Here is a 115343-nt window from a genome sequence, read left to right on the forward strand (position 1 = left end):
TAAACAGCTGATAAACAAAATGAAAAATTTTAAACATTTGTTTGGAGAAGAGAAATGAGGGATGAACGAGGGTGAGAATTGGAGGGTTTGAAGGGATGAATAGTGCAAAGTATACTCTATATAATAAGGTTTTTGTTTGTTTATAAACCACGGATGACGCGGATTGGCACAGATGATTGTGTTTTATTGTCACGGGGGGAGATGAGAAATGAAGATTTCTTTTACCACAGAAGAAACTGAGCTTTAGGAATATTTTTATGACTTAAGATAGCAGGAAAGTGCTCAGCATTATTGCTGGAGAATATAAAAAGAGATAATTAATATATATCAGCTATGATAAAAGAAGTCTGTTAAACAAACTACGGGGAAAACTTTTAAAATGTATAGGAAATTGAAAAGTAGAAAACTGTGGATCTTATAAGATAGAAAGTCCTGGACGTTGTACGCGTTCCTGCTTTTTGTTTAGAAAAAACGTTTGATCAACAGCTTGTAGGTATAGTATCCGATGAGACATCCAATGGTGTCTGCCACAACATCCAGTGTTTCCATAGATCTGCCCAGTCCCATCTCTTCCTGAAGTATTTCCGTGAGAAAGGCGTAGATCAGAATGATCTGGAAAAAATATGAGAATTTTATTTTAGGAAATGTTGCAATGAAGCAGAATCCAAGAGCTGCGAATATGCTTAAATGTAAAAGCTTGTCGATACCATTGAACATAAACCAATATTCATGGTTTTCTTCTCCGGGCTTCAGAAGCATATAAGTAAGAAATGCCCAATAAATGGGCAATATCTTACTAAATATTTTTGAAATCTTATCCAATGATCGCCTGGTAATCTTCTGCAGAAAGTAACTCAGATTGATCTGCTCCATCAGCAATTTCCAATTTGATGATCCATCCGTCTCCATAAGGATCTGTATTTAACAATTCCGGTTGATCTTCTAATTCTGAATTAAATTCAATAACCTTCCCTGCAATAGGTAAGAATAAATCTGAAACAGTCTTTACTGCTTCTACACTTCCGAAAACATCTCCTCCATTAAGGTCATCATCTACAGTATCTACATCTACGTATACGATGTCTCCAAGTTCTCCCTGAGCAAAGTCGGTAATACCGATTGTAGCTACATTACCTTCGATCTTGATCCATTCGTGATCTTTCGTGTACTTTAATTCTGATGGTGTGTTCATTTTTTAATTTTTATTTTGTACAAATGTATTCAAAAATATACTAGCTTCAAATATTGGATATAAAAAAAGTCCTTCAAAACTGAAGGACTTTTATGTTTGTATCATTTTTAGAATCCACCACCGGAATCTCCAAATGTAAATGTGGCTGAAATACCTGCTCTGATTGTTGATAGCGGGAATGCCGTCGAGATCTTATATTTAGAGGTCATCTGCTCGTAGAAGATTCTAAGGTTCAGATTCTCGGAAACATTATAGTCAGCAGAAAGTTTGATATTCATCAGCTTCTGCCCTCCTGTTACCTGGGAATCATTCAGAAGGATATTCATAATTGTGGTTTTGCTGTCTCTTAATGAAATATCTCCTCTGATATTAAGGTCACTTCCTTTCCCTCTGGTTCCTCTTCCTCTTACATTGGCTGTTCCTAATCTGAAGTTTCGGACAATATATCCAAGTCTTACCACATATTCTGTGTTGGCATCTTCTGTAAGAGTTTGGTTCACCAATCCAAGCACTGTCATTCTGGTTTTGTTATACTGTAAACCAAACTGCATATTGTTTCTCATGGTAACATCTACTCCGATTAGTGGAGAGAATGATTCTACATATCCTACCTGGGCAAAAGTATAAGGATTGATCTTATCTCCAGCATCTTTAATCACTACCCCTGCGCTGTTTACTGCCTGATAAAATCCGTTTGGATTACCATGATAATCTACATTTCTCTGAATACCTGTAGCGGTATACGTTGCGGTGTAACCATGCAGAATATCAAATTTGGTAAACTGTCCGCTAATGATCGGAAGGTTTTTCAATCCTGAATACGTTATTCTCCAGTTTGGCAGTGGGAATCCTGATTTTTTAGGATTTCCCATTGCAGTTACAGATTTCCCTTCCATAGCTGCTCTAAATGCAGGGATTAATACATAAGCATTTCCAATACTGTAATGTTGGGCAAAACCATCATTATCGAGGTTAGCAGTACCACCTAACTGTTGTGATAGGGTTCTCGCGTTTTCTCTGATGGCCTGGTAAATAGCGGTTCCATCTTTAAATGAAGTATTCAACAACATTGTGGTATTAGAATATGTTACCATTTCATTGGCGAACGTAAAGTCTGTATTCGGAACTCCATTATTTGTATAATTGAATCCTGTATGAGAGAAGTTGCTATTATAAGTATGCAATACATTAAGATCTATTCGGAAATCATTTAATGGCATCATCTGTAAATCTGCTCTTAATTCTTTGGTTGACAATCTAACGTATGGATCTGTCATATAATTAGAATCACTCACCCAGCCATTTTCCATTACTGTTCTTCTGATATCTGCCTGAGATCCTAAAAGGAACCCTAATGTAGGACCTCCTAATGTTTGTCCATATCCATACCAGTTTGGTGCAGAAATCAACCCCGGAAGCACTGTACCATTGGTTTCATTATAACTTACATTCAATTGCTTGAAAGAAGTAAGGAAGAACGCAGCACTTTGAAGTGGGGTTAGTTTATTTTTAAATTTATATTTCTTATATCTGTATCTGTTCTTTTCCCATTGTTTTGTAAATACATTATTCAGGGAATCCATTTCCTGCTTACGTTTCTGAAGTTTAGCGTTGATATTTTTAAAATATTTAAACTGCCCGAAGAACTTTGGAAGGTCTGCAGATGCAGTAGCCTGAATCACATTTGTATTTTGGCCAATAGAACCTAAACTCACTTGTTTTTTCTGATCCGGATCATAGAAACCTAGTAATGAAGTAGATCTTGCATTCCAGTTGTATGTAAATCCGTAACCTACTTCTGCATCAATAAAATCCAGATAAGGTAAATATTGGAATGGTAATTTATAGTTTAACTGAACTCTATGGTTATATAATACCGGTCTTCCTGATCTGAAAACATTTCCAAAGATGGATTTGCTATCCATTATATTGGCATCGATATTATCATTGAGGGTTCTTGTCGCTGAATTGATTTCCAGTTTCAAAGATTTTGTAAAATTGAACCCTAAACCATACTGCCAGCCAAAATAGAAGTTTCTGTTTCTGATGGCATCAAAATCACTTCCTGTATTTCCATTTAAGATAGCTTCAACGTTTCTGAACTCAAGTTCGTTATAATTTCTGTCGATTTCAGTTCTAAACGATAGTCTTGTAGGAATAGGATTGAAATTGAATTCTTTTACCCATCTCAAATACTTCGTTGATTTTGCCGTATCGCTAATCATCTTATTGAAAGGCTTCAATACCCAAGGTTTGAAAGTATAGTTGTAATCAACATATCCTCTCAGATATTGTCTGTAATTTCTCTTGGTATAGATATCTCTGAAATAATCATCGTTATACACAGCGGTTACCGAAACGTTTTCAATATCATAAAATTTAGGTTTCTTATTAGGATTCACCCTTTCTTTATGCATATTAACCACTCCAATACTTCTCTGCTGGGTATAAGTTCTTGCCACTTTCTTTAACTGTTCTTTGTTGGCAGCTTTACTAAACTCAACATCGGTATCCAAAGGATTGTATTTTGGATCTTCGATGGTTTGTGAGTAAGAATAGTTCACAGGAATTTTCACTCCGGTTTTTTCAGGAAGGAATTTATCTACATTCACAGCAGTATTAATACTGAATGCAGATTGTGTAGACTGATTTCTTTCTGCCGGTTTGGAATCTATATTTCCAAATCCAACGGATGTATACGATGCATTTGTATTCACCGTTGCAAAATCTCCTAAATTGAAGTTTAAGCTGGCATTTCCTGCATACCCTCCATCATTTTCAACTTCAGAAAGACGAACTTCATTTACCCAAAGAACTCTGTCTATATTAGTTGTACCTCCTCTTTCACCTCCGTTTCTAACTCCTATTACGATCGTTGCAATATTTCCTAAACTTGGACGACCTTTAATATAGATTTTTTTAGAGTTGATCCCTCCATCTGTAGCATTGTCCAGCGTTCTTTCTGTAATTTTTACACCCGACTTATCTCTTCTGATCTTTGCATCAACAAAATTCTGAATGTCAAAGTCTACTTCATTTTCCATTGGCCAGATTTCCATTGGTGCCGTAGCTGAAAGCTTAGTAAGTACCAAAGAAGATTCATATTCATAATAGTTATCGGTAGCATCTGTTCCAAAACGGATAAAGAACTTCGTTTTGTCATCCATTCCAAATGCTCCATTAGCTAACGGATCATGTGCGTGAACAAAAAGCTTCAGCTTTTTGTATCTTCTCATATCTAGTGATGTATTTTTAAACACTCCTCTCGCCTGGCTACTTGGAAGTTGTTTAGTTTTCAGATATAAAGAAGCTTCATTCTGTCTTTGAGCTCCTGCATTCCCACTTAGTACCTGTCTATCGATCCCCGGAGGCAATACATATGGAGGCTGATTTAAAGCATTTTCTTCAATATTTACACTTCCTACTTCAAAATCTGATGTATCTACAACTAGACTTCCTTCATCTGTTGCAGGATCTGGTACAGGAAACTTATAAAGTGCCAGATTTTTAGGATACTTTCTCCAGTCTGATCTTACAAGATCCATGGTTGCGAATCTTAAAGTAGAAGTATCTTCAAATCCTGTTAACATTAATCTTGCAAATCTCACATTGTTCAATACAGATGGATCTGCTGTTCCTTCACTTTTATCATAACTCGCAACAGGAATTCTAAACAGGTACCATTTCACATCTGCAGACTGTCCATTCTGGAAGCTTGCTTTTACTGTTTTTACATCAACAATATTGTTGTTCCCTAATGTCAGATCAGCTTGATTCAGTTTTACCACATACTGGTTATAACTTTCTGTCTGGTCTAGGTTGTAATCTTTATTGATATCTTCCGCATCCGGTGTTTGAGAAGCCACATTCAGAGAGTTTGCTTCTGAGTTTCCGTCTGGGTTTCTGAAATATTTGTAACGTTCAACAACAGATGCTGCCTGACTTCCTGTAAATTTCTCTGAAAGATAAAATACAAAGTCATCTACAGCTGGGTCAACAATATTGGTTACCGGATTTACAAATGTATTTCCGAATATCATAGATTCCTGATCTGAGCTTAATCCATCATACCCAACATCCTGCTGCTTTCTATCCTCGCCTTCAGTAGAGAATGCATATAAGATAGGCGGCTGCTTTGGCTGGATTCCCCAGTTGGAGCTTGTAGTAGAAGTTGGATTTCCTGGAGTTGGAAGACCATTTTCGTAAAGCATTTTTCCATCTTTCAATACGTCTTCAGAAACGTTACCCAAGTGTAATAAAAGCTTAGGATCATTTCCAAGTTTTTTACCATCTGCATAAGGATCCATCATCCAGAATTCAACATATTCGATATTGGAAGTAACGAAATTGGGAACACTGATTGATCTCATAATCCCCGCCCATCTGCTTTGTGCCTGCTCTGTTGCAGTATTCACGTTGTATGGCCCTCTTTCTTTTGGATAGTAAGAGATGTCAAAAGTATTGGTGAAGGTCTGTTCTCCTGCTACAAAATCTCTATTGTTATAAATTTCTGATAGCTGAACTCTTCTTGACGCATGGTTGGAAACTGCCTGAGGGGTAATTCCCGTTGGAGCTTTCCCTCCTACACCCCAGAATCTAGGGTCAATGTTGTACCATGATAGTAGTCCTCTTCCGTAACCACTTGTTATGGCATTATTATCAGGAACTGTACTAAATGGCGGAAGTTTATTTTTTTCCGGCTTTGAGGCTAAACTCCATGCTGCCGGTTCTTTTAATGATATCTTAGAAGTTGTCTGTTCAAAGTCATCAATATAAGACTGATCATTGGTTCCTTTGTTCAATCCAGGTAATAAATACGCAGCTTCCATCTTAAAGTTGATATTGGATGGTGCTTCTGTTTTTATCATGGGAAGCTTGTTGGCAAATCTTGTCAGATAAGGAGCCTGATTGTTGTACATCAAGTTGATCCCCGCCATGGTATTGTTTACAGCTTCCTGCCCATAGTTTACTTTTTGAGTCAATGGTGACTCTGAGTAATTCACTACGGTTCCTCCTAAAATAAAGTTTTCATTAAACCTTCTTTCTAAGTTCAACCCTAAGAATCTTTTTCTTTGGGTATTAAAGGTCAGTTGGTTTTCTAATGAAATATTGATGGCCTGTCCGGACTGTTTTACATTTTCATTGATGATGTTAACAGTTCCCAGCATATAGTCTACTGTATAGTCTACTCCTTCAGTAAGCTGTACTCCGTTTGCAGAAACTTTTACAGATCCTTGAGGAACGTTTACTGCTCCCAAGGAAATACCCTGCCCCTGAACTCCTTTATAACGACCTTCCATGGTGTATCTCTGTGCGAGGTTACTGGAAGTTGCATATTGCTTTTGCTTGGTATAAAGATCCTGGAATACATACTGCGGATCAAAAGTACCTCCAAGAACCTTTTGCATATAGTTACCAAATGGCTGTACTTTGGTGAAAATAATTCTTCCCGTCTCCGGCCGAATTGTAATCCCGTTCACGAAGTCGAAAATACCATCTCCTTTAGTTCCATCCTTATTATTCTGGATATCCCCATTCATATTGAGGCGGTCCCAGTTAAATAGCTTCAGTAGGTTTTGATCTTTTACAGGGGGAATATAATTAATCTTACCTCCTGTATTTTGATCCCTGTAGTAAACGTTTAGAATAAAGCCGTCCTGAGATACCTGTCCTGCATCCATAGAATAGATGTTCTTCATCATCAGGTCCCACATCGGAGAGTCTGTATTTACCCTGTTGTTTACTCTAAGTACCTTAGTAATCAAAACCGGGCTTTCTTCTGAGAATTCCCCGACTTTATATACTTTATTGCTTCCGTTTACGGTATATGAGTATGAAACTGCTAAAAGCTGATTATCATTAAGCTTTTGATTCAATGAAATATATCCTAGCTGTGGCTGGAATGTAAATTCATTGGAATTAAGTTTTCTGGCTTTTGTATTATAAATGAATTCTTCCCCATTATCATAGGGAGTTGTACTTCCCGGAAAATTCTGCCCCTGGAAAATCGTCCCATAGTTTTTACCTGCTTCTCTTGTTCCTGCAACATTTGATACCTGATCATACAAGCCGTTTAAAGAGTTATCCGGCAAAACATCTCCGCCAGCCGCTTCTCCTAGGTCCCTGATCCCGATAATACTTTTCTGATACGCAAGATTACTATTCCCCTGGTCTAATACCCATGCTTCTATTCTGGTGATATTGATGGTAGAATTGATCTGTGGATAATTGAGTAAAGCATCATCATACTTGTTAAGGAAATAATGTCCTATAAAGAAGTGCTGATTATCTTCATAGTCAATTGCACTGACTTTAAAATTATTCATAACACCACCTCCCTGCACAACAATATTACGAGCTTCTCCCTGTTGTTGAGAAAGGACAACGGTTCCAAAAGTTTTTCCCAGCTGGAATTCTGTTTTAACCCCGAATAAGGATTGTGAACCACGGATCAAGCTTGTAGAAAGCGGCATCGTTACGTTACCAAACTCTACTCTTTTGATAATTTTATCTTCTCCCCCAGCATTCGGTTTATCTACTTCTCCAAGACCTTTCTGTTGCAGATCTTTCCAGCTTCCTTTTGCCTGCCATACAAGATTCATTCTATTTTCAAAGGCAAATCCACTCTGAGTGTCATAATTTGCTTTTAACTGAAGGTTCTCTCCTACTTTCCCTAGTAATCCTAACTGGATTCTCTGATCAATATCAAAGGTAAAGCTGGTCCTGTTTTGTGGCAGGATAATTGGATTATCTATTTTTTGATAAAGTCCGGCAAAGTCAAGAGAGGCATATCCTGAAGGAATGATTTCAATTTTATTACCTCCGAATATGGTTTCGAACAACTTGTTGTTGATAAGAAGTGAAGGAATTAACCCTTTTCTTCTGGCATCTGATCTGTCTCTTCTGAAAAGGAGATTGTATTTATCAGATTTTTCTTTATAGTACGCTCTTGTCTGATTGGCGAGCATATATTCTTTATACTCTTCCGGAGACATGGCGACTGGCGGCCCTGTGATGGTATTTCCAATTTTGGGATATACATAGTACATCCCTGTTTTTATATCGTAATAGGCTTCCTGCCTCGTGGGGTCAGCTACCTCATATTGCTTCCTTATGATCAGGGTATCTGTGGTTCTCTGCTGTGCAAAGGCACTCACAGACATACACAGAAACGACAGGAACAGAAATATGTTAAAATGCTTATTATTTGTCACCAAATGTTAAATGTTTTTTAAAATTTGTTTAACCAATTCTTCTACCGATATCTCTGAGTTTTGTTTCAATATTCTATCGGCAAGTTTTTCACTGGTACGTTTAGGAATCCCTAAAACTTCTAATGCAGATAACGCTTCATCCTTGATTTTATTATCCACCATCACAGAAATATTCGCGGCAGGATCGCTGAATTTCTGGACTTTATCTTTAAGATCTACGATAATTCTTTCGGCTGTTTTCGCCCCGATTCCTTTTGCTTTTTGAATCAATGCGCTATTACCGGAAAGTATCGCTGATGCTATTTCATCAAGGCTTAATGTAGACAGCAGAATAAGTGCAGAAACAGCCCCCACTCCGTTAACGCTTATTAACAGATTGAACATTTCTTTTTCTGAACGAGTGTTAAATCCAAAGAGAAGATGAGCATCTTCGCGGATGATCTGCTGAATAAACAGAAAAGTCTGCTGATTCAAAACCAGCGTCTGTGAGGTCATTAAACTGATTCCCACGTAGTAACCAACTCCTTGAACATTGATGACAGCGTAGGTAGGCGTAAGTTCTTGAACAGTGCCTTGTAGAGAAAATATCATTATTAATTTTTAAAACTCCCAAATATAGCAATTTAAACTAATTAATATTTTCATTTCATGCACGAATGCCTTTTAACTTAATTTTTAAATAAGAATTCAAGGAATTAACATAAAAATAAAAGACTCCAAAATATGGAGTCTTTTTGTATATAAACACAAATAAAAGTGTTGATTTTAATGATAAGAAACTGAGCAGATTGTATAGGCTGCTTTTCCTTATTATAAGATTGAGAAATTATTTTTTCTCTCTTCTCTGAGCATCAAGTACAGCAACAGTAGCAAGGTTTACGATTTCGTCTACGCTTGAACGCATCTGAAGTACGTGAACAGGCTGCTTCAGTCCCATTAAGATTGGCCCGATTACCTGTGCTACTTTCATACCTCTGATAATTTTGTAAGAAAGGTTGGCACTTTCAAGGTTCGGGAATACGAATGTGTTGGCAGGTGTTGTTCCCAGCTTGGAGAAAGGATAATCGCTTAAATGATCAGCATTCATAGCAAAATCCGGTTGAATTTCACCATCTACAATCATTTTAGGATATTTTTCGTGAAGAATGCTTACCGCCTTAGCTACTTTTTTAGAAGTTTCAGAGATCGCTGCAAAGTTTTCAAATCCTAACATCGCAATTCTTGGTTCAATAGCGAAAGATTTCACTGTGAATTCTGCCATTTTAGCAATATTTACTAAATCTTCAGCACTTGGGTTCTGATTGATGGACGTATCTGCGAAGAAAATAGGTTTTTTTTCAGAAAGGATCATCATCATTGCTGCTACTTTGTCTACGCCTTTATCTTTTTCAATAACTTCTAAAACAGGACGTAATACTGAGGTATAATTTTTAGAGAACCCTACGATAAGACCGTCTGTATCACCATGCTTAAGCATTAAAGGTCCGAAATAGTCTCTCTGGCGAACGTATCTTTTCGCTTTATACTCGTTCATTCCTTTTCTCTGGCGAAGTTTCCAAAGGGTTTCTCTGTATTTTTTTCTGTTCTCTTTCTGGTCGTCATCACTTGGATCGATGATAGGAACGTCCAGGTTGATTCCGTAGCGCTCCATCTGTTCCTTGATGTATTTTTTATCTCCTAAAAGACTTGGGTAAGCAATTCCTTCTTCATAAAGGATTTGAGCAGCTTTCAATACGTTGTACTCTTCAGCATTTCCAAGGGTAATTCTCTTTGGATTAGCTTTTGCACGGCTCTGCATCATTCTTACCAACTTCTCGTCTCTACCCATTCTGTCTAGCAGTTGGTGCTCGTATTCTTCGAAATCTGTGATTACTTTTCCGGCAACACCGCTTTCAATAGCTGCTTTTGCAACAGCGCTGGATACTTTTGTGATCAGTCTGCTGTCGAATGGTTTTGGAATGAAATAGTCTCTTCCGAACTGTAAACTTTTCAGGTTGTATGCTAAGATTACAGCTTCAGGAACCGGTTCTTTAGCAAGGTCAGCAATCGCGTGTACAGCTGCAAGCTTCATTTCTTCATTAATTCCTGTAGCCTGAACATCTAATGCTCCACGGAAAATATAAGGAAATCCTAATACGTTGTTTACCTGGTTAGGATAATCACTTCTTCCTGTTGCCATGATCACGTCTTTACGAGTTTCAAGAGCAATATCGTAAGCAATTTCCGGATCTGGGTTTGCTAAAGCGAATACGATAGGATTTTCGTTCATGCTCAACAGCATTTCCGGAGTCATTACGTTTCCTTTAGATAATCCTACGAAAACATCAGAACCTTTTACAGCATCTTCTAATGTTTCAATATCTGTTTCAACAATGAAGTCTAATTTTTCAGGAGTAAGATTTTCTCTTTTGTGATTGATTACTCCTTTACTGTCGCACATCAGGACGTTTTCTTTCTTCAATCCTAATGAAATATACAGTTTGGTACAAGCAATAGCTGCCGCTCCTGCTCCGTTTACTACCATTTTCACTTCAGCAATATCCTTATTGGCAATCTGCAAAGAGTTGATCAATGCTGCTGCTGAAATAATAGCGGTACCGTGCTGATCGTCGTGCATCAAAGGAATATTCAATTCTTCCTTCAATCTCTGTTCAATATAAAAAGCTTCAGGAGCTTTAATATCTTCAAGGTTAATTCCTCCGAAAGTAGGAGCAATACCTTTTACAATCTCAATAAATTTATCCGGATCTTTTTCATTGATCTCGATATCAAAAACATTGATATCTGCAAAAATTTTAAACAGAAGTCCTTTACCTTCCATTACCGGTTTTGAAGCTTCGGCTCCGATATCTCCTAATCCAAGTACTGCTGTACCGTTAGAAATTACCGCTACCAGGTTTCCTTTTCCTGTATAATCGTAAACAGTTTCCGGCTTATCATGAATTTCCATACAAGGAACCGCTACTCCCGGAGAATAAGCCAATGACAAATCTCTCTGAGAAGAGTGTGGCTTTGAAGGGATTACTTCAATTTTTCCTTTGGGTTCTGCTTTATGATAATCTAACGCCGCCTGGTTAAAGGTCTTTTCGTCGCGATGGTTTTTACTTGACATAAAATTTCGTTTTTTGTTAAAGGATATATTTAATGTGGTAATCTACTAAACTTTCAATTGGTTTCTGCACAACATGTCCCACATTTAAATTAAGTTCTGCTGCTACAGAACGTAGTATATTTTCATAATAATAAGCGATGGAGCCGATAAAGTTAATTTCAGCATCTTTTGCCTCCTCATAAGGAAGCACCTGATATTCAAAGAAATTTTTCATTTCTTCAAAAACCATGTCTCTGAAATAAGGATGATCTTTTCTCTCGATCACAAATTTGGTAAAATTGGCCAAATAAGCATTTGGTCTTGGCGTATGATACATATTTTTCAATGCATCTTCTACGGTAAGCTGATAATCGGCCTGAAATTCGTTGTGAAGGTCAGAAGGCAATTTTTTCATAAAATATCTGCGCACCAGCTGTTTACCGATAGCGCTTCCGCTTCCTTCGTCTCCGATAAGGAAACCGAGTGAAGGAAGTTCTATTTTCAGATTTTCACCATCAAAAAAACAAGAGTTTGATCCTGTGCCCAGAATGCACACGATAGCTGGTTTTCCGCTGTATGCCGCATAAGCAGCAGCCATCAGATCTTCTTTTACGATAATTTCAGCTTTCCCAAATACTTTGATAAGCTCTTCCTGAATGGTTTCGCAGTTTTTCTTCACACCGCATCCGGAACCATAAAAGAAGACCTTTGTAATTGAGTTTTTCACCGATATCAGATTGCTATTCTTCTGTATTTCAGGAGCGATAAGTTCTCTGTTGATAAAATTCGGATTGAAACCAATGGTTTCAGTTTTCAGAAAAACTTTCTTAAAGTCATCGAGTATTACCCAATCCGATTTAGTAGAACCACTATCTACAATAGCAACCATATTTTAGATTTTAATTTAAGGATGCTAAATTATGAATTTATCTTCAATTAGCGTTTAAAACAAGCTGGAAGCTGTCTAAAATCATTAATGTTTAACATTTGTTTTCTTTTCGTTAAACTGCAAAAGCCAATCTTCGATTTCATCTTCCAGATAGGAAGTCTGTAATACCATCGCATTAATAAAATCATCAGGCACAGGTTCGCCGCTAGAATTTTCAAGATTCCAAAGTTCATTGGACATATTTTCATATTCAGAGTATACTCTTTTGAAGCGGGAATTTTCTTTCTCAAGAGCCTCAATATTTTTCTGTTGAAGCTGGAATTTTCTGTATTTGTTTTGACGTTTCATACAAATATTGTTATCAATTGGTCATAAAATAAGGGAGTCGTATGCTTTCAAACACGCATTACAAGATAGAAAAACCATCAACACAAGGAGTTGAAAATGAATTTATTATCAGGTCGTTACCATATCTTTCTGATTATTAAAATTAGAAATAATTTTAATTAAAAAAAATATTTTAACAACTTTTTTCAGTGTTTAACATATAGTTATAAATTTGCATATTCATATTGTTAAGGATCGTTATTATAAACAGACAAAAATCATTATCGGGAAGCGATATACAGCTGATGGATATTTTTTCTGATATTAAGTTTTCTTAATCACCACAATATGTTTATAGTTTTTTCAGTTTTTATATTAATTGAATGAAAGAAATACTCATACGCCAGAAACAGGTTTTGTTCTTCATCATAGCAGGAGGACTGAGCGCCATTGTAGAGATTGGCAGCTTTAAAATATTCAGTACCTATCTTCCTCAGTTTTTGGCAAGGGAAACCAACTTCCATGGTATACATTATCCTTTAAGCAATATCTTTTCTACCAGTTGCGGAATTATCACCAACTATTTTCTAAGCATCTGGTTTGTTTTTGAAAGAGGAAAACATTCTAAGAAAAAGGAATTTGCTTATTTCATGGCAGTATCTTTTTTTTCAACCTTACTCAGTTTAGCTTTTTTCCAGATTTTCTACAGTTTTATCTTTAAGGATAATATCAGTTTAATTTTTTATACCTTGAGCCCGGAAATGATCAGTAAAATTGCAGCCATTTTGCTGGTTTCCATTCTGAATTATTCGGTAAAAAAGAAAGTAATCTTTAACGGTTAAACGGTGACAAAAATTTTAAACTATCTCTGGAGATTCTGGTTGCTGCTGTTAGCTTTTGTACTAACGGTGGGTATTGGGATCCCTGTTTATATTTTATCTTTTAGTAAAAAACATTATAAATACGCTTATAAGCTCGTCAGGCTTTGGTGTTTTGGAATGTTCTACGGAATGGGGTTCCGATATGATCTAATTCGGCTTTCAGAGCAGGAAAAAGACAGAGATAAGCCCTATGTTTTCATTTCCAATCATACGTCTATTATGGACATTATGCTGACCTGCATTCTGTTTCCTCACCACCCCATCTGCTTTGTCGGAAAAAAGGAGCTTGTAAAGATTCCTATCTTCGGAACGATATACAAAAGGATATGTGTAATGGTAGACAGAACAAGTGCCCGAAGCCGTGCTGATGTATACCGCAGATGCGCAGAGAAGATGGAAGAAGGCAACAGTATTGCTATTTTTCCTGAAGGAGGTGTACCTGATGATACTTCTATTATTCTGGATAATTTTAAGGACGGTGCATTTATGCTCTCTTCCAAACACAACTCTCCTATTGCCGTATATACTTTTATAGGATTGAAGGAAATGTTTCCTTTTGAAAGTGGCAAAGGATATCCCGGAAGAGTAAAGGTGTATTTCAATGGAATCATAGAGCCCAGCGATTCGCCAAAAGACCTGAAAGAAGAGGCTTACCAAGTCATTAAAAAAACGCTCCTGGAGCATTCTATTTAAAAGAATTAATTATATTTGTTTGCGAAATTTTCAATAAAATATGTCAAAAACCAATCAGCCGACTAATTACCCGGCGCTGTACACACTTGTACTTGTATTTTTCTTCTGGGGATTTATTGCTGCCGGCAATAGTATTTTCATCCCTTTCTGTAAAAACTATTTCTCTCTAGACCAGTTTCAGTCCCAGTTAATAGATTTTGCTTTTTATACTGCTTATTTCCTGGGGGCATTGCTTCTGTTTATATTCAGTACCATAAAAGGAATTGATATTATTGGTAAATGGGGGTATAAAAAGAGTATTGTTTACGGACTTCTCCTCTCCGCCATTGGAGCGGCCATCATGATTATTGCTGTGAAAAGCAATGTGTATTACGGAATGCTTGTAGGGCTTTTTGTAGTAGCATTAGGTTTCTCTATTCAGCAGACAGCAGCCAATCCTTTTGCGGTCCTTTTGGGAGATCCTAAAACCGGAGCAAGCCGACAGAATCTTGCCGGAGGAATCAACTCTTTCGGAACGTCTATTGGGCCTATCATTGTTGGTCTGGCTCTTTTCGGAACCACTGCTACGGTAGATGATGATCAGATCAAACATCTGGCATTGGACAAAGTTATTTTACTGTATACAGCAGTAGGTGCCCTTTTCCTTATTGCCGCAGGGATCTTTTATTTCTCTAAAAAACTTCCGGACGGTATCTCTACAGAGCCAATGGAAAAAGCAGGGAAAGCAAGAAAAACACTTATTGCGATGACAATACTTGTTATTCTGTTCTTTATTCCTGTATTCAGCAGCTACAATTCTGAGGAAGCAAAAACCATCGAGAAGTTAGGCAATGAAATAACAATGCTTGAAAACACTTCCAAGAAAGAAACTAATGCAGCAACAGTTGCAGCGTACCAAACCGAAATTACCAAGAAAAAAACAGACCTGGAAACGGTAAAGCATCCATTGGAAAAAACAAGAATGATCTATCTTGGAGGAGCCTTACTTTCTGTTATTATATGCTTGGTTTTTGCCAATACCAGCGCTAAGAAAAACTCTGAAGGTTGGGGAGCAATGAGATATCCACAGCTTGTACTGGGAATGATTGCTATTCTGGCGTATGTAGGTGTGGAAGTAGCCATAGGAAGTAACCTGGGAGAGCTTCTCAGTATGCCTGAATTTGGCGGACATCAGTCTTCTGATCTCGCTCCTTATATTTCTATGTACTGGGGAAGTTTAATGATCGGTAGATGGACAGGTGCTATTGCTGTTTTCAACTTAAATAAACAACAGCAGACGATCGCTACTATTATTGTTCCGTTCATTGCGTTTTCAGTTATTATCGGAATCAATACGCTTGCTCAAAAAGACATGTCTCATCTATACTTTTATGCAATCTGTGTGGCGATTCAGGTGATATTATTCCTGATCAGCAAAAATAAACCAGCGGTAACATTGATTATTTTTGGATTGTTTGGTAGTGCTGCCATGATTACAGGATTGCTTACAACAGGTAATTTTGCCATCTACGCCTTCCTTTCAGGAGGTCTTGCCTGCAGTATTATGTGGCCTTCTATTTTCACTTTAGCCATTACTGGATTAGGAAAATATACTGCACAAGGTTCAGCATTCCTGGTAATGATGATTTTAGGAGGAGGTATTATTCCACCGCTTCAGGGGAAACTTTCTGACATCATCGGAATCCACAGTTCATACATTATTCCTGTAATATGTTTTGTTTATATTACATTATTTGCATATCTGGCTAAAAAATCTTTATTTAGACAAGGAATTAACGTTGACGTTTTAGAATCCGAAGGTGCTCACTAAAAATATACAACATATATATAAGAAGAAGAGATTTTGGGCAGGTGTATTACTTGCCCAATTTCTTTTGTTTTATGGTTGTTCAAAATCACGGTTGATGATTTCTTTTTTTGAACATTTTTTCGAAGTTCAGAAAAGAGTTCATCAAATGCTTTTCAGCTGGTTGCCATTTTCGATGGGAGATGTTTTGTATATTCTATTGGGAATTTTTCTATTCTTCTATCTTATTTCTTTATTCAAAAAAAATAAAAGGAATAATGCCATCATCAAGATCATGATAATCATCAACAGTTTTTATTTTGTTTATCAGATATTTTGGGGAATGCTCTATTTCCAGACTCCTATTATCAAAAAACTGTCTACCCAGAACGAGCCGGAAATTAGCAAAGCAAAAGAACTTGCCCTTCGCTATCTTGAGAAATGCAAAGCAACAAGAGCAAAAGTACATGAAGATTCTAAAGGGGTATTTATGATCTCCAATCTAAAAGCTGTACAACATGAAATTCTTCATCAGCAATCACAATTACCTCCCTATATTTCAGACAAGAAAGCTACAGAAGTTTCTTCCATAAAGCCCAGCCTGTTTAAAAACGTTATGAATTTCACGGGTATTCTAGGCTATTACAATCCTTTTACTGCAGAAGCACAATATAATTCTGAACTCCCTGCTTCTTTTATTCCTTTTACCACGGCTCATGAGAGTTCTCATCAATTAGGGTTTGCCAGAGAACAGGAAGCCAATTTTGTGGGATATCTGATTGGGATAAACTCCAGCAATACGGATTTAAGATATAGTACAGAATTTTTCACCTTAAAAAGCCTATTAAGGTTTATTGTGGAGGAAGATCCTGAATTTGTAAAATCTGTCCTTAGCCATTATTCTCCAGCAATGAAAAGAGATCGTGCTTATGAGAAGAAATTTGTGATGGATCATCAGGGCTGGCTGGACGATTTTTTTGGATTCACCAACAATCTCTTTCTGAAAAGTAATCAGCAGGAAGGAGCTGTTACCTATTCTTACTTTATAGACCTTCTTTTAAACTACGAAAAATAGTTATCCCTGATTCTAAATTAGGATTTCAAACCTGAAAAATTTTAATCAATACAATGCATCAACTATTGTATTGATAAAAAATCTTATACAAATTTCATAGATCAGACTATGTGTTTCAAGAATATAATTAAAAAATTTAATGAAATTCTTAAGGCTTCTTTTGCCTGTAGTGGATATAAAAAAGAATCGTATCAGGCGATACGATTCTAAAAACACAAATGATGAAAAAAAATTTATTACCTTGACTTGTTCCCTCATTCAAGGCGATGTAAAAGTACAATATATTTTATAAATACAAAAACATTTCTATCCTTTTTTAAAACTTTATGAAAACTTTATGATTTTTTAAGTTTATTTGAGTTCATTTACAATTCAATTCAATCATAAACAAAACCAACACATTACGTAAAAGCAGCAAATAAACAGCGTATAACGTACAAAAAAAACAAAAAACAACTTAATTGATTGAAAACAAAATATTCCAGTTATCTCATCCTTTTTATCTTTTAAAAAATTAGAGTTATTAATGGTTTTAATGAAAATATTTCTACAATTTATATTCTTTTTAGAATTCCAAAATAAGGTCATTTTTATGATAAAAAAAGAGTACAATCAAATACTATAATTGTAACCTAGTTTATATAAAAATTACTATCATTTTTTATTTTCAGGTTGATAATCGGGATGGCCTAATTGCCAGAATGCAAAAGCGAATATATCTCCAAGATTCGAATATCGCTGTGCTATGGGTACATTCCCTGAATGACCGCCTTCAAAATCTATTTTTAATAATATGGGGCTGTCAGAAGTATTGGCCGCCGTTAATCTGGCTGCAAATTTTGCAGGCATCCATGGGGTCACTCTCTGATCGTTTATCCCTGCTGTTATAAACGTTGCAGGATAATGAGCTCCTTTTTGAATATGATGGTAGGCATCCATTTCCAAAAGTCCTTTAAATTCTTTAGGATCTTTTATTGTTCCAAATTCTTTTGGTTGGCTATTGATGGCAGCTTCATCCCTCAGCATATTCAGTGCTCCTACTTCTGCAATAACAGCTTTAAACAGGTCCGGTCTTTCAGTCATTGCTCTCCCAACAGTAATTCCTCCTGCACTACCTCCCCAAATAGCGACTTTATCTTTTGATGTATATTTTTCATTGATGAAATACTCTGTACAGTCTATCAGATCTCTCCATGTGTTGGGTTTTGTTTCTTTATAGCCTGTCAATCGCCACTGTTCACCTTTTTCACCCCCTCCTCGTACGTGAGCAATAGCAACCATTCCTCCTTCATTGGCCCATAATAAATACGTTTTAGCAAAAAAGGGAGTACTGGATACTCCGTAGGACCCATAACTGTCTATTAATAAAGGATTCTGACCATTCTTCTTAGTATTTTTATTATAAATTAAAGAAACAGGAACTTCTTCACCATCCCTGGCTTTTATGGTCATTTCTTTCACTATGATATCTTTAAATTCAGGATATTCTGCAACAGGCGCAAGGTTTTCCGGTTTGAAACTGTTTGTTTTTGCATCATAACTAAAGCGCTGTTCTTCATTGGCCCATCCGGAACAAGTGATCCAGATATCAGAGAATTTCTCTCCTTTGCTTTCCAAACTAATATTTCCTGACGGAAAAGGAATCTGAATCTGCTGATCTTTTCCGTCTTTATACAGATACAATTTAGATTCTACCCCGTTTTTTGTTGTTGTATAATAGATACCGTCATTGGTTATCCGATAGCTCTTAATGATCTCCCCTTTCTTCTCAGGTACTAAAACTTCAGCATTCTTAAAGTCTGGATTTTTAATATTGGTTTTAGAAAGTTTAATAAAAGGAGCGTTGTAGTTAGACTGAAAAATAAGATGGTCTTTCTGTACACTTATATTTTTTGCCTGATCATCTGAGTCAGATAAAGGTATCCAGTTATTCTTTCCTTCCAATAAGTCTTTCTTCTTAATAATGAAGGTTTTTCTGTAGGTCTGGAAATCCACCAGCATTCCTATATAATATTGCTGATTCTGATTAAAATTCAAAATCATAGGAAACTGATCTTCTGTCATATGAAGATCAGGATTGTTTTTGGCAGAAAAAACCTCTCGAATAGTATTGGGATTTGTTCCCAGTTTATATAAAACCGTTCGTGTATTCTTATAAAAATCTTTGGATTTAGGATCAGTTACAGAAAAAGCAACGTAGAAAAAACCGGTGTTGTCATCCAGCCATTTTATACCGTCAAACGTAGCAGGCGCTGCATTGGTAATAATTTCGGGACGGATATTCTTTGTTTTAACATCCATCATGATAACATCTGCCATTTCATTTCCTTTTTCAGACATGGAAATAGCAATTTTGTTCCCGTCCCAGCTTGGACTGATATAATTGATCACAAAATTATGGTTGGGCTCAGAACTTTTATATTCAACAGGATCGTACAGCAGTTGTTCCTTTCCTGAAAATCCATCTCTATAATACAATTTAGCGACTTTATCATCTGCTTTTTTCTTTAGGTAGAAATATTTATTATTACCGGATATTACTAAGTCTGACACAGAATGTCCCTGTCTTTTATCAATTTCCAGTCTTTTCTCTGCGTAATAATTTCTTTTAGGAATCCGATTAAGAACGGAATTGGTATAGATAGTTTGAGACTTCATCCAGTCTTTCGTCGAAGAACTTTCCAGATCTTCTAAATTCCTGTATTCATCAGTAATTTTAGTTCCGAAATATTCTTCTGTTATAGGTTGGGAAGGTGCCGGATTGTTTTTTTGAGCATAAGCCGTAATAGCCGTACATAAAGAAAGGCTCAGAAATAATTTATGGTTCATTAGCATTGTTTTCAATTGAATAATATCCGATTTCATGGATTATCGGTCTGTAAAATTAAATATTTTTCCAGCAATTATTTTTTTTCTGAAATATTATCATGCTATATTTTTTAGTCATGAAGAGAAAATAAGGGTGAACGAAAAATATACTAATCAAAAAATTGATGAGGAAATTTTGGCATTCTACTCTTTTATAATAGGAATTTCTATATAACTATCAGTATACCATTTGATATCCAAAGCTTCTTTAGCATCGGCAATGGTTTCTGTACTTACATCTTTTCCTGTACCATAATTTATTTGGGCATCTGCACTTTTCCTGATTCCTAAAATCACTATAAGCTTACTCCCTTTTTCTATCTTTCTTCCTGTAGAAAAGGTATTATGTATTGGAATAGATTCTTTGGCAAGTGGTTTCAGCAATTTCCTTTTTGTATTGTTTTTGGCATAGCTCGCTCGTGCAAAATAATCATGAGATACTTTAAGATACTGCCCGGTAGGTAGCTTTTCATAGAACTCCATCGTAATATCCATATCTTTTTTATTAATGGAAGCCCTTAGTTTTCCTGTAAAATTCCCAATGATTTTAACAGCAGTATCAAAAACATCAGTTTCGAAAATAAGCTTTAAAAACAATTTATCAAAATCACCTCCTTAATCTTGTTTAACTCATCAATAATGCAACAATCTTAAGATTGTTCACCAATTATAAACAAACTTATAAAAGCTTTTCAAACCTTCCATCAGAAAAATAAAATATTGAAAGTCAAATCAAATCCGCCAACACCTGATTATATCTCACTAATTAAAGAAAAATATTTTTGTATATTTAAAACATCTGTGTATTTTAGATAAAAATATTAATATGATTTTTGACAAACTAATTAACTATCTTAAACTCGATAAACAGGAGTTCATATTCCAATTTAATTCCCATCCAAACTACCCGTCAGCACTAGCTTTTAGTGATACACTGAACTTTATGGGAGTTAAAAATGATGCTTATGAACTTGATAAAGAATATTGGGACGAACTGCCTGAAGAATTTATTGCTATTGTCGAAAATTCTTTCTCGCTTGTAAAAAAATCAGGAAGTAACTACTCAGTATATTCAGAAAAGGCCAAAACATTTGAAAAGGAAGAACTTTATAAAAAGTCTACCGATTTCGTTCTTCTGTTCGAAAAATCTGAAAATGCAGAAAGCAAGCTGGCATTCAATTTCAAGCCTATATTATATGGTATTTTTGCTATTGTACTTGCTTACTCATTCATAAGCCAAACCATCTACGAAGCGGTATTTAATCTCCTTTCCCTGGCTGGAGTTTATATTTCATTAGAAATTTTCAATCAGAAATTTGGGAATACTTCTACAGTGATTGGAAGCATCTGCGGCGGTGGCGATGCAGCGGCCCAAAGTGTAAATGCCTGTGATAAAATCATCAAACAAGATAAAACCAGCATTTTAGGTTTAAAGTTCTCCGACTTTTCTTTGATCTATTTCGCGGGACTTGCCATATTGGGGTTATTTTTACCTGCAACAGCTTATCTGGTAAAAGGTTTTACTTTTGTTTCGATAATTGCTATCGGATATTCTGTTTATATTCAGGCTTTTGTAGAAAAAACATTTTGTAGAGTTTGTCTTATTATTATTTCAATTCTGGTCGCTCAGCTTATTCTAAGTATTGTATTCTTTCAAAACCTGTCTTTTGGAATTGGAGCTTTGTTGCTAACAATCATTTTGTGGGCAATTGTTTTTTCAGCAGTGATTTACTTTAATACTCTTCTTGAAGAAAAAGAAACACTTCAAAAGTCTAATGCAAAAAACCTTAGATTCAAAAGAAATTATGAGCTTTTCAAAAGCCAGTTACAACAAAATGATAAAATAGATTTTGTGGATAATCAGACTTTCTCTGTAGGGAATAAAGATGCCAAACTTCGTATTTCCATTGTTTCTAATCCTTATTGTGGCTTTTGTAAAGACGCACACAAGCTGGCTGAAGGTCTTCTGGAAAAATATCCTAATGACGTTTCTCTACAGATGCGATTCAATTATAATCCTGAAAGAACGAATGAAAAGTATACACAACTGATCTCCGACCTTACTCATATCTATCACAATAAATACGAAAAAGATTTCCTTCATGCTGTAGAAACATGGTTTGAAACGAAAGACGAGAGTAAAATTAATGCTCTTTCCGGAGGAGTTGCAACGTCAGAAAACCTGAATCCATTGGTTGAAATGTCCGTAGACAACAGTAATGCAGGATTAAGTTTTACTCCTATCTTTATCATTAATGGTTATCAGTTCCCGGATAAGTATGACCGTGAGGATCTTTTATTCTTTATTGATGAATTAATAGATGATGAAGAGCTTTAGCAAATAAATCTCATCCGGTTAAAAATTTTACTATCTTAGAAAAACAAATCGATATCCGAAAACCTAATAAACTAAAAACTATTGATTATGAAAAATCTTAAATTACTTTCGAGAGAGAATTTAAGGATATTCCAAGGAGGAATCACCCAGGAGTGTGCGAGAATTCAGAGCGAAGCAAGCTATTGCGAGTCTAAAACCAATCCACCTAAAGAAGGAGCTATTAACGCTTGCAACAAATGGTGCTACTACTAGCCACCCATTCATTGAGTTAGAATATTGAATACAATTAAAAATGTCGTCATCCAGTGACGACATTTTATAATGAGAATTAGTTTTGAAGAAATTTCCTTTTTATAAGCAACCAGACACTAAAGACTGTGGTCCTACCTGCCTTAGAATCGTAAGCAAACATTACGGTAAAAGCATCTCTCTGCAACAAATCCGTAATCTCTCTGAAACGACTCGAGAAGGCAGCAGTCTCCTTGGGTTGAGTGATGCTGCAGAAAACCTGGGATTCCGTTCAATGGGAGTCCAAATCGACTTTAATACCCTCACAGAAGAAGTTCCTTTTCCTTGTATTGCACACTGGAACAAGAATCATTTTGTTGTAGTTTATAAAATTGATAAAAACAACAAGGTATATATATCAGATCCCAGTTATGGGCTGATTACCTATACCCGTGAAGAATTCATCAAATCCTGGATAGGGGAAAATGCCAATGAAAATACCGAAGAAGGTATTATTCTGATATTGGAAACAACTCCTTCATTCTTCCAGACAGAATTTGATAACGAAGAAAGTAAAGCCAGTTTCTCTTTTCTTTCCAAATATCTACTGAAGTACAAATCGCTGGTTATTCAGCTTGCAGTAGGATTATTGGGAGGAAGTTTACTGTCTCTTATTTTCCCTTTCCTTACTCAAAGTATTGTAGACGTCGGAATCCAAAATCAGGATATCAACTTTATTTATATGGTTCTTCTCGCTCAGGTTATGCTTTTCCTGGGAAGAATGGGGATAGAAACAATCCGAAGCTGGATTCTTCTTCACCTTTCAGCAAGAATCAATATTTCAATTATTTCCGATTTCTTCATCAAATTGATGAAACTTCCTATCAGCTTTTTCGATACGAGAATGACTGGAGACATCATGCAGAGAATTAATGATCACCATAGAATAGAACAGTTATTGACGAGTTCTTCACTCAATACCCTATTCTCATTGGTTAACCTTATTATTTTTAGCGTTGTCTTATTGCTTTATGATTACAGACTATTCATTGTATATCTTGTGGGAGCTGTATCCTATATCGGATGGATCACCTTCTTCCTGAAAAAGAGAAAAGAACTTGATTATAAAAGATTCTCTCAGGTATCTCAGGAACAAAGTAAAGTGATAGAGCTCATCAACGGAATGCAGGAAATCAAAATGCATAATGCTGAGAAACAAAAAAGATGGGATTGGGAGTTTTTACAGGTAAAACTGTTTAAGATCAGAATAAAATCTTTATCACTAGAACAATGGCAGTCTGTAGGAGGAAACTTCATCAACCAGATGAAAGATATTTTGGTAAGCTTCCTTTCTGCAAAGCTTGTTTTAAGTGGAAACCTTACTCTGGGGATGATGCTTTCGGTACAGTATATTATCGGACAGCTGAACAGTCCACTTTTACAGCTTATCGACTTTATCAAACAGACCCAGGATGCTAAAATTTCCCTTGAAAGATTGGGTGAAATCCATGATAAAGACGATGAAGAAGATAAAAACGAGCACTATGCTACGGATGTTCCTCAGAAAGATCTTCAAATCGTAGATATGTCATTCAGATATATCGGTTCTGATGTTCCTGTTTTTGAAAATCTGAATCTTACCATTCCTTATCGCCAGACGACAGCTATTGTAGGAGCCAGTGGAAGTGGAAAGACAACACTTCTCAAACTTCTGATGAAATTCTACGAACCTGATAAAGGAGAGATTAAAATCGGAAGTACCAACCTTAAAAATGTTTCCCCTAGATTCTGGAGAGATCATTGCGGAGTGGTGATGCAGGAAGGATACGTCTTCAATGATACCATTGCCAACAATATTGCGATAGGTGAAGATCATATTGATAAACAAAAACTTAGACGTGCAGTAGAAATTGCCAACATCAAAGAATTCATAGAAACTCTTCCATTAAGCTACAATACAAAGATCGGAAATGAAGGTGTAGGAGTTAGTGGAGGTCAAAAGCAGAGACTCTTCATTGCCAGAGCAGTATATAAGTCTCCGGAATACATCCTATTTGACGAAGCGACATCTGCTCTAGATGCCAATAACGAGAAAGTAATTATGGAAAATCTTGAGCAGTTCTTTAAAGGCAAAACAGCCATCGTTATTGCACACAGATTATCTACTGTGAGACATGCCGATAAAATCATTGTACTGGACAGAGGAAAGGTAGTAGAAGAAGGCAGCCATGCTGAACTGGTAGATCTTAGAGGAGAATATTACAGATTGGTAAGAAACCAACTGGAGTTAGGTAGTTAACCAAAGAGTATCTACATATAGCGGGATCCGAAAAGCTTATAGAGTAGGAAAATAAAATATTAATTAATCATGAAAAATATAAAAAACTTACCCGAAAGAATCTGGTTGTTTTAAACGGAGGTACTATACTTCCTGGAAACGGATATTGTGGTTCTTGGTGTCTTGGAAGCTGGGCATCATGCCGTATCAAACATTTTGAATGTCCATCAGATGCAGACACTTCTCCACCATCATGGTATGATGGAACCTGTCCTATTATTTAAATTATATTCCCCCTGAAATACGGTGGAAATTTTACCTCATAAAAATGAAAGAAGACGTTTTAGACAATATTGAACTCCGTTCAGAAAGCGTACAGGATATTCTTACCCAGCCACCTCATTGGATGATACGCTGGGGAAACACTGTTATATTTATTATTCTCCTGCTTATCCTTGTGATGAGTTACCTTATCAAATATCCGGAATTTGTTCCGGCTCCTATTATTGTAACCTCTCAGAATCCTCCTGAAAAAATTGAGGTAAGAACAAGCTCAAGAATTGAAAAAATATTCATTAAAGACCATCAGCATGTAAAGAAAAATGAAGTACTGATGGTGATGCAGTCTGCAGCCAATTATAAAGATATTCTGGCATTAAAGCAAATTGTAGATTCTATCAATCCCAACCAGCTTTATTCATTTCCTCTTTCCCAAACTTCAAGATTTAAGCTTGGGGAATTACAGGGTGAGTATAATAGTTTTGCAAAAGCTTTTCAAGACGAAGAACTTTTTACAAGATTACAGCCTTATGCTCCGGAGAATATTGCAACCAGCCAAAGCATTTCTGAAAACAGAGTAAGAATAGCAACTTTACTGCAACAGAAAAAACTGGAATCTGTAAAGTATGATCTTACCAGAAAAAACTTTAACAGATCTCAGGAACTGTTTAACCAAGGCGTTATTTCTGCTATGGAGCTTGAAAATGAAAAGATAAAATATCTTCAGGCTCAGCAGAATCTTGAAAACATTAATATTTCAATCTCTCAAACGGAAGAAGGAATATCTAATCTTAACAAAACAAGAAGCGGAACAGCCATTAACACTGAAAAAGACAGAATTACATACTCTTCACAAACCTTACAACTTTTCGAACAGCTGAGAAAATCATTAAAACAATGGGAACAAAGCTACCTGGTGATATCATCCATTGATGGAGTTGCCAGTTTTCAGCAGTTTTTCGGCGAGAATCAGTTTGTAAAAAGCGGTGAACCTATCATCTCTATACTTCCGGAAAATAAAGAGAAATTAGTGGGTCGTATGTCCGTCCCTACTACCAACTCCGGAAAAATCAAAGCTGGAGAAAAAGTATTGATCAAACTTGATAACTACCGTTTCCAGGAATATGGTATTATAGAAGGAAAAGTACAGAACATTTCTTTAATTCCTGACGATAAAGGAAATTACTATGTAGATGTTGTATTACCGAAAGGATTAAAAACAAGCTATAATAAAAACCTTGTATTCGACAAAGAGCTTCGAGGGAGCGCAGAGATCGTAACTCAGGATTTAAGACTTATTGAAAGGTTCTTCTACCAGATCAGAAAGCTATTGGGATATCAATCCTAATATTGAGCTATTCCATACAAATTATAATACCCTTGAAGTTCGAGGGTATTGTTTTATTCAACAAACACATAATCATAAAAACTACACCAATTATACCATGTTAAACCGAATTTTTCTATTTCTACTGATGAGTAGCTTTTTCACCTCTGCACAGACTCATCGTTTTGTGTACGAACTACAATTCAAAATAGATTCAACTTCTGCAGATTATATTAAAACCAAAATGGTTTTGGACGTTAACCCCAAAGATGTCAAATTCTACGAATATAAGTTTCTTAGAATGGATTCTATAAATAAGGCTAATCAGAACTACGGTTTTAGAACGTGGGGTTTTCAAAATATTATCACAAGAGAACGGAGCTCTTTTAAAAACAAAAATTTTGAAAAATCAGATGACTTATTTGTCTATCAAACGGATGACCCTATGAAATGGAATTTAAGCAACGAGACAAAAATGGCAGATCAGTATCTTCTGCAAAAAGCTACGACATCCTTTGGAGGAAGATCATGGACGGCATGGTTCTGCAAAGACATCCCTTACAATGAAGGCCCTTATAAATTCAGAGGCTTACCTGGATTGATATTCCAAATCTACGATTCAAAAAGTCAGTTCAAATATAACCTGATGGATTCAAAATTATTTGATATGACTTATGATACCACTGGTTTTATAGAAAACTATGCCGGCACGAAACCTTTGCAGGTTAGTGAGCAAATGGTTCAGAAAAAGAAATTGGAGAAGTTCAATGACCCTTTTAAAGAATTCATGTTGCAATTGGACAAACAGCCAGGAGCAAAATATTTCTATAAAAATATACAGATTACGAGTAAAGACCAATTAAAAGCATTAGAGAAACAGGTTAAGGAAACAATGATAAGAGAAAATAATCCAATTGAAATTAACAACGCGATTCATTATAGAAAATAATTCGCAGCTCAATCCTTGTAAACGCTAAAACTAACGACTTAAGATTACAGAGTAGAAGAGTGAAGTGTAATACCCTTTTTCTTATTCGGGCAGCTTCATTTTTTTGTAGAGTCTTTTGCTTTTGTACATGATTGAGAAAAAGAATCTGTAATAAAAAAAGAGAGACCGCAATCACTTGATTGCGGTCTCTTGTAGCGAAGACGGGAATTGAACCCGTGACCTCAGGGTTATGAATCCTGCGCTCTAACCAACTGAGCTACCTCGCCGTTTTGGTGGTGCAAATATAGAAAATATTTCTTTACTACCAAAATTATTTTAACTTAAAATATTCCAAAACATCTCCAACATGATCTGGTTTGCTGATTATCTTGTTGTTAGCATCTAAAATAAAATACGTCGGAGTTGCATGAACATTGTAAGTATCTACGTAACTACTGTTCCATCCTCTCAATTCTGAATCATTGATCCAAGGAAATGCAGCAATCTTTTTAGAATAAGAGTCTTTATCTACATCTAAAGAAAGACCTACAATCTGAATATTCTTTGCTTTAAGATCGTTGTATTTTTCCAATAGTTTTGGAAGTTCACTTTCGCAGTGTGAGCATGTAGAAGACCAGAAAATAACAACCTTCTTATCGGCTTTTACATCGTAAAGAGACTTCGCGGTAGAGTTAACCGGTGACTGGAACTTATAATTAGGAAAAGCAGCCCCCATTTCCACGTTTGCATTAGATTTCAATGTGGAAGCCAGCCTGTCATTGATAGTGCATTTAAGACCCTTTGCAAGCCCAAGGTACTTCGTTTTGAATTCATCCATCTGATAGACATCAAAAATATCAATCAGTTCAGATAAAACAGTCTGCCCTCTTGGTGTTTCAACTTTCAAACGGTCAAGAAGTTTATCTACTGAAGCCGCTACGTTGGTATTTCCTCCTGCATTCAAATAGGCTACCAATACTGGTCTTAGTAATGATGAGCTTTCCAGCATGTCTCCCGACTTGTCCAGAAAGTCTACAATTTCGTCCGGATTTACCTTTTTGGAGGTATCCATCTGGTTTCCTAAAAACTTGCTGTAATTCGTATTGTAATAAGCTATAAACGGATGTTTTGCTGCATCGATTGAATTAGCAGAACCGGAAAGTCTGTCAATCTCTGTTTTCAGCGCTTTTCCAAAGTCTGTATTATCCTTATAATATTCTTTGATCTGACTTAAAGCCGGAAGGATAAGTTCTTTTTTCTGTGAACCTTCCTGCTGCTTACTCATTAGATCATTGGCTTCATCAAGATAGATAACATCTTTAATTTTGCTATTCTGGATATCAAGTTTAAAGCTGATATTTTTATTCTCAGAGATAAAGCTTACAGTATTATTTGACGATGGGAAATAAACTTTCATCATTCCCATATAATTACTTGGATATTTAAAGGTCCATGTATTGTTCTTACTTTGCTCTTTCGTAACAATAATATCTTTCGAACCGTTTAATGTATATAGTATAGCATCCTGATCTTTAAATTCTGCAGGAGTCTGAACTGTAACTGTAAATTGAGCCTGCAGAGCAAATGCAGTTAAAACTGCAGATAGCATATAAATCTTTTTCATAGAGTAAAAATAAAAAAACTCTCCGATTAATCAGAGAGTTTAATATTATTTTAATAAAATTTTATGCTTTTATGCTTTTATACTTCTTTGTATAAAATAAAATCAATGCGATTGCTACAATAGAAAGTACATATACATACATATCAATTGGTGAAGCAGGTGCACCTGGTCCTCCACCTCCGGTTCCACCCCTAGCTGCTGAGGCTGGTGCTGGAGGCATTTCCTCTGCATATGCAAATGACATCACAAAAAGGAAAAGAGCCAATACTAGTTTATTAATAGTCTTCATATTATTATTTTAAGATTTTGGTGTTAACAATTACTCCTTTATCAGAAACCACTTTCACAACATAAGAACTCTTCACTGAACCATCAAGTTCAATTACAAAATCCCTAGATGCATCTACTGCTTTCTTAGAGATAATCAGTTTACCACTCATATCATAAACTTCAATATCTGCTTTTTTCCAGCTTGGATCAAATCTAACTATATAATTGCTAACTGCCGGGTTGTATACAACTACGGTTTTAGACAATGCTTTAGTAGTGTCGTTAGCTGCTAGCGTACCTCTATCAGGTTCTCCATAGTAAAGGTTATAAATCTTAGAGCCTACAGGAACTATAGCGCCCTGTTTAGCTTCCTCCGGATTACCATTAGCCGACTTATAGTAGAAACCTGTTCCTGAAGACAACTGATGTACTCCTGCAGGAATCATTTCAGCATTTTCTCTGATCTCAAATTTGTAAGAAACAATTCTCTGACCAGTAGTACCGTAATCAAAATTATCCATTACGATATTTTTTCCTAAGAAGTTACTTTCGTTAGCTTCGTTGATGTACAGCTTATACTGTCCAGAATAGTTAGGATCTTGTCCTCCATTTAAAGCTTCTTCGTAAGTAATAATACTATTACTATTATCCGTAGCTACCTGCAGTGTAGTTGCATTGGAAATCTGGTGACCTGTTGTTGCATTTGGAGTAACTACATAATATACTCTAGCTACTTCATTACCTACAGCATCTAAACCAATCACTCCTAATTGTTTTACTGTACTGTTGCTAGATTTCAATGCAGATCGGCTAGCATTTACATTATAATCTGTACCTGCAGCTCTAGCTGTATTGCTAAATCTTCTAAGAGTGTTAAAGTTTAGAGTTTGAGAAGTATTATCTCTTAACTTCATCACAAAAACTCCCATTGGTTTTACGATTAGGTTATTAACATCTCCTACAGGAACATGTGTGTTAATATCAAATGTTATTGTAAGTGGATTAGTAAATGTACTTCCTACATTGTTCACATATTGTACAGTTCCCGGTGAGTATTGAACTCCCCAAATATTGGTGATAGCATTACCATCCGTAATTCCTCCATTCTCAACATATCCGATTCTTGATAAATCTAAGTTTGTTAAAAACGGGTTTCCGAATTCATAAATGTTCTTACCAAAGGTTCCTGCCCATAGGCTGTTCGTTTCTTCGAACTGATCCCAAGCGTAAGAGTTGTATCTCTCGTTATAAGAGTTTCTATTATTACCTCCAGGTCCAAAATCGATTCCGTTACCAGCATTCATTAAAGTTGCTGTAGCGAGTGTGGAAAAAGGCTTACCGTTAATATTAAACACTGCGTTAGCTCCCCCCGGAGGAGTGCTAAGATCCAAATTGTTATTACTAGACCCAAGCATATAATAGTTATAAGCTGTAGCAGTTGAAGTAGTTGAAGTAATAGGTTTTGTATCACTTACAACGGTTGCATTATTCCATGCTAAAATTTCATTTTTGGAGTATCTGGTGTTGCTGAACGTTTTATTAAGTTCTCCAGAAAGGCTAGAAAGTACTTTATCGCTAAAAGGTAAACCTATCTGCTGATAGAAATTACCATTACCATGTTTAGCATTTCTGTACTCTTTAGTTACAGTACCCGTAACGTTGGATTGGGATAATCCGTCTACATATAATTGACCATATGTAGAAGTCGCATAGGAACTTGGGGTATTTAATCTTAAAACGATATTCCCTCCATCGGTTTTATCTGCGCCTCCGGTATCAATTGTTTTAAAAGAGTCAGTGGCTGTACCTACAACCATGACATTACCATGTACATCCAAAAGGCCATTACCCCTTGTTTGTACACCACCACCGCTATAAACTAGGGTGCCTTCGCTCACATACATATTAGCGTTAGTGTCAACGTGACATAGAACATTCTGCGCCTGAACAGAATAGCTAACGGCTAAAAGACCTATAGCAAATAAACTTTTTCTCATTGTATAAATTATTTGTGTGTTAATACAATCTTCACCCGCAAAGGTATTATTTTTTTCCAAAAAAAAAAAAATATTTTATCTATTAATCAAAATATTATCTTCTGTCAGTACAATTTCTTTTTCTTCTCCGATTGAAAACATGTAGTCTTCCAAAACTTTTTCAGTGGTTCCTCGTAGTCCTCTGGCACCCAATCCTTTCTCAATAGTTTCTTCTACAATTCTCTCAATGGCGCCATCTGTAATGACCAAATCTGTACCATCCATTTTGAAAAGCTCCACAAACTGATTCACGATTGAGTTTTTAGGCTCTTTCATAATTCTTACCAACGTCTCTTTCGTGAGTTTATCGAGATAAGTAATGATTGGAAATCTTCCTAAAAGTTCCGGAATTAATCCGAAAGAACGAAGGTCGATCGCATTAATATTTGTTAATATATATTCATCTTCATCCGTCTTATTGATCTTTTCAGAGCTGAAACCAATAGCCTGTTTGTTCATTCTTCTTTCAATGATCTCCTTGATTCCGTCAAAAGCTCCTCCTGCAATAAATAGAATGTTTTGAGTATTCACCTGAATATATTTCTGATCTGGGTGCTTTCTACCTCCCTGTGGTGGTACATTTACAATACTTCCTTCCAGCAATTTCAACAGCCCCTGTTGTACTCCTTCTCCTGAAACGTCTCTTGTAATACTTGGATTGTCGGATTTTCTTGCGATTTTGTCAATTTCATCAATGAAAACAATTCCTTTTTCGGCTTTCTCCACATCATAGTCTGCTACCATCAGCAATCTTGAAAGAATACTTTCTACATCTTCCCCCACATATCCGGCTTCTGTAAGAATCGTAGCATCTACAATACAGAAAGGTACATTAAGTTCTCTTGCGATAGTTTTGGCCAATAGGGTTTTTCCTGTCCCCGTCTCCCCTATCATAATGATATTCGACTTTTCAAGCTCTACCTCACGGTTTTCGTCTTTGGCATGAAGCAATCTTTTATAGTGGTTATAAACGGCAATCGAAAGTTGCTTTTTAGCCTGATCCTGTCCTATAACATACTGATCAAGGAACGTCTTGATTTCTTTAGGCTTTTTCAGATCTGCCATACTGTCTGCAGGAGAATATTCGGTTTTGGAAGCGCCGTCTTTTACTATAGCGTGCGCCTGCTCTATACAATTTTCACAAATAAAACCATTCTGCCCAGAGATCAGCATCTGTACTTCACTTCTTTTTCTGCCGCAGAAAGAACATTGGTTTGAGTTCATATTATTATATGTATATGTTAAAGAAAATCGTAAAAAATTACTTTTTTACGATTTTCTGGTTTTTAAGAATTCATAATTGAGTGTTGAATCTCGGTATATTCTTCGTTCGTTAATTTTAATCTTTCATTTCTGAAATTCATGTCTTCCACCTTGTTTAAAGGGATCAGATGAATATGCGCATGAGGAACCTCCAATCCTACGACCGCCACTCCTACTCTTACACATGGAATTGCAGTTTTGATCTTCTTGGCAACCTCTTGGGTAAATCCCCAAAGGTTTTTGTATTCTTCACTTTCAAGATCAAAAATCAAATCCACTTCTTTTTTCGGAACTACCAGAGTATGTCCTTTCACCAAAGGCATTGCGTCTAAAAAAGCTATAAAGTTTTCATCTTCAGCAATTGTATACGAGGGAAATTCGCCATTGATGATTTTTGTGAATATAGTGCTCATTATATAGAGAAGTTAGAGGTTATATATTAGAAGTCAGAAATAAATAGAGTATCAGATTACAGAGAAATGTCTAATACTTCGAAAGAAAGTTTGTTTCCGTTTGGCAGTACAATTTCTGCAACTTCACCAATTGCTTTTCCTAACAGACCTTTTGCAATAGGAGTGTTTACGGAAATTTTCCCTGTTTTCAGGTCACTTTCGTTATCCGGTACCAATGTAAATACCTGTTCTTGCTTGGTAGCATTATTTTTAAGCTTCACTGTTGTTAAGATTGAAACTTTTGAAGTATCTAATTGGCTTTCGTCTATAATTTTAGAAACGGAGATTACATCTTTCAGCTTGGAAATTCTCATTTCAAGCATTCCTTGAGCCTCTTTAGCCGCATCATATTCTGCATTTTCAGACAAATCTCCTTTGTCTCTTGCTTCTGCGATCTGCTGAGTAATTTTTGGTCTCTCTACAGTTTCCAACTGTTCCAGCTCAGCTTTCATTTTCTCAAGGCCCTCCTTAGTTACATAGCTTGCCATAATTTTCAAAATTTAGTTTTGGTATAAAAAAATAATCCGACATTTGCCGGACAATGTTTTCGTGTTGTAATCGTTTAATTTTTACAAATATATAAAAATTTAAATTGAAATGAAAAAAACTTCTTTGATATTATCTATTTTCATTTTATTGGTTTTCAGTAATTTAGCTATAAACTCTTGCTCCACTAGAGAAGATACAGTAAATTGCTTTCCCAATAACCCAATCAATGTAACCTTGAATTTGAACCTTCCGGCATACAACAATTTGAACTATGACAGCGGCTGGATCTATGTGAACGAACAGCAGTCCGGAACCAGAGGATTGATCATTGTTCGTGTAGGGAATTCTTTCAAGATCTATGACAGAAATGCACCTCACATTTGCCCGGATAATAATACAACTTTGGAAGTAAAGGACAATATTGCCATTCTGTGTCCTAAAGATGGAACAAGATGGATATTAAGAACAGGGCAGCCGGAATCCGGAGCCAAGACGTCTTTACCTCCTAAAACCTATACCAATTTCAACTTTGATCCGGCCAGTAAAATTCTAAATGTTTATTATTAAAAAATGAAGATCGTTATACAGAGAGTTTCTGAAGCCAGTGTAAAGGTAGATGGAAAAACAGTAGGAGAAATTGAGAAAGGATTGATGCTTCTGGTAGGGATAGATGAAAATGATGAGAAAACAGATGCGGACTGGCTTGTACAGAAAGTTCTAAATCTCAGGATTTTTGGTGATGAAGACGGTAAACTCAATCTTTCGGTAAAAGATATTGCAGGGGAAATTCTTTGTATCAGTCAGTTTACATTGATCGCGGATTATAAAAAAGGCAATCGCCCTTCATTCATCAAAGCAGCAAAACCCGATAAAGCCGTTCCACTTTTCGATTATTTTAAAGAATCAATTGCTCAATCCGGATTAAAAACCGAAAGCGGAATTTTTGGTGCGGATATGAAGGTATCCCTGATCAATGATGGCCCTGTTACTATTGTGATGGATTCGATTACCAAAAATTAATTCCAAAAAATGAAGAACCAAAAAATTGTTACGGCTTATCTTATCATTACGTTCATTTTTCTTTTTGGAGTTGTTTTAAGCATCTTTGACTATAGTTTTTCGGGATATTATATTGATAAAATTATTAATTGGCTCTGGCTGGCTATGACCGTATTTATCATTATAAAATTTTGGAAAAAGAAGGGTATCAAAATCTATTTCTGGCTATTGATCTCGGGAACTATTCTGAGTTTTTTACCCATGATGATCCCTTTTTTCAGTATGATTCTTTATTTTTCAACCGTTGGATGCAACCAGCAGATTATGTTGAATGACACGTACAGAATAGAAAGAGGTCGCCCCGGAGTAATGTCTAATCCGATGATCACGATTTATAAAAAAGAAGGCATTTTCGAAAAAAAGATTTCCAGAGATCCTTACTTAGCAACAATAGAGAAAATTGTTCCTCCTTCACCGGAAACATATGTTGACGAAAAAACATTACCTATTCAGGGAGCAAGATTAATCAGTGCCAATAACGACAGCATTGGTATTGAATATCAGATTATGAATAAAAAGAAACTCATTTACCACCAAAACAGGCTGAACTGGTTTGACGACAATTAAAATAACATTTCCAGTCTGCCTTTATTAATACAAGACAAACATCTTACCCCCACAGATTTTACCTTCTGTTGGGGTATTTTTTTTCGTATAAAAATTATTTATCAAAACTCACAAAAAAGTGATTTTATTATATTTTTATTATTATTTTTGATACAAACCAAAACACATCACAACCATTTAACAAAAATAATATGAAAACAAAAATTCATTTTTTCGCATTAGCTGTGCTCTCTTCTACCCTATCTTTTGGACAGGAAACCTCATCCAAAAAGGCCAATGATATGAACGGGACAGTGTATGTATGCTTTTCTAAAGGAATCAATTCTGAAAAAATGGCATTCACCAGAAACGCTGAATTGGAAAAATTTTCAAGGGAAAACAAAATCTCATTTACGTATGATCTAGCCTTTACAGATAGTAAATTGGACGAAATGTCAAGAAACAGCCAGGCCATTGGTAATTCGGGAGAATCTGTAGAAAAACTGAAAAGAATCTATAAAGCAGAACTTCCTTTTCAAAACCAGGAATATTCACAGAAAATTATTCAAACGCTGGAAAGATTTCCTGAAATAGAATATGTTTCGGTGATGAGCAGTGCACCGGTAGAGCCTCCTTTAGTGAATATGTTTGTGGCTACACCTGATCTGGAAAATGTACAAACCTATCTGAATGACAATCCCGGAATTAACGCAAAATATGCATGGTCAAGAGGAATTACCGGACAGAATATCAGAGTTCGGGATGTAGAATATGGTTTCTATAAAACCCATGAAATGCTGGCCAATCAAAATTCTATACAACTGGAACCGGGATACAGCCCGAATTCTGGTTTATCAGCCAATAACTATCGTGATCACGGAACCGCCGTGGTAAGTATTTTAGGTTCGGTAAAGGATAATATTGGACTTACAGGTGCAGCTTACAGTGCTTCTGAAATCAAAGGATATATGGAATGGACAACTTTAGGGTATAACCGAGCTTCGGCAGTCAGCAGATCCATCAATGCTTCACAATCCGGCGATATTATATTGTATGAAATGCAGACAGGAGGTAAAGACGGCCAATATTGTCCTGCAGAATATGATAAGGTAATCTGGGATCTTACCAAAGCGGCTACAGATTCCGGAATCATCATTATTGCAGCAGCGGGGAACGGAAATCAAAACCTTGATGATCCTTTTTATGCGGCCTATAATGCAAGAGGAAACAGTGGGGCGATTATTGTGGGAGCAGGCTCACCGAATACAACCCATTCGAAGCTAAGTTTCAGCACCTTCGGAAACCGGGTAGATGTACAAGGCTGGGGAAGCAATGTGTTGGCAGCAGGCTACGGATCTTACGCCAAATATGATAATGATAACAACAGAACGTATAATTATTTCAGTGGAACCAGTTCTGCAACACCTACAGTAGCTTCTGCAGCAATACTTATTCAGTCTTTCTACCGTCAGAATACGGGGCAGAACCTTACTCCGGCCGCGATGAAAAACCTTTTGATTTCTACAGGTATTCCTCAGGGAGGTACAGTGGCTAATCAAAAAATCGGACCTCTTCCGAATGTAAAAAATGCCATCATTCAACTGGAAAGTAAATTCGTAAAACCTGTGAAAACATTAAGTCCGCTAGAAGTTAAAATTTATCCTAATCCTACTTCCAGCTATATTGCTATTCAAAGTAATGAAAATAGAAAACTTGATTTTGAAATTGTAAATATTCAGGGAAGAACGATTATAAAAAATTCGGTTTCATCTGATGAAAAGATTGATATTTCAACATTGCCTACGGGTCAGTATATGATTAACATCAATGACGGAGCGAGAAGAGTTGTAGAGAAATTCACCAAACTATAGAGTAAACAAAAACTCCTTTCAGAAATTCTGAAAGGAGTTTTTTTCGCAAGTTTTATCTGTTTATTTCGCAGGGACGCTGCTGAAATTAAGTGCCACTTTAATGTTCATATCCGAAGAGGTCTGATTTCTCAGTTCATAAACGGTTCTAATGGTAAGACCTGAACTTTTTACAATTTCATCCAGAAAACCCGTATCATTCAAATCCAGATTTAAACTGGAAGTGTTGGTAGATATATTGGATCGGGAAGCTATAAGCCTTTCTCCAGTTCCTGCTGATGAAACATAGATTTTAACAGTTTTGAAGGCGCTCAGATTACCTCCTGAAGGTGATGCCACAGAAATCTTTGCATCCGAGATTCTTACATCTTTAATCTTTGCATTGTTATTTCCTCCAAACCAAGTCTGTACATTGGTAGCTGTTGCGGTGGAAGAAACTTCTTTATCCGCAGGTACTCCCGTAGACACTAAAACATTCGTTGTGTATGGAAACGTATTCTGAACCAGCGACTGTACAGTCCCGCAACTTACAAGTACTGCTGACGCGGCCATTGCTGTTAGAACGATATTTTTCATAATTTTAAATTTTAAACTTCTGTATTTAGTTTGCAGAAATTGTACCAAATTTTAACAAGCTTATTCTACACTTACAGTGAAGCTTCCTTTGGTATTTCCTGAAGCCATATTACTTTTCCCGATAATTAACCATACTTCTCCTTTCCCGGGAGTTTCATAAGTGATATCTCTTCCAAAAGGACCGTCATAGTCTCCGTTTGGCAATTTTATCTGATTGAAGCGAATATTAAAATCTTTTTCTTTTGTTGAAATTTTAGCTTTGATGTTGGGCTTGTCGTAGTGAGTCAGTTTTAAAACCAATTCCTGATTATCGTCGGTAAATGCTTCACCTAAAGTAAATGGTAGCTGGGAAGCATCTGCTGTTCTTACAATTTGTCCTTCTTTTTCACTTCTCATCACTCCTTTACGCAGAACTTCTTTGGTAGCCGGAGCATTGTTAATTATTGAATCTTTTTGTCTTAATGCTACAGAATCTCTTTTATAAGCGGAATCCGGCATTTCTGTTACTACAGCAGAATCTTTACCCGACACTTCAGGAACTGCAGATTCTTTTTTACATGAAAGGATAATCAATGGGATCAACAAAAGGCTTTTTTTCATAATAATTAATTTTAAGAATGTTTCTGTATCATTCTGTTGATCCTTTTAAATGCTAAAACTGTTCCAATTTCATTTAATGATTTACCTTTTTAGGCTGTATATTATCATGATTTCCTGCTTCCATCCATTTAAATGTGAAGTACATAAAATTCAGCATTACTCCCATCAGTAAAGTAACGCCCCATGTTTTAGTATATTCAAGAGGATAAATTAACCTGACAACGATATCATTAAAAAGTCCAAAAGGATTATTGAGGACATCCCAGCTGTTCCATCTCAAAAACCTTCCCAGATATACTCCAAAGCTGCTGATAAAAAGGAAAAATATAATCAACCCGTTCACAACATTCTTTTTACCGTAACTGAAGAGTCTTTTTTCTATGTCATTAAGGCTTATAAAACCACAGATAAGCCCTGTCCAAGCATAGGAAAGAATAACAATCAGATCATACCAGATCGGTATTGAATTTCTGGCTCTCAAATGAAAAAGATCTGTGAGGATATAAGGAGAATTGGGGAAAAACAATATCCAGATGATAATAATGAACGCCAGAGATATTCTACTTTTAATCTTAAAAATCACAATAAAAGAACTTAATAATAAGGGAATCCAAGCCAAAAAAAGATTCCAGTTGAGAAACAGAAAGACTTTTGTTTCACTGATATAATATCTGAAAACAGAAAGACTGAAACAAAATAATGTCATGAATATAAGCAGCACAGTCATTCTGACTCTTGGGGATTCGATGATTTTTTTCATAACTGGTATTATTCTATAGTTTGATAATAAAGGATTTTGGAGAGTTTTTTTTTGCTTCGTTCCCTCTTTATCTTTGCCTGTATCGTTTTTTCGAGTTGCAGATCTTTCTTAGCTTCAGCATATTTCAAAAGTCCTTTTTCACTGAAATTAACTGTTGTAAAGTAGTAATCGACAACGAAATCTTTGCGTTTCATATTCTGTGAGATGATAAAACCTCCCCAATTGATATAGCAGCACACCAAAACAGTCCCGTAGAAATACCACACCATGGTATTGAACAGAAATGCATTTGTCTTTTTCTTCTGAATTTTAATAAAAGTCAGTGCGAGGCCAATTAGCGATAAAGTGAGGAAAGCAAAAACACCCAGTCTTTTGTAAGTAAAAGAATAATGAACAATATATTCATAGTTTTTCACCGCAGCAGATAATACGAGAACAGCATTCAGGAAAATCCAGATTTTTGCCAGAATTTTCATCAAACCTGCTTTAGAATCGAAGTTAAACCCTGATTTGAAATAGAACATGATCACCAAAATGGCCATGATAATTGATAGAATAACCGCATTTACTCTTTCATGGGTTTCTTCGGAAAGCTGGGCCGGGGTTTTAGATATTTCATAAAACTGTTCATAATTGTAAGTGATGATGAAGAAAATCAATAAAATATTCAGACAAAGAAAGGAAATGACGCCGCTCATCCTTTCAGAATCCAGATCCAGGAAAGAATAGGTAGCCTTTGGAATTTGGGAATCTTTCTGAAAATTGTTGCTTATTATATGATTGGTTTTATAAATCATTTTATCTACAGCATAATTCCAATAATTAAAAGCGATAAAAAATCCTAAAACAAAAAGACAGAATACCTGCCATAGGTTAATATCCAACTCATAATCGGTAAAAAGTGAGGCAAAATGATTACTTCCTATAGAATACACTCCAAAGAATACAGAAACCAGCAATAGCGGAATCAAGATGAAAGCTAATGTTTTCTGCCACAATCCTGAAATTTTTCTTTGAGGAAGCCAGCTATCAAAATTTAAAAAGCGACAAAGCGAAATACAGCTATTTACAATAAAAACCGGAGCCAGAAGCAGGATTTTCATTCTTTTATTTTTTGATTTATACGCAAGTAAAAGAAGTGAACTTACAACTGCCAGAAAAGAAGGAAAGTCTCCGTACCATGCAAAAGCAGCTCCCGAAAGAATACTTGTAGCAGAAAGAATGTACACCAGCCTGGTTCTGTTTTTCTTTGGTGTTTTAAAAAAAGTCAGTACAGCATAAATGATTCCCAGAATCCCAAGGTTCAGCCCAATATCCTGATCATAAAAAAGGATAACAAAAAGTAAGGCCGTAAGAAATATATAGTGATGTGTTTTCATGATATTTTAAAATTGAAGGGTTAATGATATTATGATAAAGAGTTTAGCAAAAACTGAAAAACAGGTTCAGGTATACCAATACAATAGGAATATTGACGAGCATCAGCAAAACCGAATTTCCGGAGCTTTTCTTTTCTGATACGTTGCCAAGAAATACCATCAGCTCATATAAAAGAATAAGCAGATTAGCGACTGCTGCAATTACCACATAATAAAAGCCCACTATGACCAGAAAATTGGCCATTGTAATCCAATACAGAAATAGTAAGGAGCTTCCTGCTAAAAAGGATATCAAAAATGTTTTTTCTCCTAACGGGCTGAATTGTATTTTTTTCATAGAATCAGTTTTAATAAAGTACAGCAGTATCTTTCTGGAAAATAAAATCTTTCACATGATCAAAATTCTGCCACAAAAGCTCTTCAAAATCCCAATGATGAAAAGTTCTCATGTTTTGTCCTTTTCGATAAGCCTTGATATAAATTGTTACATACTCAGGTAAAATAATTGTTCCCAAAACAATTGCCGCCAAAAGATGGGCATTAAGCTTTCCGTTTCCCAGCAAAAGATACTGCATCGCGATTTCGTCTTCGAAGTTGGTTCCGCAACCCGTAATCAAATGATGAACATCATGATTCTCCATTTTAGGAATCATAGAAAACCCGTGCTTTTTATAAAACTCTCCCAATTTTCTTCCCAGAGAATCTTCCTGAAATTCAAGCAGCTGTTTTTCATTAAACTGCCATTGTCTTTTTTTCTTTTTAAAGTATTTTCTGTATAACTTTTGAGTTTTATCATACACAAAAAGCAGAAACTGAACGCGTATTTTTTTCATAATAGTATGGATATTAAAAGAAAAGACTAATACCTATAACAGCGTAAATAAATGCGATAGGAATATTGGCAGTCAAAATGAGTATAGCAGTCATACATTCTTTGAATTTTGATGTATCTATAGCACTATATATCAAAAGTCCAAGTATACACAATAAGTTGGCTGGCGCTCCAAAAAAGATTAAAAAATAGCCTGCTCCGGCAAACCAATCATCGTTTGTAATTAATGCTCCTAAAAGGCAAAAAGTTCCCATTGAAAAAAATACTGTGAATACTGCCTTGCCTAGATTTATTATTTTTGAATCTTTCATCATTATTATTTAGAATTAATAGCAAACTTAATTTTAACTTCCTGCAAACGGACTTCCGAAAATACCTACTGCCAGCTCGAGCCAGATTAATGCGAGAGCCAGCAAAATGAAAATAGTAATCAATACTTTCTGACTTTGTTTCTTTATGCTGTTTCTGACCAGATTGATGAGAAAAGCTGTTGTAAAAAGCAACACTCCTGCAATCAGAAAATCTGCTCCAGACAAATTAACTTCCTCAGAAAAAAGATTTCCAACCAATGGAATGGCATATACTGTACATGTTTTTTGTTTATGCATCATCATTTTATTTAATTTTAAAATATAAAGTACTTTGTAATTCAAAGTGAATGTTCAAAAAAATATAGGACTAGCGTCCCAATAATTTTTCCAGAGCATCCAGATGTTCTGTAAATGCCTGTCTTCCATTCTGTGTAACACGGTAAGAGGTTCTTGGTTTTTTACCTACAAATTCTTTTTTAACTTCTATATAACCTACTTTTTCGAGAGCATTGCTGTGGCTGGCCAAATTACCATCTGTAATTTCGAGCAGGTTTTTCATTTCGGAAAAATCAACCCAATCGTTGACCATAAGAACGGACATAATGCCCAATCTTACACGGCTTTCGAATTCTTTATTAAGTTGGCTGATTTTGATCATTTTAAATTTATCTTATTTATTATGAGATAATTAATTGGTACGAATTATCATTTTTCTTTTTAAATTTTCAGTAATATATAGTTATGGTTATAGTTCAATTTTTTTAGGATTACTGAATATGCTTTCCGAAAAAACGATGCAAAAATAAGGATAAAAAAACAGTCCATTTTCTCATACGCTTTATTTTAATTTCCTGGCGAACATTTAACCAGTAAAAAATACAATATGCTTAGTCATATTCATAGCTCCAACGCCTATCAACAATGAAAAAATTGCAATTGATATATATTCCCAGGTACTGATCAATTCACTTTTTTTCTGTGAATAAAACTTGGAAACATTCATCAGTTTAATTTCCTTATTATTGCTGGCTGATTTCAGATCAGATTCTGTCTTAAACTTCTGAACCTCATCTGTTCTGGTATCATAAGAAAAAAACTGATTATCTTCTGTTTTCCCAACAATTTTATTCCCTTTTTCTTCGATTGCTATGACATCCCAAACCACAAATCTGCCTCCTTTTTCAACAATAGATCCTGGCGCATCCAAATCGATAAATGAAAGAGTATGATTATTCTCTAAAGGAACGTGCCAGTCATCTCCAATTCCTATATCAACATTTCTTCTATCAGCAAGTATTGATAACCCAATAAGCCCACCCATATAAAAAGTATACAAAAAGGCAAACGGTGCCATGAATGCCACTACTACTTTAACCCTGCGTCTTTCTTTTTTACCAGCAAAATAAGTAACCACCGAACTTACAATACCAACAATAAAACCAACAATAGACAATAAGAAAAGGTGCAGAACAATGACAAAACCTATCCCCACTATTTATACTTTTTATGCATGATCAGCCCGTATACGATATGCAAAACACCAAAGCCTATTGCCCAGAAAACCAATCCCCAACCAAGTATGAATAAAGAAACTAATCCTAAAATAATTTCAAGATATCCCAGATACTTCACGTCTGTTAAGGTATATCGTTCTGCACTCACTAATGCTAACCCATAAAAAATCAGGGTAGCTGGTGCAACAAAAACAAAAAGATGATGGTAAAGAAGCGCCAGACAAAATAATCCTCCCGCAACCAAAGGCACAGCAAAAGTAACCAACAGGCGCTTTGTAGTAGCATCCCAAATCTTCAATCCTTTTTTTTTGCTTTTATTGGCCGTAAAAACATATCCGCTAAGAACCGCCACTACAAGTATAATAATTCCAATCCATACAAGTTCTCTGACTAATGCAGGGTTAAAAATATTTCTGTTCCCATCAAAATAACTGATCCCTTCCCTTTGAAACACGAAATACACGTAAATGGCACCTATAATAGCCGCCAGCCCGGCAACCACTCCTGATAAACCACTGAGCGAAATAAATCTTGAAGACCGCTCCATCATGGAGCGGATATGTGATAAGTCTTCGTGATAGTTTTTTGAATCCATAAAAAGAACTTTGAATTACAAAGTTATTATTTTTTATCAATCAACAAAATAATTTTATAAAATTCTGAGGAAATTTTTACAAATACATAATTAGAGAGAAGTAAAAAATCATTCTTACCCTACAAAAAAAGCCGATGAACAGATCAACGGCTTTATATTTTTAGAAGCTGAAAATTATTTTGCTCTCAGTCTTTCCTTGATGGACTCAATATTCTTTTTAGCAGAATCTTCCAAGATAAGGCTTGCACTCATATGAATTCTTGCAGGCATCAGGTCATTGAAATGATCCGTTCCTTCCCAAGATACTTTTTTAATCAAAGCTAAAGCATCACTGCTTCTGGAAGCCAAGGTCTGTAAAAATACATCCAACTTCTCATCCATTTCCTGGATAGTATCTGAAACAGAATGATAGATATTGTGTTGCTCTGCCCATTCTGCAGATCTGAAATCGGCATCAATAGCCATTGCAGAGAATTGTGATTTTCCAATCTTTCTTTCTACATAAGGACCGATAACGAAAGGGCCTATTCCCAAATTAATTTCCGTAAGGGCAAGCGCAGAATCTTTGGTTGCGAAACAGTAATCTGCTCCACAGGCAATACCGACTCCTCCACCGGTTGTTTTTCCCTGAACTCTTACCACCACTATTTTCCCACATTTTCTCATCGCATTCAAAACTTTGGCAAACCCTCCGAAAAACTGGGTGGATGCTTCCAGTTCATCAATCGCTAAAAGTTCATCAAAGCTTGCTCCTGCACAAAAGGCTTTTTCACCTTCGCTTTTAATCAGAATGGCTTTCACCTCATCTTTTGCACCTTCTTCAAGGATAGTATGGGCAAGTTTTTCTAAGATAGCTCCGGGAAGAGAATTACTTTTAGGAGTTCCGAATGTAATTTCGGCAATATTATTTTTAATTTCTGATGCTACAAATTCGCTCATTTTCATTTTTATTGGATTCTTACAAAAATACGAAATACCGCTCGTTCCGAGAAACTTAAAGAAGATAAATTTACCTATTAAAAAGAAGTACAGACGTGGTACTACGTAGAAATACGGAGTGTTTAATTTGGTATTTTCTACGCTAGTATCACTTTATGATAAGTTGTTCCTTTGGATAAAGAAATCAACAACCAAAGGCGGAATCTGAAAAGCCTAAAAAGAGTAGGAAAACGATCAACTAAAAATTATTTACCATGGAAGAATACATTGGAATTGTGAAGCTGTTTGCTGGAAACTTTGCCCCTAGAGGATGGATGTTTTGTGACGGAAGCTTAATAAGCATCTCACGCAACAGCGCTTTATTTTCTATACTAGGGACCACTTACGGAGGTGACGGGATAAGCACTTTTGCGCTTCCTAACCTTAAAGGAAGAATCGCATTGGGAGCAGGAAACGTAAATGCCAACGAATTTTATCCTTTGGGAGTAACCGCCGGTACCACACAAACAACACTTCTGGCCTCTAATATGCCAAGCTTGGGAGCAGGGTTTCAATTGAAAGTAAAAAATCAAAATGCAAATGTTGCCACTCCTACTGCTGCATCATCTTTTGCCATTTCAGGAATTCCAAATGGAAGACTTTTTGACCCGGTACCAAGTTATATAGATACAGATCCGGATACAACAATCAATTCAAAATCAATTGCATTTGTTGGACAAAACCTTCCTGTAAACAATATGCCACCATATCTTGGCTTAAATTATATTATCTGCGTAGAAGGGATTTACCCACCACGAGGATAATAGTATAACGCAATAACCTAATATTTAAAAACAACAATTATGAAAAGCACTACTTTTTTAATAATCTGTAGTCTGCTCATTTCAACCTTTTCATTTGGGCAGACCAGCACCGAGACTTTTGAAACTGAGTCTCAAGGAAGTTCTAACTTTACAGACAATGGCGTAATATTTAATATTATTTCATACGCTTCTAATTTTGTAATAGGTATTTTCCCGAATACAGGATGGAGTGGATCAGCTAATGATAACCGTTATATAGACAATTCTGCGAGTGTAGGTGCAGATAATGCCTCTTTCAGTATCAAAACAACTTCGAATTTATTCAAAGTAAACCGTTTTTGGGTATATGTAGCAAATAAGCTTTCTAATCCAGCAGTATCAGGGACTCTTACTGTAACAGGAAAGCTAAGTGGCGTTACAAAATTCTCAACAATAAAAACAACGGGTTTTGCAACCAATCTTGGAACGACCAACGGGTATACCCTGATTGATATGACTAACCTAAACGGACAAAATTATTCGAATATTGTTATTGATGAGCTACAGTTAACCTTGGGAGGTAATTATTATTATCTGGGCTTGGATGCTTTAACCTGGGTAAAAGACAGCAATATTGTATTGGGTACTTCTGAAGCTAAAAGCACTAAAAAAGACCTGACTGTTTATCCTAATCCGACCAATGGACCTGTTTCCATCATCACAGAAAAAGCCAGTGAAGCTAAAGTCTACAGTCTGGATGGTAAAATGCTGAAAACGGTACAAACTCAAAAAGGAAATAATGAAATCAATATTTCAGATCTTCCAAAAGGAGTTTACATCATCAGAACCGCAACAGAATCTACCAAAGTTATTAAAAACTAAGACCGAAACAGAAACCCCGATATTTGTTCCCCTTTTAAAGATTTTAATTTATAACTTCTCAAAGGCTGCTTCATAACTAGGCAGCCTTGTTTTTTTTAAGTTTTACAAGAGACTTTATGGATGGTTTACCTTGTCCATTTATGCAAATGTTCTATCCTTCCGTTTCTTTTTAATAAAGCTTCAAATCTTAGCTTAAGCAAAATTTTTCTACCTTCAAGCGTCCTTGTAAATACAAGTTCAGATTTTCCCACCGCTTTTTCCCATGATTTCTTAAAAAAATCAGCACTTTTCCTGTTCTTAGCAAAGATCTCAGGTACGGGGAAATATTGATCTTTTTCTTTAAAAAAATGTTTTCTCTTTTGCTTTATTAAATATCTGGGATTATCTACTTTTGAAACCAATTCCTGTAAGGTCTGTATAAACTGGGAATTTTCGTATTGAGTTCCTCCTTCCAGATAACAGAACGCATTTTTATTCTTATCTGATGAACTTACAATTTTAAGATTTTCAAATGGGGTACGGATTATTCTTTCATAAATGAGTGCTGATACAACTACTTCAGCCAGAGAATCAATCTGTTTCGCAGTATCTTTACATCTCAAATAGAGTTTGAAAGATCTGTAGAATTTTACTCCGTATACCAGAAAACCGATGCCACCTAACAAAGAAGCAAATATAGAAAAGCTCTTTATAGACCCCATCGACTGCACGTTTCTTAATAATCCTAACAAAAGATCCTGCCAGAATAAAATAAACGAGGAGATCATCACTTTACTGAAATTTCCGGTCATTTTCCCCAGATAATCCATTCTCATCTCATCCATTTCTACCATATTTCCGGAAGGAATTTCTATTTCTTCCACTAAGATATTTCCTTTATCCAAAGCGGTCTTCCAGCGCCGAACCAGTTCAGATCTATTTTCTGCCAGAACAAAAGATTCCTGATTGATTTTGACAATCTGCTCTTTATTTTCGATAATACCGCTATTCAGCCTTTCAAAATTATTTTCAATCGTAGGATTCTCTTTATTGGAAATTCCAACAAAAGTTTTGAATCTTCGTTTCATGATTCCCAGATCCTGACCACCAATGGAATCATGAGAATCAAAACATACCAAATGCCAGATATTACCAGTTTTATGGATATTATCTTTATCTGTCCGGATCACTCTTCCTCTCATCTGGTTGGAAAGTACAAAGGAACTTACAAAACTGGCAAGAATCAGTGTATTCATTTTCGGGGCATCCCAGCCTTCTCCCAATAATGATTTGGTACCGATCAAAACATGAATTTCACCACTTTGAAAAATTTCGGTAATGATATGTACAATATCATGTTTTATCTGCTCGGAAAGGCTGACGATCAAATAATTCTGATCATAGGTAAGCAGAGTGCAGGAAACACCCGAAACTCCTTTTCTGGAACAGAGTTCATCAAATATCTTTTTTGCACTCAACGGGATAATCACTAAACTCCCTGTAAGAACACCTATTTTTTTATTTTGACTATTTTCTCTTCTCAGTTTTTCAAAAATCGGGACCGCCCCTATTTTATCGAGGAGAAGATGATTCTGAGCTTCATTATTCAGATATTCTTTTTTAATAAAATCCGTCAGGATCACCATTTTAAGATCTTCTTTCAAAACTGAAAACTCAAAGTCTGCGATTTCTTTTATTCCCTGAAGTTTACCGATGCTTGAGTTCAGAATTTTATTCAGGTTTTTCGTATTATAGAAACTGATGGTTTTCTGTTCAAAAAAGCCTTTCCTTTTTAAACGGTTTCCCAAATCAGTTCGATGTTCTTCAAAATTTCTAAAGTTGAGTTCATCTACGATCAGATAAAAATCTAGGAGCTCTTCCATCCAGAAGAAATCAAATTCAGGGATATATTTTTGCTGATCGCCAATAATTTCGAAATGAATTTCGGGAATTATTTTTCCTCTAAAATTAAGATATACAAGTCCGGAAGTATAAGAGGATATATTCTCATAGATCCAATCCAAATGCTCCGTAGGATTTTGATAGATCGGATGTTGCTCAATAGCGTTAAGAAATACATTATCTTTTTTAATTTCTTCAAAAAAAGAGGAAGCCTGCGTATGGTAATAATCAATTTTTTTCTGTTCCTCTTCTGATGGAAGCGTAAAGTAAACCAGATCCTGATGAGGGCACAAATCTCCTTCAATCATCAGCTCCGGAACGGATATTTCAACATCGATCGGACCGTTTAACTGAATATATTTCTGCCATTCTGTACCTGAAACATCGAAAGGCGGGGTTGCAGTGAGGGCAATAACAGTAGGATTAATAGTTTTTTTCACCTCCATCAAACTTCTCCACCACGCGTTTTTCAAATGGTGAGCTTCATCCAGAATGAGAGTGCCTACTTTTTGCTTTGCAAGCTTTTTGAGCATTTCTGCCGCAGAAATTTTGGTAGATTTCTCTGATGACTCATCGGATTCATTAGCTTCTGAAACGGAATGTAGTCCCTGATAGGTTGTGACTGTGATAATCCCTGGATTTTTAATATCTGAGGAAATCCATTCCGGAATCGTTTCTGTGTCCAGAAAGAGTTCACAAAACCTTTGAATCCATTGGTTTTTAATGGCTAATGTGGGAGCAACAATCAGAGTAGGTTTCCCGAGTCTGAGCATCATTTCCAGACCCAGCACTGTTTTTCCAGAACCGGGAGGTGCAGAAATATGAAGATGATTGTCTACGAGATATTCATCAAGGTGATCCAGAAATTTTTGTTGATAAGTCCGCCAACTGTATTTGAAAGTAGTATTATTGGGGAAAACGCTCATAAATTCAATTTAATAAAAGCCTGATTCATTAGATTTGGAAAGGGAATGATTTATTTCTTCAAAGCCAGAATGTATTTGTCTATGTACAATTGTTTTTCTTTGGACTTATATTGTTGAATATATCTTGGATGTTCAAGAACTGTCATCTTATCAAACAGGTTTGCTTCTTTGTTTAATTTTGAAATAAACTCGGCATTCTTTTTACCAAGGATGAAAACTTCGGAGGTATCCAGATTGAGACCAATATGTTTCTTCAAAGAATCAATCATGAAGTCTTTTACAGATTCAAACAGTTTTTTGTCATCATAATAATTGGCATTAAGCCATCCGCTCTTTGTTTTTCTGACGATTGCCAAAGGAAATGGGGAATTGATGTAAATATCTTGGTAAAAGATTTCTGCTCCTCCGTATTCTTCAATCATTTCATACATAAATACGGAAGAAACTTCGTGGGTTCTGGCTGATTCCATCTTTATTCCACAAACGCTTTCCAACCTTTTTGTATCGGTAAACGGAACTCCTGTAACACCGGCTCCGTGGCGGCTTGGATTGATCCCTACAATAAATTTCCTTTTCTGGGAATCATTGTAATATTTATGATAAAACTTTTGCATGATTTCCATCGTTTCCGGATTATCCAGATACGGATTCAGAACTTCGAAACCTTCCGGCAAAGCTTCTGAATAGCTCAATGTTTTATTGAATTCAATAACTTGATCTGCAAAAGTTGTATTCATATTTAGTTTTTAAGAAAAACAAAATTTTCAGGCTGATCATCTTCCTCCTCCTCTTCATCACTTAAAGCCAATTCAATATCAATGAACTGAATGTATAAACCACAAATTTCTTCGTTAGCATCATAAGCAAAGTAAACGGGGTAAGTACCATCACCAAAACCACTTGCAAACATGGGAATCTGATAATCCGTGCCAGGAATCGTCCAATTGATCCAGTCTCCAGCTTCTCTCTGATTGTTGGGATAATCTTTATAGCTTTGAGAGAAAAGCCCGGCAAAATAGTCGTCATAAACATTGTCTACATCTATTTCATCCACAAATTTATCTACAAAAGGAAGTACTTCTTTGTCAGTAATGCAACCTAGACCTGCATCCACTCCGAAGCCAAAAAAATCGTCTTCAGCTACATCCTCCAATTCTTCAATTCCTACCAGAGCCTCTCTGTAAACCACGGGTTTTTCTTTGGTAAATTCAACTTTCACCACAGCATACCGGTCTCCCCAATCTTCAGATTTCGTTACCGCAATAGTTACAGGGAAATCGCCTTTCGGTGCCTGAATAAAATAAGGTGATTGATTGGCATTCAAAGAAACCAACGGATCTCTTACCACTATTTTTCCGGAAGGAAGCGATACATTTCCGATTTCCATCGTCTCCATTTTCTGACCCAGAATTTCATTTGAAGTAAAATAGGTTTCCAGGTCTGTAGGGCAAACCAAAATATTTTTCACTTCTTCCCATTTTTGCATCCAGCTTTCGTTCATTATGTTCTATTTTATGATTTAAGTTTAAAGATACTATTCATTTACTCATTGTCAAAATCGTCCTCTGTTTTTAATCCTTTAATAAAAGTTTCAAAATCTTTGGCAAGAAAAGTTTTCTTATAATTATCTTCCTGATCTACATGTACGACTACTGGTTCTCCATCTTTCCCACAATCTGAATAGTCAAGCAGAATCATGTCATGTCCTGCTGAAGGGCAGTCACAGATATAAATACCATCATCGGGATACCCCCATTCTTCAACCATAAAATGACTGCCGAGTTCTCCGCAGACAGAATAAGTTTTCTCTCTTCCTATTCCCATAATTCCTGTGATCGCAACATGATCGTCTGCCCATGAAGTAGCTTCTTCTGTTGGAAAACAATCTTTATCTACCAACCCGCCATTTTGAATCCTCATCAGTTCGATATAAGATGCTGGAAGTTTATAACCAAGCTCTTCTTCAACGGAAGCAATCATTTCATCATCCGGAAATTCTTCAGTATAATCTCTTTGTGAATAGCTGCTTTCATCCCAGAACCCTGTAAAATCAAAGTCTTTAAAAAATTGTAATTCCATATTTTGTTTTAAATAAATGATATTCTTGATGTATTGTAAAGGTAATTATCATTTTTAATAAAACTGTTTCTTCAACTAAGATTTATACAATCCATGCTAAGGTTTAAAACCTTGATATGGGCCAAGCATCATAATATTTTTTGATTAAAGAGGAGATCTCTCATTCTCCTTTTGTGTAAAGTTAGTATTCTAAAGGATTGTAGTTCCTAAATACTTTATAAAAATCTGAGCCTGAGCCTTTATATGGTTCTTCTTCTATAACTTTAAATTTTCCGTCATTGCCTTTTTCTTCTACTATAATTTTATTAGAAACATCTACTCTAGCAAATTCCTCCAGGGAGTCTTTTCTGATTTTCAGAAAGGATGTTATTGTAGAACCCGTTAAAATAAGTGAATTAATACAATTTAATTTTGCATTATATGTTAGATTTGGATAAGATTCTGAATTTTTAATGTGGATAAAACTTTTATTCGTAGGATCATAAACAAATAATGTCATCACTATATTACCTCCTCTCCCAGCAATAGTACTTTGATAGGTTATATCGTTAAACCCGTCGTTATTGAAATCACCGATTTTAACATTCATATCAGATATTCCATCTTTATCAAATTTAAAACTGTTTGTAAGTCTCCAGATGTCAATATCTGTTTTCTCGCCTTCTATCCACTTCTTTTCTGATTTATAAAAATGTATTGATACAAATACATCACCATTGCCTGCATGCCTAAATTTCTCAAATTCAACTTTAGTTTTTCCTTTTGTCCCAGGATTCAAACTATCAACAAATTTCTCTTCAGAAAAATAACCTTCTTTATCAGGCGTTGGTTTTCCTGAACAGGAAAAAAGAAGTAAAGCTGCTAGGATCAAAAAGAAATTTTTAAAAAGTTTCATGATTAAAAAATATGTATGAATTTAGCTATTTATTATCAAATTAAAATCCCCTTCAGTATTAATCTAAAGGGGATTTTTTTATTATTATTTTGAATTAAATCAATCCAAACTGTTGGAAATGATGAGTAAAATGCTTTCTGTGCATCAGTTCCCACATCTCTTTATTCAGCTTCCCGAATACATAGTTCATGTGTTCTGCCTGTGGATTTTCTTTGTAGTAGATCACAAATTTCTTCAGATTATCCATGAAAGAGATTTTTGCGGCTTCCAGGTTTTTGTGATTAGGTTCCGGAAGAGATCCGTCTTTCGGTAAGAACGGAGCGGTAAATTCTTTTGGCATTTTTCTATGATTGTAAAGAGAGTCCTGCCATTTTTCAAGGTTTTCTTCAGGCGTGAAACATTGTTCAGCTTCAGGTTCTCCAAAGCTTACCAATACTGCCTGTTCCAAATGCTCAATCATCTGCTGTGGAGACATTTTACCCCATTGCGGAGAAGTGCTTTCTGTTAATCCGTTAAGCAACTTTTGAATATTTTTCACATTCAGATCGATGAAAGGAGATTGTTTTGCCACCAATGTTAAAATCGTTGCTACACATACGATCTCATCTCTTTGGTTTACTACTTCAACCAGCCATTTTACAACACCGGAAGGAATGTTTCTTCCCTTTACTCCTCTGTTGATTTTTTCTTTTGCTGTTAAATAAACCGTAATGGTATCTCCAGCGTATACAGGTTTGAAGAAGCTACAGTCTTCCAGTCCATAATTAGCAATTACAGGTCCTTTTTTTCCTGAAACGAATAATCCTGCCGCTGCTGAAAGAATGAAATATCCGTGAGCAACAGTTTTGTCGAAGATTGTTCCCGATAAACTTGTTGCATCGGTGTGTGCATAGAAGTGATCCCATGAAACATTGGAGAAGTTAACGATATCTGCATCAGTAACCGTTCTTCCTGCAGTTTCCAGAGAGTCTCCTACTTCTACTTCTTCAAAATATTTCTGGAAAGGATGTTTGTCTGAGAATTTTTTCTCTGCTCCCTGTTGGTAGATTTTAGTGATTGCTTTTAAAACATCCGGTGATCCCTGAATAGCTGTTTTCTGTAAGAAGAAATGAAGACCGCTTAGTCCGCCCATTTCCTCACCACCACCTGCTCTACCAGGACCTCCATGCATCAATGTAGGAAGTGGTGAGCCGTGACCTGTGCTTTCCTTCGCATTATCTCTGTTCAGTACAAAGATTCTTCCGTGCTGGGAAGCCATTTTCCAGGAAGTTTCAGCGATAAAGTTTTCGTCATGAGAAATAATAGACCCCACTAAACTTCCTTTTCCTCTTTTTGCCAATGCAGCAGCTTCTTCAGCATCTTTATAAGGCATTAATGTAGATACCGGCCCGAAAGCTTCTACATCGTGAGAGATGTTTTTCTCGAAAGGCTTGTCATTCAGGAATAATTTTGGACTCATAAATGCTCCATTTTCATAGTTGGCATCTACCAGTTCGTGTTTTCCGTCATAGACAAGTTCTGTTTCTGATTTTAAGATGTTTACTTTTCTCAGAACTTCTTCATACTGTTGTCTTCCCACCAAAGATCCCATTTTGGTTTCTCTGCTTAATGGGTTTCCGATTTTCGTTTGATCCAAAGCTTTAGACAAAGCATTCTGAACATCACCGATTAAATGCTCAGGAACGATAATTCTTCTAATTGCAGTACATTTCTGTCCCGCTTTTGTTGTCATTTCGTTACGAACTTCTTTGATGAATAGATCGAATTCCGGAGTTCCAGGTTTTGCTTCCAGCCCAAGAATAGAACAGTTCAAGGAATCTGCTTCCATATTGAAACGAACGGCATTTCCTGCAATTGATGGAAGTGATTTTAATTTTCTTCCTGTATTGGCTGAACCTGTAAATAGTACGGAGTCTCCGTCCTGTACATAATCTAAAATATTTCCTGGTTCTCCGCAGACTAACTGTACGGCTCCTTCAGGTAAAATTCCACTTTCAATCATATCCTGAAATACCGCATTGGTAAGGTAAGATCCGAAAGGAGATGGTTTTACAATAGAAGGAACACCCGCTAATAAGGAAGTGGATAATTTTTCCAGCATTCCCCAAACAGGAAAGTTATACGCATTTATTTGTACAGAAACTCCTTCGCTAGGTGTTAAAATATGGGTCCCCAAGAAAGTTCCGTTAGCAGAAATCTTCTGAGTGTCTCCATCTACCCAGAATGAAGTATTGGGAAGCATTCTCTTTGCTAATCCTGAGTATGTAAAGAAAGTTCCGAAACCTCCTTCAATATCCACCCATGAATCAACGTGAGTCGCTCCTGTTTTGTATGATAATTCGTAATATTTTTTCTTTCTTTCCAACAGGTAAAGTGCTACTTTTTTCAGCATTTCGCCACGATCGTAGAAAGTCATTGAAGAAAGGTTTTTATATCCTACGGTTCTTCCATAGTCAAGAGCCTGCTCAAAATTAAGCCCTTCGGTATCGGAAACAGCTACCTGCTCTCCTGTAACGGCGTTGTACAAAGGAATTCCACTTCCGGTACCTTCTACCCATTGTCCGTAGATATAGTTTTTTAACTTTTCCATATAGTTTTTTACTTTTTGCTTAAATTATTTTTTAATCAATTTATCTAAACTTTATAAGTTTCCGAGACCTATAAGGTTTCAATCTGTCTTATTCTTTCAGTTAAAAAGTTATTTCGGTTCCTGATATGGAAACATTTTCACTAATCCTTCATATAAGCTTCTGTGAAGAATGGTGGCGTGATTGTCTGTTTCCATCATTTTATATTCTAATGTCCAGTTCTTCTTTCCTGCTTTTTTCAAAACATCGTACAGATCTTCCGCATCTTTTATCATCACCGGATGTTCTCCTTTTCCTACAGAAACATAGACAAACTTTTTAGTATCCGAAGATTTTGAAAGTAATTGTGAAGCCTGTTTTAAAAGGCTTTCATCATCCCACCATAAACTTGGACTGATGATAAAATAATTATTAAACATTTCCGGTTTTTTCAAAAGGATTTCTGTCGCCAAAAGTCCTCCCAAAGACTGACCAAAAAGGTATTTATCTGTTGTTTTAAACTGACTTTCCACATAAGGCTTTAATTCCTTTTCCATGAATGTAATAAACTTATCAGAGTGTCCTGTTGTAGGATAGTCTTTCTGTAAATCTTTTAAATCTGTGTGAAAAGTAAAGTCTCTTTTTCTGTCTACATTAGCAACTCCTACCACAATGGTTTCCGGCATGGAATACATTTGATTAAAGAACTGTACTAATCCTGTTACGTGAATAAAATCTTCATTCATACTGCCATCTAAAAGATAGATCACCGGGTATGACTTTGTTTTATCATATCCTTGTGGAAGATAAATATTCAACGTTCTGTCTTCATTTAACGTTTTGGACTTAATGGTCCTCACTTCTCCTATGGTAAGCGGTTTTGTCGTAACCGTCTGTGCCAACAGCGTACTCCCCACCGCAAACATAATGCTGCATGCAAGTGCAATTTTTTTTATCATATTTAATTTTGAATGGTCATTATTTTACATCATCCCAGATGCTGTAATCCACAATCTTGGTTGGGATCTGCTGAACATATTCTGTAAAAGGCTCACAAGGCAGAATAGCTTCTTTTCCTTCTCTTGCCAGCTCCTGATATAATTTTGTTCCTTCTGTTTTCCAGTGAATCATTTCGTCAGAAACATCTCGGATAATTTTTGCAGGGCTTCCTACAACCAGTTTTCTTGGTTCACATCTAAAATTTGCAGGTACAAAGGCTAATGCTCCGACAATACTTTCGTCACCGATATAGGCTTTGTCCATCACAACGGAATTCATTCCTATCAGACAGTTTTTTCCGATGTGTCCTGAATGAATGATTGCACCGTGTCCGATGTGAGCAGATTCTTCCAGTATGGTTTCTATATTCGGGAAAACATGAAGCGTACAGTTTTCCTGCACATTTGCTCCGTCTTTAATGATAATTTTTCCCCAGTCCCCACGAATTACCGCATTGGGACCAATATATACTTCTTCGCCTATTTCCACGTTCCCGATAATCACTGCCTGCGGATGAATGTAGGCAGTACGCTTTATAATGGGGCGAATCCCGTGGTATGAGTAGATGTTCATAATTTTTTAATTAAAAAAAATAATTTATCAATGTATCAATCTAACAGTTTACCAATAGATGCTTCGACAAGCTCAGCATGACAATGGAATTGTTACATTGATACATTTTTATATTGTTACATTATTGAAAAAGTTACACTTTTTCAATTACCATTGCATATCCTTGTCCGACACCGATACAAAGAGTGCACAATGCATATTTTTTATCCTGCTTCTGAAGTTCCATTGCCGCAGAACCTACGATTCTGGCTCCTGAAACGCCCAGCGGGTGACCAATAGCAATAGCCCCTCCGTTCGGATTTATTCTTGAATCATCATCTTTTAACCCTAAACTTCTTGTTACAGCCAGTGCCTGTGCGGCAAAAGCTTCGTTGAGTTCGATGATGTCCATATCTTCTAAAGAAAGGTTTAATCTTTTCAATAACTTTTGAGCAGCTTCTACAGGGCCAATTCCCATGATTCTTGGCTCAACACCGGCTACGGAAGATCCCAAAATTTTTGCTTTTGGTTTTAAACCATATTTTTTCACGGCCTCTTCACTTGCTAAAATTAAAGCAGCGGCTCCGTCATTCATCCCTGAAGCGTTTCCTGCAGTCACAGTTCCTTCTTTTCTGAAAGCAGGGCGAAGTTTTGCCAAGCCTTCCATGGAAGATGTTGGCTTAATGAATTCATCTTTTTCGAAAACAATTGGATCTCCTTTTCTCTGAGGAATTTCAACTTTTACAATTTCTTCTGCCAGTCTACCGTTTTCCTGCGCTTTTTTAGCCTTCTGCTGAGACCAAAGAGCAAATTTATCCTGATCTTCTCTGGTGATCTGGTGAATATCTGCCAGGTTTTCGGCAGTTTCGCCCATTCCGTCAACCCCATATAATTCTTTCATTTTAGGGTTGATGAAACGCCATCCAAAAGTAGTATCAAACATCTGACTGTCTCTACCGAAAGCTGCGCTTGGTTTTGACATTACATACGGAGAACGCGTCATATGCTCTACTCCTCCTGCAATATAGATTTCTCCTTCTCCAGCAGCAATGGAACGGAAAGCATTGGCTACAGCAGACATTCCTGAAGCACATAGCCTGTTAACGGTCTCTCCTCCAATTTTGTAAGGAAGACCAGCTAATAAAAGCCCCATTCTGGCAACGTTTCTGTTATCTTCACCTGCCTGATTGGCACATCCGAAAATAACGTCTTCAATTTCCTCTACAGGAACTTCAGGATTTCTTGCTACTACTTCTTTAATCACAATAGCAGCCAAATCGTCGGCTCTTACTTCTGATAATCCTCCCTGCAGTTTTGAGATGGGAGTTCTGACATAGTCTATGATGTATACGTTGTTCATAATGCTATTTAGTATAACAATCTGGTAATATAACAGTGTAACAATTCCAGATTTATTTGTTTTTATTTCTTAATTCTAAAACCTTTTGTAAAGTATAGGGTTCATATTTAAACTCCGGACCAAACATTCTTTTGACGTTTTCTTCAAAGGTGGAATCAAACCCTGCTTCTTTTCTTCTTTTATTAACATTTTGGAGATCTTTTACCGGCCATACAAAATTGACAAAGATTTGTTTTCCGTCTTTATCTTTAATCATTTCGCCTTTTCCCTGTGTTCCGTAGATTTGTTCTTTGTCATGATTCATCAGATAGCGGTCTTCCATCATGGCTACCAAGGTAAACGGAATTTCTTTCTTTTTTCCTGCTTCTTTAATGAGTGGTAAATATTTTCCAATCTTGGTGGAATGTTGAATTACATACCAGGCCGCCTGATTGGTTGGTTCTCCCACAAGTGTTTTTCCAGGATAGCCATATTGAGTAATAATACGTTCGATTGTCTTTATATTCAGACTATCATGTTCGGCCACCATTTCCCATCCTCTCTTTTCAAATTCTTTTTGATCAATATTTAAATCTTTCAGGATCTCGTTTCGTTTCTCAGGCGTTGTATCAGAAGTATAAAGCATTCTGAAGCCCTGATCCACCTTCATGATTTCATCCAGTTCTTTTTTCAAAGCTTCGTTTACTTTCTGCTGAGCATTGATCAGAAGTGTTGAGATTCCAAAAAGCAGTGCAATTATTTTTCTCATTATGTTTAATTTGGTCTCTGGTTTTAGTTTTTTATAAATCGGTTACTTTTTTCCCGATTTTATAAACTGTTCCTACAAATTTTGCAATCAGTTCTTTGTTTTGATTGGTAATCTGAATATCATAAACAGCTGTTTTTCTCGTGTCATTCACCAAAATACTTTCTGCTCTGAAAACATCACCTTCTTTTCCAGCTTTGGTAAAATTGATGATACAGTTCAATGCTACAGCAGCATCTCCGCTATTGTTGGAAGAAAATGCCAGCGCAGAGTCTGCAAATGCAAAGGTTACACCTCCATGAACTGTTTTAAGCCCGTTCAGCATTTCTTTCTTGATTGGCATTTCCAGTAAACAATAATTTTCTTTTATTTCAATCATTTTAATATTCATCCACTGGGAAAAATAATCCTGATTGAACATATAATCTGCTACTTGTCTTGGATTCATTTCTGTTAATTATATGTTTGTTATTTCTTCATACAGCTCATCTGATAATCTGTCGTAAACATTCATTGTTTTACCCAAAATGATTTGCTCGTATGAAAGTTGTTCTGAATCTGATGAATTTTCAGAAGGATAGGATTCGTTTAAATCAATCCCATTTTCATTGGCTAATCTTTTGATGAGCTCTTTATATTTTTCATTAAACTTTCCTAATAACTCTAGTCTTTCCTGCTCATCAACAGAGGAGGCTTCCTGAGTTAAATACTGTTTCTCAATTGAAAGTCTGGTCTCCAGCTCATCTCTGAATTCATCTATATTCATACTATTAATTTGAAAATTAAATAATTTTGAAAATTCGAAAATGAAAACCCATTGTAATCAATTTTCAAATTGGTACATTTTCAAATTATCTAATTCATTTTACGAAGTAATGGGCTTTGTCTGTATCTTTCTTCCTGATATTCTTCGTAAAGATTCTGAAGGGTTTCGGAGATTTTTGTATACCCGATTTCTTTACCCCAACTTAATAATCCTTTCGGATAGTTTACCCCTTTCTGCATTGCCAATTCGAGATCTTCGTCATTAGCAACCCCTAATCTTTTCGCTTCAACCGCTTCGTTGATCAGCATTGAAATGATTCTTAAAAAGATCTGTTGGTATAAAGTATCGTCTTTCTGAGCAACAGGTTTTTCTACTCCTTCGCTGTAATCGTAGAAACCTTTTCCTGTTTTTCTGCCGTGAAGTTTTGCTTCAGACATTCTTTGCTGTAGTAAAGACGGTTTGTATTTCGGATCGTAGAAATAATCTTTGTAAACGGTAGTGGTTACCGCAAAGTTAACATCTACTCCAATAAGATCCATTAATTCGAAAGGTCCCATTTTGAAGTTACCCAGAGTTTTCATGGCTTCATCTACCTGTTCCGGTGTAGCAATGTTTTCTTCAACAATTCTCAAGCCTTCTCCGTAATAAGGTCTGGCAATTCTGTTGACAATGAATCCTGGAATATCTTTGGCAATAACAGGCATCTTTCCCCATTCTTTCATGAGATTGTAGATTTTTTCTGCTAATGTATTTTCTGTTAATAAAGATGGAATGATTTCCACTAAAGGCATCAATGGAGCCGGATTGAAAAAGTGAATTCCGATGAAGCGCTCCGGTTTCTTTAGTTCTGCACCCAGAGAGGTGATAGAAATGGATGAAGTATTGGAACTGATGATACAGCTTTCTGAAACATAATTTTCAAGTTCTGTAAATACTTTGGTTTTGATCTCTTTGTTTTCGATAATGGCTTCTATAATGAGCTCACAATCTTTGAAATCTTTCAATTCTGTAGCGATGGAAATATTCGCTAAAATTTCAGTCATTTTTTCTGCCGAAATTTTTTGTTTATCTACCAATTTGGTCAAGGTTTTTTCCAAACCTACCGTTGCCGTTTCTACTTGTTTTGCGTTGGCGTCGTACACCCAAACTTTGCATCCGTTCGTTGCGGCTACCTGTGCAATGCCGATTCCCATGGTTCCGGCACCGATAATTCCTACATTCATTTTTACTTGTACAATGTATTAATGTAAAATGTATTCATGTAAATCGTTTTAAAAATCATTAATACATTTTACATGAATACATTAATACGAGATTTATCTTCCTTTATAATTAGGTTTTCTTTTCTGTAAAAAGGCATTTACTCCTTCAATGAAGTCTTCTGTACCTGCTGCTTCCTGTTGAAGATCTCCTTCCAGCTCCAGCTGTTCTTTCAAGGTGTTGTTGTAAGAATTGGCAAAAGCTTTTTTCGTAAGCTTAATGGCTGCTGTCGGCATATTTGCCATTCTTTCAAGGATTTCCATCGATTTTGGAACGAATTCCTCTTCTGTGAAAACTTCTGCTACAAGACCATGAGCTTTAGATTCTTCTGCAGATAATTTTTTACCTGTAAATGCTAAATAATTAGCCAATTGTCTGCCTAAAAGCTTTGGTAAGAAATAGGTACCTCCAGTATCAGGAATCAATCCGATATTTGAAAACGCCTGTGCAAAGTATGCTTTTTCATTGGCTAAAACGAAGTCTGAAATTAAAGCCAACATTGCTCCCGCCCCTACTGCAGGACCGTTCACTAAAGCGATAACTGGTTTTTTGCAACGGGTAACTTCCATTACCAAAGGGTTATAATAGTCTACCACGATTTTTCTGATGATGTCATGATCGTGGTGTTCTTTGCCTACTACAAAAGCTTCATCCAGATTCTGACCTGAGCAAAATGCTCTTCCTCTTCCGGAAATGGCCACGCATCTTACCGTTTCGTCTTCGCTGCATTCTTTAACAAAATCTCTAAGATCTGATAAAGCCGGCTTCGTAAGGGCATTCATGGTTTCCGGTTGATTAAGATATGCGATTTTAAGCTTTCCGTCAAAATGCGTTTCAATATCAAGTTGTGTATACATAGTTTTTATTAATTTATTATTTAACAACGCACTAATTTAACAATATAAATTAATGTAACCGTCTAATAATTTAACATTCTAACAATTCCTTCGTTATGCTTTGCATAGCCGTAAAGTTTGTTTGGATTGATGAATAACTCATCAATGACATTTAAAATAATCAAAGGGTTCCAGGCAGTCTAAACACTGGTAAGATGCCTTACACAAGGTAGATCCAAATCTGCTGATCTGCTTGGTATGCTCGGAACCGCAACGCGGACATTTTTTCGGTTTCCCAATGTGATGTTCGTCTGCTCCTTTTTCCGGAGGTGTAATTCCGTACACACGAAGTTTTTCTCTTGCTTCATCAGTAATCCAGTCTGTTGTCCAGATCGGAAACATCTTGGTTACTACTTTCGCTTCCCATCCGTTTTCTTTCATCATTTTGATAATATCCTCTTCAATGGTAAACATCGCAGGACAGGCAGAATAAGTAGGCGTAATGATCACTTCGCAGGTATTTTCTCCTGTGATCTGTGCATCTCTTACAATTCCTAATTCCACAATATCAATGACCGGAATTTCCGGATCGGGAATGGTTTTTAATAAATCTAAAAGCTGATTCATATTTTATTTTTTATCAGAATCAAGAATTGCTTTCATTACATTCTGATAATCCAAATTATCTGTTATTCCGTTGTGATACTGATCTTTTAATACAATCAGGCTATCTTCTTTTTTAAAGTTATTTTTAAGTTGTAAAGAGGCTTTATAGTGAATAACCTCATCTTTATCACCGTGAAAAATAACGACTGGTGATTTAACGGTTTTTAAGTATTCACCAGTTTCAAAATTATATTTCAGTAAAAATTTCGGAAGAAATGGGAATTTCTGGTCCATTTCATCTTCTATACTGTAATAAGGAGCCTGTAAAATTAATAATCTTGCATTATGCATTGATGCTAATTTTGCGGCTAATCCCGTTCCTACAGAATATCCCAAAATAATAATTTTGTTTTCCGGATATCTTTTTAAAAGTTCTTTATAAGCACTTTCAACATCCGAGAAAAGCTGAGCTTTGCTACTAATTTTATCTTCACTTTTTCCGTATCCTCTATAATCAGATATAAATGTATCATAATTCATACTTTGATATAGTCGGGCTACTTCTCCCCAGCTTTTTATGGATCCTCCATTTCCGTGAAGGTAAAAGATAACTCCTTTTGGGTTTTGAGCTTTAAATAAAACCGAACTTAAATGCTTCCCATCCTGTGTTTTGATAGATATTTCTTCAAAATCACCGTCAAATTTAAACTTATAGTTTTCTGGTAACTTTTCAGGATAAAAAATAATTTTTTCCTGATAGAAATAGATCCCAACACATAGTATCACATATGCCGTAAGAAAAAAAGCCAATATCCCCAGAAGCATCTTCTTCATAACTTACTACCAGGTACACCCAGGATATGCTCTCTGCATATACTGAAGTTCACAAAGAATAAATCCGAAATACTCTGTATGGTATCCTGTTCTTGATTTTGGCTGCATGAAAGGATTTTCCGGATATTCCAAACCGAAATCTGCAAAATCTTTCTTTGTAATAGCAATGAATTCTTCGTAAAGCGCATCTGCATTTGGAGCAATATTTAAAGCAACCAAATCATCTTCGCCTTCTGTTTTGGCAAAAAGACCTTTCGTATATTCCCAGATATTTTCAATAGCTTTCACCAAACGTTCACGGCTTTCTTCCGTTCCCTGTGCGAAGATTTTCATCCAGGATGATGAATGGGTATAGTGATATCTAACTTCTTTCAAAGATTTTTGAGCAATTGCTGAAAGTTCTTCGTTCACAGAATTTGACAATGCCTCATACATCAGTTTTTGATATACAGACAATACATATACTTTAAGAATAGTCTGTGCATAATCTTCATTAGGAAGTTCTACCCAGTGCGCATTCACGTATTCATGCTCATATCTTAAAAATGCGATATCATCTTCATTCTTCCCGTTGTCTATCACTCTTGAAGCATAAACGTAAAAGTTATTAGCCTGACCTAGTTCATCCAACGCAATATTCGTTAATGCAATATCCTCCTCTAAATAAGGACCTTCACCGCACCACGCAGACAAGCGCTGTCCCATAATGAAACTGTCGTCTGCTAGTTTTAATAAATAATTATATAATGGGTTCATTGTTTAGTAGATTTCAGATTTCAGACACTAGATTTCAGATTGACAAAAAAGTCTAGTATCTGAGATCTCACATCTTGAAGTCTTTTATTAATTACATATTTTTTACGTCGTTAGGAATCTCGTAAAACGTTGGGTGACGGTATAGTTTATCATCAGCCGGATCGAAGAAAGCTTCTTTATCAATTCCTTCTGAAGTCACAATATATTTGCTTGGAACCACCCAAACAGAAGTTCCTTCTTTTCTTCTTGTATAAACATCTCTTGCATTCTGCAAAGCCATTTCTGCTGTTGGTGCCTGTACAATTCCAACGTGTTTGTGAGATAATCCCGGTTTAGTCTGAATAAACACTTCCCACATATCTAAATTTGCCATATTTTAATTTGAGAATTTGAAAATTTGAGAATTAGGTAATTTGAAAATTAATCTGTAATAGTTTCATTTTCAAATCAGCACATTTTCAAATTGATACATTAAATTATATTACTTCTTTTTGTTGTTTCTCTGCAAAAGCTGCCGCGGCTTCTTTTACCCAGGAGTTTTCTCTTTGCGCTTTTCTCTTGGTTTCGATACGTTTCTTATTACAAGGACCGTTTCCTTTTAAGATTTCCATGAATTCATCCCAGGGAAGTTCCCCGAAATCATAATGCTGTCTTTCCTCGTTCCATTTCAGATCTTTGTCTGGAATGGTTAATCCTAAGAATTCAGCCTGAGAAACTGTAACGTCGATAAATCTCTGACGAAGACTGTCGTTACTTTCTCTTTTTACTCTGTAATTCATAGAGATTTTAGAGTTTGGCGAGCTGTCATCATTAGGACCGAACATCATTAGAGCCGGCCACCAGAAACGGTTTAATGAAGCCTGAGCCATTTCTTTCTGTTGTTTTGTACCACGGCACAATGCCATAAGAATCTCATACCCCTGTCTTTGGTGGAAAGATTCTTCTTTACAGATTTTCACCATCGCTCTTGAATAAGGACCGTAAGAGTTCCCCATCAACATTACTTGGTTCATAATGGCTGCACCATCTACCAACCAACCGATGGCACCGATATCAGCCCAGCTCAAAGTAGGATAGTTGAAAATACTTGAATATTTTGCTTTTCCTTCCAGCATATCATCATAAGTAGCGTCTCTGTCTGCTCTGATGCTTCCGTCTCCTAAAGTTTCAGTGGCAGAATAAAGATATAAGCCGTGACCAGCTTCATCCTGAACTTTTGCCAGAAGAGCCATTTTTCTTCTTAATGAAGGTGCTCTGGAAATCCAGTTGGCTTCCGGCAGCATTCCTACAATTTCAGAATGGGCGTGCTGTGAAATCTGACGAACCAATAATTTTCTGTAATCGTCTGGCATTACATCTTTTGGTTCTACTTTATTTTCTTCGTGAACGTATTGAACAAATTTTTCTAAGTCCATCTTTTTTGAATTTGAAAATTAAATCATTTGAAAATTTGAGAATTAGGCAATTTGAAAATTTAAACACGATAATAGCATTTTCAAATTGATACATTTTCTCATTTTCAAATCTTCTTAAACATCATAATTAAGCATCACCACATTGGTTGTAGGGTGACATTGGCAGGTAAGAACGAAGCCTCTGGCTACTTCTTCTTCGGTAAGTGCATAGTTTTTCTCCATGAAAACTTCTCCTTCCAGAACCTGCGCCTTACACGTACAGCAAACGCCTCCTTTACAAGCGAAAGGAACCGGAAGCTGATCTTTCAATGCTTTATCTAAGATACTCTCTTTTTTAGAATTAAGGTGGAACGAATATTCATCATCATCAATGATTACCGTTACCATACTTTCAATATTGGCAATTGCCTTGAATTCATCACTCATTTCCTCCGTATTTTCTTCATCCGGAGCGGTGAAATATTCAAATAGAACCTGAATAGCAGGCACTTTTTTATCTTTCTTCAGATAGTCTGCAATCCCCTTAATCATTTCCGAAGGTCCGCAAATGAAAAAGGTAGCTTCTTTTACATCAATATCTGTATACCTTTCAAACAGTAAATCCAGTTTTTCCGGAGAAATTCTTCCTTCAAAAATCGGGTCTTCATGTTTTTCACGGCTTACTAAATAAACAACTTTCAATCTGCCCTTAAAAGTTTCCACCAACTTATCAATTTCGGCTTTCTTCATGACATGATTCATGCTTCTGTTGCTGTAGAACAAGTAAGCATTTGAATTCGGTTCCTGATAAAGACTTTCTTTGATATTGGATAAAACAGGGGAAATTCCGCTTCCTGCCGCCAAACCTACGTATGTTTTTACGTTTGTAGGGTGATAAGAAGTATTGAATCCACCCATTGGAGGCATTACTTCCAGCACTTCATCCATGTGAAGATGCTCATTGAAGTACCCTGATACTTTTCCGCCTTCAAGCAATTTCACCAATACTTCCAGCGTATTGCTTTTTTCACTTGGAGCGTTGCAGATAGAGTAAGAACGTCTTTCTTCGTTTCCGTTGATCATCATTCGGAAATTCAGATACTGCCCTTGTTTGAACCTGAACTTATCTTTCAGTTCTTCAGGGATTTCCACCGCTACATTCACTGCTTCGGAAGTATCTTTCTGAACTTTAACTGTTTTAAGTTTATAAAATGAATTCATTATTTTTTTAGTATTCTATTAATTTTTCCACCTTCGCACTTTGGCAGGCTGTCCTGAGCATGAACTTTTACTTTCGTAGTAACCCCTACCCTCTTTTTTATTTCGTTTTCTATATTTTTTCCAAAATTTCCGACAAAATTAAAATAATCATCGGTATTGGCTTCTATTTTCTGAGTTTTTACCAATTCATCGTCTATTTCCACATCAATATCCAAAGCGATACACATGTGCTCTTTCTCTACAGGAGTCAAATAGTAATTCGGAACCACTCCTTTTACATAAGAAAAAGCATCTTCGATCTGGCTTGGATATACATTTACTCCCCTTACGATCAGCATATCATCTGCTCTGCCAACGATGGGTTTCATTTTCACCATGGTTCTTTTGGCATTTTCATCGTAGTAAAGACTTGTAATATCATTGGTCCAGTAACGTAAAAGCGGCATTGCTTTTTTGGTTAAAGTAGTAATCACCAATACGCCTTCTTCTCCGAAAGGAACCGGCTGTTTGGTCACCGGATCTAAAATTTCAGGATAGAAATGATCTTCCCAGATATAAGCCCCTCCCTTCTCTTCAAAATCCTCCATGGAAACTCCCGGACCGATAATTTCACTTAAACCATAAATATTGGTTGCATGTACCCCTAATTTTTCTTCAATGTGACCTCTGATGATCTCCGTCCATGGTTCTGAACCTAAAACTGCATATTTAAGACTGATTTCGTCCGCAGTAATTCCTCTTTTTGCAAACTCGTCTGCAATTGTTAAAGCGTATGAAGGCGAGCAGCAAATCACTTCGGGTTTAAAATCTACAATCAGATCCACCTGTCTGGCCGTCATTCCTCCGGAAATAGGAAGAACACTCATTCCTAACATTTCAGCTCCGTAATGAAGTCCTAAACCTCCTGTAAAAATTCCGTAACCATAAGCATTGTGCAACTGCATTCCTGGTCTTGCGCCTGCTGCATGTAAAGATCTTGCCACCACTTCACTGAAAAGGTCTACATCTTCTTTGGTATATCCTACCACAGTTGGTTTTCCCGTGGTTCCACTTGAGCAGTGAATACGTTGAAGTTCACTTTTAGGAACGGTAAACAACCCGAATGGGTAGTTATCTCTTAAATCCTGTTTGTAAGTAATAGGAAGTTTAGCGATATCCTCAATCGACCTTATATCCTGCGGAGATATTTGCAATTCATCAAATTTCTTTTTATAAAATTCCGACTTCTCTCCCAAATAGCTGATCAGGCTGATCAACCGGTCGGATTGAAGCTGTCTCAACTGACCCAGCTCCAGATATTCAACTGAAAAATCCATAAAACTAACTAACATTTGTTAGGTGTAAATTTAAAAAGATTTTGGAAGCTGGCAAAATTTTTATGACTTTTGTCACATTTTGAATGATTCTAAATAACGAGATAAAAGCTAAAATGTTTTTATCGTACAAAATACAAAGTAAAATGTATCAATGATTTTCTTTGATAAAGGCTATGAATGCTGATTTCCCAGCAGACCGAAAAGAATTTTATCTCTTATTTCATCGGTAATTTCATCAGTAGAATCACTGCTTCTTTTGAACCAGAAATAGGAATTATTTAGAGTATGAAGGATAAATCTTGTGGTAAATGATGGCGATTTCAGTTCCCAGTTTTCAGCTTTGTAGATCTCAGAAATCAATTCTTCAACTTCCTGCTGATAATTTTTCCTTAATTCTACAAATTCGGGAAGCCTTTCTTCAAGATGCTTCCATTCGTTAGAATAAATATGGGTAACATCCCGGTTTTTAAGAACAACAGATAAATGCTTATCCAGCAAGAGATTTAGTTTTTCTCTTGGGGTAATATCGGTATTTTTTACTTCCTGAAGCTCATCGAAAAACTCCTGGGCAATACCAAAACAGATCCATTCCAGAATTTCTTCTTTTGAACGGATATGGGCATAAAGTGAGGCTGCTTTGATATTGAGTTTTGTAGCAAGATCTCTTACCGAGCTTCCCATATACCCTTTCTCTTTGAAAAGTTCTACTGCTACCTCTAATATTTTTCTTTGTTTTTCTTTTAGTTCCATATTTCTCAGTTACCTGGAAGGGCTTTACGATTCCGTATTAATCTCAATAAAAAGAGCAGTACAATAAAAATGATCATGAAATTCACGATTGCTGCATCTCTTAAAAAACTGTTGTGGGAATAAAACTCCAATTGTCTGTAAGGTATTTCAAGCTCACGGTCCCGCAAATCTATAAATACTTTGTAAAATGCCGCCGCCGAACAAAGGAACACAAATGGAAAACCTAATACAAGTACATTTAATGCTATCGCAGACAGATTTTTCCGGTTTTTAGCCACAAAAACAAGCAACAGAAAAATGAGTAATTCCGCAAACAAAGCTATCAAAAAATTTTTAAAGTCCGTAAAATAGTCACCGGTAAGCCCTAAAAGCCCTGCATTCAAAACAACCAGCAACAATACCGTAATCAGAGAAATCACCCACTGTTGTAAAGTAGATACCCTGAATGCAATAATAACAGTAGATAAACTGAGCGCCAGATACACCAATACCAGAAGTTGCTCATCATCAAATATCTTTGATTTTCTGCTATTAATGATCTTTCCATAATAATCTTTCAGAATGTATGAATCTACATAAAACTGCTTTGTATCATAAAATTCGTCAGATGGATCAGCTGCAGCATACCCACTGCGATCATCAATGTATACTTCTGAAACAAACGAAGGCTCATTATAAAAATATTTAAACCATAACGAAGTGCTAATATTGGTTTTTAAATGATGTTCTTTGAGCAGAGAAAAATATTCATCCAGTGTTTTTTTGATCTGTACAGAATCACTTTTATAATAAAGCATTCTTACCTGATCCGTATATAAAGAATCAAGATCACTCCCGGAATAATATATTTCAAAGTCATGATTAGCAATCATACTTTTCCATGGGAACAGCCTGCCTTTGTATTCGAAAACATCATTATTTGCGGTATAAGTCATAGAGTCCGGCTGATCTTTTTGCGGAACGACCTGCTGTATTTCTTTCGAATTGCCATCATTGAGCAGGAGCAACCTTCCTTTATAGGCAATTTCAGCATTCTTTTTCAATTCTTCCTGCGAAAAAACATTCATGGCTGCGTATCTGCCTCCATACTTCACGGTAAAAAACGCCATTGTAAAGAAGCTCAGCATAATCAATACGAACAACCATTCTTTAAAAAGGTCATTCGTCTTTTTAGGATAAAATGATTTGAATGCGTTGTGCCTGATATAAAACATAAACCATACAAGAACAATGATACATCCTATAATTCCTATTCCTACAGTAGCGAGATCCCGGTTCGTATAAAAATAAAAATCCTTGTTATGCAGATCCTTCCCAAAATCCTGAAACCAGAAACCTGTAAGAAATGCCAATACATGAAATAACAGTCCTATCAGAATCATATAAGGAAGTTTGGTATTCCACAACAGTGGAAAACGAAGCAGTAATGCTGTATCTATTTTTTTAAACATACGATCTATTTTAAGAAGAAAGCCCGGCTGGATTTTGAAATATCACGGAAATAAACAATATTGACTGCCTGTTCTAAGCAGAACCTGATAAAATCTTCCCGTTTCATTTCTTTATCAAACACCGCCACGAACGTACTTCCGTTCTGCTCCAGAGAATGAAGAGGAAGTTGGGAAAGTTTCCGTTTCAGATCAGAACTATTTTCATCTGTTTCGAATTCTATAATGAGAGATTTTGTCTCTTTCCTGTTCAGATCCTGCTGTTTACCGTTTTTCAGGAAAATAATCTGGTTGGAATTTTTCTCTACCTCATAAAGCTGTTGTGAACTAAGCACTACTGCCAAAGGACGGAAAGGAGAATCTGCGATCTGTCTGAGATCTTCCAAAACCGTTTGCTGCGCAATAATATCGAGATTCGCAAGTGGCTCATCAATCAGAAGAATCTTAGGTTTTCTCAAAAGCATCCGGGCCAGTTCAAATCTCATTTTATATCCTGAACTAAGGTTTTTCCATGCGTATTCCCTGAATTTTCTGAGCCCCAGCCTCGCAATGACCAGCTCTGTAATTTCTACGCATTCAGCAGACGTATAGCCATATGATGCTGCAGCAAATAAAAGATTCTGAAGAAGACTTCCTCTCCATGACAAAGTACGCTGCGGAATATAGATCAGCTTCGAACGAAGATCATAAGTATCTGTATGAGGGAAGAGAAAGTAAAGTTCACCTTTGGTTTCTTTAAGCTCACCGCACAAAGAACGGAGAAGCGTTGTTTTTCCATTTCCGTTTTCTCCTACCAGCCCTACCATTTCACCTGTTCTGATCTCAAGATTCAGCGGTCCCAATGTGAAAGCATCAGAATATCTCTTCTCCCAGTTGTTCATGGTGGTCAGAATATGACGATCTGCCGGTTCTTTCTGTTTCAATTCGGCGATGATCTCAGAGAACAGCTGATTCAATTTTCCGGAAACTTCTTCGGAATGCTGATGGGAATCGTACCAACTCAGAAATGCATTAGTCTTCTTATAAAATGTAATCTTTTCCGTATCAAGCGTAAAGTCGATGATTCGCTTTAATGCATGATCATAATTTCCGGAACTGATCTGATCCGTCACTTCTTCTGTATGTTCCTGAAACGTTTTCATCGGTTTTTATTTCGGCTGAGAAGATATTAAATAATTGTTTTCCCTCCACAATATTAAAACCGGAAATTTTGTCAAGTTAATCTTACATCAAAAATAGCAAATCCGGAAATTATGTCTTATTTTTTTATAAATTTAATAATTGAACAGTTTTTGCGATATAGTCATCGAATAAATGATTAAATAATTGATGGCATTAAGAAACTGAGCCTTAAAATTTGGTTTCTTGATGTTTTTTAAAGCTAAACTTAATACGAACCATTACCAAAAATATATAAAATATGAACTTAAACCAATATACTGTAAAATCGCAGGAAGCCATCCAGGCAGCACAACAGATTGCTATGGAACTGGGCAACCAAAGTATTGAACCTCAACATCTCCTTGAAGGTATCTTCCAGGTGGATGAAAATATATCGCCTTTCTTATTAAAAAAATCTGAAGCAGATGCCAATTTAGTAAGAGAGCGCAACCGTGAAAATTTAGAGAAACTTCCTAAAGTACAGGGAGGAAACATTTATCTTTCACAATCTGCCAATAAAGTGTTGTTGGATGCTCCCAACATCGCTAAGAAAATGGGCGACGAATATGTAACGATTGAACATTTATGGCTATCTCTTTTGGAAACCACTTCTGAAGTATCCAAAATGCTGAAAGATATGGGCGTAACCAAAAATCTATTGGAAGGTGCTATCAAAGAATTAAGAAAAGGAAGCAAAGCGACTTCTGCAAGTTCAGAAGAAACTTATCAATCCTTAAATAAATATGCTAAAAACTTCAATGAGTTAGCAGCAGAAGGTAAACTGGATCCTGTAATCGGGCGTGATGAAGAAATCAGAAGGGTTTTACAGATCCTTTCCAGAAGAACTAAAAACAATCCTATCCTAATCGGGGAACCGGGTGTAGGTAAAACAGCCATTGCCGAGGGAATTGCCCACAGAATTATCAGCGGGGACGTTCCTGAAAACCTGATGGATAAAACGTTATTCTCATTAGATATGGGAGCTTTGATCGCCGGTGCAAAATATAAAGGCGAATTTGAAGAGCGTTTAAAATCTGTTGTGAATGAAGTGATCAAATCTGACGGACAGATTATCCTTTTCATCGATGAAATTCACACTTTGGTAGGAGCCGGAGGTGGTGAAGGAGCAATGGATGCAGCCAACATCTTAAAACCAGCCTTAGCAAGAGGAGAATTAAGAGCCATTGGTGCCACTACTTTGAATGAATATCAAAAGTATTTTGAAAAAGATAAAGCCTTAGAAAGACGTTTCCAGAAAGTAATGGTGGAAGAACCGGATACTGAATCTGCAATCTCTATCCTCCGTGGGATTAAAGATAAATATGAGGCTCACCACAAGGTAAGAATTAAAGATGAGGCAATTATTGCTGCGGTAGAAATGTCTCAAAGATATATTTCAGACCGTTTTTTACCGGACAAAGCGATTGACCTTATTGATGAAGCTTCTGCAAAACTAAGAATGGAAATCAATTCCAAACCGGAAGAACTGGATGTTCTGGACAGAAGACTGATGCAGCTGGAAATTGAACTGGCGGCCATTTCAAGAGAGGGCAATCAGACAAAAATTGATCATCTCAAAGAAGATATTGCTAAAATTTCTGAACAGAGAAATGAGATCAATGCCAAATGGCTGAAAGAAAAACAGAAAAGTGAAGATCTTACCCAGATCAAAAAAGATATAGAAGCTCTGAAACATGAAGCAGAAAGAGCTTCCAGAGCTGGAGATTATGCCAAAGTAGCAGAGATCCAATATGGAAAACTCCGTGAAAAAGAAGATGAACTTGCTAAGGTTGAACTTGAAATGCAGAATCATCAAAATGAGCTGATCAAAGAAGAAGTTACCGCAGAAAATATCTCTGAAGTGATTGCTAAATGGACAGGGATTCCTGTAACCAAATTATTACAGTCTGAAAGAGATAAATTACTGAATCTTGAAGCAGAACTACACCATAGAGTTGTAGGACAGGATGAAGCGATTCAGGCAGTGGCAGATGCTATCAGAAGAAACAGAGCAGGATTGAGTGATGATAAAAAACCTATCGGATCATTCTTATTCCTGGGAACAACCGGAGTAGGTAAAACCGAATTGGCAAAAGCATTGGCGGAATTCTTATTCGATGATGAAAACAATATGACCAGAATTGATATGAGTGAATATCAGGAACGTCACAGTGTTTCAAGATTGGTAGGAGCCCCTCCGGGATATGTAGGATATGATGAAGGCGGACAATTGACTGAAGCGGTTAGAAGAAGACCTTATTCCGTAGTGCTTTTAGACGAAATTGAAAAAGCACATCCGGATGTTTTCAACACCTTACTTCAGGTTTTAGATGATGGACGTCTGACAGATAATAAGGGACGTGTGGTGAATTTCAAAAATTCAATCATTATTATGACCTCGAATTTAGGTTCACATCTGATTCAGGAAAATTTTGAAAATCTTACTGAGGAAAATCAGGATGAAATTGTGGATAAAACAAAAGATGAAGTTTTTGATCTTTTAAAGCAAACACTTCGTCCGGAATTCCTGAACAGAATTGATGAAATTGTACTGTTCCAGCCTTTAAGAAAAAAAGAAATCGGAAAAATCGTTCAGTATCAGTTGAGAGGCTTCAATGATATGTTAGCAAAACGAAACATTATTATGACTTTCACTCAGGATGCGGTAGATTATCTGATGGATAAAGGATATGATCCTGCTTTCGGAGCCAGACCATTGAAAAGAGTAATCCAACAGGAAGTATTAAACAAGCTTTCTAAAGAGATCCTTGCCGGAAATGTGAATGATGGCGACAGGATCACATTAGATTACTTCGTAGAAACAGGGTTGGTTTTCCGACCTACGGAACAATAAAATAGTTTTTTTTCATATACATTATTTTTTGTGGGTAAGTGCTGTAGAGAGATCTGCAGCACTTATTTTTTATATACTTTTACACTAAAATAATACTAATGCCTAAAAAACTCTTTCTTATTACTTTCTTCTTCCTATCATGTTTAGCCAAGGCACAAAAGGAAGCAAAGTCACCATTCACACTCAATGATTATAAGAAAATGCGCGGGGAATATCTCAATGCAGTAAACAGCGGCAATGACGATATAATTTATAAAGATCAACAGTATTATTCCAAAAGAAAAATAGACAGTGTAACCGCCATAAAGTACGAAATACTAAAGCAAGGCTTGATAGAATGGGGAACTCCTGCGTCGGAAATTACAGATGAGATGGTAAAAGCTTATGAATCCAATACACACGTTTACCTTAAACAAGCCTATTTTACCCTTAAAAAGAAAGGATACTATTTTTATCTTTCCAATGATTCAAGATTAGAGATTTTCACGGATAAGAAATTAGAAATACAGTGTGTATTTGAAAAAAATGGCTATAAAGAGATTGTAAAGAATAAAAAATATATCACCGAAAATCAATACTTCCAAAATGGTCATTTGAAAATAACGGACACAGGTTTAAATCCATCTAGAGAAAATACGGGCATTTCAAGGGAGTATGATGCTAATGGAAAACTTTTGCTGACCGTAAATTGGGATACAGAATTTAAATTATCAAAAGATCAGGCGATACAATCAGGTATTGTATTGGGAAAAAAATACTTGATGGATAGCTACAAAAAAAACAATCCAAACCTTAATGATACTGAAATTCAAAATGTGATCGAAATCAACCTGAAAAAAGCAAGAATCACTGCTTATAAAGGTAAAGAATATAATAAAACAAAATTATGGTATCTGGAATATATGACAAATGGATACATCCTTAATGTTAAAATTAAAGATCCATCTGCACAATTAATCAGCATCAATCAAACAATGATTATTGAGTAGTTTTTAATTTGTTTTAAAAATATATCTTTTAGCCGTGAATTATTGTTATATTTATCTTTCATTTGATCACTAACTAAAACAAAATCAGTATGAAAAAATTAAAAAGAAAGGATTTAAAGAAAATCGAAGGCGGATTAATTCCTGCTCTGGCTATGTGTGATGAGAATATGAACTGCCGTAATGGACTCTGCTGCTCAACAGGAATGGTTTGCAGGGATCCCAAAAGATATCCATGTATCTAAGACCAAAACCGGAGAAATCTCCGGTTTTTCTTTTCATAGTTTACCTTTTCTGTACAATCCGTAAAAACACGGTAAAACAATCAGGGAAATTCCCTATTTAATCCTATTTTTTTTTACGAAATTTGCATATTAACTGAGATGTATATTATAAACAACTAAGCTATGAATGCAGAATCAAACAATCCACAACAACCGGGGGTAATGTCAACCAGCCTTATTAAGAATCTGATTGACAATTATCGTCAAAATCACCTGAATGCCATCAACACTAATTTAGGGATAGAAGACGCCCATTCTATATGGTTTGATCTTCCAAAACTGAAAAAATTTATTGCCACGATTGAAGAAGAAGCTCAAAAAACCAATCCAGAGGTTAAAGAAGAAGATCTTGGAATCAGATTCTATTACGCTTCATATCCAAAAATTGAAAACTGGAACATTATGGATTCTCATCCTGTGCCTAAAGAATATGCAGAGAAGCATACATTGGTACTAATACCTACTTTGAAAAAAACAAATGAAAATGGTAAAGAAGATCATTGTGACTTTAATACTCTTAACGCAAATGGAGGTAATAATGCACTTGGATTAAGCTTAGCCAAAAAAGGTGGACCTATAGGACCTTCTGATGACGACGGAACAATTGGAGAAAACAGTGGAACACTTATTCCACCATCTCCCCCATCGGGTGAATCCTATTAATTACTATTCATATTCTTAAAAATAGTATGACTGAGATTCAAAAAATTTTTTCGTCATTCATGTATTGGGGTGAAGCATTTGCTGCTTTAACCTCTTTGATTTATTATAACCGTGTAAAAAAGCAACCCTGGAGATATCTGGCAATTTATCTTATACTTATTTTTTTATGTGAGTCCGCTGTAAAATGGGGAGAAAAACCACTTAAAATAGATAGGATAATTTTTTATAATTACTTTGTGATTCCATTGCAGTTTATATTTTTTTATTGGCTGTATGCAAAAGAATCTTTAAAGAAAGCAAAGCTGTTCTACATTATGACGGGCGTATATATTTTAACATATATTCTCAGGGATCTTTTTTTCCCAGAAAAGAAAATAATTTTTTCTTTCAATTATAATATAGGCTGCCTACTCTTAATGGCTTTGGTAATCATGGAATATTATAAGCAGGTTAATTCATCTGAGATTCTTAATTTCAGTAAAAACAAAATGTTTTATATTAACCTGGGAGTAACACTCTTTTATATAGCTAATCAGCCATTCATGACTTTTAACTCTCTTCTATGGAAATACATAGAAATCTGGGATATTTATTTTATATACTTTCAGGTTTCGGGAGCAGTTATGTATATTTTATTCGCAAGTTCATTTATATGGGGAAAACAGAGCTCTTAATAACCATTATTTCATTCAACATCTTTTTTTTGATGTTTGTAATAGCCGTATTTATATACATTAGAAATTACAGACAGCGAAAAAGAGAGTATTTGAATGAGATCGAAATGAAAAACGAAATTCATCAGAGAGAGCTTTTGGCAACTCAACTGGAGATCCAACAGGCTACCATGCAACAAATCGGGCGGGAACTTCATGACAATATTGGACAGAAACTGACATTAGTAAGTCTGTATGTACAACAGATGCTTTACGAAAACAAGGTATCCGAGGCCAGTGAAAGAATTGATCAGGTTTCACAAATTATTAATCAATCCCTACAAGATCTTCGAAGCCTCTCAAAAACCCTTACGGATGATAATATCAACCAAAAGGAAATTGTAACTTTGATACAGGAAGAGGTGGATAACACCAATTCTTTTAAAAAGTGTCATGTAAGTTTTAAACACAATTTTGATCAATTGGATCTGGGTTTTGTTCATAAAAACATGTTGCTCAGAATCACTCAGGAATTTATCCAGAACAGTATAAAACACTCTCATTGTAAGAATATCTATATTACACTGAGCACTTCTGAGGAAACACTTTGGGAACTTACTATTCATGATGACGGAAGCGGTTTCGATACTTCTCACATCACCTCCAACGGCATTGGTCTTACCAATATGAAAAACAGAGCTGAAATTATTGGTGCCCAGTTCAGCCTTGAAAGCGAAAAAAACAAAGGGACAACACTTAACATCATTTTAAAGAAACAGTCATGAAAAAATCTATAGTCATTGTTGACGACCATGTACTTATTGCCAAAGCACTAGAGGGAATCATCAGTAATTTCAATGAATTTGAGGTGATCTATGTTGCTGAAAACGGAAAGGATCTGATCCAGAAATTTGAAGAAGGCAATACCATTCCTGATATTATTCTATTGGATATCAGTATGCCTATTATGGACGGTTTTGAAACCGCAGCATGGCTTACAAAAAACCATCCCGGTATTAAAATTATGGCACTCAGTATGCAGGGAGATGACACGAGTGTGATTAAAATGATCAAATGTGGAGCAAAAGGCTATCTTCTGAAAAACACCCACCCAAAAGATCTGGAAACAGCACTTTCCAGATTGAATACTGATGGTTTCTTTTACCCAGAATGGGCATCGAAAATCATCTTCTCCAACCTGACCAAAGATCAGGAAGCTGAAGTTGTTATAAAGATTTCAGAACGAGAAAAGGAATTCCTTAAATACACGGTTACAGAACTGAGTTATAAAGAAATTGCAGACAGAATGTGCTGCAGCCCAAGAACTGTAGAAAGCTATCGCGATCAGCTTTGTGAAAAACTTGATTTAAAAACCCGCGTTGGCCTTGCTGTTTTTGCGATTAAAAATGGTTTCGCAAATTAGAATTACACATAAAAATTTTCTATGAAATATAAATAATACGAAATTTTTTACATTTAAAAATACACTAAAAAGTGAAATATAAAATAAATTTTACTTTTTGATTAAAATTCAATATAAATCAAAATACAATATCAAAAACACAACCAAAACACTCATTAAATAACGATTTATTAAATAATTCGTAAAATAATTTGCATATCAATTTCAAATAATATAATTTCACATCCCCAAACCTAAAATATTAACGATATGAAAAAACTATTGTTTGGAGCTTGTATGCTCGGTGTAATGTCGGCTTGTAACAGCGACAACATTACGAATCAAAATGAAGCTCCCGCCAATGAGCCATCAACTACCTCAAACCTTGTTCAAAGAGGTTGTGCTTCTGAAGCTATAAGACAGGAAGCATTAAAAAACAGTCCGGAACTCAGACAGAGATTCGCAACGTTGGAAAACAGTACTGAAAAATTTGCCAATGATCTGAAACTTGGAAAAGTACTTGCTGACGGAACTGTAGAAATTCCTGTAATTGTTAACGTTCTTTACAGAACTTCTGCAGAAAATGTTTCTGATGCCAGAATTGCTGAACAAATTGCAGTATTGAATGCCGACTATTCAGGTACAAACAGTGATGTCACTAAAATCCCTGCAGAATTCAAGCCTGTAAGTTCAGGAGATACAAAAGTAAAATTCAGACTGGTAAACACCGTAAGAAAATCGACTACCAAAACAAGCTGGGCTACGAACGATGGTATGAAAAAAGCATCTACAGGAGGTATTGATGCTACCAATCCTACCAATTACCTGAACATCTGGATTGTAGGAAACATGACCAGCTCTGGACAAACTATCCTTGGCTATGCCACTTTCCCTGAATCTGCAGGATTATGGAATGATGGTGTTGTAATTGGAGCTCCTTATTTCGGTAAAACAGGTGCTTCTTCTCCTTTCAATTTAGGAAGAACAGCTACTCACGAAGTAGGTCATTATCTTAACCTAAGACACATTTGGGGAGACGCAAACTGTGGAAACGATCTTGTAAGCGATACTCCTACACAAACTACAGCGAACTATGGAAAACCTGTGTATCCTCAGTACAATACATGTAGCGGTGTATCAAGATCTATTATGTTTATGAACTATATGGACTATGTAGATGATGGTGCAATGTTCATGTTCTCTGCAGGACAAAAAGCTAGAATGCAGTCAGTAGTAGCTTCTTCAGGCGCAAGATCCGGATTAAGAGTACTTTAAAATTAACATTTTTTAAATATTTAAAACCTATTCCAAGTTGGGATAGGTTTTTTTTATATTTTTACGCCACTTAAACTTGAGGGTCACTACGAATGAAAAAACTAGCATTAGCATCAGGAATACTATTGCATTTATACTGTTATAAAGCTCAGGACACTATCCAGTCCCGAAATCTACAACAAGATCTGGCAGCAATCAGCTCAGACAATATTAATATTGTTCAGGATAAAACTCCTTTTATGAAAAAGGAATGGGTAAAAAAGTCTATAGCTCCAGCCATACTTTTTACGGCGGCAGCCGCTACATGGGGTGAAAAAGAAAACATCCGGGAAGTCCGCAATCGATATCTTCCCACCTTTAAAGCAAAATATGATGACTATCTCCAATACGCTCCCGCCGCCACTGTTTATGGATTAAAACTGGCAGGCGTAAAAGGAAGGAACAATATTGGAAGAGCTACTCTATCTTACGGAACCAGTTTGGTGATTATGGCTATATTGGTAAATTCTATCAAATATACAGCAAAAGTTGAGCGTCCGGACGGTTCTAAAAACAATTCATTTCCTTCAGGTCACAGCGCTATGGCCTTTACCAATGCGAGCTTCCTTCATAAAGAATATGGAATGGTGAATCCCGCCTATAGCATTGCCGGATACGGAAGTGCTGCTCTTACAGGATTGGGACGAAATTTAAATAACAGACACTGGATTCCCGATGTACTTGCCGGTGCAGGAATTGGTATTTTATCTACAGAATTAGGATATTTCTTTATTGATAAGATTTACAAAAACAAAGGTGACAATTTAGGATTTCTATCTAAGATTGAAGGAAATGACAACCCATCCTTTTTAGCTTTAAAAATGGGAGCCGCTTTTGGAACAACCAACTTCCTTAAAGAATCTGAACTGGATGATAAAAAGCAAATTGGTTTTGAAGGAGGATTAGAAGGTGCTTATTTCTTTTCAAAAAAATGGGGTGTAGGTGGAGATTTAAGCTTCAGCAGCTTCCCGATCAAGCCTTTGAGAGTTCCTCTGGAAAATGGAGAAAGTTTTGGTGACTACAGTATCATTACACAATCTTTAGGATTTCTTGGAGCAGGTGTTGGGCCTTACTTTTCTCATGAGTTTTCAGACAACTGGCAGATCATGTTCAAAGCCACTGCGGGATATTCTGCTACGGCGAGTGGAAAAGTTTTCATCAAAAGTGATAATATTGATTCTTCCACGCATGAACTTCCCATAGCCAGATATAAACCCAAACCAGCTTTCCGTTGGAACACGGGTGCTGCTCTTACTTACAAATTCAATCCAGAATTGGGAATTACGCTATATTCTGAGTATAACCAAATCAATTCCTCCATCCGTTATCATTTTAGTGATACCGTTGAAGAGAGCGAAGAACTGGATAATGAACTCAACAACTTAATTGCCAAGGAAAGAATCAATTACTTTACTTTAGGATTGCGACTGACAGCATATTTCTAAGATATTTTTAAAATACTTTCATTTAGAAATAAACAATTTATAGGTGAAACAAAAAAGCTCTATCCATTTGATAGAGCTTTTTTAATGTTATAAAACTTTGCTGTTATCTTCCGGAGTATAATCCATAAAGAGATCTCCGTCCAATTTCACAGATTTTACCTTTTTCTTAATAGGAATAGCCAAATCTGTCATTTTTTGATCTTTTTCCCAAACCGAAGGAGAAAAATGAAGTTTTTCAATCGTTCCATCCTCGTAGGAAATTATGGCATCAAACGGAATGGCAAATCCGCCTACATTTACAACATTCACCGTTAGCAAATCATTCATCTGAGAAGCTCTTGCCACTTTAAGATCAATATAGTTGTTGGTATAAAACCAGTTGTGGAAAAACCAGTTCAGATTTTTACCCGCTCCCGTATTCATCGAATTAAAATAATCCCACGGCACAGGATGCTTCCCGTTCCAGTTATTCATATAATGATGTAATGCTTTCTTGAATAATTCATCACCCAAGTAATCTTTCAAAGCGAGGTAAGATAAAGAAGCCTTTACATAAGAGTTATTCCCATACCCTGCACCACTTACCTGTGTACTCATGGTAATGATAGGTTGATCCTGTTCCGCAGAAGGGTCAGTGATCCATTTTTTCACACGGAAATTTTTGTAAAATTCTTTAGCAGCCTGCTCTCCATTTTCATCAATTCCGATCAGATATTCTAATGTCGTAGCCCAGCCTTCATCCATAAAAGCATATCTCGTTTCATTAATTCCCATGTAGAAAGGAAAATACGTATGGGCAATTTCATGATCAGCGGTTAATCTTGCATCCCGCAGATCGTCAGGAATACTGGTATCATTAATCATCATTGGATATTCCATATCAGCATATCCCTGAATGGCAGTCATTACATTATAAGGATATTCTACTCCCGGCCAGTTTTTGGAAAACCAATCCAGGTTATAGCGCATCCACTCTACATAATGTTCAAAATCTTTTGCTCCGTTTTTATATCCTGCCTGAACGCTGGCTCTTTTTGTTTTCAGCTGAACACTTGATGCATCCCAAACATAATGATTACTCATTGCAAAACAGAAATCTGTAATATGATTGGCTTTAAATTTCCACACATTCCATTTATTCTGTTTTGTTACTTTACCCGATTTCATTTCCTGCTCGGAGGCGATGTGCATTACCTGGTCACTTTTCAAAGAAGCTTTATATCTTTTCAGATATTCCGGTTGCAATACAACGTCAGGGTTCAGAAAATCACCTGTTGCCCAAACCACATAGTTTTTAGGGGCTGAGATGGTAAAATTATAATCATTAAAATCGTTGTAAAACTCCTGTCTGTCCGAGTGAGGAAGCATATCCCATCCATTATAGTCATCATACACCGATATTCTTGGGAAAGAATAGGCTACGTAAAAAGTTTCAGAATCGATCTGTCCTTCTCTCCCACTTTGTACGGAAAGAGGGTACTCCCACTCTATTTTAACCTCGGCTTTGGATTTTGCTTTCAAAGCAGATTTCAGCTTCACTTTTTCAACCGTTCCCCAATCGTCACTATTGATATCGTATTTCTCACCATTTACGATGAAAGATTTAATTTTCAGTCCTGAGGATAAAAAATCTTTGGAAACAAAACCTGATCTCGGAGACTGCGGCTTGTGAAGGTTATTCACAAATCTTATTGCCAGTTCATTAAGATTATCAGGACTGTTGTTGGTATAGGTAATGATTTCCTTTCCCGAAACCACTTTTGTACCTGCATCCACTTTCACTTCTACATTGTAAATTCCCTTATTCTGCCAATAGTTTTTGCCTGGCGCTCCAGAAATATCACGTGTTCCTTTATCAAAGGCTTTCTTTATATTTCTTGGTATATACAGTTCCTGTGCGGAGATCTGCAGCAACGAGACAACCATCAGCATTCCGGAAAGAATTTTCTTCATAACGCTCTTTTTTAAGATAGGTATCAAAAATAGCGAAAATGTGACATTAGAATTTAAATTCTTTTATAATAATGTTTTATGAAAATTCATATTGATTAAATTCCCTAATTATTTTTTACTGTAAATCTATATAAAGAACAAAATATCATAATTTGCATATCTAAAGTGATCACAAAAATTACTGGAAAAACAGTTCTGTTTTTAATTTGATTAATACCGCATTTATAACCGTTCCTGTTCTGCAGCCTTTTTAATTGTTTTCACATTTTTTACGGATTGATTTCCAAAGTTAAATTTCAACGAAAGCGTAAATCCTTGTGTATCCATATAATCCAGGAAATAATTATCCTGATTGGCATATTTTGTACTGACTTTCTGCCTTGTGCTTCGGAAAATATCATTGACGATGAGGCTGCCTTCCAATCTTTTATTGAAAAACTTTCTGTTCATCACAAAATACGCTGACCAGTTAGAAGAAATTCTGAAAGTTCCCTGTATTCCCGGAGAGTAGTAGCGATGCCCTATTTCCATTTTCCAGTCACTGTTTTTATCCAATGTAAAACTTGTAGAAATAGTAGAATTCCAATTCCAGACTTTATTTTTATACAGCATACTGTCTATCCCGGTAAAGTAATTTTCGTTATGTTCCAGATTTTCGGATACGATGATATTCCACCACGGTTTTATCTGAAAGTTCTTATAGAGGTTCAGTCCAAATGCTTCTCCCTTTTCAATATTGGTAAAATGATAAATAAGGCTATTAGTACTTGGTTCCTGATATGAGATTTCCATTGATGGGTAGATTTCTTTTCGATAATAAAAATCCAGATTCCAATTCTTCCATGAATAGGTCAAATTAAGATTATGAACAATGGTCGCTTTTAACTTTGGATCTCCCTGATAGTAGGAAAACAGATTGTAGTAAGATTTTGCAGGGTTCAACCATGAATACGATGGTCTGCTGATTCTCTTTCCATAGGAGAACCCAAATTCCTGTTTATCTTCGGTAGTGTATTGTGCATAAAAAGTAGGGAAAAACTTCCAGTAATCGTTTTTATTAAGTTCATAAGGTTCAGAAACAATTCCTTCGAGAGCTGTTTTCTCCGCTCGAAGCCCTCCTTTAAAACTCCATTTTCCAATATTGTAGGAAAGTGAAGAATATAAAGCAAAATTGTGTTCTTTATAATCAAAAATACTACTCTTTTCTGGTCTGTATTGAAGCTGTCCATTTTCATTATCTGAAAAATCGAGCTGACTGTTGGTTTTCACAAAACTATACTTGGCTCCGGACTCAAATTCCAGTTTATCATTTTTCCATTGATAATCCAATTGGGTAGAATACAACTGAACATCAGCTTTGTTTTGGGTGATAAAATTATCTTCTCGCGACAGTTCTCCGGCAAAGTTCAAATGGGTGATTACATTCTGATATTTGTCGGCATTATTTCCTGTAAAATAATTGATCCACGACAGGCTGCTCTTTTTATTCAGTTTCCTATCTACCTGAAAGCTTAAAGAATTGTTGATAGAGCGTGAACGATGATCATTGATTGTTCTGTATTCAGATTCAACAATATCCTGGCTGTTCAAAATATGAGTAGGAACATCATAAGTTCCGTAAGATTTTGGAGAAAAATACCCTGAATAGTTGAGACTCAAATTGGTCAAACTGTCCAATTCATATTCTACATTAAAGTTCAGGGTATTCTGGTTAGTGTTTTTATCCTTCCTATTCATCATACTTACCCATCGGGTCTGGCTTTCCGGATAGTTGACATAGTCTGTTCCTTCCCGGTAGTATGTTCCCAAGCCTTTATAATAGCTTCCCATAACGGAAAGTTTATCCTTTTTATAATACTGCGAAAGTCCAAAAACTCCTTTTGCATATTGTGTCTGTACATATTTGGAAGATACAATACCACGATAGCCTTCAATTTTGTTCTTTTTCATGACGATATTCAGAACAGCGCTTCCTGAGGCTTCATATTTCGCCGGAGGATTGGTAATAACTTCTACAGATTTGATTTCATCACCCTGTGTATTTTCCAAAAGATTCTTAAGTTCATCTCCAGTCAGCATTACCTTTTTATCATTAATGGTAACAAGAATACCTGTGCTTCCTTTTACGGTAAGCGCATTATTACTGACGCTGACATTAGGGGTATTTTTTAAAATTTCCCAGGCGTTCAGAGAAGAGATATTGCTATTTTCGACATTGAATTCAAGACGGTCGATCTTTCTTTTTACCAATGGTTTTCGTTTAGTCATTACAACCTCTTCTATTTCCTGAGATTCTTTTTTCAGAACAATCTGTAAAAGGTCGGGCTTCTCAAGATCCAACGTCTTTTCGTACAAAGAATATCCTTTGTTTTTTACCACCAACTTTACTGTTGGTTCCGAAATACCTTCCAGTATAAAATTTCCGTTATGATCACTTTTCAATTCTCTGACCAATTCATTTTGTGAATTATATAACAGAATTTTTATCTCTGAAAGTTTTTCATTCTCTGCATTCTCAATAGTACCTGTCAGCTTTTGTTTCTGAGCAAGTATCAACACCGGAAAGCACAGAAAAAGAATAATTTTTCTCATAATGATGAATGTTTTTTTATGAAGCAAAACAAAATTTCGTTTTGTTTTACATTGCAAAATTCTGTATTGAAAGGGAGAATTTCGGTTAATGGAAGGTTAACGCAGGGTTAATGTCCAAATACTGTTTTCAGAAAATTCTTAAAGCATTATCTTTGTTTCAATGGTATCCAAAAGCAAACATCTTATCCTCCTTTTTTCTACATTATTCCTGCTTCTTCTGGGAATTCAGGCATATTTTATGTATAAAACCTATCAGGTGAAAGAAAGAGACATTTACCGTTCTGTAAATAATCAGCTCACAAATTATTCTGATAAGCTGGAGAATATTCATGACGCAAAAGAGGTAAAAAGTGATACGCTTCAACGGATTATCATCAGATACTATAATAAAGAGATCAGCAAAAAAGAATTTATAAGACATTTTTCTGAGGATAGAAAAGAAGTAAGTAAAAGACTGAACAATTACATCAATGATCGTCTCAAAAAAGATGGATATCAAATTTCCGCAAGGATCAGATACACCTCAATCATTCATCTTCCGGATAGCGTTAAGGTGATTAGCAATCCAATCACCATTTTTGAAACAAAAGACCCGGTAAAAAAGCCTAAAGTATCCAGTACCGGAACCTGGAGAACCTCATCCACAAGAGAAACCAAAGGGATAGAAACGCCTGAAAAAAGAGATATCTTTTTCATCACCAGCCAGAGCGATTTTGAAATCCGGAATATTAAAAGTATCGTTTTTAAAGAGTTGGCATTATTAATAATCTGCTGCATCCTTTTGCTGGGCAGTGTCCTTCTGCTCTATATTTTCACCATTCAAAATTTAATTAAACAGAAGAAACAGGTAGAAGTTCTCCACACCGTTGTGGATAATATTTCACATGAATTCAAAACGCCTATTGCCACATTAAAAATTGCCTCAAAAACCCTGAAAAAAGAAATGCGCCCAGAGACTCTTCCTCTCATAGACAGACAGATTTCAAGACTGGAAAGCCTGATGCATCAGCTTCATAAGGATGAAATACCCGATGAAATGAGTCCTGTACAACCGGAAGACTGGAGTTTCTTTATTCAGGATCTTGCTTTTACGTATTCTCAAAACAAATTCAAGCTTGAAAATAAAGTATCACAAGAACTTCCTTTTGATAAAAATCTCATGGAAACAGTGATTAAAAACTTATGTGAAAACAGTGTAAAATATGGAGCTTCCGATATCAATATAAATATAGCAAACCTTTCTGATCACCTGGAAATTGAAATCTCCGATAACGGAAATGGCATGGAAAACAGTGAACTAAAGAATATTTTTGAAAAGTTCTACAGAATCCAGGGCAACAATATCCATAACAGCAAAGGGCTTGGACTTGGGCTTTATTTTGTAAAAAAGATTATTTCAAATTATCAAGGTAAAATAGATGTTTCCAGCCAGCGTGGTGTGGGAAGTACTTTTAAAATATCAGTTCCTTATGAAAACTAAAATTCTTCTGGCAGAAGACGATCCGGATTTTGGGATGATCCTGAAACAATATCTGGAACTGGAAGATTTTGAAGTCAGCTGGTTTCAGAATCCTCAGGATATTGCCACCCTCATCTCTACAGATTTTAATTTCCACATCGGTATTCTGGATGTCATGATGCCGAATATTGATGGTTTCTCACTCGCTAAAATGATTTTAAAGGAAAGAAATGGGTTCCCCCTATTATTTTTAACAGCAAAAAATCAGAAAATTGACCGGTTAACCGGATTGAAAATAGGAGCAGACGATTATATTCCCAAACCTTGTGATCCTGAGGAACTGGTATTAAGAATCAAAAATATATTAAAAAGAGCGGCTCCTGTAACCACAGATCTTCATATAAAAATCGGACAGTATCAACTGGATACCCAGAAGCTTCAGCTTTCCCATCCCAATGGTAATGTACGATTGACTGCCCGTGAGCAGGAACTTCTACTGTACCTTCTGAAACATAATCATACAATGATCACAAGGGATAATATTCTGGATCATATCTGGGAGACCAACGATTATTTTACAGGAAGAAGTCTGGATGTATTCATTAGCAGACTCAGAAAATACTTCAGTAATGATGAGGAAGTAAAAATCCAATCCCTGAGAGGAATTGGATTTGAGGTTGATTTTCCAACTGTTTGATTTCTTTTATAGGGAAAGATTCACAAGTACCGGAAAGTGATCCGAAGGATAGAGAAGGTTTTCTCTTCTGTCGTTGATATGTCTGTGTTTCTTTATTTTGAATCCTTGGGTAAAAATATAGTCAATTCTTTCTTTGGGTACTTCATTCACATTAAACCCGGTGAAGGTTCCTACAGGGCCATAATGCTTGGTTTCCGAATGGTAAAAACTGTCTTTCATATTCTGAGAAAGAATTTTTATAGGTTCAGAATCGTCTGTAAGGTTAAAGTCTCCACTCAACGTTACCGGAAGATTTTTAGGGTTAAGTTCTTTAATCTTTTTCAGGATTAGTTCAGAAGATTTTACTCTTGCCACATTTCCTATATGATCAAAGTGAAGATTCATGGCCAGGAATTCTTTTTTTGTTTTCTTATCCTTGAAAATAGCATATGTACAGATTCTGTTCAATGCAGCATCCCATCCTTTTGAAGGTTTTTCGGGAGTTTCAGATAACCAGAACGTTCCAGATTTTACAACATCCAGTCTGTTGGTGTCATAAAAAATAGCAGAAAATTCTCCTTTTTCTTTTCCGTCATCTCTTCCCACTCCGATGTACTCATAGTTTTTCAATCCGTTTTTGATATCTTTCATCTGTTCTGGAAGTGCTTCCTGAACACCGAAATAATCGGGATGATAATATGTTAATAAATCGGCAACATCCTGTTTTCTCTGTGGCCAGGCATTCTCTTTATCAGATTCTACATTCAGTCTGATATTGAAACTCATTACGGTAAAGTCCTGTGAAAATCCCCATGCAAAAAACACGAGGAACATCATTGAAAGTCTGAAATTCATATGTTATTTTATCAGTAAGAGACAAAAATAAGGCTTCTCTTTGACAAGGAAGTCTTGTTTGTATGATTATATTGTTAAATTAACCATATAATTTGTGAAACGACATTTCAATTTGCAGTCATCCTATGGTTTTGCAGCAGAGGAGGACCAAATATTATTATCCAAATTAGCATCAGGAATTAAAGATTTCGGATCAAGTTTCACCTCGTTGATGGCTTTATTCGAATCTATTTGGATGGTCCATTCTTTATTTTTTTTCCAAACCTCAACAGGTATTTTTACTGTTTTTGCTGTTCCATCTTTAAAAGTTATCCGAACAGTTGTCGGCATTGGAAGCTGTCCTATATTTTCAATGGTAATCTGAGCACCATATTGAGGATCATTTCCCAGATATGTTACATTTTTCACTGCTTGATCTATCTTCCAGTTATTAAAAAACCACCCTCTCCAAAACCAGCTCAGCTCTTCTCCTGAAACATTTTCCATACTGTGGAAAAAGTCCCAGGGAGTAGGATGCTTAAAGGCCCAACGGTCGATATAAGTTCTGAAAGCTTTGTCAAATTTTTCAGGTCCTAGAATCGTTTCTCTTAATATAGATAATCCCGCAGCGGGTTTGTAATAAGCTAAAGTACCAATATTTCCTCCTCCCATATTATCAGGCCCCACCATAATAGGCTCCAGATTATCATTCATAAGAAAATCGGCTTTCAGAGAATTCCCTTTTCTGGAATATTCTCCTTTATTAAAAGCATCTGTTGAAAGGCTGTTGATAAATGTATTAAAACCTTCATCCATCCAGGCAAACATTCTTTCATTAGATCCCACGATCATTGGAAACCAGTTGTGACCAAACTCATGATCGATTACTCCCCAAAGCCCAGATCCTTTTGAATTCATGTGACAGAAAACAATTCCGGGATATTCCATTCCGCCAGCATTTCCTGCTACGTTGATGGCTGCCGGATAGGTATATTCATACCACTTTTCAGAATAATATTCTATAGAAGCCTTGGTATATTCTGTAGACCTTCCCCACTCGCTTTCAACAGGATATGCTGAAACAGCCAGTGATTTCTTTCCACTTGGCAAATTAATTTTTGCTGCATCTAAAATAAATCCTGCAGAAGATGCCCACGCAAAATCTCTGGCCTGTACAATTTTAAATTTCCAGGTTTTGGTTCCGGAGGGTTTATTTTTCGTAATTTCAGATTCTGGCCGTATCATTACAGTTTTATCACTGTTTCTGGCCTGATTCCATCGGTTTATTTCTTCTTTACTGTATACTCCTTTCTCATTTAAAAGTTCTCCTGATGCTACTACATAATGGCTTGCCGGAACTGTAATATTGGCGGTGATATTTCCATATTCCAGATAAAATTCTGAAGCGCCTAAATAAGGAAGGGTATTCCATCCCATTACATCATCATATACACACATTCTTGGGTACCATTGCGCTACGGTAAAAATTCTGCCATTTTTCGTTTCCAGGATTCCCATTCTGCTAGAGCCATAATCAGGAGAAACAAAAGAATATTCAATCGATATTTTGGCGACGCCTCCTCTTGATTTCAGTTCTTTTGGTAAATCAATCTGCATCCTTGTATCGCTAACTGTATATTTTACATCTTTACCATCAAGCTTTACTGATTTAATGGTATATCCCCCGTCAAAATTTTCACCATTACGTCCCTTTCCACTACTATATAAAGCAGTTACAGCGTTTCCACGAGAGTCTTTTGCAAATAAATTTTGATCCAGCTGCAACCAAAGAAAACTTAACTGATCCGGACTGTTGTTGGTATACGTAATTTCAGCAGTACCCGTAATCTCTTTTTTGTCCTCGTTTAAACTTACGTCCAAATGATAGTCGGCAGAATTCTGCCAATAAGCATGTCCGGGTTGACCGCTAGCGGAACGGGTTTCGGTGCCTGTCTGTGGATAAAAGAAAGGTTTAAATGCTTCTACATAATCATATTTTGGAGCTTGCTGCGCGTAAGTAAATCCTGAAAGAAGAAAAGCACTTACTGCAGAAAAGACTGTCGGAAGTTTATAATTCATAGTAAAAGTTTTGTAGATAGGTAAAAAAACCTCCCGCGATTGTTACAAATCCGGGAGGTTTTTATCAGTATTATTTCGTTTAGTTTGATTTTTTCGCTTTGATCATTGCTTCCAAAGCATCCCACATTTCACTTGAGATAGCTTCCAGCATATTGAACTCTCCTGCTCCCTGAAGCCATTCTCCACCATCAATGGTGACAACTTCCCCATTCATATAAGCGGAATAATCTGAGACAAGATACGCTGCCAGGTTCGCCAATTCCTGATGTTCTCCTACTCTTCTTAATGGAACTTTCTTTTTCATATCGAATTTTTCCTGAAGATCCCCTGGAAGAAGTCTGTCCCACGCACCTTTTGTAGGAAATGGCCCTGGAGCAATCGCATTGAAACGAATTCCGTACTTAGCCCATTCTACTGCCAATGATCTTGTCATGGCCAATACACCTGCTTTTGCACAAGCTGAAGGAACTACATAAGCAGAACCCGTCCAGGCGTAGGTTGTTACAATATTCAGAACTGTTCCCGGAGATTTAGAATCGATCCAGTGTTTTCCGATGGAAAGGGTACAGTTTTTTGTTCCTTTTAAAACAATATCCAAAATAGAATCAAAAGCGGAGTGCGTCAGTTTTTCTGTAGGAGAAATAAAGTTTCCTGCAGCGTTGTTGAGCAGGATATCAATTTTACCAAATTCTTTTAAAGCAGCTTCTTTCATTGCCTCTACTTCTTCCCAGTTTCTTACATCACAAGCTACACAAAGAACCTTTCCGCCTGTTTCATCTTCCAGTTCTTTTGCTGTCGTTTGAAGTTTTTCCAGATTTCTGGAAGTAATCACCACACTGGCGCCCAGCTCCAGAAAATATTTGGTCATTGCTTTACCAAGTCCGCTTCCGCCTCCTGTTACAATTGCTACTTTATCTTTTAGTGCTCCTTCGCGCAGCATCGGTTGTGTGTATATGCTCATAATTTAATTATTTTAATAAATATATAATATAAATTCTACAGACTGAGAAAAGATTCTCATAGAAAATTAATGATACTTGATATGTAAATTTAATATAATTATTCTTCCTGTCGTTTTTTTAAATTATGCAGGAGATAGTAATGAGAAAAAAGCCGTTCCACAGATAGTGAGACGGCTTCTTGTTAATATTGAAATATGATTTATTATGAAGTGACTGTTCCTTTAAAAGAAAGAGTCTTCGGAGTTTTGCTTTCGCTGGTTGTAACGTTTACTGTTTTCATAAACGGACCTGCTGCAGCGGCGTTATAACTTGCTTCTACAAAACCTTTTTTCCCTGGCTGAATAGGTGTTTTTGTATAATCTGCTGTTGTACATCCGCATGAAGGCGCTACATTCTGTATGATGATCGGCTTTGAACTTGTATTGGTAAATTCAAATCTGATGATTTTTGGTTTTCCCTGAGGAATGCTTCCCACGTCTATAGATTCTGACTTCCATTTGATAGCATCAGCAACCACTTTTACAATAGAAGGAGCTTCTGTAGAGAATACATTTGCATAAAATGGAGAGAAAGCTAAAACTGCTAAAACTGCTGTAATTTTTAATTTTTTCATGAGTATAAATTTTAATGGTTAAGGATAATGAACTAAGGCCCTATCCTTTTTATTGATATAGCAAATATAAAACAGAAAACAGCAGTCACTTGTTAACCGCTGTCAAACATTTGTTAACAAGTTGTTAATGATAAAAGATTAATAGATATTTTTGGATAATATTGTTCTGGAAAAATGAAAATCAAGAAACTCAATATTATTATCACGTTAGGATTTGTAGCTATTATTGGAATTTTAATAGCTCAGCTCATGTGGACCATACAGGCTTACAACCTTGAAGATAAAAAGTTCAACCAAAAAGTAAATATTGCATTGCTTGAAGTAGCAGAAAAATTATCTGGAGGAAAAAATTCTTTTACTGAAAACCCTGTACAGAATATTGCCAATGATTATTACGTAGTTAATATTAACAATGAATTTCACCCCGTTGTTCTGGAATATTACCTGAAAACAGAATTCACCCGTTTTCAGATCAATACAGATTATGTGTATGCCTTATACAACTGTCACAGCGACAAAATGATCTATGGAAAATATATGTCTACGCATCAGGAAAATCCCAGTAATAAAGTCATCAATTTCCCGAAGCATAAGAACCTCATCTATTATTTTTCTATTCGTTTTCCTGATAAAACCACTTATCTGATCAGTTCATTAAGATTTTGGTATGTGCTTACTTTTGCACTTATCATTATTCTTTTGGTGTATGTGTATTCTATTTACACGATTATTCAACAGAAAAAATTCTCAGAGCTGCAGCGTGATTTCATCAATAATATGACGCATGAATTTAAAACTCCTTTGTCCTCAATCCTTTTAGCATCAGAAGCGCTCAACAAACAGGATTTGGTAAAGGAGAATACGAAGCTGCAAACCTATACTTCCATTATCATCGATCAAAGTTATAAACTCAACAGTCACATTGAAAAGATACTGAATCTGGCCAAAAATGATGATTATGGACTCTCGTTAAAACCTCAAAAAATAATATTACTTCCATTTATTCAGGAGATTGCGGATGCTATGCTGCAAAAAGAAAAAGATCTCAATATCCATATAGAGATTGACAGCGGTATTGCAATCATGGCCGATGAGTTTCACTTTACTAACATCATTTATAATATTTTGGATAATTCCATCAAGTATTGTGAGACACAGCCTACGATTATTATTTCTTCCTATAAAGATTCAAAAGGGCTATATTTAAAGTTTAAAGACAACGGAATGGGGATTCCTGTTAAAAATATTCCTCATATTTTTGAAAAGTTTTACCGCGTAAATACAAAAAGAAGTGAAGAGGTGAATGGTTTCGGATTAGGATTATTTTACGTAAAAAAGGTTGTACAGCAGCATAACTGGAAAATTTCGGTAGAAAATAATACAGACAGAGGAATTACCACTACCCTCTTTTTCCCGTTTTAAATTGAATAAGTAAGTATGGAGAAATCTAAAATTTTATATGCAGAAGATGATGAAACAATTGCTTTCCTTATACAGGACAGCCTGGAAACTTATTATGACATCAGCTGCTATTCGGATGGTAAATCTGCCGTTGAAGCCTTTAACAGTAATACTTTCGACATCTGCCTTCTGGATATTATGATGCCTGAAATGAATGGTTTTGAAGTAGCACAACACATTCGTAGCAAAAATTCAGACATCCCTATCATATTTATTTCGGCAAAAGCTTTGAAAGAAGACCGCATCAAAGGTTTGAAAATAGGTGCCGATGATTATCTGGTAAAACCATTCAGCATAGAAGAACTGATTCTGAAAATTGAAGTTTTTCTGAAGCGCTCAAAGAAAACCCATACCTATTCCAACAACTATAAAGTAGGCAAATACGATTTCGATCCTAAAAATTATACCTTACAGGACGCCATCAGTACCATTACTCTTACTCAGAGAGAGTCTGAACTGCTTTTATACTTTATCCGTAATAAAAATACGGTTCTGAAAAGACAGGACATCCTGAAAGCCATTTGGGGAGATGATGATTACTTTATGGGGCGCAGTCTGGATGTCTTTATTTCAAGGCTGAGAAAAGTATTGGCCGATGAGCAGAACATTCTGATTGAAAATCTTCACGGAATAGGGTTCCGCTTTTCTGAAAAGCATCAATATTAAACGAATTTCATGTAAAATAAAGCAGTAAATGATGATTTTAATTAATTTTAACCTTTGAAAATTTGTCATTAATGAAACATCACAAGACCTCTGTTTTTCTGTTTCTTTTATTTTTCAGCGTACACTGTAATGCTCAAAAATTTGAAAAACTGATACAATATGTCCATCCCCTTATTGGGACCGAAAAAATGGGACACACTTATCCTGGTGCCACTTCACCTTTTGGAGCCGTACAGCTGAGCCCGGAAACAGATTCCATTTCCTATGAACTCAACGGAAAGTACAATGGAGAAGTTTACAAATACTGTGCAGGCTATCGTTATGAAGATAAAACAATTGTAGGCTTTAGTTCTACACACTTCAGTGGTACGGGGCATTCCGATTTAGGAGATTTTCTTATTATGCCTACGATAGGAAAATTACAGCTTAATCCTGGTACAGCTTCCCATCCTGAAAGGGGTTACAGAAGTACTTTTTCACACCAGAATGAAACAGCAGAAGCTGGATATTACAAAGTAAAACTGGATGATCATAATATTTTAGCAGAACTCACAGCAACCTCAAGAGTGGGTGTTCACCGCTATACCTTTCCAAAGTCTGACCAGGCTCATATCATTCTGGATCTGATGGCCGGAATTTATAATTATAATGGAAAAAATGTTTGGACCTACGCTCGTGTAGAAAACGGAAATACTGTAACCGGTTACCGTCAGACCAATGGCTGGGCGCGAACAAGAACGGTTTATTTTGCCATGAAATTCTCAAAGCCTTTTAAAAATTATGGTCAGCAAAACTATGATGGAAAGCAGGTTTATAATGGGTTTTGGAGAAAATTTGATCAAACTAAAAACTTCCCGGAAATTGCAGGAAAAAATCTAAAAATGTATTTCGATTTTGATACTCACGACAATGAAGCTATTGAAATCAAACTTGCTATTTCCCCGGTAAGCCAGGCCAATGCAATGGAAAATCTTGAAAAAGAAACAGGAAATCTGTCTTTCGATCAGGTAAAAGCTCAGACACAGGATATCTGGAACAAAGAACTGAATAAGATTATCATCAAAGGTTCTGATACAGAAAAGATCAATTTCTACACTGCCATGTACCATACTTTTATCAACCCTACAACCTATATGGATGTGAATGGGGAATATAAAGGATTGGATCAAAACATTCATAAAGCAGACGGTTTCACTAACTATACAACATTTTCTCTATGGGATACTTATAGAGCATTACATCCATTCTTCAATATTATTCAGCCTAAAAGGAATAATGATATGGTAAGATCGATGATGGCTCATTATGATCAGTTCTCTATGAAAATGTTACCTATCTGGTCGCATTATGCCAATGATAACTGGTGTATGAGCGGTTATCACAGTGTGAGTGTGGTAGCAGATGCTATTATCAAAGGAAATTATAACGGTGATCCTAAAGAAGCGCTGAAAGCCTGTGTAGAAACAGCTAACAAGAGAGATTATGAAGGAATTGGACAATACATCGACTTAGGTTATATTCCCGCCGAGAAAAACGGAACTTCAGTTTCAAACACCCTGGAATATGCTTATGATGATTGGGCTATAGCTCAACTGGCCAAACATCTTGGGGAAACCGAAATTTACAACCAGTTTATAAAACGTTCTCAAAACTGGAAAAATAATTTTGACCCTACTATTGGCTTTATGCGCCCTCGCCTGGCTGACGGAAGCTTTAAAAAAGATTTTGATGTTTTAAGTACTCACGGGCAAGGTTTTATTGAAGGAAATTCCTGGAATTACAGTTTCTTTGTTCCTCAAAATCCAGATGAACTTATTAAAATGATGGGAGGAAAAAAGAAATTCTCCTCAAAACTGGATGAACTATTCAGCATGCACCTTCCAGATGAATTCTTTGCAGATACAGAGGATATTACACGAGAAGGAATCATCGGTGGATATGTTCATGGAAATGAACCGGCCCATCATGTGGCCTATCTTTATAACTGGGCAGGACAGCCATGGAAAACTCAAGCTCAGATCCGTCGTATCTTAGAAATGCAGTATAAATCGACTCCTGACGGATTGGGAGGAAATGATGACACCGGACAAATGAGCGCATGGTATATTTTAAGCTCCTTAGGTTTTTATCCTGTAGCTCCGGGTTCAGAAGACTATTCTATCGGAAGCCCTGCTGTTGACAACGCTGTACTGAATTTGGAAAATGGAAAAGTCTTTGAAATTGAGGCTATCAACCAGAGTCCAAAAAATGTATATGTTCAGAAAGTTGTTTTGAATGGTAAGGAGATCGAGAATTTTACGCTGAAGCATTCTGAAATTATGAATGGTGGAAAACTGACTTTCTATATGGGAAGTAAAGCAAAAAAATAAAAGGTTGAGACGACATTCTTAGAAAATAAAAAAAGCGGTATGACTACCGCTTTTTTTTATTTATTGATTTGAACATTTTTCTTTGAACAATTTAGTTCCCTCTGTTTGTTCTAAATCTGTCAACCTTTTCAGTGCAACACAGGCCACATCTATTTTATTCTGGGCTAAAGAAATTCCTACCACATTGTATAAAGCATCTGTATTTGTATTGTCATACTCATGGGCTTCATTAAAAAACTCAATTGCTTTATCAAATTTATTATTATTAATCGCTTGTACTGCTTTACCAAAACTTTGTATTGATCGCTTTTTATCTTTTACATAAACAATAAATTTTTGTACAAAATCAACATTATTCTGACCAAAAAAAGAAATCTTCATAGAATTAGTTTCACCTTGGCCTTTTTTTAGTTTACTAGCATATTTATAGGGAATAATAATTTTATCAATTTTTTCAAATCCATAAAGATCCCATTCATTGTAACTTTTTTCAAAAGTACTTTTGAAAAGGTCGATACTTTTTTGTTCTTTTTGAAATCCTTCTTCGTTATTAATTTCGATTTTAATTATTTGTTTTTTCGGAAAAATTAAGATATTTCCTTCGAAAGCAAGGTCATGAGAATATTCCTTTTTTACATACATATCTAATAAATCTGAGATTACGTTTCGTTTTAATGAAGGTGTAAAATCTTTACTAGCTACAACAGAGTCTTTATTATTCTTACTTAAAAAATCTTCCACTAAAATAGATCTATTTACAAACCATATTTTTTTTATTTTATCTGGTGCATCTATACCTTCCACTTTTTGTGTTACAATCAAAGAATCCGAAGTCAATTTTTCAATTTGATAACCTGCTTCCTTAGAAGTTCTCATTAACCTTTTATCTAATTTAAAATCTAAACAACTCTTCCATTCTAAGAATACTGGATGCGTATATTCACAAAGAGTATTTCCATTAATTTTCCACAATAAAATATTTGAATCACGTACTGTTAAATCTCTACTTCCGTCAAGCATACTAAATTTCACCCTTACCCAAGATGAATTAGAGAGCAACTGAGTATTAACTTGTGAATTGAGTTGTAATGAAACAGACAGGAATAGAATTAATAAAAATTTGTACATAGAAATTAGCTATTATTTTTTTCGGTACAAAACTACATAAATTCGGACCATCTAAAAGGTCATAAAAGAACGATAAACATCATATTTATAAAAAAAATTCCACTATTTCAAAATAAAAAAGCGGGCTAAAGCCCGCTTCTATTATATGCTCATGATTTCCGAGATTTTACGGAATCAGTTACTTTTCAATTGTTCTTTCCAGTTCAATTATTCTACTTCAAAAAGTAAACGTTCTCCAAATTTCTCATCGGCAATTTTTCCATTCTCATATACAAGATGTCCGTTTACGAAGGTATGGGTAACTTTAGAATGAAAATTCATTCCTTCCAGTGGGCTCCAACCGCATTTATATAACAAATTGTCTTTAGAAACCATCCAGTCTTCATTAAGATCTACCAAAACCAAGTCTGCCTTATACCCTTCTCTTACAAACCCTCTCTTTTCCACTCTGAAAAGGATGGCTGGGTTATGTGACATCTTCTCAACGATTTTTTCCAGAGATATTTTTCCATTTTTATAATTCTCAAGCATTACAAGTAAAGAATGCTGTACCAATGGTGCTCCTGATGGGCATTTTGTATATACATTATCTTTTTCTTCTGCAGTGTGAGGAGCATGATCTGTAGCAATCACATCAATTCTGTCATCAAGAAGAGCTTCCCAAAGAGCATCTTTATCTGCCTGAGTTTTTACTGCCGGATTCCATTTGATCAGTGATCCTTTTGTTTCATAATCTTCATTGGTAAATGTCAGGTGATGCACACATACCTCAGCAGTAATCTTTTTATCTTTTAACGGAATATCATTTCTGAAAAGTTCCATTTCCTTCGCTGTTGAAAGGTGGAATACATGAAGCCTGGCTCCTGTTTTTTCAGCAAGTTCTATCGCTTTGGAAGATGATTTGTAACACGCTTCTTCGCTTCTGATCAAATGGTGGAACTTTACCGGAATATCATCTCCATACTCCTCCATATACTTTTGAGTATTGGCTCTGATGGTTGCTTCATCTTCACAATGAACGGCAATCAGCATTTTTGTATTGCTAAAAATATTTTCCAAAGTTTCAGGATTGTCAACCAGCATATTTCCGGTGGATGATCCTAAGAATAATTTGATCCCGGGAACATTTCTTGGATTTGTTTTTAAAACCTCTTCAAGATTGTCATTCGTACCTCCCATCATAAAACCATAGTTGGCATATGCTTTCTGAGATCCAATTACATATTTATCTGCAAGCAATTCCTGAGTAACGGCATTAGGAACGGTATTCGGCTGATCAATAAAACTGGTAATTCCACCAGCAATTGCAGCTCTTGATTCAGTTTCGATGTCTCCTTTATGGGTAAGGCCCGGATCACGGAAATGCACTTGGTCATCAATCACTCCCGGAAGAAGATATTTTCCGGAACCATCAATGATCTGATCTGCATTTTCAGCTATATCAGCACCTATTTTAGAGATTACATCGTTTTCTATTAGGATATCGCCTTCAAAGATTTCTCCTTCATTGACGATTTTTACGTTTTTGATAAGAACTTTCATTTCAATTTATTTCCCGGTAAAATTAAGATTTTAAGTTTTAATTAACCTCAAAATCACAAAACGAATGCTGAAAGTTTTACATTTGTAAAAAATTTCGACTTTGTATAAAAAACTATTAGGACAGACAATCATCTACGGAGCGGGAGCTATAGCGCCAAGAATCATTTTATTTATTCTCAATCCACTTTTGATCTATAAAATCCCGAATGAAGGTTTTGCTATTTTTACCCAGCTGTATGCCTGGATTTCATTTGTCAATATTATTCTTTCTTTTGGTTTTGAAACAGCCTATTTCCGGTTTTCAGCCGAAGAAAACAATGAAAAAAAGACATTCAATACTTCCTTCTGGTTTTTATTTTCAACATCCACGGTTTTTCTGGCATTATGTTATTTGTTCAATCAGTCGATTGCAGATTATACGGGGTATCATGACAATCCCGAATACATCAAATGGTTTGCAATGATTGCCTTTTTCGACAACTTACTGGTCATTCCTTTTGCGTGGCTGCGTTTTCATAATAAACCTATTAAATATTCAGCAATAAGAGTTGCTCAATCCATATTTCAGGCTGTTTTTACCGCAGCATTATTCTTCTGGATTCCTGAAAACATTTCAAAAAGCTTTGGATTAACCCAAAATGTGGATTATCCGTTCTTCAGTAATCTGGCAGGAAGTGCATTAGGTGTTCTGCTCTTATTTCCTGTTATATTAAAGGTAAGATTTCAGTTTGTTACGTCCTTGTTTGGTCGTATGATCAAGTATTCATTTCCTCTCATGTTAGCGGGTCTGGCATTTATGGTGAATGAAAATTTTGATAAATCTTTTCAAAGAAACTATATCTCAGATGAAGAAGCCGGTGCCTACGGAGGATGTTATAAACTGGCAGTACTGATGACCTTATTTGTTACCGCTTACAGAATGGGTATTGAGCCTTTCTTTTTTAAACAAATGGATAAAGGCGACGCCAAGAAAACCTATGCTAAAGTGGCTGAGTATTTCGCATTCTTTGCCTGTGCGGTTGCTTTAGGAATTATCGCCAATATTTCATGGCTAAAAGCCGTCTTTATCCCAAACAAATCGTATTGGATTGCTATAGATATTATTCCTATCATCGTTATTGCTAATCTTTGTTTCGGAATTTATTACAATTTTTCCACATGGTACAAAGTAACAGACAGAACGAGTGTAGGCACAGTAATCTCTTGGCTTGGAGCCGGAATCAATATTGCGCTTAATCTTTTAGCCCTAAACTATTATCACAGTATGATCGGTTCTGCATGGGCTACATTCGGAGCTTATGTTATCATGATGATTGTGTCTTATATGCTGGGGCAGAAATACTATCCTATTCCCTACAGAATGAAGAAAATGTCTTTCTTTTTGATCCTACTTGGAATTTTCAGTTTCATTATTGTAAAGTACCTTCATTATAATATCATCACAAGTAATGTATTATTCTTAATCTTCGCCGGAATTCTGGTTTATTCTGAAAAAAACATGATTTTATCAAGAATCAGAAAGAAGTAAACTTTGGTCTTTATTTTGATGCTCAACAAAACTATCGTTCATTTAAAAAGATATAAATCATACCATGACAAAGGTTTTAATTACTATCTTTAACCTTAATATTTAACTAACTAATAAAACATCTTTTATATAATTTATGAAAATTATTGTTCCTATGGCTGGACGTGGTTCCAGATTACGTCCCCACACACTGACAGTTCCAAAACCGCTTATCCCTATTGCCGGTAAACCCATCGTGCAGAGATTAGTGGAAGATATTGCTAAAGTTGCAGGAGAAAATATTGAAGAAGTAGCTTTTATCATCGGAGATTTTGGACCAGAGATCGAAAAGTCTCTTATTCAGATTGCGGAAAAACTGGGAGCAAAAGGAAGCATCTACTACCAGAATGACCCTCTTGGAACAGCACATGCAATCAAATGTGCAGAACAATCTATGCAGGGAGATGTAGTAATTGCTTTTGCAGATACCCTTTTCCGTGCAGACTTCGTTTTAGATAAAAATTCAGATGGAGTGATCTGGGTAAAAAGTGTAGAAGATCCTTCTGCATTCGGAGTGGTAAAGCTAGACAACTACGGTTTTATAACAGATTTTGTAGAAAAGCCTAAGACTTTTGTTTCCGATCTTGCTATTATTGGTATCTATTATTTCAATAGTGCGGAAAAACTGATGGAGGAGATCAACTACATCATGGAGAACGACATCAAAAACGGAGGAGAATATCAGCTTACTACAGCATTAGAAAACCTTAGATCGAAAGGGGCTAAATTTACTTTAGGAAAAGTAAATGACTGGATGGATTGTGGAAATAAAAATGCTACCGTAGAAACCAACAGCAAAATTCTTGAATATGAAAGAGAAGAAATGACGCATTACCCAGCTTCTGCCGTTATTGAAAATTCTCTGATCATTCAACCTTGCTTTATTGGTGAAAATGTGAAAATTTCGAATTCAAAAGTTGGTCCGGGGGTTTCATTGGGAAATAACACGACTGTTGTGAATTCCAATATTGAGAACTCTTTGATTCAGGAGAACACAAGAATCAACCACGGAAATCTTTCCAATTCTATGATCGGTAACTCTGCTCAGTATTTTGGAGTTGCCAGAGAAATTTCTTTGGGAGATTATTCTGTTTTAGACTTCCTTTCGAAGTAATTAAGACCAGATTTTTTTTAATCAAATAAGATAATTGTCAGGCCACACAAAATGTTTTGTGTGGTTTGGCGTTAATATTGCTCGGTTTTTAATCAAAAAAGATAAATAAATGAAAAATTGGATTCCACTCTTTTTACTACTTCTTGCTTTAACTTCCTGTAAAACCCGTACAGCTGTTCAGAATGATAATGCTAATAATGGGAAGGACAGCATTGCCACTACAAAAGATAATGGAGATCCAAAAGATGTAAATGAGCCGGTGAAAGACAAATTCTCATTTTACGAGCATGTGCTGGTTCCACCAAAGTTTGAACAGATTAAAATCGACAGTAAAGTACGTGTAGAAACCGGAAGTTATGTTCCTACCTTAGATGCAACGATCTATATTGAAAATGATCAAAAGGTTTGGATGAACCTGAGAGCTTTGTTCATTAATGCAGCAAGAGGAATTGCAACTCCGGAAGGGATAAAAGGCCAAGACAAAATAAATAAAACATATATCGATTCTGACTTCGATTATCTTAATAATCTTCTGAACGTTAACTTCATTGATTATAAATCGTTGGAAAAAATCCTGCTAGGCCGCACGTTTGTAAAAATCAATGACCGCCAGTTTAATCTGACACAAAATGCACAGGGGTTCAAAATGACCTCCAACACCAATCAGAAAATCGTCACCGACGAGAAAAACAGAGAGTATAAAATAGAACTGCAATACGACACCAATTACGATTTGCTGAGCGTTAATCTAAAAGATATTTTATCCTCAGATGAGCTTGATATTTCTTATAGCGACTGGAATGAATATAATGGAATTCGCCTTCCAAAAAATGTTAAAATAATTATAAAAGGTTCAAAATCTAGTCAGATTTTACTGGAAAATACGAAATTTGACTTTTCGAGGATGGAAACACCTTATTCTGTACCATCCAGTTATAAGAAAATTGAGATTAAATGATTAAAAAATTTAGCTTTTTAATAGGTGTTTTGATGTTTGGACTGCACCAGGGACAGCAGAACAAAGAACAGCTGCAGAAGCAGAATGCCGAACTTAAAAAACAAATTGCACAAATAAATACCGATTTAGCCAAAACAAGAAGTGAATCTAAACTTTCTGTTGCTTATCTCTCCAGTGTCAATCAAAAACTGGTTTTAAGAGAAAAGGTCTACAACAATACACAGAAAGAAAAAAGATTCATTGAGGACGATATATATCTACGTCAGCTGGAAATCAACCGTCAGAATAAAGAACTGGCTGTGTTGAGAAAAAACTATTCTGAGGTTTTGGTGAACGCTTATAAAAACAAAGGAGTACAGAACAAAGTAACGTTTATCCTTTCAGCCAAAAATCTGGGTGAAGCTATACGAAGAGTTCAGTATTTAAAACAATATTCAGATTACCAGGATAAAAAAGCTGCTGAAATTACTGATGCAGCCAATCAGATCAAAAAAACCATTGCTCAAAAGCAAAATTCTGTAAAAGCAAAAGAAACACTTCTGGTAAACCAGCAGAAGGATTTGGCCACCATCAATGTAGAAAGAGCACAGAAAGAGCAGCTTGTAACCGAATTTAAAAAGAACGAATCTAAGCTGACTGCTGAACTGAAACAAAAACAGGTTCAGTCTAAAGCTCTTGAAGGACAAATCAGAGCCATCATTGCCGAGGAAATAAGAATTGCCAAAGCTGAAGAAGAAGCCAGAAGAAAAGCTGAAGCAGAAAAAATACGTCTAGCCAAGATTGCTGCAGAAAGAGAAAAAGCAAGAATTGAAGCAGAAGCTAAAGCACGTGCAGAAGCTCTTGAAAGAGAAAGAAAACTCGCTGAAGCTGAAGCTAAAAGAGCTGCAGATCTTGCTGCCAAAAGAGCTGAAGAAGAAAGAAAACGTAACGAAGAAGCAGCCAAAGCAGAAGCCAGTGCAAGAGATGAATCCAGAAGAATTGCGGCTAAAAAAGCATCCGACGAAGCTAATGCAAAGGCTAAAGAAGCTGCGGACAAACTTAATGCTGCAAGAGCTGCCGAGCTAGCACTTGCCAAGAAAAAAGAAGAAGAGAAAAAAGCTGCCGAAAGCAAAGCAATGACGAGCTACGGTGTTTCTACAGCTGCCGGAAATAATTTTGCAGACAACAGAGGTAGACTCGGTTATCCAGCAGACCGTGCAGGGCAAATTACACACCGATTTGGAAGACAGCCACACCCTGTTTTCAAGAATATTACGGAAGAAAATAATGGGATTAAAATTTCGGTTCCTTCCGGTACAAGAGCCAAATCTGTATTCCCGGGATCAGTATCATCTATACTGGCTAATAATGATGGAACAAAAACCGTCATCATTAAACACGGAAGCTATTTCACCATTTATTCCAACTTAGGAAATGTAAGTGTTTCCAAAGGACAGCAGGTTTCTTCAGGGACTCCTGTAGGTACAGTAGCTCAGGATTTTGATGGAGCTTACACCCTTGATTTCCAAGTATGGAACGGAAGTACACCAGTTGATCCATTAGGTTGGATTTCCTATTAAAAAAAGTGTAACTTTGTAAAAATTTTAAGAGATGAATACACTCACAATACTTGCCTTATCTTGGCAACATATCCTTATCGTAGCAATACTTCTAGTATTACTTTTTGGAGGAAAGAAAATTCCGGAACTTATGAGAGGTGTAGGTTCAGGAATCAAGGAATTTAAAGATGCTGTAAAAGAAGAAGACAAACCAGGTTCTGAAAACAAATCGTCTTCCAATACCACCAACAATAATTCTTCAAGCAACTAAAAAATTCCTTAGAATTAATGAAATTTACTGAGACTGCATGGAAAGTCTTCAATCAATCTATTGAAGACTATCACGTGTCTGATGACGTTAACGCTCTAATTAATAACCCGTTCGAAAAAGACAGTTTGGAACGGATTTTGTATGCAAAGAACTGGATTGATACCGTTCAATGGCATCTGGAAGATATTATTAGAGATGAAAATATTGATCCGGCTGAAGCTCTTCAACTCAAGAGAACGATAGACAGCTCCAATCAGAAAAGAACTGATCTGGTAGAATATATAGACAGCTGGTTCCTTAATAAGTTTGAAAATATAACTCCTCAACCTGAAGCAAAGATAAATACGGAAACTCCCGCTTGGGCAGTAGACAGATTATCAATTCTTGCGTTAAAGGTCTATCATATGTCAATGGAAGCTAACAGAGAATCCGCTTCTGAAGAACACAGAAATAACTGCCAGGCTAAACTGGATGTTCTGCTTACTCAGAAAGAGGACCTTTCAACTTCCATCGACCAGTTGCTTGCTGATATTGAAAACGGTAATGTTAAGATGAAAGTATACAAACAAATGAAAATGTATAACGATGAAAGTCTTAACCCAATCCTTTATCAAAAAGGGCAACAAAAATGAAAAGACTAGTTTTTTTTGGAGTACTTATTATACTAACATCTTCCTGTGCAACGGAAAAGCTTAACCTTTCTCCGCTGTCAAGCAGCTTTTATAGTGATACTAAAGGTTCAGATTCTGACCGAGGCTCAAAAAAGAGTTTTAATATCAATATCAAAGAGAATGTAAATGCTTCTGAAATTTCAAACATTATTTCTACATTTCCTAAGTTTAAAAACGATGGACTGAATGATGAGGTAACCAATTTGAAATACAGCCTTCAGAATTATTTATATGCGATTGATGCCAACAACTCTGCAGGAAAGAAAAGAGCACTGAAAAGCTTCGAAAAATCATACAAAAAAATTCAAAAGCAAAGACAAGGTCTCGGCAAAGATGATGACGAAGTTCTCAACAGATATCTGGTTAGATTAAAAACCAATATCTCTGTAATTGAAGATGCTTTACCAGGAAGTTAAAAACTAATTGAACGATTATCAATGATTAAAATTCAGGCGGAAGCCAATGTTCCCACAGAGCACGGTACTTTCCGAATGATCGCTTTCTCTGAAAACGAAAACGACTGGATGCCTCACATGGCTATTGTCGCAGAAAATACAGATTTTTCTAAACCTGTAAATGTTCGTTTCCACTCAGAGTGTATTACCGGAGAAGTCTTCCATTCAAAAAAATGTGAATGCGGCCAGCAACTTGATGCGGCTATGAAATATATCCACGAAAATGGTGGAATTATCATCTACCTTCGACAGGAAGGACGAAATATCGGAATCATCAATAAGCTTAAAGCTTACTCTTTACAGGAAAAAGGTCTAGACACTGTGCAGGCTAATCTTGAACTGGGATTACCGGCAGATGACAGAAATTTTGGAGTGGCCATAGATATTCTTAACGTATTGGATGTAAAAGATATCAATCTTCTAACCAACAATCCGGAAAAGGTAAAATATGTAGTTGAAAGTAATGTACATCTTAACTCAAGAGTTCCATTACAGATCCCAGCCAACGAAATAAGTAAAGGCTATCTTCAGACAAAAAAAGATTTCTTTGGACATCTTTTGGATGATAATGATAACTAAAATATAAATAAAAGCTTCAGAAAATTCTGAAGCTTTTTTATTGACAAATGACTTTCTGCAAAATATATTCACATTTATTTTTCCTTATAGATTCACTTTCAAAATAGTAACGAACGAATTCTGAGATTCATACTTACGTCGCAATTGATATATAAATCAAAAGCTCCAGGATTTCTCCTGGAGCTTTCTTTAATTATAAAAAACTGAAAAGATATTTCTAAATTATTTGGCATTGATTGTCTGCACTTTGCTTTCATCAAGATTATAATATTTCACTACAGCATTGTAGTCGCTATAATCTACAGCAGGTTTAGCACTTTTAGCGGAAGCAGACTTACCAGCATTAGCATACACTAATACAATTCTAAAAGTCTGGTTATTCAGATAAGTACCTGCTTCAGAAGTAGACAATGTAGCAGGGTCAACACCCTCTGTGAAAATCTCCACCTTTTGGCTATTAAATAGGAAATTATATTCTAACTCTCTACTACCAGCTAAGTAATATGTTTTAGGGATAAGCTGCCAAGCGTTACTTGATGCAGGATCTTTTCTATAAACTAATACTACGTCAGTATTCTGAAGATTAAGCAATTCAATATGTGAATAATTATTTGAGCTGTTCAAACTAACATTTACATCTTTCATTACAGGAAGGGTATCACTGTCTCCCGGATTAGGATTTACCACAACAGGATCATCATTACGGTTATCACAGCTATATGATAATAAACCAATACCTGAAAGCAATATAAGGGGAAGAATTTTTTTCATTTCTACGAATGTTTAGTTATTATTTATATTGCGTATTCAAATCATATACCAAAAATTTCAAAAACATTGTTTTCGTCGTTTTTTTAATCGTATTTTTGTTCTTATTCAAAAAAGTCATGAGGAAAATACTATATACTTCACTCTTTATTGCAGCATTGATAAGTAATAAGGTAAACGCCCAGTATCAGCCTAAAAATGCATCCAAAGAAGATGTAAAAAAGGCTCATCAATGGGTAGATAAAACGTATAAAAATCTTTCTCAGGATGAAAAACTAGGACAACTTTTTATTGTTGCACTTTATACGAATAAAGGAGAAGAGTACATCAGCCAGGTAAGAAATATTGTTAACAACGATAAAATTGGCGGTCTGATCTTAATGCAGGATGATGCTGCAAGAGAAATCAATCTGGTTAATGAATTTCAGCAGAAGTCTAAAATCCCTTTGATGATCGGAATGGATGCAGAATGGGGATTGTTCCAGAGAATTGCTACCGCTTATAAATTTCCTTGGGCAATGACTTTAGGAGCAATTCAGGATAAAAACCTGGTGTATCAGATGTCTGCAAAAATAGCCGAAGATTGCCATAGAATGGGGATCAATTGGGATTTTGCACCCGTTGTAGATGTAAATACAAATCCCGGCAATCCTATTATTGGGAACAGAAGTTTCGGTTCTGAAGTAGATAATGTGATCAGCTCTGCCCTATCCTATTCTAATGGATTACAGGATAACAATATATTAGCTGCGATCAAGCATTTTCCAGGCCATGGAGATACCAATACAGATTCTCACCTTGATCTTCCGGTAGTCTCTCATAGTATGGATCGACTTAATGCTATTGAATTGGCACCTTTTAAAGCTTTGATGAATAAAGGAATCGGAGGTGTAATGGTGGCTCATTTATACGTCCCGAGTTTAGAATCAGGCAAAGGAATTCCTGCTTCCGTTTCCAAGAATATTATCACAGGCTTATTGAAAGACAAACTTGGATACAAGGGGCTAATCATTACAGATGCTTTAAATATGGGTGCTGTAGCCAATAAATATAAACCCGGAGAATTGGATGCAATGGCTTTCAAAGCAGGAAACGACATTATGCTTTTCTCACAAGGTGTTTCTGAAGGAAAAAAATTGATTCAGAAGGCAATCGACAAAGGAGAAATTTCTCAAAACAGAGTCGAAGAAAGTGTAAAAAAGATTTTATTAACAAAATACTTCCTTGGACTTACACAATATACACCCAAAAATCCTGAAAACATCAATGCTGATCTCAATAATGATACTCATAAAATATTGGTTCAGAATCTTTATTCGAATGCATTGACTTTACTAAAGGACGAGAAAAAATTGCTTCCTCTGACCGGAAAACAGGTGTATTACGTTCCTCTTGAGGAAGCACCTTATCAGACTTTTGCCAACAGATTGGGAGCTAATGTCACTCTTAAAAAAGCAGGAGAGATCAGTACCATTCCAGCCGGCTCAAAAGTAATTGTAGGTTTCCATAAGGATAATTCTACAGCTTATAAACCTTATAAAATCTCTGCTGAATCTAAGAAAGTTCTTGCTGATCTTAGCAAAAATCAAAATGTCATTCTGAATGTATTCGGAAGTGCCTATGCTTTAAAAGATATTGATATCTCTACAATATCAACAGTACTTGTTTCTTATGAAAACAATGACGACTCTATGAATGCCACTGCGGACGCTTTAAACGGGAAAACAAGAATCTGGGGAAAACTTCCTGTACTTGTTAACGATCAGTTGAAGCCGGGAATGGGATTGAACCTTAACCCTACCGCCTCAATAAATACAAAATAACAACATCAAAACAACAATAATCCAATGAAAATAGGCATACTTTGCTATCCAACCTACGGAGGAAGCGGAATTGTAGCAACAGAATTAGGAATGTCCCTTGCCAACAAAGGATATGAGGTACACTTCATCAGTTCTGCACTTCCTGCAAGGCTAGATATTACCAATCCTAATATTTTCTTTCACAGGGTCAATGTTCAGACTTATCCTCTGTTCCAATATCAACCTTATGATATTGCGTTGAGCTCTATGATCTACAGGGTTGTGAATCTTTATAAACTGGATCTGCTTCATGCTCATTATGCCATCCCTTACGCATATGCTGCTTTTACAGCTAAACAAATGCTTCAGGAAGATAATAATGACATTCCTTTGGTAACAACACTCCACGGAACAGATATTACGCTTGTAGGACAACACCCAAGTTATAAACATGCGGTAGAGTTTTCCATCAACCAATCTGATGCGATTACTTCAGTTTCTGAAAGCCTGAAAAAAGATACCCTTCAGTTTTTCAATATTAAAAAGGAAATCCAGGTCATTACCAACTTTATTGACAATTCTGAATTTGACGACTGTTCCGAATGTCAAAGAACGCAATTTGCTAATCCTGACGAGAAAATTCTGATTCACGTATCGAATCTTCGGCCGGTAAAACGTGTGGATGAAGTACTTCAGATCTTTAAAAATGTAGAAAGAAAGGTAAAATCTAAACTGATCATCATTGGTGAAGGTCCGGATATGGAAAAAGTAAACCAGTTTTTGGAAGAAAATCCTGAACTGATTTCTAAGATCCGTTTGTTAGGAAAGGTGAATGATCTTTATAAAATCCTACAGCTTTCGGATGTATTTCTACTTCCGTCTGAACAGGAAAGTTTTGGTCTCGCAGCTTTGGAAGCAATGGCGGCCTATACTCCGGTGATCAGCTCCAATGCGGGAGGAATACCTGAAGTGAATATTCAGGGAGAGACCGGTTACCTTGCTGAAATAGGAAATGTAGAAGCTATGAGCAACTACACGATAAAACTATTGAGCAATGAAGAACTTTTAACCAAAATGAAGCAAAACGCGAAAGAACAAGCGATAAAATTCGATTTAAAAAATATTCTTCCTATATATGAAAAAATGTATAGAACAACGATAGAAAAATTTAAAAATGAGTTGACGAAAGTATAATATTTCTATTATATTTATCGTCACACTATGACGGAAAAACTACTTCAATATCTTTGGAACTACAAAGTTTTCAAACATTTCGACTTCAAGGATATTGAAGGGAATTCCGTTGAAATTATCCATTTCGGGAGATGGAATAAAGATGCCGGACCAGATTTTTTTGATGCTAAAGTCAAAATCAACGGGTTAGTTCTGGCAGGCAATATAGAGTTACACATACGTTCTTCAGACTGGATTTTCCATCATCATTCTGAGAATCCCGATTACCAAAACATTATCCTTCATGTTGTATTTCAGCATGATTTAGAAATTCAAGAACTTAGCCAAAAGAATGTTTCCACGTTGGAACTCAATGATTATATTGATAAGGATATCCTCTGGAAATACGAAAAGTTAATCCATGAAAATCAGTTCATTGCCTGTGAAAGCATTTTCAATATAAATAAAATACCTGTTCATTTTCATGAAGAGAACATCCTAAAAAAACTGGAAGAAAAATCTCAAGAACTTGAACAAAGTTTAGCTCGTCATAAAAATAATTTTGAAGCGGTTCTCTTTCATAGCCTTGCCTATTCTTTCGGATTAAAAATAAATGCCTCAATTTTCAGGCAAGTAGCGGAAAGCATCGACTTTACGATTGTTAATAAAATCAGGCAAAATCCGCATCAGCTTGAAGCACTTTTATTTGGAATCTCAGGATGGCTGGAGCATCCCAAAGATGATCAGATGAAAATATGGAAAAGAGAGTTTGAATTTGTTAAAGCAAAGTTTTCTATTCCCGATCTAAAGCTGCATCCGAAGTTTTTAAGGTTAAGACCTCCTAACTTTCCTACGCTCCGTTTATCTCAACTCGCAGATCTGTATTCTAAGCATCAGAATTTATTTTCAAAAATAATTTCTGCTCAACATACTGAACAGATTTATGAGATCTTTACCTCTATTAAAGCTTCTGAATATTGGGATTCCCATTTCAATTTCGGAAAAATTTCAAAAGTACAGCCGAAAACGTTAAGCAAAGATTTTATAGACCTCATCATTCTCAATACAATTCTTCCTCTCAAGTATACTTATCACCGATATCATAACGAAGAAATTGCAGATGAAATGATTGATTTCTATCAAAATATTCCTGCGGAGAAAAACTCTGTCATTCAGAACTGGAAGGAACTGGGTATAAAAGTCACGGATGCTTTAGAAAGTCAAAGCCTGATTTATCACCATAAAAATTCATGTGAAGAAAAAAATTGCTTAACTTGCAGTATTGGATTTAAACTTTTAAAAGAATCTTGAAATGCTAAGCAATATCCGTCATAAAATGGAGCGAGAATGGTTTGGAGTACTCACAAGAACGGGCGCTAAACTGGGAATTCCTGTATCTAAACTGAGGATCTTCTTTATCTATTCTACTTTTGCTACCGCAGGATTTTTCTTTCTGATTTATTTAGGACTCGGATTTACGATCTGGATCAAAGATATTTTCATTACAAGAAGACCAAGCGTTTTCGACTTATAACATCATGGAATTTTTACCGATTACTTCAGCAGAAGACCATAGAGTAAAGGAAATCTATGCTTCTTATACGACTACTTTTCCTATTGACGAACAAAGAGACAAGGAACAATTCGCTGGATTGTTTTCCAATCCTCATGTAAAATTCATGTCTGTTGTTCACGAATCTGAAACTGCTGGTTACCTTATCTTATGGGAGCTCAGCTCTTTTGTTTTTGTAGAACATTTTGAGGTATTTGAATCTTTCAGAAGTAAAAAACTAGGCTCACAAATTATGGGGTACTTATTGGAAAATTACCCTCAGATTATCCTTGAAATTGAACCTGCAGATTTAAGCGAAGATGCATCAAGACGTTATTCTTTTTATCAGAGAAATAATTTCAGCCTGATAGACACCACTTACATTCAGCCAAGTTATGGCGTAGGAAAACGTTCTCTAAACTTATGGCTTTTGGCCAATTATTCTCCCGACAATGTTGAGGATTTGAAAAAAGAGATATGTGATACTGTGTATCCTTAAAATATACAACGCCGGAAATTAATCATTCCGGCGTTCTTTTTTTCATTTATTGTTAGTCCAGCCATGTTGATCAATTCACCTCATATTCCAGTTTTATTGTAATACTGGCTTCTTTTTCTTTTGAAGAAGTATTAAAAGTTCCGCCATAGGAATAATCTTCATTAGAATTCGGTGCAGTGATCTGAATGACTCCCATGGTTGCTTTTTTAAGATTTCCCAGGCTGCTTCCTGAATTTTCAGCAATCTTTTCGGCACGTTCTTTAGCATCTTTTGTTGCACCTGCAATCATTTCCTGTTTTACAGTCGCCAGTTTGGTATAAAAATAAGCGGGTGATGAAGACGTAAATTCAATACCACGGTTGATGATTTCGGTGATATTTCTGGAGAGATTTTCAATTTTAGCAACCTCCTTACTTTCAATAGAAACTTTCTGAGTAAGGTTATATCCGGAGAATTCACCCTGTACATAATTTCCGTTCGTATCGTTATAACTTCGGAACTGCTTCTGGATATCTACAGAGGAAAAAACAATCTCGTTTTGCTTTATTCCTTTTGAAAGCAGATAATCGTTGATCACTTTTCTGTCCAGCGCCAGCTCATCATAGGCTGATTTCAGATCCATATTGTTTTTGGAAAAACTTCCGGACCACGTAATAAGATCAGAGGTAAACTGTTTAACCCCAAGACCCGTAACGGAAATGGTATTTTCAGATTTGTTTCTGTTTTTTATGGCATTTCCAAGAAAGCCGAGACCAAGGACAAAACCCAGGGCTCCTACTGCTACCGCAATAATGTTTTTGTTCATAAAATTTGTGAATAGAGATTGGTTATACTTTACATTATATCAATTTCCATTCCAGAATTTTAAGAATTCTTTAACATAATCAAATCATGATTTTTTATGACTTGGCATTCTTTAATCTTTCTAGAAAAAGGGGAATTGTTTCTTCCATTCTCAGCATTACTCCCGAGAGATTTTTGGCTTTCACATACGTTCTTACCTGTGGTTTTGCCAGGAATGAAAATTCTATGAACTCTGAAATTCTTTCAGCTGGAATTCCTGCTTTGGTAAAATATTCGTTGTCTACTCTATTCCGAACCCAAAGAATATGCTCTTGAAGGTCATCATATCTGTATTGTCTTTTCTGTCGTCTCGCCTTTCCGCTGATCAGGTCATACATTCCTTGCACATTAAGATTTCCAAGAAGGATAGGCAAAAGGACACTTTTCACTTCCGCAGGTCTTTCTCTCATCTTTCCTACAGGTTCCGGAAGTCCTACTGCATTCTTCACCTGTTCTGCTTTATCTACTTTTGCTACAATCCTGGAATCTTTCTCAAGATCTCCTGTCAGTTTTTTGACAATCTTCACTTCTCCAACATCTTTGGGAATCTGAAACAACGTGATTGACAATTGATAGTTGACTCCATTTCTAAGCACTTTTACTGACGCTCTTTTGAAATCTTCTTTTACAAACCTCAATTCATCATTGGGATTCGCTTCAATGGAAAATAGTCCTTCGGAGTTGGAGTATACTTTTTTATCAGATGATATATTAATAATAGTAACAGCGCTTAAGCTTTCTCCATTGTCATCCACTACTCTTCCGCTTATAGTCTGTTGGGAAAATAAAAAGACGTTGCAAAGAAAGCTCAGGAGAAAAAGAGCCTTCTTCTCCCAACTGATAGCAATGTGTTCTTTCCTATTTTTCAATTTTGATTTTTAATCTTTATTATTAAGCGTTCCTTCAAGATTATTTAGTTTTTTGTATTCTCCAAACGCTACCTTAATTTCAAATTCCACAACATCATCTTTGAAGTTTTTGCGGTATTTCTTAGCAAGCAAGCGGGTTTTATTAGCATATAAAAGAAATTTATCAATCTGTTCATCGTCCATTCCATATCTTTTCAGAAAATCTAAATTAATGTCTCTTTTTACCCTGGCCAGAAAATCCTGTGTTTCAAAATAATTGGCTTTGGTAATTTTGGGTTGAGTTGCCTTATTGATCAATCCTGAAAATGCTTTGAAAACACCTAATAAATCTACCTGCCCGGCTTTGAAGTCGTGTCCTGTAAACGTTTTTGAAATCGTGTTATTAGGCAGAGGTTCATTAAGAGGAGTATACATATAATCGGACATCTCAGATTTTAAATTCTGCACCTTACTGGATTCATTAAGATGTTGACTATCTTTTGCCAGATTTCCTGTGGGTTTATATTGTATTTTTACTTCCGGAATTTCAATTTCCATTCTTTGAAGAGAAATCGTCAAAGGAGTATCGAGGTCTTCTTTCGAAATTTTCTTACTGAAACGATAATATCCTTCTTTCACAAACCTAATCTCATCATTTTCTAACACTTCAATCTGAAATCTTCCCGTATCATCACTCTGTACTCTTTCATTATTGGTAAGATTGACTATTAAAACCGGATTGACCTCTGCTCCTCCACTCTTTACAATCTTTCCCGAAATCTTTTGTTGAGCTAATATCAGTGAGCCAACAGGCATGAGCACAGTACACAAACTCTGTTTTACATATCTTTCCATGATCACCTATCTTTGGGTTTGTGGCGCACGGTAAGAGGAAATTCTGTTTAGGACAAAACGTTGAAACCTATTCAGATCTGCATCACTGCAAAATCCGTATTTTAATATTTTTTTCCTTTCAAAACCTCCAGCAAATACATAATAAATAAAATGATCGATCAGTGGTTTTTCTATTTTAAGATCTGTAAAATAATCATCCCCAAGGCTTTTTCTGATATAACTCGCCAAGTCGACATCATCCCATTTATCTTTCGCTTTTCCAATACTGAAACCTTCCCCTTTAGGTTGTACAAATTCACCGGGTCTGGCAGCCAGAATTCTCGGATCTGACTTCTGTTTAATATAGTTTGCCATGTCTGCCGCCAGTTTCTCAACTTTTTTAGGCTTATTATAGGCTTTGCTATCAATTTTCAAATTTCCGGTAAGACCTTGCTTCACTTCTACTTCAGGAATCTGAATAGTCATCCGAACAAGACTTACATTCATAGGAGCCTGTATATTTTCCAGTGAAACTCTTTTTGTGAGACGTTCATAGCCCGGTTTTACAAAGCGTAATTCATCGCCTTGCTTTCCTGAAATCATAAAATGTCCGTCTCTGTTTGAAATGACCATTTCGTCTGTCCGGATATTGATCACATTTACATCCTGCATCTCTACTCCGTCTTCAGAAGTGATCTTACCAAAGATATAAGTCTGGGCATGCGTGTGAATGAAAAAAATGAACGATAAAAAAAAGAATAGTTTAAGCTTCACAGGTTATTTTTTATAAAGCAAAGCTAAAATTATTTTTAAATTTTACCATAAGTTTAACCACAGTTAACGTGTTTTAATATTTCTTTTTAATTTTTTATCCCTCAAACTGTTAAATACACAATCCAAATTGTTAAAGTTTCATATAAATTTTAGCTAACTTGCAGTCTCAATTCTCTTTTTTAGCAATGCAAAATTCATATACAGTCATCAATGCTTCCGCTGGGTCGGGGAAAACATATGCCCTGGTTCAGAGGCTTCTGATGATCTGTCTCCGTTATCCTAATCAGCAACAATCGATAAGGAATATTCTTGCTCTTACTTTTACCAACAAGGCAGCCAACGAGATGAAGGAGAGAATTCTTTCCTGGTTGGGACATTTTTCCACGTCTGCATACGCTGAGAATATGGATCTTAAAAATATTCAGAAAGCTTTTGAAGAACAGGGTTTAAAAATTACAATAGATGAACTTCATCATCGTTCCAAAAAACTTCTTGATTATATTCTCCACAATTATTCAACATTGAATATCGGGACTATTGACCGTTTTAATTCAAGACTGGTAAGGAGTTTTTCTTATGAATTGGGATTGGCTAAGAATTTCAATCTTGAAATTGAAGCAGAACCCTATCTGATTGAGG

At 36.0% G+C, this 115343-nt stretch carries 105 protein-coding genes and 1 tRNA gene (1 of these 106 running past the window's edge); 41 read left to right on the forward strand and 65 right to left on the reverse strand.

Annotated features, from left to right (window positions below; translation table 11 throughout):
* Window positions 1-462: 462 nt before the first annotated feature.
* The 7 genes from ACL9RH_RS22825 to ACL9RH_RS22855 all read right to left on the reverse strand — a co-directional run bounded on the left by ACL9RH_RS22825 (window position 463) and on the right by ACL9RH_RS22855 (window position 12734).
* The gene (locus ACL9RH_RS22825) at window positions 463-789 is read right to left on the reverse strand and encodes a VanZ family protein (RefSeq protein WP_422695631.1); all 327 of its coding nucleotides are present in this window, start codon (window positions 787-789) and stop codon (window positions 463-465) included.
* Window positions 790-814: 25 nt separating this feature from the next.
* Window positions 815-1192 carry a glycine cleavage system protein GcvH gene (gcvH, locus tag ACL9RH_RS22830; RefSeq protein ID WP_422695632.1) on the reverse strand — a complete coding sequence of 126 codons (378 nt, stop codon included), beginning with the start codon at window positions 1190-1192 and terminating at the stop codon, window positions 815-817.
* 107 nt (window positions 1193-1299) lie between these two features.
* Window positions 1300-8355 (reverse strand): cell surface protein SprA, encoded by a 7056-nt coding sequence (sprA, locus tag ACL9RH_RS22835; protein WP_422695736.1) that lies wholly within the window; start codon window positions 8353-8355, stop codon window positions 1300-1302.
* A 57-nt stretch (window positions 8356-8412) separates the two neighbouring features.
* The gene (gene ruvA / locus ACL9RH_RS22840) at window positions 8413-8997 is read right to left on the reverse strand and encodes a Holliday junction branch migration protein RuvA (RefSeq protein WP_422695633.1); all 585 of its coding nucleotides are present in this window, start codon (window positions 8995-8997) and stop codon (window positions 8413-8415) included.
* Window positions 8998-9232: 235 nt separating this feature from the next.
* Window positions 9233-11518 (reverse strand): NADP-dependent malic enzyme, encoded by a 2286-nt coding sequence (locus tag ACL9RH_RS22845; RefSeq protein WP_422695634.1) that lies wholly within the window; start codon window positions 11516-11518, stop codon window positions 9233-9235.
* A gap of 16 nt (window positions 11519-11534) precedes the next feature.
* Window positions 11535-12386 carry an ATPase gene (locus tag ACL9RH_RS22850; RefSeq protein ID WP_422695635.1) on the reverse strand — a complete coding sequence of 284 codons (852 nt, stop codon included), beginning with the start codon at window positions 12384-12386 and terminating at the stop codon, window positions 11535-11537.
* An 84-nt stretch (window positions 12387-12470) separates the two neighbouring features.
* The gene (locus ACL9RH_RS22855; protein ID WP_422695636.1) at window positions 12471-12734 is read right to left on the reverse strand and encodes a hypothetical protein; all 264 of its coding nucleotides are present in this window, start codon (window positions 12732-12734) and stop codon (window positions 12471-12473) included.
* 362 nt (window positions 12735-13096) lie between these two features.
* Between ACL9RH_RS22855 and ACL9RH_RS22860 the strand changes: the two genes are divergently transcribed.
* From ACL9RH_RS22860 to ACL9RH_RS22875, 4 genes are all read left to right on the forward strand, one after another.
* Entirely contained in the window at window positions 13097-13555 is a 459-nt protein-coding gene (locus ACL9RH_RS22860) for a GtrA family protein (protein ID WP_422695637.1), read from the forward strand.
* Window positions 13556-13558: 3 nt separating this feature from the next.
* Window positions 13559-14287 carry a lysophospholipid acyltransferase family protein gene (locus ACL9RH_RS22865; protein WP_422695638.1) on the forward strand — a complete coding sequence of 243 codons (729 nt, stop codon included), beginning with the start codon at window positions 13559-13561 and terminating at the stop codon, window positions 14285-14287.
* 40 nt (window positions 14288-14327) lie between these two features.
* Window positions 14328-16097 (forward strand): MFS transporter, encoded by a 1770-nt coding sequence (locus tag ACL9RH_RS22870; protein ID WP_422695639.1) that lies wholly within the window; start codon window positions 14328-14330, stop codon window positions 16095-16097.
* Between the two features lie 94 nt (window positions 16098-16191).
* Entirely contained in the window at window positions 16192-17148 is a 957-nt protein-coding gene (locus tag ACL9RH_RS22875; protein ID WP_422695640.1) for a DUF3810 domain-containing protein, read from the forward strand.
* 654 nt (window positions 17149-17802) lie between these two features.
* On the opposite strand, the gene ACL9RH_RS22880 is transcribed toward ACL9RH_RS22875, so the two are convergent.
* Window positions 17803-19977, reverse strand: a complete 2175-nt coding sequence (locus tag ACL9RH_RS22880) for a prolyl oligopeptidase family serine peptidase (RefSeq protein WP_422695641.1) — start codon at window positions 19975-19977, stop codon at window positions 17803-17805.
* A 183-nt stretch (window positions 19978-20160) separates the two neighbouring features.
* Window positions 20161-20613, reverse strand: a complete 453-nt coding sequence (locus ACL9RH_RS22885; protein ID WP_422695642.1) for a hypothetical protein — start codon at window positions 20611-20613, stop codon at window positions 20161-20163.
* Window positions 20614-20842: 229 nt separating this feature from the next.
* On the opposite strand from ACL9RH_RS22885, the gene ACL9RH_RS22890 reads away from it, so the two are divergent.
* The 4 genes from ACL9RH_RS22890 (at window position 20843) to ACL9RH_RS22905 (ending at window position 27415) form a co-directional block, all read left to right on the forward strand.
* Window positions 20843-22354 carry a vitamin K epoxide reductase family protein gene (locus tag ACL9RH_RS22890; protein WP_422695643.1) on the forward strand — a complete coding sequence of 504 codons (1512 nt, stop codon included), beginning with the start codon at window positions 20843-20845 and terminating at the stop codon, window positions 22352-22354.
* A gap of 334 nt (window positions 22355-22688) precedes the next feature.
* Window positions 22689-24881 (forward strand): peptidase domain-containing ABC transporter, encoded by a 2193-nt coding sequence (locus ACL9RH_RS22895; RefSeq protein ID WP_422695644.1) that lies wholly within the window; start codon window positions 22689-22691, stop codon window positions 24879-24881.
* Between the two features lie 307 nt (window positions 24882-25188).
* Window positions 25189-26487, forward strand: coding sequence for an HlyD family secretion protein (locus ACL9RH_RS22900; protein ID WP_422695645.1), 1299 nt, complete (start codon window positions 25189-25191; stop codon window positions 26485-26487).
* A 97-nt stretch (window positions 26488-26584) separates the two neighbouring features.
* Window positions 26585-27415 (forward strand): GLPGLI family protein, encoded by an 831-nt coding sequence (locus tag ACL9RH_RS22905; protein WP_422695646.1) that lies wholly within the window; start codon window positions 26585-26587, stop codon window positions 27413-27415.
* 192 nt (window positions 27416-27607) lie between these two features.
* Here ACL9RH_RS22905 and ACL9RH_RS22910 read toward each other — a convergent pair.
* The 7 genes from ACL9RH_RS22910 to greA all read right to left on the reverse strand — a co-directional run bounded on the left by ACL9RH_RS22910 (window position 27608) and on the right by greA (window position 33527).
* Window positions 27608-27681: transfer RNA gene (locus ACL9RH_RS22910), tRNA-Met, on the reverse strand.
* Window positions 27682-27725: 44 nt separating this feature from the next.
* Complete coding sequence (locus ACL9RH_RS22915) at window positions 27726-29018, reverse strand: TlpA family protein disulfide reductase (protein WP_422695647.1); 1293 nt, start codon at window positions 29016-29018, stop codon at window positions 27726-27728.
* Window positions 29019-29079: 61 nt separating this feature from the next.
* Window positions 29080-29307: a signal peptidase gene (locus ACL9RH_RS22920; RefSeq protein WP_422695648.1), complete on the reverse strand. Its 228-nt coding sequence runs from the start codon at window positions 29305-29307 to the stop codon at window positions 29080-29082.
* Between the two features lie 4 nt (window positions 29308-29311).
* The gene (locus ACL9RH_RS22925) at window positions 29312-31285 is read right to left on the reverse strand and encodes a T9SS type A sorting domain-containing protein (RefSeq protein ID WP_422695649.1); all 1974 of its coding nucleotides are present in this window, start codon (window positions 31283-31285) and stop codon (window positions 29312-29314) included.
* 75 nt (window positions 31286-31360) lie between these two features.
* Window positions 31361-32548 (reverse strand): ATP-dependent Clp protease ATP-binding subunit ClpX, encoded by a 1188-nt coding sequence (clpX, locus tag ACL9RH_RS22930; RefSeq protein ID WP_422695650.1) that lies wholly within the window; start codon window positions 32546-32548, stop codon window positions 31361-31363.
* Between the two features lie 62 nt (window positions 32549-32610).
* Entirely contained in the window at window positions 32611-33000 is a 390-nt protein-coding gene (locus ACL9RH_RS22935; RefSeq protein WP_422695651.1) for an HIT family protein, read from the reverse strand.
* Window positions 33001-33056: 56 nt separating this feature from the next.
* Window positions 33057-33527: a transcription elongation factor GreA gene (gene greA / locus ACL9RH_RS22940; protein WP_422695652.1), complete on the reverse strand. Its 471-nt coding sequence runs from the start codon at window positions 33525-33527 to the stop codon at window positions 33057-33059.
* A gap of 109 nt (window positions 33528-33636) precedes the next feature.
* On the opposite strand from greA, the gene ACL9RH_RS22945 reads away from it, so the two are divergent.
* From ACL9RH_RS22945 to ACL9RH_RS22960, 4 genes are all read left to right on the forward strand, one after another.
* A complete protein-coding gene (locus ACL9RH_RS22945) occupies window positions 33637-34095 on the forward strand; it encodes a hypothetical protein (protein ID WP_422695653.1) in 459 nt (152 codons plus the stop codon).
* 3 nt (window positions 34096-34098) lie between these two features.
* Window positions 34099-34548, forward strand: a complete 450-nt coding sequence (dtd, locus tag ACL9RH_RS22950) for a D-aminoacyl-tRNA deacylase (protein WP_422695654.1) — start codon at window positions 34099-34101, stop codon at window positions 34546-34548.
* Window positions 34549-34557: 9 nt separating this feature from the next.
* A complete protein-coding gene (locus ACL9RH_RS22955; protein WP_422695655.1) occupies window positions 34558-35154 on the forward strand; it encodes a hypothetical protein in 597 nt (198 codons plus the stop codon).
* A 191-nt stretch (window positions 35155-35345) separates the two neighbouring features.
* Complete coding sequence (locus tag ACL9RH_RS22960; RefSeq protein WP_422695656.1) at window positions 35346-37004, forward strand: S8/S53 family peptidase; 1659 nt, start codon at window positions 35346-35348, stop codon at window positions 37002-37004.
* A gap of 60 nt (window positions 37005-37064) precedes the next feature.
* Here ACL9RH_RS22960 and ACL9RH_RS22965 read toward each other — a convergent pair whose 3' ends face one another.
* The 12 genes from ACL9RH_RS22965 to ACL9RH_RS23020 form a co-directional block, all read right to left on the reverse strand.
* Window positions 37065-37577 (reverse strand): hypothetical protein, encoded by a 513-nt coding sequence (locus ACL9RH_RS22965; RefSeq protein WP_422695657.1) that lies wholly within the window; start codon window positions 37575-37577, stop codon window positions 37065-37067.
* A gap of 60 nt (window positions 37578-37637) precedes the next feature.
* Window positions 37638-38177: a hypothetical protein gene (locus tag ACL9RH_RS22970; protein WP_422695658.1), complete on the reverse strand. Its 540-nt coding sequence runs from the start codon at window positions 38175-38177 to the stop codon at window positions 37638-37640.
* A 73-nt stretch (window positions 38178-38250) separates the two neighbouring features.
* Window positions 38251-38937, reverse strand: coding sequence for a DUF1361 domain-containing protein (locus ACL9RH_RS22975; protein ID WP_422695659.1), 687 nt, complete (start codon window positions 38935-38937; stop codon window positions 38251-38253).
* Between the two features lie 8 nt (window positions 38938-38945).
* The gene (locus ACL9RH_RS22980; protein WP_422695660.1) at window positions 38946-40316 is read right to left on the reverse strand and encodes a DUF4173 domain-containing protein; all 1371 of its coding nucleotides are present in this window, start codon (window positions 40314-40316) and stop codon (window positions 38946-38948) included.
* A gap of 43 nt (window positions 40317-40359) precedes the next feature.
* On the reverse strand, window positions 40360-40653 hold the full coding sequence (locus tag ACL9RH_RS22985) for a hypothetical protein (protein ID WP_422695661.1): 294 nt from the start codon (window positions 40651-40653) through the stop codon (window positions 40360-40362).
* A 10-nt stretch (window positions 40654-40663) separates the two neighbouring features.
* Complete coding sequence (locus tag ACL9RH_RS22990; RefSeq protein ID WP_422695662.1) at window positions 40664-41149, reverse strand: Coq4 family protein; 486 nt, start codon at window positions 41147-41149, stop codon at window positions 40664-40666.
* 13 nt (window positions 41150-41162) lie between these two features.
* Window positions 41163-41459, reverse strand: coding sequence for a hypothetical protein (locus ACL9RH_RS22995; RefSeq protein WP_422695663.1), 297 nt, complete (start codon window positions 41457-41459; stop codon window positions 41163-41165).
* 33 nt (window positions 41460-41492) lie between these two features.
* Window positions 41493-41756, reverse strand: a complete 264-nt coding sequence (locus ACL9RH_RS23000) for a hypothetical protein (protein ID WP_422695664.1) — start codon at window positions 41754-41756, stop codon at window positions 41493-41495.
* 70 nt (window positions 41757-41826) lie between these two features.
* Complete coding sequence (locus ACL9RH_RS23005) at window positions 41827-42117, reverse strand: winged helix-turn-helix domain-containing protein (protein ID WP_422695665.1); 291 nt, start codon at window positions 42115-42117, stop codon at window positions 41827-41829.
* A 204-nt stretch (window positions 42118-42321) separates the two neighbouring features.
* Window positions 42322-42951, reverse strand: a complete 630-nt coding sequence (locus tag ACL9RH_RS23010) for a hypothetical protein (protein WP_422695666.1) — start codon at window positions 42949-42951, stop codon at window positions 42322-42324.
* Window positions 42951-43568: a hypothetical protein gene (locus ACL9RH_RS23015; protein ID WP_422695667.1), complete on the reverse strand. Its 618-nt coding sequence runs from the start codon at window positions 43566-43568 to the stop codon at window positions 42951-42953. Before ACL9RH_RS23015 ends, ACL9RH_RS23010 begins: the two co-directional genes overlap by 1 nt.
* A gap of 174 nt (window positions 43569-43742) precedes the next feature.
* Window positions 43743-44507, reverse strand: coding sequence for an enoyl-CoA hydratase/isomerase family protein (locus tag ACL9RH_RS23020; RefSeq protein WP_422695668.1), 765 nt, complete (start codon window positions 44505-44507; stop codon window positions 43743-43745).
* A 254-nt stretch (window positions 44508-44761) separates the two neighbouring features.
* On the opposite strand from ACL9RH_RS23020, the gene ACL9RH_RS23025 reads away from it, so the two are divergent.
* Both ACL9RH_RS23025 and ACL9RH_RS23030 read left to right on the forward strand, forming a co-directional pair.
* Window positions 44762-45310, forward strand: a complete 549-nt coding sequence (locus ACL9RH_RS23025; protein WP_422695669.1) for a phage tail protein — start codon at window positions 44762-44764, stop codon at window positions 45308-45310.
* A 39-nt stretch (window positions 45311-45349) separates the two neighbouring features.
* Complete coding sequence (locus ACL9RH_RS23030) at window positions 45350-46171, forward strand: T9SS type A sorting domain-containing protein (protein ID WP_422695670.1); 822 nt, start codon at window positions 45350-45352, stop codon at window positions 46169-46171.
* 125 nt (window positions 46172-46296) lie between these two features.
* On the opposite strand, the gene ACL9RH_RS23035 is transcribed toward ACL9RH_RS23030, so the two are convergent.
* From ACL9RH_RS23035 to ACL9RH_RS23150, 24 genes are all read right to left on the reverse strand, one after another.
* On the reverse strand, window positions 46297-48978 hold the full coding sequence (locus ACL9RH_RS23035) for a DEAD/DEAH box helicase family protein (protein WP_422695671.1): 2682 nt from the start codon (window positions 48976-48978) through the stop codon (window positions 46297-46299).
* A gap of 50 nt (window positions 48979-49028) precedes the next feature.
* Entirely contained in the window at window positions 49029-49715 is a 687-nt protein-coding gene (locus ACL9RH_RS23040) for an SMUG2 DNA glycosylase family protein (protein WP_422695672.1), read from the reverse strand.
* Between the two features lie 2 nt (window positions 49716-49717).
* Window positions 49718-50479, reverse strand: a complete 762-nt coding sequence (locus ACL9RH_RS23045; RefSeq protein WP_422695673.1) for a DUF4241 domain-containing protein — start codon at window positions 50477-50479, stop codon at window positions 49718-49720.
* A 41-nt stretch (window positions 50480-50520) separates the two neighbouring features.
* The gene (locus ACL9RH_RS23050) at window positions 50521-51057 is read right to left on the reverse strand and encodes an SMI1/KNR4 family protein (protein ID WP_422695674.1); all 537 of its coding nucleotides are present in this window, start codon (window positions 51055-51057) and stop codon (window positions 50521-50523) included.
* A gap of 181 nt (window positions 51058-51238) precedes the next feature.
* Window positions 51239-51952 carry an XAC2610-related protein gene (locus ACL9RH_RS23055; RefSeq protein WP_422695675.1) on the reverse strand — a complete coding sequence of 238 codons (714 nt, stop codon included), beginning with the start codon at window positions 51950-51952 and terminating at the stop codon, window positions 51239-51241.
* Between the two features lie 94 nt (window positions 51953-52046).
* The gene (paaZ, locus tag ACL9RH_RS23060) at window positions 52047-54542 is read right to left on the reverse strand and encodes a phenylacetic acid degradation bifunctional protein PaaZ (protein ID WP_422695676.1); all 2496 of its coding nucleotides are present in this window, start codon (window positions 54540-54542) and stop codon (window positions 52047-52049) included.
* Window positions 54543-54650: 108 nt separating this feature from the next.
* A complete protein-coding gene (locus ACL9RH_RS23065; protein ID WP_422695677.1) occupies window positions 54651-55478 on the reverse strand; it encodes an alpha/beta hydrolase in 828 nt (275 codons plus the stop codon).
* Window positions 55479-55497: 19 nt separating this feature from the next.
* Complete coding sequence (locus ACL9RH_RS23070) at window positions 55498-56091, reverse strand: transferase hexapeptide repeat family protein (RefSeq protein ID WP_422695678.1); 594 nt, start codon at window positions 56089-56091, stop codon at window positions 55498-55500.
* A 133-nt stretch (window positions 56092-56224) separates the two neighbouring features.
* Window positions 56225-57430: a 3-oxoadipyl-CoA thiolase gene (gene pcaF, locus ACL9RH_RS23075; RefSeq protein WP_422695679.1), complete on the reverse strand. Its 1206-nt coding sequence runs from the start codon at window positions 57428-57430 to the stop codon at window positions 56225-56227.
* Window positions 57431-57482: 52 nt separating this feature from the next.
* Complete coding sequence (locus ACL9RH_RS23080) at window positions 57483-58178, reverse strand: DUF6624 domain-containing protein (protein ID WP_422695680.1); 696 nt, start codon at window positions 58176-58178, stop codon at window positions 57483-57485.
* A 31-nt stretch (window positions 58179-58209) separates the two neighbouring features.
* Complete coding sequence (locus ACL9RH_RS23085; protein ID WP_422695681.1) at window positions 58210-58623, reverse strand: PaaI family thioesterase; 414 nt, start codon at window positions 58621-58623, stop codon at window positions 58210-58212.
* Window positions 58624-58632: 9 nt separating this feature from the next.
* Window positions 58633-58941, reverse strand: coding sequence for a hypothetical protein (locus ACL9RH_RS23090; protein ID WP_422695682.1), 309 nt, complete (start codon window positions 58939-58941; stop codon window positions 58633-58635).
* An 89-nt stretch (window positions 58942-59030) separates the two neighbouring features.
* Complete coding sequence (locus ACL9RH_RS23095; protein ID WP_422695683.1) at window positions 59031-60164, reverse strand: 3-hydroxyacyl-CoA dehydrogenase NAD-binding domain-containing protein; 1134 nt, start codon at window positions 60162-60164, stop codon at window positions 59031-59033.
* A gap of 93 nt (window positions 60165-60257) precedes the next feature.
* Window positions 60258-61058, reverse strand: coding sequence for an enoyl-CoA hydratase/isomerase family protein (locus tag ACL9RH_RS23100; protein ID WP_422695684.1), 801 nt, complete (start codon window positions 61056-61058; stop codon window positions 60258-60260).
* 141 nt (window positions 61059-61199) lie between these two features.
* Complete coding sequence (gene paaD / locus ACL9RH_RS23105; protein WP_142719708.1) at window positions 61200-61664, reverse strand: 1,2-phenylacetyl-CoA epoxidase subunit PaaD; 465 nt, start codon at window positions 61662-61664, stop codon at window positions 61200-61202.
* A gap of 3 nt (window positions 61665-61667) precedes the next feature.
* Complete coding sequence (locus ACL9RH_RS23110; RefSeq protein ID WP_422695685.1) at window positions 61668-62477, reverse strand: alpha/beta hydrolase; 810 nt, start codon at window positions 62475-62477, stop codon at window positions 61668-61670.
* Window positions 62478-62483: 6 nt separating this feature from the next.
* Window positions 62484-63233 carry a 1,2-phenylacetyl-CoA epoxidase subunit PaaC gene (paaC, locus tag ACL9RH_RS23115; protein WP_422695686.1) on the reverse strand — a complete coding sequence of 250 codons (750 nt, stop codon included), beginning with the start codon at window positions 63231-63233 and terminating at the stop codon, window positions 62484-62486.
* A 91-nt stretch (window positions 63234-63324) separates the two neighbouring features.
* Window positions 63325-63606 (reverse strand): 1,2-phenylacetyl-CoA epoxidase subunit PaaB, encoded by a 282-nt coding sequence (paaB, locus tag ACL9RH_RS23120; protein ID WP_034695796.1) that lies wholly within the window; start codon window positions 63604-63606, stop codon window positions 63325-63327.
* Window positions 63607-63709: 103 nt separating this feature from the next.
* Window positions 63710-64648: a 1,2-phenylacetyl-CoA epoxidase subunit PaaA gene (gene paaA, locus ACL9RH_RS23125; protein ID WP_034695794.1), complete on the reverse strand. Its 939-nt coding sequence runs from the start codon at window positions 64646-64648 to the stop codon at window positions 63710-63712.
* A 114-nt stretch (window positions 64649-64762) separates the two neighbouring features.
* Complete coding sequence (locus ACL9RH_RS23130; protein ID WP_422695687.1) at window positions 64763-65848, reverse strand: 2Fe-2S iron-sulfur cluster-binding protein; 1086 nt, start codon at window positions 65846-65848, stop codon at window positions 64763-64765.
* The gene (locus ACL9RH_RS23135) at window positions 65848-67164 is read right to left on the reverse strand and encodes a phenylacetate--CoA ligase family protein (protein ID WP_422695688.1); all 1317 of its coding nucleotides are present in this window, start codon (window positions 67162-67164) and stop codon (window positions 65848-65850) included. Before ACL9RH_RS23135 ends, ACL9RH_RS23130 begins: the two co-directional genes overlap by 1 nt.
* Window positions 67165-67335: 171 nt before the next feature.
* A complete protein-coding gene (locus ACL9RH_RS23140; RefSeq protein ID WP_422695689.1) occupies window positions 67336-67914 on the reverse strand; it encodes a TetR/AcrR family transcriptional regulator in 579 nt (192 codons plus the stop codon).
* Window positions 67915-67919: 5 nt separating this feature from the next.
* Entirely contained in the window at window positions 67920-69365 is a 1446-nt protein-coding gene (locus tag ACL9RH_RS23145) for a hypothetical protein (protein ID WP_422695690.1), read from the reverse strand.
* Between the two features lie 5 nt (window positions 69366-69370).
* The gene (locus tag ACL9RH_RS23150; protein ID WP_422695691.1) at window positions 69371-70504 is read right to left on the reverse strand and encodes an ATP-binding cassette domain-containing protein; all 1134 of its coding nucleotides are present in this window, start codon (window positions 70502-70504) and stop codon (window positions 69371-69373) included.
* A 278-nt stretch (window positions 70505-70782) separates the two neighbouring features.
* Between ACL9RH_RS23150 and clpB the strand changes: the two genes are divergently transcribed.
* The 8 genes from clpB to ACL9RH_RS23190 all read left to right on the forward strand — a co-directional run bounded on the left by clpB (window position 70783) and on the right by ACL9RH_RS23190 (window position 80124).
* Window positions 70783-73377 (forward strand): ATP-dependent chaperone ClpB, encoded by a 2595-nt coding sequence (clpB, locus tag ACL9RH_RS23155; RefSeq protein ID WP_422695692.1) that lies wholly within the window; start codon window positions 70783-70785, stop codon window positions 73375-73377.
* 98 nt (window positions 73378-73475) lie between these two features.
* Window positions 73476-74366, forward strand: coding sequence for a hypothetical protein (locus ACL9RH_RS23160; protein WP_422695693.1), 891 nt, complete (start codon window positions 73476-73478; stop codon window positions 74364-74366).
* Between the two features lie 89 nt (window positions 74367-74455).
* Window positions 74456-74608, forward strand: a complete 153-nt coding sequence (locus ACL9RH_RS23165; RefSeq protein WP_422695694.1) for a hypothetical protein — start codon at window positions 74456-74458, stop codon at window positions 74606-74608.
* A gap of 162 nt (window positions 74609-74770) precedes the next feature.
* Window positions 74771-75310 carry a hypothetical protein gene (locus ACL9RH_RS23170; RefSeq protein WP_422695695.1) on the forward strand — a complete coding sequence of 180 codons (540 nt, stop codon included), beginning with the start codon at window positions 74771-74773 and terminating at the stop codon, window positions 75308-75310.
* A 781-nt stretch (window positions 75311-76091) separates the two neighbouring features.
* Complete coding sequence (locus ACL9RH_RS23175; RefSeq protein WP_422695696.1) at window positions 76092-76748, forward strand: sensor histidine kinase; 657 nt, start codon at window positions 76092-76094, stop codon at window positions 76746-76748.
* Window positions 76745-77386: a response regulator transcription factor gene (locus ACL9RH_RS23180; RefSeq protein ID WP_422695697.1), complete on the forward strand. Its 642-nt coding sequence runs from the start codon at window positions 76745-76747 to the stop codon at window positions 77384-77386. Before ACL9RH_RS23175 ends, ACL9RH_RS23180 begins: the two co-directional genes overlap by 4 nt.
* Before the next feature lie 249 nt (window positions 77387-77635).
* Window positions 77636-78640 carry a zinc metalloprotease gene (locus ACL9RH_RS23185; RefSeq protein ID WP_422695698.1) on the forward strand — a complete coding sequence of 335 codons (1005 nt, stop codon included), beginning with the start codon at window positions 77636-77638 and terminating at the stop codon, window positions 78638-78640.
* 92 nt (window positions 78641-78732) lie between these two features.
* On the forward strand, window positions 78733-80124 hold the full coding sequence (locus ACL9RH_RS23190; RefSeq protein ID WP_422695699.1) for a phosphatase PAP2 family protein: 1392 nt from the start codon (window positions 78733-78735) through the stop codon (window positions 80122-80124).
* An 87-nt stretch (window positions 80125-80211) separates the two neighbouring features.
* Here the strand turns inward: ACL9RH_RS23190 and ACL9RH_RS23195 are convergent, their stop codons facing one another.
* Window positions 80212-82077, reverse strand: coding sequence for a M1 family metallopeptidase (locus tag ACL9RH_RS23195; RefSeq protein ID WP_422695700.1), 1866 nt, complete (start codon window positions 82075-82077; stop codon window positions 80212-80214).
* Between the two features lie 222 nt (window positions 82078-82299).
* Window positions 82300-84669: an outer membrane beta-barrel protein gene (locus tag ACL9RH_RS23200; RefSeq protein WP_422695701.1), complete on the reverse strand. Its 2370-nt coding sequence runs from the start codon at window positions 84667-84669 to the stop codon at window positions 82300-82302.
* Window positions 84670-84829: 160 nt separating this feature from the next.
* On the opposite strand from ACL9RH_RS23200, the gene ACL9RH_RS23205 reads away from it, so the two are divergent.
* Both ACL9RH_RS23205 and ACL9RH_RS23210 read left to right on the forward strand, forming a co-directional pair.
* Window positions 84830-86149 (forward strand): sensor histidine kinase, encoded by a 1320-nt coding sequence (locus ACL9RH_RS23205; protein WP_422695702.1) that lies wholly within the window; start codon window positions 84830-84832, stop codon window positions 86147-86149.
* A complete protein-coding gene (locus ACL9RH_RS23210) occupies window positions 86139-86825 on the forward strand; it encodes a response regulator transcription factor (protein ID WP_422695703.1) in 687 nt (228 codons plus the stop codon). Before ACL9RH_RS23205 ends, ACL9RH_RS23210 begins: the two co-directional genes overlap by 11 nt.
* A 6-nt stretch (window positions 86826-86831) precedes the next feature.
* Here ACL9RH_RS23210 and ACL9RH_RS23215 read toward each other — a convergent pair whose 3' ends face one another.
* The 4 genes from ACL9RH_RS23215 to ACL9RH_RS23230 form a co-directional block, all read right to left on the reverse strand.
* Window positions 86832-87659 (reverse strand): endonuclease/exonuclease/phosphatase family protein, encoded by an 828-nt coding sequence (locus ACL9RH_RS23215; protein WP_422695704.1) that lies wholly within the window; start codon window positions 87657-87659, stop codon window positions 86832-86834.
* A gap of 123 nt (window positions 87660-87782) precedes the next feature.
* Window positions 87783-89717 carry a M1 family metallopeptidase gene (locus ACL9RH_RS23220; protein ID WP_422695705.1) on the reverse strand — a complete coding sequence of 645 codons (1935 nt, stop codon included), beginning with the start codon at window positions 89715-89717 and terminating at the stop codon, window positions 87783-87785.
* Between the two features lie 79 nt (window positions 89718-89796).
* Window positions 89797-90678 carry an SDR family oxidoreductase gene (locus ACL9RH_RS23225; RefSeq protein ID WP_422695706.1) on the reverse strand — a complete coding sequence of 294 codons (882 nt, stop codon included), beginning with the start codon at window positions 90676-90678 and terminating at the stop codon, window positions 89797-89799.
* Between the two features lie 203 nt (window positions 90679-90881).
* The gene (locus ACL9RH_RS23230) at window positions 90882-91292 is read right to left on the reverse strand and encodes a DUF1573 domain-containing protein (protein WP_422695707.1); all 411 of its coding nucleotides are present in this window, start codon (window positions 91290-91292) and stop codon (window positions 90882-90884) included.
* Between the two features lie 174 nt (window positions 91293-91466).
* Here ACL9RH_RS23230 and ACL9RH_RS23235 point away from each other — a divergent pair, with 174 nt between their 5' ends.
* The 3 genes from ACL9RH_RS23235 (at window position 91467) to ACL9RH_RS23245 (ending at window position 95788) form a co-directional block, all read left to right on the forward strand.
* The gene (locus ACL9RH_RS23235; RefSeq protein WP_422695708.1) at window positions 91467-92714 is read left to right on the forward strand and encodes a sensor histidine kinase; all 1248 of its coding nucleotides are present in this window, start codon (window positions 91467-91469) and stop codon (window positions 92712-92714) included.
* 15 nt (window positions 92715-92729) lie between these two features.
* On the forward strand, window positions 92730-93419 hold the full coding sequence (locus ACL9RH_RS23240) for a response regulator transcription factor (RefSeq protein WP_422695709.1): 690 nt from the start codon (window positions 92730-92732) through the stop codon (window positions 93417-93419).
* Between the two features lie 71 nt (window positions 93420-93490).
* Window positions 93491-95788: a GH92 family glycosyl hydrolase gene (locus ACL9RH_RS23245; RefSeq protein ID WP_422695710.1), complete on the forward strand. Its 2298-nt coding sequence runs from the start codon at window positions 93491-93493 to the stop codon at window positions 95786-95788.
* Between the two features lie 60 nt (window positions 95789-95848).
* On the opposite strand, the gene ACL9RH_RS23250 is transcribed toward ACL9RH_RS23245, so the two are convergent.
* Both ACL9RH_RS23250 and ACL9RH_RS23255 read right to left on the reverse strand, forming a co-directional pair.
* Complete coding sequence (locus ACL9RH_RS23250) at window positions 95849-96808, reverse strand: tetratricopeptide repeat protein (RefSeq protein WP_422695711.1); 960 nt, start codon at window positions 96806-96808, stop codon at window positions 95849-95851.
* A gap of 315 nt (window positions 96809-97123) precedes the next feature.
* Window positions 97124-98458: a dihydroorotase gene (locus tag ACL9RH_RS23255; protein WP_422695712.1), complete on the reverse strand. Its 1335-nt coding sequence runs from the start codon at window positions 98456-98458 to the stop codon at window positions 97124-97126.
* 100 nt (window positions 98459-98558) lie between these two features.
* On the opposite strand from ACL9RH_RS23255, the gene ACL9RH_RS23260 reads away from it, so the two are divergent.
* The 8 genes from ACL9RH_RS23260 to ribA all read left to right on the forward strand — a co-directional run bounded on the left by ACL9RH_RS23260 (window position 98559) and on the right by ribA (window position 105611).
* On the forward strand, window positions 98559-99986 hold the full coding sequence (locus tag ACL9RH_RS23260) for an oligosaccharide flippase family protein (protein WP_422695713.1): 1428 nt from the start codon (window positions 98559-98561) through the stop codon (window positions 99984-99986).
* 136 nt (window positions 99987-100122) lie between these two features.
* Window positions 100123-101139: a sugar phosphate nucleotidyltransferase gene (locus tag ACL9RH_RS23265; RefSeq protein WP_422695714.1), complete on the forward strand. Its 1017-nt coding sequence runs from the start codon at window positions 100123-100125 to the stop codon at window positions 101137-101139.
* Between the two features lie 109 nt (window positions 101140-101248).
* On the forward strand, window positions 101249-102097 hold the full coding sequence (locus ACL9RH_RS23270; RefSeq protein WP_422695715.1) for a DUF4292 domain-containing protein: 849 nt from the start codon (window positions 101249-101251) through the stop codon (window positions 102095-102097).
* A complete protein-coding gene (locus tag ACL9RH_RS23275) occupies window positions 102094-103656 on the forward strand; it encodes a peptidoglycan DD-metalloendopeptidase family protein (protein WP_422695716.1) in 1563 nt (520 codons plus the stop codon). The genes ACL9RH_RS23270 and ACL9RH_RS23275 overlap by 4 nt, the downstream gene beginning before the upstream one ends.
* Window positions 103657-103687: 31 nt before the next feature.
* A complete protein-coding gene (locus tag ACL9RH_RS23280) occupies window positions 103688-103906 on the forward strand; it encodes a twin-arginine translocase TatA/TatE family subunit (protein WP_422695717.1) in 219 nt (72 codons plus the stop codon).
* Window positions 103907-103923: 17 nt separating this feature from the next.
* The gene (locus ACL9RH_RS23285; RefSeq protein WP_422695718.1) at window positions 103924-104538 is read left to right on the forward strand and encodes a DUF4254 domain-containing protein; all 615 of its coding nucleotides are present in this window, start codon (window positions 103924-103926) and stop codon (window positions 104536-104538) included.
* Window positions 104535-104993 carry a hypothetical protein gene (locus tag ACL9RH_RS23290; protein ID WP_422695719.1) on the forward strand — a complete coding sequence of 153 codons (459 nt, stop codon included), beginning with the start codon at window positions 104535-104537 and terminating at the stop codon, window positions 104991-104993. Before ACL9RH_RS23285 ends, ACL9RH_RS23290 begins: the two co-directional genes overlap by 4 nt.
* Before the next feature lie 21 nt (window positions 104994-105014).
* On the forward strand, window positions 105015-105611 hold the full coding sequence (gene ribA, locus ACL9RH_RS23295) for a GTP cyclohydrolase II (RefSeq protein ID WP_422695720.1): 597 nt from the start codon (window positions 105015-105017) through the stop codon (window positions 105609-105611).
* A 222-nt stretch (window positions 105612-105833) separates the two neighbouring features.
* Here ribA and ACL9RH_RS23300 read toward each other — a convergent pair whose 3' ends face one another.
* The gene (locus ACL9RH_RS23300; protein ID WP_422695721.1) at window positions 105834-106358 is read right to left on the reverse strand and encodes a hypothetical protein; all 525 of its coding nucleotides are present in this window, start codon (window positions 106356-106358) and stop codon (window positions 105834-105836) included.
* Window positions 106359-106498: 140 nt separating this feature from the next.
* Here ACL9RH_RS23300 and ACL9RH_RS23305 point away from each other — a divergent pair, with 140 nt between their 5' ends.
* From ACL9RH_RS23305 to ACL9RH_RS23325, 5 genes are read left to right on the forward strand one after another with little or no spacing between them, the layout of a single operon-like run.
* Window positions 106499-108202 carry a glycoside hydrolase family 3 protein gene (locus tag ACL9RH_RS23305; RefSeq protein WP_422695722.1) on the forward strand — a complete coding sequence of 568 codons (1704 nt, stop codon included), beginning with the start codon at window positions 106499-106501 and terminating at the stop codon, window positions 108200-108202.
* 24 nt (window positions 108203-108226) lie between these two features.
* Window positions 108227-109375 carry an N-acetyl-alpha-D-glucosaminyl L-malate synthase BshA gene (gene bshA / locus ACL9RH_RS23310; RefSeq protein ID WP_422695723.1) on the forward strand — a complete coding sequence of 383 codons (1149 nt, stop codon included), beginning with the start codon at window positions 108227-108229 and terminating at the stop codon, window positions 109373-109375.
* Window positions 109376-109402: 27 nt separating this feature from the next.
* Window positions 109403-110665 carry a DUF2851 family protein gene (locus ACL9RH_RS23315; protein WP_422695724.1) on the forward strand — a complete coding sequence of 421 codons (1263 nt, stop codon included), beginning with the start codon at window positions 109403-109405 and terminating at the stop codon, window positions 110663-110665.
* A gap of 1 nt (window position 110666) precedes the next feature.
* Complete coding sequence (locus ACL9RH_RS23320; RefSeq protein WP_422695725.1) at window positions 110667-110888, forward strand: PspC family transcriptional regulator; 222 nt, start codon at window positions 110667-110669, stop codon at window positions 110886-110888.
* Between the two features lie 4 nt (window positions 110889-110892).
* Window positions 110893-111405 (forward strand): GNAT family N-acetyltransferase, encoded by a 513-nt coding sequence (locus tag ACL9RH_RS23325; protein ID WP_422695726.1) that lies wholly within the window; start codon window positions 110893-110895, stop codon window positions 111403-111405.
* A gap of 70 nt (window positions 111406-111475) precedes the next feature.
* On the opposite strand, the gene ACL9RH_RS23330 is transcribed toward ACL9RH_RS23325, so the two are convergent.
* The 4 genes from ACL9RH_RS23330 to ACL9RH_RS23345 all read right to left on the reverse strand — a co-directional run bounded on the left by ACL9RH_RS23330 (window position 111476) and on the right by ACL9RH_RS23345 (window position 114704).
* Window positions 111476-112210, reverse strand: coding sequence for an SIMPL domain-containing protein (locus ACL9RH_RS23330; protein WP_422695727.1), 735 nt, complete (start codon window positions 112208-112210; stop codon window positions 111476-111478).
* 94 nt (window positions 112211-112304) lie between these two features.
* Complete coding sequence (locus ACL9RH_RS23335; RefSeq protein ID WP_422695728.1) at window positions 112305-113117, reverse strand: carboxypeptidase-like regulatory domain-containing protein; 813 nt, start codon at window positions 113115-113117, stop codon at window positions 112305-112307.
* 9 nt (window positions 113118-113126) lie between these two features.
* On the reverse strand, window positions 113127-113951 hold the full coding sequence (locus ACL9RH_RS23340) for a hypothetical protein (protein ID WP_422695729.1): 825 nt from the start codon (window positions 113949-113951) through the stop codon (window positions 113127-113129).
* A gap of 6 nt (window positions 113952-113957) precedes the next feature.
* Window positions 113958-114704 (reverse strand): hypothetical protein, encoded by a 747-nt coding sequence (locus ACL9RH_RS23345; protein ID WP_422695730.1) that lies wholly within the window; start codon window positions 114702-114704, stop codon window positions 113958-113960.
* Window positions 114705-114862: 158 nt separating this feature from the next.
* Here ACL9RH_RS23345 and ACL9RH_RS23350 point away from each other — a divergent pair, with 158 nt between their 5' ends.
* Window positions 114863-115343: the 5' end (the start) of a UvrD-helicase domain-containing protein gene (locus ACL9RH_RS23350; RefSeq protein WP_422695731.1), read on the forward strand. Its footprint extends 2702 nt past the window's final position; the window shows 481 of its 3183 coding nt (coding positions 1-481); its start codon is at window positions 114863-114865; the stop codon falls past the right edge of the window.

The organism is Chryseobacterium sp. Mn2064 (genome assembly GCF_049319685.1).
In the GTDB taxonomy this organism is placed as follows: domain Bacteria; phylum Bacteroidota; class Bacteroidia; order Flavobacteriales; family Weeksellaceae; genus Chryseobacterium.

Excerpts from the sequence above, each read along its gene's own strand:
- paaD (WP_142719708.1), bottom strand. The coding sequence starts at position 61,664 with ATGAATCAGCTTTTAGATTTATTAAAAACCATTCCCGATCCGGAAATT.
- ACL9RH_RS23200 (WP_422695701.1), bottom strand. The coding sequence starts at position 84,669 with ATGAGAAAAATTATTCTTTTTCTGTGCTTTCCGGTGTTGATACTTGCT.
- ACL9RH_RS23280 (WP_422695717.1), top strand. The coding sequence starts at position 103,688 with ATGAATACACTCACAATACTTGCCTTATCTTGGCAACATATCCTTATC.
- ACL9RH_RS23245 (WP_422695710.1), top strand. The coding sequence starts at position 93,491 with ATGAAACATCACAAGACCTCTGTTTTTCTGTTTCTTTTATTTTTCAGC.
- ACL9RH_RS23025 (WP_422695669.1), top strand. The coding sequence starts at position 44,762 with ATGGAAGAATACATTGGAATTGTGAAGCTGTTTGCTGGAAACTTTGCC.
- bshA (WP_422695723.1), top strand. The coding sequence starts at position 108,227 with ATGAAAATAGGCATACTTTGCTATCCAACCTACGGAGGAAGCGGAATT.
- ACL9RH_RS23225 (WP_422695706.1), bottom strand. The coding sequence starts at position 90,678 with ATGAGCATATACACACAACCGATGCTGCGCGAAGGAGCACTAAAAGAT.
- ACL9RH_RS22855 (WP_422695636.1), bottom strand. The coding sequence starts at position 12,734 with ATGAAACGTCAAAACAAATACAGAAAATTCCAGCTTCAACAGAAAAAT.
- ACL9RH_RS23190 (WP_422695699.1), top strand. The coding sequence starts at position 78,733 with ATGAAAAAACTAGCATTAGCATCAGGAATACTATTGCATTTATACTGT.
- paaZ (WP_422695676.1), bottom strand. The coding sequence starts at position 54,542 with ATGGAAAAGTTAAAAAACTATATCTACGGACAATGGGTAGAAGGTACC.
- paaC (WP_422695686.1), bottom strand. The coding sequence starts at position 63,233 with ATGAACCCATTATATAATTATTTATTAAAACTAGCAGACGACAGTTTC.
- ACL9RH_RS22870 (WP_422695639.1), top strand. The coding sequence starts at position 14,328 with ATGTCAAAAACCAATCAGCCGACTAATTACCCGGCGCTGTACACACTT.
- ACL9RH_RS22935 (WP_422695651.1), bottom strand. The coding sequence starts at position 33,000 with ATGAGCACTATATTCACAAAAATCATCAATGGCGAATTTCCCTCGTAT.
- ACL9RH_RS23330 (WP_422695727.1), bottom strand. The coding sequence starts at position 112,210 with ATGAACAAAAACATTATTGCGGTAGCAGTAGGAGCCCTGGGTTTTGTC.
- ACL9RH_RS23185 (WP_422695698.1), top strand. The coding sequence starts at position 77,636 with ATGAAAAAACTATTGTTTGGAGCTTGTATGCTCGGTGTAATGTCGGCT.
- ACL9RH_RS22980 (WP_422695660.1), bottom strand. The coding sequence starts at position 40,316 with ATGAAAACACATCACTATATATTTCTTACGGCCTTACTTTTTGTTATC.
- ACL9RH_RS23340 (WP_422695729.1), bottom strand. The coding sequence starts at position 113,951 with ATGGAAAGATATGTAAAACAGAGTTTGTGTACTGTGCTCATGCCTGTT.
- ACL9RH_RS23015 (WP_422695667.1), bottom strand. The coding sequence starts at position 43,568 with ATGGATTCAAAAAACTATCACGAAGACTTATCACATATCCGCTCCATG.
- ruvA (WP_422695633.1), bottom strand. The coding sequence starts at position 8,997 with ATGATATTTTCTCTACAAGGCACTGTTCAAGAACTTACGCCTACCTAC.
- ACL9RH_RS23230 (WP_422695707.1), bottom strand. The coding sequence starts at position 91,292 with ATGAAAAAATTAAAAATTACAGCAGTTTTAGCAGTTTTAGCTTTCTCT.
- ACL9RH_RS22875 (WP_422695640.1), top strand. The coding sequence starts at position 16,192 with ATGATTTCTTTTTTTGAACATTTTTTCGAAGTTCAGAAAAGAGTTCAT.
- ACL9RH_RS23215 (WP_422695704.1), bottom strand. The coding sequence starts at position 87,659 with ATGAATTTCAGACTTTCAATGATGTTCCTCGTGTTTTTTGCATGGGGA.
- ACL9RH_RS23180 (WP_422695697.1), top strand. The coding sequence starts at position 76,745 with ATGAAAAAATCTATAGTCATTGTTGACGACCATGTACTTATTGCCAAA.
- ACL9RH_RS23080 (WP_422695680.1), bottom strand. The coding sequence starts at position 58,178 with ATGAGAAAAATAATTGCACTGCTTTTTGGAATCTCAACACTTCTGATC.
- ACL9RH_RS23095 (WP_422695683.1), bottom strand. The coding sequence starts at position 60,164 with ATGAATGTAGGAATTATCGGTGCCGGAACCATGGGAATCGGCATTGCA.
- pcaF (WP_422695679.1), bottom strand. The coding sequence starts at position 57,430 with ATGAACAACGTATACATCATAGACTATGTCAGAACTCCCATCTCAAAA.
- ACL9RH_RS23160 (WP_422695693.1), top strand. The coding sequence starts at position 73,476 with ATGCCTAAAAAACTCTTTCTTATTACTTTCTTCTTCCTATCATGTTTA.
- ACL9RH_RS22960 (WP_422695656.1), top strand. The coding sequence starts at position 35,346 with ATGAAAACAAAAATTCATTTTTTCGCATTAGCTGTGCTCTCTTCTACC.
- ACL9RH_RS23070 (WP_422695678.1), bottom strand. The coding sequence starts at position 56,091 with ATGAACATCTACTCATACCACGGGATTCGCCCCATTATAAAGCGTACT.
- ACL9RH_RS22975 (WP_422695659.1), bottom strand. The coding sequence starts at position 38,937 with ATGAAAAAAATCATCGAATCCCCAAGAGTCAGAATGACTGTGCTGCTT.
- ACL9RH_RS23210 (WP_422695703.1), top strand. The coding sequence starts at position 86,139 with ATGAAAACTAAAATTCTTCTGGCAGAAGACGATCCGGATTTTGGGATG.
- ACL9RH_RS23165 (WP_422695694.1), top strand. The coding sequence starts at position 74,456 with ATGAAAAAATTAAAAAGAAAGGATTTAAAGAAAATCGAAGGCGGATTA.
- ACL9RH_RS22970 (WP_422695658.1), bottom strand. The coding sequence starts at position 38,177 with ATGAAAAAAAGCCTTTTGTTGATCCCATTGATTATCCTTTCATGTAAA.
- ribA (WP_422695720.1), top strand. The coding sequence starts at position 105,015 with ATGATTAAAATTCAGGCGGAAGCCAATGTTCCCACAGAGCACGGTACT.
- ACL9RH_RS23175 (WP_422695696.1), top strand. The coding sequence starts at position 76,092 with ATGAAAAACGAAATTCATCAGAGAGAGCTTTTGGCAACTCAACTGGAG.
- ACL9RH_RS23035 (WP_422695671.1), bottom strand. The coding sequence starts at position 48,978 with ATGAGCGTTTTCCCCAATAATACTACTTTCAAATACAGTTGGCGGACT.
- ACL9RH_RS23005 (WP_422695665.1), bottom strand. The coding sequence starts at position 42,117 with ATGATCAAAATCAGCCAACTTAATAAAGAATTCGAAAGCCGTGTAAGA.
- ACL9RH_RS23100 (WP_422695684.1), bottom strand. The coding sequence starts at position 61,058 with ATGTATACACAACTTGATATTGAAACGCATTTTGACGGAAAGCTTAAA.
- ACL9RH_RS23140 (WP_422695689.1), bottom strand. The coding sequence starts at position 67,914 with ATGGAACTAAAAGAAAAACAAAGAAAAATATTAGAGGTAGCAGTAGAA.
- ACL9RH_RS23040 (WP_422695672.1), bottom strand. The coding sequence starts at position 49,715 with ATGAATACAACTTTTGCAGATCAAGTTATTGAATTCAATAAAACATTG.
- ACL9RH_RS22985 (WP_422695661.1), bottom strand. The coding sequence starts at position 40,653 with ATGAAAAAAATACAATTCAGCCCGTTAGGAGAAAAAACATTTTTGATA.
- ACL9RH_RS23255 (WP_422695712.1), bottom strand. The coding sequence starts at position 98,458 with ATGAAAGTTCTTATCAAAAACGTAAAAATCGTCAATGAAGGAGAAATC.
- clpX (WP_422695650.1), bottom strand. The coding sequence starts at position 32,548 with ATGAACTCAAACCAATGTTCTTTCTGCGGCAGAAAAAGAAGTGAAGTA.
- ACL9RH_RS22880 (WP_422695641.1), bottom strand. The coding sequence starts at position 19,977 with ATGAACCATAAATTATTTCTGAGCCTTTCTTTATGTACGGCTATTACG.
- ACL9RH_RS22945 (WP_422695653.1), top strand. The coding sequence starts at position 33,637 with ATGAAAAAAACTTCTTTGATATTATCTATTTTCATTTTATTGGTTTTC.
- ACL9RH_RS23000 (WP_422695664.1), bottom strand. The coding sequence starts at position 41,756 with ATGCATAAACAAAAAACATGTACAGTATATGCCATTCCATTGGTTGGA.
- ACL9RH_RS22925 (WP_422695649.1), bottom strand. The coding sequence starts at position 31,285 with ATGAGAAAAAGTTTATTTGCTATAGGTCTTTTAGCCGTTAGCTATTCT.
- greA (WP_422695652.1), bottom strand. The coding sequence starts at position 33,527 with ATGGCAAGCTATGTAACTAAGGAGGGCCTTGAGAAAATGAAAGCTGAG.
- ACL9RH_RS22905 (WP_422695646.1), top strand. The coding sequence starts at position 26,585 with ATGTTAAACCGAATTTTTCTATTTCTACTGATGAGTAGCTTTTTCACC.
- ACL9RH_RS22995 (WP_422695663.1), bottom strand. The coding sequence starts at position 41,459 with ATGAAAGATTCAAAAATAATAAATCTAGGCAAGGCAGTATTCACAGTA.
- ACL9RH_RS22850 (WP_422695635.1), bottom strand. The coding sequence starts at position 12,386 with ATGGTTGCTATTGTAGATAGTGGTTCTACTAAATCGGATTGGGTAATA.
- paaA (WP_034695794.1), bottom strand. The coding sequence starts at position 64,648 with ATGGACTTAGAAAAATTTGTTCAATACGTTCACGAAGAAAATAAAGTA.
- ACL9RH_RS23240 (WP_422695709.1), top strand. The coding sequence starts at position 92,730 with ATGGAGAAATCTAAAATTTTATATGCAGAAGATGATGAAACAATTGCT.
- ACL9RH_RS23250 (WP_422695711.1), bottom strand. The coding sequence starts at position 96,808 with ATGCTTGACGGAAGTAGAGATTTAACAGTACGTGATTCAAATATTTTA.
- ACL9RH_RS23290 (WP_422695719.1), top strand. The coding sequence starts at position 104,535 with ATGAAAAGACTAGTTTTTTTTGGAGTACTTATTATACTAACATCTTCC.
- ACL9RH_RS22990 (WP_422695662.1), bottom strand. The coding sequence starts at position 41,149 with ATGAAAAAAATACGCGTTCAGTTTCTGCTTTTTGTGTATGATAAAACT.
- ACL9RH_RS22845 (WP_422695634.1), bottom strand. The coding sequence starts at position 11,518 with ATGTCAAGTAAAAACCATCGCGACGAAAAGACCTTTAACCAGGCGGCG.
- ACL9RH_RS22915 (WP_422695647.1), bottom strand. The coding sequence starts at position 29,018 with ATGAAAAAGATTTATATGCTATCTGCAGTTTTAACTGCATTTGCTCTG.
- ACL9RH_RS23325 (WP_422695726.1), top strand. The coding sequence starts at position 110,893 with ATGGAATTTTTACCGATTACTTCAGCAGAAGACCATAGAGTAAAGGAA.
- ACL9RH_RS22890 (WP_422695643.1), top strand. The coding sequence starts at position 20,843 with ATGATTTTTGACAAACTAATTAACTATCTTAAACTCGATAAACAGGAG.
- ACL9RH_RS23265 (WP_422695714.1), top strand. The coding sequence starts at position 100,123 with ATGAAAATTATTGTTCCTATGGCTGGACGTGGTTCCAGATTACGTCCC.
- sprA (WP_422695736.1), bottom strand. The coding sequence starts at position 8,355 with ATGTCTGTGAGTGCCTTTGCACAGCAGAGAACCACAGATACCCTGATC.
- ACL9RH_RS23020 (WP_422695668.1), bottom strand. The coding sequence starts at position 44,507 with ATGAGCGAATTTGTAGCATCAGAAATTAAAAATAATATTGCCGAAATT.
- ACL9RH_RS23085 (WP_422695681.1), bottom strand. The coding sequence starts at position 58,623 with ATGAATCCAAGACAAGTAGCAGATTATATGTTCAATCAGGATTATTTT.
- ACL9RH_RS23050 (WP_422695674.1), bottom strand. The coding sequence starts at position 51,057 with ATGGAATTACAATTTTTTAAAGACTTTGATTTTACAGGGTTCTGGGAT.
- ACL9RH_RS23285 (WP_422695718.1), top strand. The coding sequence starts at position 103,924 with ATGAAATTTACTGAGACTGCATGGAAAGTCTTCAATCAATCTATTGAA.
- ACL9RH_RS22965 (WP_422695657.1), bottom strand. The coding sequence starts at position 37,577 with ATGAAAAATATCGTTCTAACAGCAATGGCCGCGTCAGCAGTACTTGTA.
- ACL9RH_RS22955 (WP_422695655.1), top strand. The coding sequence starts at position 34,558 with ATGAAGAACCAAAAAATTGTTACGGCTTATCTTATCATTACGTTCATT.
- paaB (WP_034695796.1), bottom strand. The coding sequence starts at position 63,606 with ATGGCAAATTTAGATATGTGGGAAGTGTTTATTCAGACTAAACCGGGA.
- gcvH (WP_422695632.1), bottom strand. The coding sequence starts at position 1,192 with ATGAACACACCATCAGAATTAAAGTACACGAAAGATCACGAATGGATC.
- ACL9RH_RS23145 (WP_422695690.1), bottom strand. The coding sequence starts at position 69,365 with ATGTTTAAAAAAATAGATACAGCATTACTGCTTCGTTTTCCACTGTTG.
- ACL9RH_RS23270 (WP_422695715.1), top strand. The coding sequence starts at position 101,249 with ATGAAAAATTGGATTCCACTCTTTTTACTACTTCTTGCTTTAACTTCC.
- ACL9RH_RS23170 (WP_422695695.1), top strand. The coding sequence starts at position 74,771 with ATGAATGCAGAATCAAACAATCCACAACAACCGGGGGTAATGTCAACC.
- ACL9RH_RS23030 (WP_422695670.1), top strand. The coding sequence starts at position 45,350 with ATGAAAAGCACTACTTTTTTAATAATCTGTAGTCTGCTCATTTCAACC.
- ACL9RH_RS23195 (WP_422695700.1), bottom strand. The coding sequence starts at position 82,077 with ATGAAGAAAATTCTTTCCGGAATGCTGATGGTTGTCTCGTTGCTGCAG.
- dtd (WP_422695654.1), top strand. The coding sequence starts at position 34,099 with ATGAAGATCGTTATACAGAGAGTTTCTGAAGCCAGTGTAAAGGTAGAT.
- clpB (WP_422695692.1), top strand. The coding sequence starts at position 70,783 with ATGAACTTAAACCAATATACTGTAAAATCGCAGGAAGCCATCCAGGCA.
- ACL9RH_RS22920 (WP_422695648.1), bottom strand. The coding sequence starts at position 29,307 with ATGAAGACTATTAATAAACTAGTATTGGCTCTTTTCCTTTTTGTGATG.
- ACL9RH_RS23205 (WP_422695702.1), top strand. The coding sequence starts at position 84,830 with ATGGTATCCAAAAGCAAACATCTTATCCTCCTTTTTTCTACATTATTC.
- ACL9RH_RS23065 (WP_422695677.1), bottom strand. The coding sequence starts at position 55,478 with ATGATAAAAAAAATTGCACTTGCATGCAGCATTATGTTTGCGGTGGGG.
- ACL9RH_RS22860 (WP_422695637.1), top strand. The coding sequence starts at position 13,097 with ATGAAAGAAATACTCATACGCCAGAAACAGGTTTTGTTCTTCATCATA.
- ACL9RH_RS23090 (WP_422695682.1), bottom strand. The coding sequence starts at position 58,941 with ATGAATATAGATGAATTCAGAGATGAGCTGGAGACCAGACTTTCAATT.
- ACL9RH_RS23315 (WP_422695724.1), top strand. The coding sequence starts at position 109,403 with ATGACGGAAAAACTACTTCAATATCTTTGGAACTACAAAGTTTTCAAA.
- ACL9RH_RS23150 (WP_422695691.1), bottom strand. The coding sequence starts at position 70,504 with ATGAAAACGTTTCAGGAACATACAGAAGAAGTGACGGATCAGATCAGT.
- ACL9RH_RS23220 (WP_422695705.1), bottom strand. The coding sequence starts at position 89,717 with ATGAATTATAAACTTCCGACAGTCTTTTCTGCAGTAAGTGCTTTTCTT.
- ACL9RH_RS22900 (WP_422695645.1), top strand. The coding sequence starts at position 25,189 with ATGAAAGAAGACGTTTTAGACAATATTGAACTCCGTTCAGAAAGCGTA.
- ACL9RH_RS23235 (WP_422695708.1), top strand. The coding sequence starts at position 91,467 with ATGAAAATCAAGAAACTCAATATTATTATCACGTTAGGATTTGTAGCT.
- ACL9RH_RS23045 (WP_422695673.1), bottom strand. The coding sequence starts at position 50,479 with ATGAACGAAAGCTGGATGCAAAAATGGGAAGAAGTGAAAAATATTTTG.
- ACL9RH_RS23320 (WP_422695725.1), top strand. The coding sequence starts at position 110,667 with ATGCTAAGCAATATCCGTCATAAAATGGAGCGAGAATGGTTTGGAGTA.
- ACL9RH_RS23055 (WP_422695675.1), bottom strand. The coding sequence starts at position 51,952 with ATGAAACTTTTTAAAAATTTCTTTTTGATCCTAGCAGCTTTACTTCTT.
- ACL9RH_RS23135 (WP_422695688.1), bottom strand. The coding sequence starts at position 67,164 with ATGGATTTTTCAGTTGAATATCTGGAGCTGGGTCAGTTGAGACAGCTT.
- ACL9RH_RS23275 (WP_422695716.1), top strand. The coding sequence starts at position 102,094 with ATGATTAAAAAATTTAGCTTTTTAATAGGTGTTTTGATGTTTGGACTG.
- ACL9RH_RS23110 (WP_422695685.1), bottom strand. The coding sequence starts at position 62,477 with ATGAAGAAGATGCTTCTGGGGATATTGGCTTTTTTTCTTACGGCATAT.
- ACL9RH_RS23130 (WP_422695687.1), bottom strand. The coding sequence starts at position 65,848 with ATGAATTCATTTTATAAACTTAAAACAGTTAAAGTTCAGAAAGATACT.
- ACL9RH_RS23305 (WP_422695722.1), top strand. The coding sequence starts at position 106,499 with ATGAGGAAAATACTATATACTTCACTCTTTATTGCAGCATTGATAAGT.